Raw genomic sequence first — 115343 nt, 5'->3', positions numbered from 1 at the left:
TCTCCAATAGAAGCTTGCGGAGAAACTGCCTTAATTGCAGGATGATTTGCCAGCAACGAGTAAGTGGCATAAAACCCGGGGTAAGAAATCCCCCAGAGGCCAACCCGGCCGTTGTTATTTTCCACATTTTCCAGCAGCCACTCTACCGTGTCAAAGGTATCACTGGCCTCGTCGATCTGTTTTCCTTCTTTATTAGGGATGAAGGGTCTCATATTATCATAAACTCCTTCGCTCATCCACCTGCCGCGTACGTCCTGGTAAACAAAAATATTCCCCTGCTTCATCAAATATTCGTTCGGCCCCAGTATGGAACGAAATTGATCTTTCCCATACGGCCTGGAACTATAAGGAGTACGGGTTATTAGAATTGGATATTCCCTGGAAGTATCTTTTGGGGAAAATATTGTGGTGTGCAGGTTAATGCCATCACGCATAGGAATAACCACTTCCCTTTTATTATAGTGGTCTTCGACTTTGAAGTCGATTTCGGTTTGTGCAAAACCCAGGCTGCTAACCAGCAAAAACAGCACCGGTAGGAAAAAAGATCTGGTAAATTTCATGTGTAAGCTTTGTTTTGAAGTCCCTAAAGATAGGAATTCCTGCCAAAAACCTACTGCACTCCCTGTTTACTCCTTATTGAATTCTTCCAGGCCCTCTTCCAGCCACTCTTTAAATTCTTCTGAATCTGGGGTATAACCCACTGGCCGGTTGAGCATGTTCATCTCATGATCAAGCAAAACGTAAAAAGGCTGAGAGTTGTTCCTGAAGTTAAGGGTTTGAAAAGTAGCCCATTTGTCCCCAATAGTCTCTATCTGTTTGATCCCACCTGTTGGTTTTTGATAGTTGAATTTTTGATCTTCGGGCAGCTCTTTTCGGTCATCCACGTACAGGGAGATAAGCACGAATTCGTCCTTCATGACATCAAAAACCTTTGGCTCACTCCAAACCTGCTCTTCCATTTTTCGGCAATTCACGCAGGCCCAGCCGGTAAAATCGAGAAGAATGGGTTTATTTTCAGCTTTTGCCGCGGCCACTCCTTCTTCGAAATCCTTGTAAGCTTTTAACCCCAAAGGTCCTTCAGTTTCTTTTTCATAGATACTGTAGAACAAAGGTGGCGGGAAACCACTAAGTAATTTTAAATTGGCATGCGGAGTATTAGTTAATCCCGGAATAAGATATACTATAAAAGCCAGGGTTATGACTCCTAAAAATAACTTTCCTTTTCCAAGTTTGGTTTTTGGTCCATCATGTGGAAACCTTATAACCCCTATTAAGTAAAGCAACAAGCCTATTCCTACCAGGATCCAAATTCCAATGAAAATTTCTCTTTTTAAGAGTCCCCAGTGTTGTACGAGATCGGCATTGGAAAGGAATTTAAATGCCAATGCCAGTTCAATGAATCCTAAGATTACCTTAATGGAATTTAGCCATCCACCGCTCTTGGGCAAAGAATTAAGCCAGTTGGGGAAAAGCGCAAATAACCCGAAGGGTAATGCCAAAGCCAAACCAAATCCACCCATTCCAAAGGAAAGCTGGGTCGCGCCACCATCTGTAGTTAGGGAACTTCCCAACAGAGATCCTAATATAGGTCCTGTACAGGAGAAGGAGACAATTGCAAGAGTAAGTGCCATAAAAAATACTCCTATTAATCCTCCAAAACTTGAAGCCTTGTCATCCATTTTATTACTCCAGGAGGTAGGCAGCGTAATTTCGTAATAACCAAAAAATGAGAATGCGAAAAAGATAAAGATCACAAAGAATATGATATTAAGTGTGGTATTGGTGGAGATGTTGTTCAGGATTTCCGGATCCAGCGAATCGAGAAGGTGAAATGGGAGACTAAGCAACAGGTAAATTAAAAAGATAAATACCCCGTACATGATCGCATTGACCAATCCTCTCTTACGAGTCCTCGCACCTTTTGTAAAGAACGATACAGTAAGAGGGATCATTGGAAAAACACAAGGGGTAAGTAGAGCAATCAACCCTCCAATAAAACCAAGAAAGAAAATGGTCATAAAGCCATCGCCTTTTTCCTCTTTTACGTCAACCCCGCCAACTGCTTTTACTTCAATATTAAGAGCTTCGGTAAGATTTTGATCTTTATCTGATACTTCAAGATTGGTAAATCCTTCTTCCACTTTATTCTCTCCAATATTAAAGGTGAATCGTTCAGTTTCCGGTGGCAGGCATTTCTCATCGTCACAAACCGAAAAATAAACTTCCGCAGTAATTAGAAGATCTGTTGGATCCAATACTTTTATCTTCTGTTTAAAGACAGCTTCTTCTTCAAAATAGGTGATTTCGGCTTCAAAAACCGCATCAAACATCGCAGGTACATCTGGCTCAATAGTGGTGCCTATAAGCTCATATTTTCCAGGTGCTTCCACAAAAGTAAATTTGGTAGCAATGGGAGCGATCTCAATGTCCACTTCCTCCTGGGAATAAAGATGCCAACCCGGTTCTAAAGAAGCGGTAAAAACCAGATTATAAATAGAATCGTTTTCCTGCTCAACTGCTGCATGCCATTCAATGGGATCTTCCATTCCCTGCCCCAGGTTATTAGGATCAAAAATTTGAGCATGGCTGCCAAAAATGGCAAAAAAGAACATTAATAAAACTAGCGGTAATCTCATGGTGTGTAACTTAAGCGCAAAATTTGTTTTGTTTCATCTTTAACCGCAAATCGTGCATCGGGACGGTGGCCTATAACCCAAACAATTTTGTCATTGGAGCACAAAAGCCAACAATTCTCTTTTTGTGGCAAAGATAATTTCTCATCTTTAAAAAACTTGCTCAGTTTCTTCTTTCCTTTCATGCCAAAGGGGTAAAAATAGTCGCCTTCCCGCCATTTCCTTACAACAAAAGGGTACTCGATTTTATCCCGGTCCAGGAAAATTGTTCTCTCATCACTGTTTTCAAAATCCTCGACAGCTTCAAAATGAAAAGTTCCCATGGGCAACATCACCACTTCTTCATTTTCTTTGATCTCATACACCTTATCCTCTGTTGGTAACAACAGCGTAAGCAGTAATTTATCCCTGTCTCTAATTAGGCGGTGAGTTTTAGAATAGACAATTTTTCCCGGTTGCGATTCGAGCAGGGCATAAACGTCTTCCCATTCGGTGAACTCAAAAGATCTAAAAAGAGAGTACATCACGGCCTTAGTATTAGGAATGGACTGTAACTTGGCAATCTCAAACGAATAGCCGTATTCCTCCTGCCTGGCGATCTTCGGAAAAAGTGCAGAAATATAATCTTCGATAAGCTCTGAACTTTGCTGAAGATAACTCCTTGTTTTACTAAAACTTTCCAACAGCTGCGGATTCAATTCCAGCAACTTCGGGATTACCTCCAGCCTTACTTTATTCCTGAAATATTTTACCGAATCATTACTGCTGTCTTCCCGCCACTTAAGCTTTTGAAGGTGAGCATAATCTTCGATGTTCTTCCGGGTAAAGGGAAGCAGCGGCCTAATGGTGTAATCATTGACATCTGGAATTCCTGTTAGGCCTTCCAGTCCCGTTCCCCTTATAAAGTTTATTAGAACGGTTTCCAGGTTATCATTGGCATGATGTGCTGTAAAAACATAATCGAATTGCAAGGTTTCCTGCAGCTCCCTAAACCAGTTATAGCGCAGGTCGCGCGCCGCCATTTGAATAGATATTTTCTTTTCTTTGGCATAGGCTTGAGTTTCAAAGCCTTCAATAAAGACTTCAGCCTCAAGTGCATCTGCCAGTTCCATTACAAAAGCCTCATCGCCTTCGCTTTCCTCTCCTCTAAGGTGAAAATTGCAGTGAGCAAGGGAAAAATCAAGTCCTGCTTCCCGGCATAGATGGGCCAGGACAACGCTGTCCACCCCGCCGCTAACGGCAAGAAGGATTTTTCCCTCAAAAGTATTTGGAAACTGCTCCTTGAGATGGTTTTTAAAAGCTAACAGCATAGGCTCAAAGATATCAAAAATGAAGTGGCTTTTTACGGTCTTTTTGCTTTGCCTTTTTAAGTAGTAGCATAGTTCGCCACGAATTCACTAATTCTTCCTATCCTCACTCAGCCGTTCTACACTCACACCTTTATATAGACGCTATTTATTCATTATTAATTGATCATGTTAAAAGTCACGGATTCACTAATGTTTGCAAAAACCTGAACAATATCTTATGACTTAATTTGAAAACTCATTTGCCAATCTGTCGCCCCTCCGCGGCTCTTGACGTGGTTCTTTGGAGCCCGGGGTTGAAACCCCGGGCTAATTACGTTGAGCCCTTTTGGGCATTTTTATACTCCACAGTTTTGCAACATTAAATGAACAAAAATGCCAAAAGTTATGTTGTAAATAGGCCCTATTTTTAGCGGGGGATACTGAACACTAAATACCGATCACCGATCACTACTCATTCTCCTCCAGCACCTGCTTAAGTGCCGCAGCCTTTACAAGACATTCCTGGTATTCATTTTCGGGAACAGACCTGGAAGTAATAGCTCCCCCCACAGAAAAGGAAACATATTTCGTGGTTTGATTATAAAGAATACTACGAATCACTACATTAAAATCAAAATCTCCTGAAGGATCAAAATATCCTACCGCCCCGCTGTAAAGTCCGCGTTTGGTTTTTTCCAGCTCTTCTATTATTTGCATGGCAGATATTTTCGGGGCCCCGGTCATACTTCCCATTGGGAACGTAGTACGCAAAACTTCCATTGCCGGTATTCCTTTTTCCAAAGTAGCTTTTACTGTAGAGATCATTTGGTGTACCTGAGGATAACTGTATACTTTGCACAGCTCTGCGACCTCAACACTTCCTTTTTTTGCCGTTTTTGAAAGGTCATTACGAACCAGGTCCACGATCATGACGTTTTCTGATCTTTCTTTGGGATCCTGTTCGAGCTTAAGTGCCAGCTCCCTGTCCTTTTCGGGATCAAAAAGAGCCCTGGGTGCTGTCCCTTTTATCGGCTGCGTGAGCAATTGATCGCCTTTCTTCTGAAGGTATCTTTCGGGGGAAGCAGAAAGTAAATAATGGTCATGGTTTTTAAGAAATGTAGCGAATGGAGGTTTTGAAATGGCATTTAGAGCGATAAACTTCTCAAGAGGATCAAATTCCACTCCTTCAGCATAAAATTCCTGACAAAAATTTGCCTCATAAATATCTCCCCGCTGGATGTGAGCCAGCATCTCTTCCACTTTCTGCAAATAATCCTCTTTAGAGATACGGGGCTGCAATTTCACCAGATTCCCCTCTCTCGAAAAAATTTCTTCCTTAAAATACCTTTTTTGAAGAATCTGTTCCAGGTCTTCTTCCAGCTCATCATCCACCATTCTCAAATAGTGAAGTTCAAGCTCATTACCTTTTAAAAAGAAGATCTTCTTTGGCTGAAAAAAGAATAACTCCGGAAAACCGAGTCCGTCGAAATTCTGGCTTTTCAGGTTTTCCACGTCATTTTTTAGATCATAAGATAGATACCCAAAAATCCAGTCGCCTGTTGTTTCCTGGTATTCCTTCAGCTTATCGAAGGCTTTGGAAGCATCGGTTTGTATGGCAGTAAATGCATCTACGGCAAGTACTGCATCATATTGAGAGTAACGGTCTTTATGGTCGTTGCTGTCAAACCAAACTACTTCTTCGAACTGCTGTGCCCAGTTGAGCAGGACCTTTTTAATGGAAAAACCTTCTTCTAAAATGACCTTTTTGTATACCCGCACTACACTTTAATTTGCTGAGAAAAAGAGGTGATTACATCAATAACTCCAAGATCAAAGACCTCATTCACAATCACTCCTTTTTCTGAATCAAAATTCTCATAGAATTGCGGCAGACTAAAACTTTCCACTACCTCGCCTCCAAACCTGGGAAACTGATTTTTACAATATTCCAAAGCCGAGGCCCCACCACGTTGTCCCGGAGAGGTACTCATCAAAAGGATCTTTTTGCCATTGAAAAATTTTCTTTCAATCCTGGAAAGCCAGTCTATGATATTCTTAAAAAATCCTGAAACATTGGCATTATATTCATTGACCGCAATAATAAGTGCAGGGGCTTCTACTATCTTTTCGTAAAGAAATTTCACATTCTGCGGTATTCCGTTTTTCTCCTTTACTATGCTGTACATGGGAAATTCAAGTTCATGAAGATTAAGCACCTCCACAGGATCTGAAATCCTTTGGGATATATTTAGGATAAGCTGGTGGTTAATAGAAGTTGGGCTACTGGAGCCGGCAAAGGCCAGGATCTTGTTCATAGTTGGAAAATTGAAGGTCAAAAATACAAAATAGGCCTTTAAGAAATGAAGATGAAGATGCGTTAAACAAAACTCTTAGTCTTTCAACAATTTAAGCTTAACTTTGCCCTCTTAAAATTTTATACCGTGACTTTCCAGGACCTCAACCTTACCACTCCCATTTTAAATGCACTTGAAGATCAAAAGATCTCCACTCCTACTCCAATCCAGGAGCAGTCTTTACCTGTAATTCTTTCGGGAAGGGACATGGTGGGGATCGCCCAAACCGGTACCGGAAAAACTCTTGCATATCTGCTACCTCTGTTAAAGACCCTGAAGTATTCTGAACAAAAGAATCCGCGGGTACTCATCCTGGTTCCTACCCGGGAACTTGTGGTACAGGTAGTAGAAGAGCTTGAAAAGCTCACAAAATATATCAACACAAGGATTCTGGGAATTTACGGCGGAACTAACATTAACACCCAAAAGCAGCTGGTGGCACAGGGACTTGATATTTTAGTTGCCACTCCCGGTAGATTGTATGATCTTGCTATAAATCGGGATTTGCAGTTAAAGTCGATCCAGAAGCTCGTAATAGATGAAGTTGATGTGATGCTGGACCTGGGCTTTAGGTTTCAGCTTACCAACATCCTGGAGTTAATTCCCGAAAGCCGGCAGAACATCATGTTTTCGGCTACCATGACCCTAGATGTTGAAAAGCTTATTCAGGAGAATTTTAAAAATCCCGAAACAGTGTCTGTTGCTGCCAGTGGAGCTCCCCTGGAAAACATTGATCAGCAAGGTTATGAGGTTCCTAATTTCTACACCAAGATCAACCTCCTAAAACACCTTTTAAAAGACAGGGAAACTTTTCATAAAGTGCTCATTTTTGCAGGAAACAAACGTATAGCCGATCGACTTTTTCAAAATCTCGACCCTTTATTTCCTGAAGAGTGCACCGTAATACACTCCAACAAGACCCAGAATTATCGTTTGAGAAGCATACGCCAGTTTGGCGAAGGCTTTTGCCGCATCCTGGTAGCTACAGATGTTATGGCGCGTGGTCTCGATATTGAACAAGTAAGCCATGTGATCAATTTTGATACCCCTGCGTATCCCGAGAATTACATTCACCGTATTGGGCGTACCGGAAGGGCCGAAAAAGAAGGGCATGCAATACTTTTTACGACTCCATCTGAACAAGAGGATCTGGATAAAATTGAAGCCCTCATGGACCTCAAGATCGACATGCATGCTTTACCCGATGGCGTTCCTGTTTCTTCGGAACTTATTCCTGAAGAACAGCCAACATCTGAAGAGATTTACAATCCCGAAAAATTCTCTGATGAAGATAAACCCGGCCCGGCTTTTCATGAGAAAAAAGAAAAAAACAAAAAGGTTAATCTGGGTGGTTCATATCGTAGGGAAGTCCAAAAGAAATACAAGAAGCCAAAGACCAGAGGGGACAAAAATTATAACCGCAGAAACAAGAAATAACTATTCTTCTCCCTGGGGTGAAATTAATTAATTGTCCCTGCCTCAGTATTTTAACGGGGATAAAAGGACAGAATTTTGCGATTATTCGCACAATACTTCCTACACCTCTTCCTAAACAAATACTTAAATTTTGATCTTTTTTATCAGTTAATACCTGTTAATTTCCTCCCATTTTTTTTAAAATTTGTCCCCTGTAAAATTATTCCTGCATAATCTCCTCCCTAAATTAAAAATTATTTGAAATTTAAAAGCGGAGAAAACCCAATAGGAATGCAGCTTTTGGTATTTTAACCGAATCATTTTGTAAAAATCTGGCACTGTGATGGTTAATAATCCAAAATTTATATTAAATTTAACTTCTCCCCCACATTTGTAGAATACCAGAACAACAAGAATTTACCTACCTGCTGTTCAAAAATTTTTTCTAGATGCAAAAAAGTACTTTTATGCCGGACGAAATTTCTATAGGTGCCGCCCACAGCCTTTTCAATGCCTATAACGGGCATGATAAACAGGAATTTCTGCTATTCATTAGTTCTGCTGAAGATCTTTCTTTGAAGGCGGTTAATTACAGGTGCCTGCAGTATTTCAGAAATTATTTTCCGCTAGAAGAAGGGGAAGAAGATTTCTTTAAGGAAAATATACATCCTGAAGACTATCCGTCATTTTTACACCTTTTAGGTAACTACAGCGAGGAACTGGAGACGGGCGACAGCTCTTTGATCATTCGCATGAGGTCTACTTTTGGTTACTGGAAAAAATTTCACTTAGAAAGCAGATTCTATGGTGGCTTCAATGAAGGGAGCGAAAATTTTGTCCTTACCCTTGCAAAACCTATTGAAAACATCCGGGCACAGGGGAGAAAAGAGCATAAAATAGAAACTGAAAGTGTACTTCGGGAGAGCCTTAACCGCTATAGGGTGTTGGTAAATTCCCTTGACCAGGGTTTTGGAGTTGTAGAAATGATCTTTGATCTGCAAAAGAAACCTATAGATTACCTTTTTGTAGAGGTTAATCCTGCTTTTGAAAAGCACACTGGTTTAAGAGATCCTCTTGGTAAAACCATGAGAGAATTTTATAAGAAGCATGAAAACCCATGGTTCAACACCCTTGGAAGGGTTGCATTTACGGGAGAGGCTGTACGGTTTGAAGATTATGCAGCCGCTCGCAATCGTTGGTTTGATGTTTATGCATTTCCTATTGGTAGTAAGAAAAGCAGAAAAGTGGCATGTCTTTTTTCGGATATTACACGTCGAAAAGAAACCGAAGAAAAATTACGAAGGCTAAATGAAGATCTCGAGTTAAAGGTAAAAAGTCGCACCTTTGAACTGGAGGAAAACAATGAACTCCTTCAAATGGTTTTTGACACGGTTAACCAGGGAATATTCGTAATGAAGCCCCTGTTTGGTGAAAACTATGATATAGTCGACTTCACCTATATAAGGGTTAATAAGGTTATAAACCGTTACTACAATCAGAGCCGAATGGTGGGCCGCAGCTTTCTTAAACACAATCCACAATCTGCCGAAAAAGGGGTTTTTGAGACCTTTAAGCAAACCATGCTTACAGGAGAATCTGCCGATTTTGAGATCGAAGTGGAGCGCAATGAGAGGAATAACTGGTTTAGGATCACCAGCAGGCGCCAAAGCGGTTTACTGGTCTGTTCTCTTGAGAATATAACCAGGGATAAATTGAAAGCCCAGAAATTAAAAGAAAATGTGAGGTTCAAGAAACAGCTCATTGATACCTCACCCGATATTATCATGATCTTCGACCTTTATGATGAAAAGGTAAAGTTCATTAATCGCGATCTTTCAGAGGAAGAAGGAATGACGGTAAAGAAAGTTGAGGGTATGCCTTTATTGGATATACTGCCATTGATCCATCCGCAAGACAGGCGAAAAACACTTTCTTTTCATACAGACCTAATGGAAGCCTCAGATGAGGAAGTTGTTGAAGTTGAATTCAGACTTAAAGGCAAGGAAAAACATTGGGATTGCTACAATGCGAGGGGGAAAGTTTTTAAGAGAAACAGGAAGGAAAATGTGGTTGAATATATTGTACTTCTTAGAAATGTCCAGTCTCAAAAAATGACCCAGCAGGCATTGATCACTGCAGAAAAACTTTCCATAAAAGGAGAGATTGCAAGAACTCTTGCCCACGAATTAAGAAATCCTCTGGCTAGTATAAGCATGTCTGCAGACATACTGGAAAAGATAAATACCGGTTCCAGGAAGAAGTTGTTGAAGAATTATACGGGGATTATAAAGCGAAGTGCAACGACACTAAATAATCTGGTGACAGATCTTTTAACAGCTTCCAATTATTCTAAACCTCAAATGACCAAATGCTGTCTTGCAAAAACTACAAATAAAGCTTTGAGCCATGCTAAAGACAGGATCTACCTTTCGGGGGTTACCGTTCACAAAAAATATCGGGGCCCGTATTTTATTAATGCCGATGAGGAAAAACTCCAGATAGCGATACTTAACATTATCGTTAATGCCAGTGAAGCAATGGTGCCCCATGAAGGAATCTTAGATATTAGTATCAAGAAAAAGAAAAATACCTATGCCCTCACTATAACAGATAACGGTTGTGGAATGGAGCAAGAACAAATTGACAGGCTTTTCGAATCTTTTTACACCCAGAAACCCGGCGGAATGGGAATAGGCTTAAGTTCGGTCAAAAATATACTGGATGATCATGGTGCTACTATTGAAGTACAGAGTGTCCCCCGGGAAGGGACTTCATTTGTACTCACTTTTCCCTGTCATGAAGACGTTATTAAAGGAAATTAAGCTGGTGCAACTGTAAAAAAGCTATTATTGTGTATCTTCGGCGATTGTAAGGATCTGGTTTTTTTCATGGATCCCGTCTAAAAATTATTACAAAAGTTGATCGCATTGTATGGGGATAATTGATTCCATAGGCAATCTGGTGATGAAGAACCGGATCGAAGACTTAGAAAATTCTATTAATAATCCTCATGAGACTCAACAAAAAGTCTTGCATCAACTTCTGGGAAGTACTAAAGACACCTTCTACGGAAAAAAGTTCCATTTTAAAGATATTCACAATTATCGGCAGTTCATTGAGCAGGTACCAATAAATAGTTATGAAGACCTCTACCCGTACATTGAATTAATCCTGAAAGGAGAAAATAATGTATTGTGGCCCACACCTATTAAGTGGTTTGCGAAATCATCGGGTACTACCGGTGCTACCAGTAAGATCATTCCGGTTTCTACCGAAGGTTTGGAACAGTGTCATTACCAGGGAGGCCGTGATATGCTAGCACTGTACATTAGGAATTATCCTGATGCCAAATTATTTTCAGGAAAAAACCTGTCTATTGGAGGAAGCCAGGAAGCGAAGCATTCCGGTAATAACAACCATTATATAGCTAATATTTCGGCTATTGTCATGAAGAACCTGCCATTTTGGGCTCAGTTTGGAAGAACTCCGGGATTAGAGGTGACCATGATGAACAACTGGGAGGAGAAGATAGAGAAGATTGCCGAAATTACTTCCCAACAAAAAGTCACCAGCCTCGCAGGTTCTCCTATGTGGATGTTGCTATTGCTCCAACATATTATCAAGGAGCAAAAAATCACACACATTCAGGATGTTTGGCCAGACCTCGAAGTTTTCTTTCACGGGTCTGTTTCCTTTGCGCCTTACAGGCCATTATTTGAAGAGCTGGACAGGAACAAAAGCTTAAGGTATCTAGAGATCTTTAATGCTACCGAAGGCTTTTTTGGACTTCAGGATCAAAAGGAAGATCCTTCCCTCCTGCTTATGCTCAACTATGGGATTTACTACGAATTCATTCCCGAAAAAGAATTTCTATCGGAGAATCCAAAGGTGATTCCGCTAAGCGAAGTGGAATTAGGCAAAAATTACTCCATGGTCATTAGCACGAATTCTGGTTTGTGGCGCTACAAAATTGGCGATACCGTCAAATTCACCAGCATAAGTCCTTATCGCTTTACCATAAGCGGCCGCACCAAGCATTGCATTAATGTATTTGGAGAAGATCTTTTTGCAGAACATGCAGAAAAAGCCATTTCCAAGGCCTGTCGGGAAACTGGAGCTATTCTTAGGGATTTCACTGCCGCCCCCTATTTTTACGATCGCCGCAAAAAAGGTTATCATGAATGGCTTATCGAATTTGTTAGATCTCCTAAAAATATCCAGGCATTTACTGAAGTTTTGGATATAGAATTAGGCATTTATAATGACGACTATGCTGCAAAGCGTAAGAACGATATTGCTATTGAAAAGCCGGTAGTACGCGAAATGCCTGAAGGTACATTTTACGAATGGCTAAAACGAAAAAATAAATTGGGAGGTCAGCACAAGGTACCGCGATTGTCGAACAGCCGGGAATTTGTGGAGGAACTGCTAAGCATAAGAAGAACCCTGCAGCCCGAGATCTAATTTTCTTTTAGCAGTTGATCGAGAAGGTCTTTAAAACCGGAATCATTCCAGTTAGCAGATCCTGTTTTATTAACCGCTATTTTACCATCTCTTGAGATCACAAAAGTAGTTGGCAAACTGCGCGATTGGAGCTTTTGTGGCGCCATGCTTAATGGTTGGTAAACCGGAAGCCTGTAATTCTTCTTATCCAGGAACCGCTGTAGCTTTTCCTGATCTTCGGTAGAAACAAAATAAAAATCCACCTTGTCCCCGTATTCATTGTATAATTTTTGGAAAGAAGGCATTTCGGCTATACAGGGAGGGCACCAGGTAGCCCAAAGGTTTATAACAGCTACTTCTCCTATACTCTTTTTAAAATTCACAGGTTCTCCCTGGAGATTAGAAAGGTTCCAGTTATAATCCTCCAAAGTCTCCCGGTCATCGGCAGCTATTTTTGAGGGGCTAAAGGCAATAATGCGGTTAAGCGTTACCTGTATGGGTTTCCTTGTTTGAGGAATGATAAGTAGAACAATTAGAATGATGAACAGGATATTCGACCAGTTCTTTTTAAAAAATTCCATGCCGCTGTTTAGATTGCATAAAAGTAAGTCTAAAAATTCAGCTGTCAAAAATGGCATTTTTAAAACCTTTCCCTTTTTTAGTTTATTAGTATCTTGAAATCCGAAAACTTAAATGAAACAGAAAATGATCCCCACAAAAAAAATTAGTGTTGGTTTAATTACAGCTCTGGCCATTTCGGCATGCGGGTCGGGTAACTCCCCTGCCCCAACCCCCGATAGTGTGCAGACTGCTACAGTAGAAAAAACGACTATGAAAAATGACCTCTTACAGGAGTGGACCGGGCCTTACGGCGGCGTGCCGGCCTTTGATAAAATGAATCTTGAAGAACTTCAACCTGCTATGGAGCAGGGAATGGCTTCTCATCTGCAGGAAGTTCTCATGATCTCGGCAAATCCTGCCCCTCCCACATTTGATAATACTGTCCTTGCAATGCAAAAATCGGGAGAGGCACTTGATCGTGCCTTTACCTATTACAGTATTTGGAGCAGCAATATGTCTTCGCCGGAATTCAGGAAAATTCAGCAGGAACTTGCGCCAAAGATCTCAGAATATTCTTCAAAAATTTCTCAGAATAAAGCACTTTTTGAAAGAGTAAAGGCTGTTTATGAACAATCGCAAAAAAGCCCTCTTTCCCCACAAAAACAACGGGCAGTGCAGCTTATGTATGAAGATTTTGCCATGGAAGGGGCAGATCTTAATGAAGCAGACAAAGAGCGTTATGCCGCAATCAATAAGCAGCTTTCCCGTCTCTACACCCAGTTTAGCAACAATGTATTAGCCGAGGAAGAGAATTATGTGGTTTTTCTGGAAAAAGATCAATTAAGCGGCTTACCGGAGTCCTATACTAAAGCAGCTGCAAAAGCTGCGGCCGATCGTGGGAAAGAAGACAAATATGCAGTTCTTAATACCCGCTCTTCCATGGATCCTTTCCTCACTTACTCTAATGAGAGAGAACTTAGAAAAAAGGTATGGGAAAATTATTATTCCCGGGGAGACAATGATGACGAGTATGACAATAAAGAGCTTATCGCAGAGATCCTGAAGTTACGGGATGAGCGGGTAGAACTATTAGGTTACGAAAATTATGCACAGTGGAGACTACAAAACAGAATGGCCAAAACACCCGAAAGAGCCATGGAACTAATGGAAGCAGTTTGGCCTGCCGCTCTTGCCCGAGTTAAAGAAGAAGTAGCCGATATGCAGGCGGTAGCCGAAGCCGAAGGTAAAGAAATTACCATTGCCCCATGGGATTACCGTTACTACGCCGAGAAAGTAAGACAGCAAAAATACAACCTGGAATCAGATGAGGTTAAGCAATACCTGCAACTGGGAAAACTTACAGATGCACTTTTCTTCACAGCAGAGAAAATATTCAACTATAAATTTACTCCCGTACCCGAAGGTACAGTACCTGTATTTCATGAAGACGTGAAAGTATGGGAAGTAACCGATAAAGATTCTGGAAAACACATAGGGCTTTGGTACCTGGATCCTTATGCCCGCACAGGAAAACGATCTGGTGCCTGGGCATCTCAATACCGCAGCCATGCAGAAATGGATGAAAAAGAAGAGACAGTCCTGGCTTCAAATAATTCCAATTTCGTGAAACCTGCTCCCGGAGAACCTGCACTTATTTCCTGGGATGATGCAACCACTTTCTTCCACGAGTTTGGCCATGCCCTGCATTTCTTTGCTTCAGAAGTAAAGTACCCTATTCTTAACAGTGGTGTGCGGGATTATACCGAATTTCAATCACAACTTCTTGAGAGATGGTTATCTACAGATGAGGTGATTAATCGCTTTTTAGTTCATCATGAAACCGGGGAACCTATCCCGCAGGAACTGGTGGCAAAGATCAAAAAGGCTTCTACTTTTAATCAGGGGTTTGCCACGACAGAGTTTCTTGCTTCAGCTTTGATGGACATGAAATTGCATACCACAGATCCTGAAGAGATCGACATGGATACTTTTGAAAAAGAAACCCTGGATGAACTTAATATGCCTTCACAAATTGTGATGAGACATCGTACTCCGCATTTTGGACACGTTTTCTCGGGTGAAGGTTATGCAACAGGTTACTATGGCTATTTATGGGCAGATGTATTAACATCAGATGCTGCGGAAGCTTTCCGGGAGGCTCCGGGTGGGTTCTATGATGAAAATGTAGCTGCCAGGCTGGTGAAGTATTTATTTGCACCACGAAATGCCATGGACCCTGCGGAAGCCTACAGGCTTTTTAGAGGAAGGGATGCAACCATAGATGCTCTAATGAGAGACCGTGGTTTCCCTGTTCCATCTGAAGAAGAAGCACAATAAGAGTGTTTAGAAAAGAATCTTCTTAATAAGATTATCATATATAACCTGAAACAGTTCAGGTAAAAAAAGAGGCCTTTTATGAGGCCTCTTTTCTTGTTAAAGCAATTCCTTGAAATGATCTTTTAAGGTTTTTTGAGCCGCATGATAACCACACATTCCATGTACTCCTCCTCCCGGCGGAGTTGATGAAGAGCATATATATACGCGTGGATCGGGTGTGGTATAGGGTGAAATACGTGCTACAGGTCTTGTGAACAACTGTGTGATATCCTGTTTTCCGCCATTTATATCTCCTCCCACAAGATTGGGATCAAATTGTTCCAGGGCAACAGTATTCATAGTAGAGCGCGCAAGGATGGTGTCTTTAAAACCGGGCGCAGCACGTTCAATTTGGTTTTCTATGATCTCTGTATAATCTTCTTTACTACCGTTGGGAACGTGAATATAAGCCCAGGCAGTGTGTTTTCCTTCGGGTGCTCTGGTATTATCAAAAGGTGAATGTTGAGCAATAAGTACGTAAGGCGTTTTTGTCATGTTCTTTTCATGGATGCCCTTTTCGGAATTCTCTATCTCCTCCTTTGTAAATCCTAAATGAACAGTTGCAGCCTTTCGGCATTTTTCATTGGTAAAAGGAATGGGTTCACTTAAGGCCCAATCCATTTTAAATACTCCGGCGCCATATTTATATGATTCCAGTCGTTTCCTGTAAAGAGAGCTGAAATTAAGCCCTTTTATTTTAAGCAATTGTCGTGGAGTAAGGTCAAAAAGGTAGGCGTAAGCATTAGGCAGGTCCCTTATATCCTCCACCCGGGTGTCGCAAAATATTTCACCTCCCAAAGACTTGTAGTGTTCGGTAAGGGCATGGATAAAGTTTCCTGCACCTCCCTTAGGGAAAGGCCAGTTAAATTTATGTGCACTGGTGGTAAGAACCAGTCCAAAAGAAGCTGATGCCAGAGTGTTCATTGGGAGCGTGGAATGAGCCGCCGACCCGTAAAAGAAGGCTTTGGATCTCTCATTCTTAAAATAATGGTCTACAATGAGCTTTGCTGAAGGTAATGCCTTGATCCCAAATTTCATAAAGGCCATGGGATGATCGGGGATTCCCAAAGGTCCCAGCAGATCCTTTCCCAGTTTATCCCAATTATCAAGCAACGGTCCTATAAGGTCCAGATAAGCCTTTTCATCTTCTCCCAGTTGGGCTGCGGTACTATTGATGTCTTTATAGCATCCATAGGCTGTACCGTCTTCAAAAGGATGGGCATAGGCGATCTCAGGAAAGATCCATTCCAGGCCATACTGCTCCAGGGGAAGATCTTTAAAAAAAGGAGAAGCCAGTCCTAGCGGCATAATTGCTGAACCTACGTCATGCTTAAATCCCGGCAAAGTCAACTCCTGAGTCTTTGTAGCACCCCCAGGAACTGCTGCCTGTTCAAAAATGGCAGTTTTTAGTCCCTTTTCCTGTAATCTAATAGCGGCAGCTATCCCATTACTACCGGAGCCTATAACTATTGCATCGTATTTTTTAGACATTAAGGTAAATCTTTTTCAAGATCGAGGTTGTCCAGATACTCCTTAAAAGTTATCTCTCCATTTTTCTCCCCAATCATATCATTAGTTGTTACAAATTTGAAGTACTTCAGTTTACTCGAAAGACTATCATCCACCATCTCGGGCAGGAACATCCCCCACTCGGCTATTTTTTGGGGAACGGGAACCACCTTGCCTCCAATTTTTTCAGCTATCATATCTGCCATTTCCCGGCGGGTATGAACAAGAGGACCTCCTACTTCTTTAATGTCAGGGCCTTCATACATATTTTCGATAACTACTTTTGCCAGGTCTTTTTGATGAATGCTATTCGTGCGGGCTTTCCCTTCCCCTATTATGGGAATAACTTTTCTCTTTGCCATAATAGCGAGATCGTTCAAACCCGAGAAAAAACCTACAGGCCTTATAATGGTATAATCCAGACCTGAAGTCTCCAGTGCATCTTCAAACATTTTGTGAGATTTGGCTACCTCGTATTCCAAAGCTTTTTCGGCACCTTTTATGGACACATAAAGAAACCTCTTTACACCGTTCTTAACTGCATCATCTAGTAAGTTGGAATTAGCATAAAAGTCATTTTCCATAAAAGATTTACCCCTGTCGGTGAAAAGGCTAACGCTCTTCCCAAGGGTAGAAATAACTATTGAAACATCTTTGGTAATATCCTTAATGATTTCGTTGCCTTCACTGGCATCGGCTCTCCATATATCCTGTGTATATCTGGCCACCTTTTCGGATCCATCTGCTGAATGTACCAGGGCCCGGACATCCTTTCCCTGCTGGTGCAGTATTTTAAGAACTTCCAGTCCCAGGGCTCCCGAAGCACCAGCCAGTAAAATTTTCTCCCTCATAAATTTCTTCTTTTTTCCTGAAAATACAGGAAATTATCTGAAGAAATCCAGGAAATTAGGTGATTAACAAAATATTAGACTGCGGTTTGTTTTAATTTTTCCCGCTCCATTTCTCTTTGGCAGAAAGTTTTTAGATGTTCTTTTGCTTTTGAAAGAGATAATTTTTTTCTGTGTTGGCAGGTAATTTTCTCAGGCTTTTGAGCATTGATCAATTTCGAAAGAGCAGCTTTTTCTGAGGGATTCAACAAATCGAGATGAGGCTTCATCAATTTGTAGATTGTAATAACATCCATAATTGAGATTTTAATAGCAACGGCTAATTGGTTGTACCTAAAGATACTAAAAATTAAGAAAATGAGGAAAGACAATCCTTTCAAGCCTGAACAGCGCCTTTGTGGATATTATTTTAAAAGAAAAATTAATCACAAGAAAATCACCCCTTGAAGAAAAGGGTGCTATTTTACACCTTTTTGATAACCCTGCTATTGGGCAATTTCCATGATGACCAATACTATTGCTAAAAGAGCGATCAAAAAGATCATTCCCAGTACAATGGCAATGATCACCTTTTGAGTAGTGGAAAACTCAACTGTGTAATTGTTCCAGATGTTTGTTAAAACGCTCATAGTATGCCAGAATATTTAGTAATAATTATACCATATTCAAATATAAAGCACTGAATTATATGAAATTACGAAAAATAATCAGGCTTTACAAAATCCAGAAGAATTAAATTTTTCAAGAGGTATTTTGATCGAATTAAAACGTTTTGGAAAAGAAAAACATTCAGCATCAATCCGCTTTAGTCCCGGATAGAAAGGAATTATTAAATTTTTAGTACAATGTGCACCCCCGCTGCAGTATTTTTGTGGCACATGAAGCAAAAGAAGAAATATACCGAAGGTAAAATATTCAATTCCTTATTCCACCTGGCGGTACCAATTATTCTGGCAAATATACTTCAAACTGCTTACCAATTAATCGATACTTTTTGGCTGGGAAGACTGGGAGCTAATGCTGTTGCGGCAGTAAGTATAAGTTTTCCACTGCTTTTCCTTGTCTTATCGCTGGGTTCTGGATTGACACTTGCAGGGACGGTACTGGTCTCTCAATATTTTGGTGCCGAAGATCAGGAAAAAGTGGATTTTAATTCTTCTCAAACTATTTCTCTTGTCTTTTTTATCTCTCTTTTCCTGTCGGTGGTTAGTTACTATTCGGCTGCACCTCTTATGCAGCTTATTGGTGCCGGGCCCGAAATTATTGAGGATTCTGTAAGCTACTTTCAGGTCTCTTCCATAGGTTTTGTTTTTCTTTTCATGTTCTTTGCATTTCAATCACTTATGCGAGGGATTGGAAACGTGATGCTTCCTGTGTATATAGTCCTTTCCACGGTTTTTCTGAATCTTATTCTGGACCCGCTATTTATTTATGGCTATGGACCTATACCGGGTTATGGTGTGGCAGGAGCGGCAGTGGCCAGTATAATCACTCAGGCCATTTCGGCAGCAATAGGACTTTGGATCTTATTTAAAGGAAGAAGCGGTATAAAGATCCATTTTAATCAAATGAGACCACACCTCTTCACATTAAAAAGAATTGTTAACCTTGGGATCCCAGCCAGTATTGAACAGTCAACAAGGGCACTTGGAATGACTTTTATGGTGGTCCTCGTTACCGGCTTTGGCAGTGAAGTGGTTGCAGCCTATGGTATTGGTGCCCGAATTCTGAGTTTTATTGTTATCCCGGCACTGGGTCTGGCCATTGCCACGACTTCGCTGGTGGGTCAAAATATTGGTGCTATCAAGATCAAAAGAGCCGAAAAGGTTGCAAACCTGAGTAGTCAAATCGCCTTTTTTGGCCTTACCGGGATGGGAATGCTCATGTACTTTTTCGCCGAACCCATTACTGCTTTTTTCATTCCTAATGATCCCGATGTAATTAAAGATGCTTCTCTTTTTATAAAGATCATGGCACCGAGTTTTGGTCTTTTGGGGGTACAGCAGGTGTTGAATGGAGTTTTTAATGGGGCCGGCTTTACTAAAGCCTCCATGCTTATCTCCATTCTCAATTTATGGATCATTAGGTTTCCCCTGGCCTTCATGCTTTCCCATAAGACAGATCTAAGCTATGAAGGAATATGGTGGGCCTTCCCTATATCTAACCTCATCGCCGCCCTGGCCGCTTTTATTTACTTTAAGCAGGGGTATTGGAAACTGAGGCTTTTTCGCAGGAGAAATTAACTCCCACACCTGATTTACAATACCTTAACAGAAATATATTTTTGCTGTTAAAATACTTTTCCTTCCGTTTCAAAAAAGGCATTTTAGAGAGGTAATTACAAAATTCACTAACAATGGCAAATTCAGATTCAAAGACAACTAAAGATCATACTACGATTAAAAAATGGAGTGAGGAAAGAGATGGAAAGCCCGCTGTGGTAGAAAGCACCTCCAATAGCAGTGAAGGCGGCGGATTACTTCGCATCAACTTCCCCGGTTATGCAGAGGATAACCTTAAAAATTTATCGTGGGAAGAATTCTTCAGGATATTTGACGAGAATGATCTACAGTTCCTTTACCAGGAAGAAACCAAAGACGGTGAAAAAAGCCGCTTCTTTAAATTTGTGGATAAGAATTAAGTTTGAAGACTTTTTTAATTAACAAAGGCTGTCTTGCGACAGCCTTTTCTTTTTTATGGAACTATAAATTAGCTTCTGGTTTTCTTCTTAGCGGCTTTGGCAGCACGCTTTTCTTTCAGGCTCAGCACAGGTTCTTTCTTAGCTGAATTTTTTGAAGGTGATTTTTCTTTTGGCATCTTGTAACGATTTTAATTTGAGATAAATGTAGTAAAAGAGATGAAGCAAAATGGATTAATATAAAAATTTTTCTTTCCTGTGAATACAGAAAAATACCCTCTCTAAAATTGGATTTTGGAGAGGGTATTTAAGCAATCGCTTTTAAATAAAAGCTTTTATATTCTAAATATGAATCGGCCTGTTTTCGGTTGCAGCAAGTGCAGCCTCCTTCATGGCTTCGGCATAGGTGGGATGTGCATGGCTCATCCTTGAAATATCTTCAGCCGAGGCACGGAACTCCATTGCGGTAACGGCTTCAGCAATAAGATCGGCTGTCCTGGCGCCTATCATGTGAACTCCAAGAACTTCATCAGTTTTTTCATCTGAAAGGATTTTCACAAATCCATCTGTATCGCCACTGGCTCTAGAACGTCCAAGAGCGCGCATAGGGAATTTTCCCTCCTTATATTTTACTCCTTCTTCCTTAAGCTGCTCTTCGGTCTTTCCAACCGCAGCAACTTCTGGCCAGGTGTAAACAACTCCCGGGATAAGATTGTAATCGATGTGCGGTTTTTGTCCCGCGATAACTTCCGCTACAAGGGTTCCTTCTTCCGAAGCTTTGTGCGCCAGCATGGGTCCTTTGATCACATCTCCAATCGCATAAATATTTTTTGTGGAGGTCTGTAAATGCTCATTGACCTCGATCATTCCGCGGTCACCAATCTTCACTCCTGCGGCATCGGCATTAAGACCTTCGGTATAAGGCTTTCTACCTACAGAAACCAGGCAGTAATCTCCCTTGAACTCTACTTCCTTATCTTTTTTGTCTTTGGCCTTCACAACGACTTCATCCCCATTTCTCTCCACGGAATTTACCTGATGAGAAACATAGAATTTCATTCCCTGCTTCTTAAGGCTCTTGGTCAATTCTTTGGCCAGCGCCGAATCCATTGTAGGAATAATACTGTCCATATATTCTACCACAGAAACCTTTGCACCAAGCCTCATGTAAACCTGCCCAAGCTCAAGTCCAATAACTCCGCCGCCAATTACTATAAGGTGCTCAGGAATTTCTTTTAACTCCAGCGCCTCGGTAGAAGTAATCACTCTTTCCTTATCCAACTCTATAAAGGGAAGGTTTGCAGGCTTTGAACCAGTAGCAATAATGGTGTTCTTTGCTTCAAGAGTTTCAGTTTCCCCGTCAGACTTTTTGATATTGATATGCGTTGCATCCTTAAAAGACCCCATCCCTTCAAAAACATCGATCTTGTTCTTGTTCATAAGGAACTTGATCCCGTCTACAGTTTGGTTAACAACAGAACGTTTTCTATCAATCATCTTTTCCAGGTTCACCTTTACCTCTCCCGGGATTTCGATCCCGTGCTCTTCAAAATGCTTGATAGCATCATCATAGTGGTGTGAAGAATCAAGCAAAGCTTTGCTGGGTATGCATCCCACGTTTAAACAAGTACCTCCAAGGCTGGAATATTTCTCTATAAGTGCGGTTTTCATTCCCAGCTGGGCGCAGCGAATAGCGGCTACATATCCTCCAGGGCCTGAACCTATAACAGCAACATCATATTTGCTCATAAGTATTTTTTTTGTTGATTTTTTTCAAAGAGTAACAAAAGTACGACTATTAATGACAAATGAAAACAGTAGTTAGTACTGAGAAATGAGTGTAGAGCTTTGAAAGAGGGTTATAATCGCGGAGTTGCGGGTTGCGGGTTCAATTTACAATGATGCTTCAAACAAGCTTTTCACCTTCAAATCTTCAAATTTTCTCATTTTCAAATCAGTTTTTGGAATTTGGTGTCTGGAATTTGGTGCCTGAACTTCAAATACTTAACACTGTTGTGTTCTTTACAGGGCTTATTACAAAAGTACTTTGCGTACTTCCAATATGTTCCAGGGCGGTAAGTTTGTTAAGCATAAATTCTCTGTAAGCCTCCATATCCTTCACCATCACCTTGAGGATATAATCGTACTCGCCACTTACATGAAAAACTTCCAGCACTTCGGTTAATTTCGTGACCTGGCTTTCAAAACCGGTAACATTTTTCTTGGTGTGCTGCACAAGTTTGATCATACAAAAAGCCGTAAAGGAACGATCAACCTTCTCGGGTTTTACAAGCGCGACATATTTGGAGATCACCCCTGCCCTTTCAAGTTTTCTTATGCGTTCATAAACTGCAGTAACCGAAAGACCCAGTTTCCCTGCCAACTCCTTATTAGTCCTTTTTGAATCGTCCTGAAGGAGCGCAAGTAGTTTTTTATCAATTCCGTCTGTTTGCATCTGTAAAATTTTCCTGAAAAAGGGATTTTGAACGAATATACCTGAAATATCATCCTAAAATATCATTTTAAGCAGGTATTTTTTCCGCTTATGACGATTATCATTGATTTTATTTCTAAAACTTCCTTTCTTTGATAAGAACTCAAAACCAGTACGACATGAAATTCAAACCGGCAGATAAGATACAGGATCTTCAGTATTTTGGGGAATTTGGAGGGGTAAACCCAAGTATTTCAGATTCTTCTACTTACACTTTTCTTTCAGCAAAAACAATGTTTGACACCTTTGAAGGCAACGCCGAAGGTTGTTATTTATACTCCCGTCACTCCTCTCCTTCCAACCTCTACTTAGGGGAAGCACTTGCTGCTATGGAGGGTACTGAAGCTGCGAACGTTGCAGCCAGCGGGATGGGTGCAATCACACCAGTTCTCCTGCAACTTTGCCAGGCGGGCGATCACATTATTTCCAGCCGCACCATTTATGGCGGAACTTATGCTTTTCTAAAGAATTTCGCACCCCGTCTCAATATAGACACCTCTTTTGTAGATATCACCGATCTTGAAAAGGTAGAGGCGGCAATAAATGAGAATACGAAAGTCCTTTATTGTGAAGCCGTGAGTAATCCATTACTTGAGGTGGCCGATCTTAAAGCTCTTTCAAAAATTGCGAAAAAGCACGATCTTAAATTCGTAGTTGATAACACCTTTTCACCCTTGGCAATTTCTCCTGCAGAAATGGGTGCCGATGTGGTGATCCACAGTCTTACAAAGTTCATTAATGGCTCCAGCGACACTGTGGGAGGAGTTGCCTGTGGAACACAGGAATTCATCAATGAACTGCGAAGTGTGAATGACGGTGCCAGCATGTTACTTGGACCAACTATGGATTCTTTACGTGCAGCTTCCATTCTAAAGAATCTTCGTACTCTTCATATCCGCATCAAACAACACAGTCATAACGCAATGTATCTTGCTCAAAAATTTGAGCAGGACGGTTTGAGAACGGTATACCCCGGGCTTGAAAGCCATCCGGGCCATGAGATGTATAAAAACATGATGAATGAGGAATATGGTTACGGCGGAATGCTCGTAGTAGACGCCGGCTCCCTTGATAAAGCCAATGCTCTTATGGAAATGATGCAGGAAAAAAACCTGGGATACCTTGCCGTAAGTCTTGGTTTCTACAAGACATTATTTAGTGCACCTGGAACTTCAACTTCTTCAGAAATTCCTGAAGAAGAGCAAAAGGAGATGGGTCTTTCCGACGGAATCATAAGATTCTCCATAGGTCTTGACAATGATATCGAGAGAACTTATCAAATGATGAGGGATTGCATGGAAGAGATCGGGATCCTTGAAGCTTCAGAAGAAAGGGCTAATTAATTCAGAATGGTAAAACTTTCAGAAGAAAATCGGAAAAGCTAATTTTCTGATATTAAGCATATAAATTAAGAGGCTCCGGAAATGACATTTTTGGAGCCTCTTATTTTTATCTATTAACCCTGCAAAAGCAAGTCTGAATCTTTATATTTGTGAGGTTTTGCCGGTAAGAATATTCCTTGGAGGTTTGATCAGGATCATATTTGAAGCGGCAAATTTGTTACATTTTTGTAAAAACATTTGTTGATATGATTGAAATAAACAAGTACATAGATCATACTGTCCTTAAGGCAACAGCTACAGAAAAGGATATTATAGAACTATGTAGAGAAGCGAAAGAGTATAATTTCTTTTCGGTTTGTGTAAACAGCGGCTATGTAAGCCTTGCGGCCAAACAATTAGAAGGATCCATGATAAAAGTTTGCACTGTAGTAGGGTTTCCTTTGGGAGCAATGTCTACAGAGGCAAAAGTCTTTGAAACCCGCCAGGCTTTAAAAGATGGAGCAGAAGAAGTGGACATGGTGATCAATATAGGTGAATTAAAGTCCAAAAACTTCAAAAAGGTTGAAGAAGAGATCGCAGCCATTAAGAAAGAGGTAGGAGATAAAGTACTAAAGGTTATTATAGAAACCTGTTACCTCACCCCGCAGGAAATAATGCTCGCAAGTGAAATTGCTGTAAAAGCCAAGGCAGACTTTGTAAAGACTTCAACGGGATTTGGGGGTGACGGTGCAAGGATGGAAAATATTGAACTTATGAAAAAAGCCGTTGAGGGAAAAGCAAAAATCAAAGCCTCTGGTGGAGTAAAAAATTTAGATACCGCACTCTCTTTTATTGAAGCAGGTGTGGAAAGAATAGGTACATCATCTGGAGTATCAATAGTAAAGGAATTAAAAAAATGAGCATACACATAGAGGCCCAAAAAGGCGATATTGCAGAAACAGTTTTATTACCGGGAGACCCCTTAAGGGCAAAATGGATAGCAGAGACTTATCTTGATGATGTAATATGTTACAACAAAGTCCGGAACATGTTTGGTTACACGGGCACTTACAAAGGCCGAAGAATTTCGGTCCAGGGTACGGGAATGGGAGTTCCTTCAATTTCCATCTACGCACATGAACTTATTAACGAGTTTAATGTAAAAAACCTGATTCGTGTGGGTAGTGCCGGTTCTTATCAAAAGAGCGTGCAACTTCGGGATATAGTGATCGCTATGGCAGCATCTTCTACTTCAGGAATAAACCAGGCCAGGTTCCAGGGTGCCGACTTTGCTCCTACCGCAAGTTTTAATCTTTTTCAGCAGGCTATTGAAAAAGCCAAAGAAAAAAATATTCCTGTAAAAGCAGGAAATGTGCTTACCAGTGACGAGTTTTATGCCGATGAATTCGAATCCTATCAGCTTTGGTCAAAATTCGGAGTGCTTTGCGTGGAAATGGAATCTTCAGGATTATACACTATTGCAGCCAAACATGGGGTGAATGCTTTGTCTCTCCTTACAATATCCGATTCTTTAGTAACCAGGGAAAAAACAACGACCGAGGAGCGGGAAACTACATTTAAAGGAATGGTGGAGATCGCCCTTGAACTGGGATAATTTAATTTCACAAATATTTTAAAAGCGGAAGGTCCTTTGGATCTTCCGCTTTTTTATTTCCTCTTAAGCTGTTATGAATTGATACAATTTGCCTTTTTATGTTTAAAACAGCCGCCCGGGAACCAAGTAATGAAGCATCAACTTTTAACTTTTACCGAAAAATCGTAACATTACGCAATCAAAAATTTTAGATCTCGTAAATGGAAGACGAAAAGTTTATTAAAGACACCAAAGTTCTTGAAAATCGTGAATTGAATATCTGGGAAGCCCTTTTCCCTGTTTTTGCTCTTATTGGTATGCTCGCGTATAACGTATTTGTTTACGGTGATGATTCTTTAGGCGGCTCAAATCAATTTATTCTTCTGCTTGGCGGCGCTGTTGCAGCCATAGTAGGTATCTTTAATAAAGTCTCCTTTGACACCATGATCGAGGAGGTAGCAAATAATATTAAATCTACCACAGGTGCTATCCTCATCCTGCTTATGGTTGGTTCCCTTGCAGGAACCTGGCTTATTAGCGGCATTATTCCGACTATGATCTATTATGGATTACAGATCCTTAACCCTACAATATTCCTTGCGGCCACCGTTGTTATTTGCTCAGTCATCTCGGTTGCTACCGGTAGTAGCTGGACGACCTCGGCCACTGTAGGTATTGCTTTAATTGGGATAGCCGAAGCTTTGGGTATTTCGGTAGGAATGACTGCAGGTGCTATTCTTTCGGGAGCATATTTTGGGGATAAGATGTCACCGCTGAGCGACACTACCAACCTGGCACCTGCCATGGCCGGAACAGACCTCTTTACTCATATAAGGTATATGACCTACACCACAGTACCTACAATTAGCATTACTCTTATCGTCTTTATAATCCTTGGTTTTACCATTGAGCCTTCGGGAACGGCAGATACGAGTGAGATACTTGCTTCCATTGACAACGCCTTCAATATAACCGCCTGGTTATTTGTGGTGCCGGCACTTGTAATTGTGCTTATTGTGATGAAAACCTCACCTCTTATCGCTCTCTTGCTAGGAACCCTTTTAGGAGCTGCTGCTGCGGTGATTTTCCAGCCCGAAGTTGTGACTGCAGTATCGGGTTATGAAAATCTTTCTTTTGAAGCAGCTTATGTTGGCCTCATGAATGCAATAACTGTCGACACTTCAATAGTTACAGACAATGACCAGCTCAATGACCTTTTCTCATCTGGAGGAATGTACGGGATGCTGGGAACTATATGGTTGATTATTTGTGCAATGGTCTTTGGCGGTATTATGGACGCTATTGGTGCCCTTGCAACTATAAGCAAGGCCCTGCTTAACCTCTTCCACACTACCTTTGGACTATTTGCCAGTACTGTATTTAGTTGCGTAACTCTTAACGCGACTGCATCCGATCAATATCTTGCTATCGTTGTTCCAGGGAAAATGTTTGCTAAAGCCTACAGGGATAAAGGCCTGGCGCCGGAGAACCTGAGCCGTTCACTGGAAGATTCGGGTACAGTGACTTCGGTATTAATTCCGTGGAATACCTGCGGAGCTTACCATAGCGGAGTTCTGGGAGTACCGGTGGCATCATATTTTGTTTATGCCATCTTCAATTACCTTAGTCCTTTCATGACCTTATTTTTCGCGGCCTTTAATATAAAGATCCGGCAATTGGGGAGTAAAACCGCAACTGCATAATAAGAAGTTATGACGAAGAGTTATTCCTATTGACAAATACTATACTCGAATAAAAAATAAAGATTTGCGGCCCTAGTGGGGCCGCTCTTTGTTTTTATCTTTGCATCAGAATTAAATCAATAACCAAAAAAATATAAAACAATATGGCATTAGTAGGAAAAAAATTTCCAAACCTAGAAGTAAACGCAATGAATGACATGGGCGATACTTTTAAAATAAATGTATTCGAAGAAGCTAAGAACAATTCAAAGAAAGTTCTGCTTTTTTGGTATCCAAAAGACTTTACTTTCGTTTGCCCAACAGAACTTCATGCTTTCCAGGAAGCTCTTGCTGAATTTGAGAAGAGAAATGTAATGGTGATTGGTGCTTCATGTGATACCCCAGAGGTTCACTTTGCATGGTTGAACACACCAAAAGATGACGGTGGTATTGAAGGAGTTACTTACCCTATCCTTGCCGATTCTAACAGAAATCTTGCAAACCAACTTGGAATTCTTGATATAAGCAACGAGAACTACAATGAAGAAACAGGAGTATACACTGTAGAAGGTGACAACGTAACTTACCGTGCTACTTACCTAATTGATGAAGAAGGAACTGTATTCCATGAAGGTATCAACCATATGCCACTTGGAAGAAACGTTAAAGAATTCATCCGTTTGATCGATGCTTACACGCACGTTCAGGAAAAAGGTGAAGTATGTCCTGCAAACTGGGAAGAAGGTAAAGAGGCAATGAACGCAAACCGCAAGGGAGTGGCTTCTTACCTAAGCTCTAACTAAAAAAAGCATTAAGATGAGAGAATTGACAAATGATAATCTGGCAGAAGTAGTTGCTGAAAATGAAACCGTAGTCGTGCAATATATGGCCGGCTGGTGTGGCAACTGCAGGGTGATGAAGCCCAAGTTCAAGAAACTTGCTGCCGAGAATGAAGATGCGACATTTCTCCTGGTTGATGCCGAAAAATTTCCCGAATCCAGAAAACTGGCTAAGGTGGACAACTTACCAACTTTTGCCGCTTTTAAGAACGGAGAATTGGTAAACCAGGTGCAAACCAACAAATTTGAACTTTTAAAAGACCTAGTTAATGAAGTTACCAGTAATTAGACATCTGCAAAAGAATAATGATCAGGAAAAACTTGAGCATACCCTTGAAGTTTTGGAATCGTTCTGCGACCACAGGTCGGTTACCGAAGAAGAAATGGACGTGGTAGGCGAAATGATCAGTAATATTTGCGGTGCCCTCGAGGTTCAAAAAATGATAGATGAAGGAATGCCCGAAAGAGATGCGGCAAACAACTTCATGAAAAAAGTGCTGAGTTCTATAGACAAGTAACCCACACAATTTTTTTCAAGATAAAAGGCTGACTCATGTTTTTGATTCAGCCTTTTTTGTTTTATGACAATTTTAGTAAAATACAAACCCTAAAATTTTAATTTTAGTAATTCAACAACCAAGAAATCAAATATGTCACAGATAACGCACAACGGGAAACCAATAACCACTTACGGACACCTTCCGGAAAAAGGAGAAAAAGCTCCACATTTTGAATTATTAAAATCTGATTTAAGTGTAGCTACCCTTCAGGATTTTAAGGGGAAACGGGTGATTATGAACATATTTCCCAGTATTGACACAAACGTCTGCGCAACTTCTGTAAATAATTTTAGCGAAAGAGCAGCCGACCTGGAGAATGTGACAGTGCTCAATATCTCGAGAGATTTACCTTTTGCCCAGGAAAGATTTAAAAAAGAAAATGGAATTGATAATGTCGTCAATCTTTCAGATTTTAGGGAGCGCAATTTTGGAAAGGACTACGGTTTGGAAATTATAGACGGTCCCCTGGAGGGATTGCTGTCCAGGGTAGTGATAGTCCTCGATGAAACCGGAAAGATCCTGCACACCGAACAGGTCAAAGAAATTGGTCAGGAACCCAATTACCTGGAGGCACTTAAACCGTTGTTATAATGTATGATTTTATCACCGGCCGTATAAAGGGAGGTGGTTATGCAATTAAAGGTGCCTGGCTTTTGCTTAAATACGAACCAAGCATCCAGGTACAGTTCGTCATTTCCATTTTTGTAACCGTTGCCGGATTTTATTTTGATATTACTTCCACAGAATGGATGATGCAAATTCTGGCTATTGGCCTCGTAATGGCTGCCGAAGGACTTAATACAGCTGTTGAAAATATTGCAGATTTTGTCCACGCCGATTTTCATGTCAAGATAGGTCGAATTAAAGACGTGGCAGCCGGGGCTGTTTTCTTTGCAGCTGTAGTTGCCGTCATCATTGGTCTTATTATATATATTCCATACATTTTTTAAAATCTCCAGATTCTTTTTTCAGAGAACTAAAAACTTAAAGAACAGAACCCGGATAAAACTATTTTTAAATATCTATCCGGGTTTTAATCCTTAGGATCTGTTAAAGAGAAATAACAATTTCTCTTTTCCAAAAAAAAGCACCCATAACACTTTAATACCTATAATCTCTAGTGGTAAACTTTGAATATTAGGAACTTCAAGAAATTTTTGCCTCACATTAATTACTCTCAAAAACATCTTTGAAATAGATTTTTCCTTTTCTTTATATTAGCTGGTGCTAATTTGTATTTTTGCCCCCAAACCTTCAGTTCTATTATGGCTAAAAAGAAAGCTGTCAAAAAATCTTCTCCAAAATCCACTTTTTCGAAGTCCTCCTTTAAGCTTTCCCCACGTGGGAAGGTTATCCTGGGAAGTTTTTTGATCTTTTTTGGGTTAGCCCTTTTAATTGCTTTCACCTCTTTCCTTTTCAACTGGGAGGCAGATCAAAGCACGCTCACACAACTTGAAAACCGACAGGTAGAAACAAAGAACCTCCTCAGTAAATTTGGTGCAGCTATAAGTAACTTTTTTATTTATGAAGGTTTTGGAATTGCAGCTTTTGCCTTTGCGATTCTTATAATCACCACCGGGATCTATTACTTTATGAGCCTGAACAAAACCCCGTTGTTCCGGTATTGGTTCTGGGGAATATTAGTAATGATATGGATTTCGGTATTTTTCGGATTTTTTGCCAATTCCAATGCTTTGCTGGGAGGTACAGTGGGATATGAAACCAACGATTACCTTCAGGATTACCTGGGCTTTACAGGCACCATTCTGCTTCTTTCTTTTTTACTGTTAGTATACCTGGTGATAAGACTAAAGATCACTCCAGATAAATTGATTTCGGCCTTTAGAAGTACCAAAAAAGACATTTCTGAAGATTTCAAATCTTCTTCCTCAGTTTCTGAAGACTCCATTAAAGTAAAAAAGCCTTCAGAAGAAATTAAACCCGAAACCCAGCCAAAACCGGTAATTCCTGAGCCGGAAAAACCCAAGGTACCACAACCCGCACCCGAAAAGGTGGTAATACGTTCAGAAGAAAACCCCGATGATGTTGCTATGGAAGTGGAGACCGCAGCCGAAGAGGAAGAAATGGACGATAGTTTAAGCCGCAAAGCTGTCGAAGATTACGGAGAATTCGATCCAACTCTTGAATTAAGAAATTACCAGTTCCCTACGATCGAACTTTTGAAGGACCACAACGCTAATGGTGGTGGAATTACCATTAACCAGGAAGAGCTTGAGGAGAACAAGAATAAAATCGTTGATACCCTCAAGAACTATAAAATTGATATAGCGCAGATCAAGGCTACAGTAGGTCCCACTGTGACACTTTACGAAATTATTCCTGAGGCAGGAATCAGGATCTCGAAGATCAAGAGCCTGGAAGATGATATCGCACTTTCGCTTTCGGCCCTTGGAATAAGGATCATTGCTCCAATTCCCGGGAAAGGAACTATAGGGATCGAAGTACCCAATAAGAATGCTACCATGGTTTCCATGAGAAGCGTGATTGCCTCTCCCCGCTTCCAGAATGCCGAGATGGAATTGCCAATGGCTCTTGGGAAGACTATATCTAACGAGACTTTTGTGGTAGATCTTGCAAAAATGCCTCACCTGCTCATGGCGGGAGCTACCGGACAGGGAAAGTCTGTAGGACTCAATGCAATTCTTACTTCCCTGCTTTACAGTAAACATCCAGCAGAAGTTAAATTCATACTTGTAGATCCAAAAAAGGTAGAATTAACTCTCTTTAACAAGATCGAAAGGCATTATCTTGCCAAATTACCCGATACCGAAGAGGCTATTATTACAGACAATACCAAGGTGATCAATACCCTCAACTCTCTGTGTATCGAAATGGATAACCGTTACGAGCTGCTCAAGGATGCGATGGTGAGGAATATTAAAGAATACAACACTAAATTCAAAGCACGTAAATTAAATCCTGAACAAGGGCACAAGTTCCTGCCTTATATTGTCCTGGTGGTAGATGAATTTGCAGATCTCATCATGACTGCAGGTAAAGAGGTTGAAGCACCAATAGCAAGGCTTGCGCAGCTGGCCAGAGCAATTGGTATACATTTAATTATCGCTACACAAAGACCATCGGTGAATGTAATTACCGGTATAATCAAAGCAAACTTCCCCGCGAGGATCGCTTTTAGGGTCACCTCCAAGATCGACTCCCGCACAATACTTGACAGCCAGGGTGCAGATCAACTTATTGGAAAGGGAGATATGCTTTTCACCCAGGGTAATACTCTGCTAAGATTACAATGTGCTTTTGTAGACACTCCCGAAGTTGATAAGATCACAGAATTTATTGGTTCACAAAAAGCTTATGCCGATGCTTATCACCTCCCCGAGTATAGCGGAGAGGAAAGTGGCACATCTCTTGATATTGATGTAAGCGATCGGGATAAACTCTTTCGCGAAGCCGCTGAAGTCATTGTAATAGCACAACAAGGATCGGCTTCTTTGCTTCAGAGAAAATTGAAGTTGGGATATAATCGCGCGGGGAGAATCATCGATCAACTGGAAGCAGCCGGAGTTGTTGGACCTTTTGAAGGCAGCAAGGCACGGCAGGTGCTGGTACAGGATATTGAAAGCCTTAACCAGCTGTTGAATGATGAATAGAATAACCAAATAAAAATCATGAAAAAATTAGTTTTAGTTGCAGTAGCATTTTTGACATTTTTGAATACTAATGCCCAGTCTTCACAAGGTGCAAAAGAGTTGCTAAATGAAGTATCCTCCAAGGTTGAATCTTATGACAACATTATCATCGAGTTCAAATATGCGTTGGAGAATACCGCCGAAAATGTGAAGCATGAAACACGGGGTGATGTAAGTCTGGAAGGAGAAAAATACCTGCTCAACATCATGGGAACAACCCGTCTTTTCGATGGAAAGAAACTGTATACCATTATCCCTGAAGATGAAGAAATCAATATTTCGGTTCATAATCCTGAAGAAGACCAGGACATAAGTCCCTCCAAAATGCTTACCTTTTACAACAACGGATATAAATCTGAACTTGGTCCCGTAAAGGATCTAAAAGGCCGAAAAATCCAGTATGTAAAACTTACTCCAATTGATTCTAAAGCCGAAATCAAAGAGATACAGTTGGGAATTGATAAGCAGACTAAAAACATTTACAATCTAATACAGACGCAGGATAACGGTACGAAGATCACGATTACTGTGAACAGCTTCAAGACCAATCAACCTCTTCCTCAAACCCTTTTCAGTTTTAAAGAGGACAGGTACAAAGACTACTATATTAACAGGTTAGACTAAGTAATTGAAAATATTAGACCGGTACATACTTACCAGCTATTTAAAGACATTCTTTTCGGTTTTTGTGATACTCATGTTCATATTTGTATTGCAAACTATTTGGCTGTACATTGGGGAATTAGCGGGTAAGGATCTCGACATCGATATTATCTTTAAGTTTCTGCTCTATTTTAGTCCTAAGCTGGTACCACTGGTTTTGCCCCTGAGTATCCTGCTGACGTCAATAATGACTTTCGGAAATTTTGCTGAAAATTACGAGTTTGCCGCGATGAAATCTGCAGGTATTTCCTTACAGCGGGCAATGCGTTCCCTTACCTTTTTCATTTTGCTGGTAAGCGTTACCGCCTTTTTATTTGCCAATAATGTCATTCCCGCAGCCGAGTATAAATCCATAAATCTGCGAAAGAATATTGCCCAGCTTAAACCTGCAATGGTTATTTCTGAAGGTGTTTTTAATGACCTGGGACAAATCAATATCAAGGTTGATGAGAAGACAGGAGAGCGAGGTCAATACCTACACGATGTTATCATTCACAAAAAAAACGAACGTCGCCCCGGAAATTTCACAGTTATTAAAGCTTCTGAAGGTGAATTGGTGGGAAGTACAGGTTCCAATATTCTTAGTCTCATCCTTAAAGACGGGAACTATTACGATGAGATCATGCCCTCCTCCCCCAGGGACCGGATGAAAAAACCCTTTGCAAAAAGCTATTTTGAAGAGTATGTGATCAATATGGATCTTTCGGGATTTAATGATGTGGATCTTGATGAAGAAAGGTACAGTAACTCTCATAACATGCTCAAGATCTCTGAGCTAAACCGTACCATTGATTCTTTTTCAACTTCTTATAACCAGGAAGTTGAAATCTTTTCCCAAAACATGTACAATCGTACCGGTATTGAGAACCTAAAGAAAGAGGTGATACCCAAAAAGGATACTGCTATTGATCCTGAAAAAGGAATTTTGCCTTTATATGAGACTCACCAGGCTTCTCAAATTATAAATCTCGCCCTTGGAGGTGTGAACGGGGCTGTGGCTACGATAACTAACAAGAGAATAGAATTGGTAAGCGCCTCTAAAAGATTGAATAAATTTGAAATTGCCCTGCATGAAAAATATGTACTTGCTGTAGCTTGTGTGATCCTCTTTTTTGTAGGAGCTCCCCTCGGGGCTATTATTAGAAAAGGAGGTATGGGATTACCAATGGTAATAGCGATCCTGCTTTTTCTTACCTATCACTTTATTGGGATCTTTGCGAAGAACAGTGCCGAAGAGGGCCAGATAAGTCCATTTTTAGGAACGTGGCTATCAACTCTTATTATGTTACCCCTGGGAATCTTTCTCACCTATAGAGCAACAACAGATCAAGGTTTATTCAGCTTTAGCATTCTTTTTGAGCCAATTAAGAGGCTTTTGAAAAGGACGCAAATTATGGGCCGTTCCGAAAAGGATTAATATCTTTGCCGGCAATTATGCAATGCAAGTTATGAGCCAGGAAACCTCCTTTAAATTACATACAATAAAAGAAGCTATTGATGACATTAGAGCCGGTAAGGTGATTATTGTTGTTGATGATGAAGACCGGGAAAATGAAGGAGATTTTCTGGCTGCCGCCTCAAAGGTGACACCGCAAATGATCAATTTCATGGCTACCCATGGTCGCGGTCTTATTTGTGCTCCTCTTACCGAAAAGCGCTGTAAAGAGCTGCAACTGGAAATGATGGTGGGTAACAATACAGATCCTATGGAGACGGCCTTTACTATTTCTGTGGATCTAAAAGGAAAAGGGGTTACAACTGGAATTTCGGCATCAGACAGGGCAGAGACTATTAAATCTCTAATCGATCCCGAAACCAAACCTTTCGATCTTAGCAGACCAGGCCATATTTTTCCGCTTAAAGCTAAAGAAGGCGGAGTTTTAAGAAGAACCGGACATACAGAAGCGGCTATTGATTTCGCAAGATTGGCAGGCTTTCCTCCTGCCGGGGTGATTGTAGAGATCATGAACGAAGACGGGACCATGGCCAGGCTTCCGCAACTCCTTAAAGTTGCGGAAAAATTCGATCTTAAGATCGTATCTATTGAAGACCTGGTGGCTTACAGGATGCAACACGACTCCTTAATTGTCAAAAAAGAAGATTTTGACATTAATACCCGCTTTGGTGCTTTTAGACTTAGAGCTTATCAACAGACTACAAACAAGCAGGTACACATTGCCCTTACCAAAGGCGCCTGGAAATCTTCGGACCCGGTCCTGGTGCGTATGAATTCGACCCTTGTCAATAATGACATTTTAGGCACCCTCACCAATGATGCCGATAAGAAGCTGGATTATATGTTTAAAGCTATTAATGAGGAAGGACAGGGAGCTATTGTTTTTATAAACCAGGAAAGCCAATCCCTTAATCTTATTAAAAGACTTGGGGAACTAAAAGAACTTCAAAAGGCAGGGGAAATGAAGGCTCCTCCTTTGGTGATGGATGCAAAAGATTTTGGAATAGGAGCTCAAATCCTTCATGATCTTGAGATCCATAAAATCCGCCTCCTTTCCAATACCAAACAAACCAAAAGAGTTGGAATGATAGGATACGGTCTTGAGATTACAGAATACGTAAATTACTAGATCTCAATCACCGTGTCCTCTAAGGGTCTTCTCACCTTTTTCAAGGATGCAAAAAAATCATCATTGGAGCGATAACCTACCGGCAAAGCCAGAACGGCTTCCAGTCCATACTTTTCAAGTTTAAGGATATCGTTGTATTTTTTAGGTTCAAAACCTTCCATGGGACAGGAATCGATTCCTTCTACGGCACAAACAGTAAGCAAAGTTCCCAATACGAGATATGCCTGATGGGTAGCCCATATCTTCACTTCATCTATAGGCTTTTGTTCAAAATCTCCAATTAATGATTCCCTGAAGGGGTGAAGAACTTCATCGGGAGTTTTCCTAATGTCCTGAACCATTTTAAAGTGTTTCTCAATAAAACCTTTGTCCACCGTATTTTCAATACAAATAACCAATAAATGAGAAGCAGTTCCTATTTGCTTTTGGTTGTAAGATGCGGCCATAAGTTTTCCCTGAATTTCCTTGTTTTGAACCAGGACCAGCCTTAACGGCTGCAGGCCATAGGAAGTAGCAGTAAGATTAAAGGCAGTTTTTAAAACATTGATCTTCTCTTCGGAAACCAGTTTATCCGGATCAAATTTTTTCACTGCATATCGCCATTTTAAGGCGGTAACACTATTCATGCTAAAAGATTTTCACAAAGATACACCACGCAAAGAGAGGCTGCAAATAGAAGAAACAACAGAAGAAGGATTATTCTAGAATTTGTTGCGTCTTTGCTCCCTCCGGTCCCGGTAAAGATTGTATATCCTCCGAATCAAAAATCCGCTTACAATAAGGACAACCAGAATTTCAAGCCCTAACATTAAATAGAATACTGTCATAGAGGAGAATTAACATGGCCCATTTGGACCAATTGTCAAAACTACCTTAAATGCTTGTTAAAGAATGCCGTTAAAGACACAACAAATACAACTTATAACACAACTTTAAATAGGTGATCTTCAAAAAAAACCTAAGTTTAGTATGTTTGATCACCAAAGTTGGAATATACAAAGGACACCAGGAACATTTAAAGCTGATAGTTAATAAAACAACCCGATTTAATTTTATTAAATGGAAATTTTTGTAAAAGCTCTTCCCGTAGAAGAAATAATAGAAAATTTATCGAAACAGTTTAACACCCCAATTCAAAGAGATGGTGGAGAACTTAATATTGACCTACCCGAAAAATGGGGCAAGGGCTTTATAAGGGGAACAAGTTTCAATTGGGGGGTTGGGATTATCGAATATAATGTCACCTTCTTTAAAGATATTGAGATCCATTTCACAATCAATCAAACTCACCCTTTAAAGTTTATATTTTGTTCAGAAGGCAGGGTAAGACATGGTTTTGAAGAAAATGACGATATCCATAACATAGATACTTACCAAAACGTAATTGTTTCCAGTAGTGGCCATAATGGGCATGTTCTCTTGTTTAAGGCTAATGAAACCGCCCATGTCTTTAGTCTGGAGATCATAAGAACAGAATTTAACCAGAGGAAGAATTTTGAGTATAAAGACATGCCCCCCCAATTACAGCAATTGTTTTTGGATAATAATGCAGAACAATTATTCTTTTACCAGGGAAACTACAGCATTCAGGCAGCCGATATTGTGGAATCCATAGCCCATAAAGAACATACCGGATTTTTGCGGTTAATTTTTCTGGAGGCTAAAGTTTATGAAATGCTCGCAAAGCAAATAAGCCAGTTTATTGATGATCAACAAAATGGACATAAAGCCATCCTTTTAAGGAGAAGCGATGTTGAAAAAGTAAAAAGTGCGGTAGAAATAATAAATCGGGATCTTAATCAAAACTATTCCGTAGACCATTTGGCAAAGGAGGTGGGTACCAACGTAAATAAACTACAGGAAGGATTTAAGTATATGTTTGACCTTACTGTCAACAAATACATACAGCAGGTTAAACTGGAAGCAGCCAGAGAATTGTTGACTGAATCTGATCATAATATTTCCCAAATTGTAGGGCAAATTGGCCTCAATAACCGCAGCTATTTTTCTAAGATCTTCAAGGAAAAATATGGGGTGAGCCCTAAATATTTCCTTAACCAAAAATTTCCAGACGGCGAAAATACGGGGAATAGCGAAGAAGATTGATTTTAACCCGCCAGTGCCTCGAGAGCCTTTTCAATATCGATACCTTTTCCCAGTACCGGCTTAAATAAATCCGGTTTTTTTTCAATTCGGTCCGGCATTGTTTTTATTGTAAAATCTCTCATGTCCAATCCTGGTTTCACCTCATTCCATTCCAGGGGTGCCGAGACAGTCGCTCCCGGTTTGGGACGTGCACAATATGGCGCTGCCAGGGTTTGTCCTTTCCGGTTTTGAAGAAAATCCAGGTAAATTTTTCCTTTTCTCTTCTTCACATTTCTTTCCATGGACGTTAAATCTGGTAATTGCTCGTTAATAAAATAACACAGGATTTTGGTGAAATCCCGGGCTTCATCATAAGTGTACTTCGCATCCAAAGGAATATAAATGTGAAGCCCGCTGGAGCCCGAAGTCTTGGCGTAACCCATGATTTTTGCCTTATCCAGCACTTTATGAGCAACCTGCGCAACCTCTATTACCTGCTCAAAAGTGGTTTTTTCTGAAGGGTCGATATCTATTACAGTAAAGTCGGGATTAAGCAGGTTCTGAATTCTCGAATTCCAGGGATTGATTTCGATGCATCCCAGGTTTGCCATATAAATAAGGCTTGCTTCATTCTGGCACATGATATATACCAATTCCTTATTGTTGTGCTTAGAAAATATTCGGGTTGATTCAAGCCAATGGGGAAAAATACCGGCTGTATCTTTTTGATAAAATCCTTCTTCCGTTATTCCGTTAGGATGCCTGTGTAAGTTTTGAGGACGGTCTTTCAAAAATGGTAAAATGGTATCGGCTATTTTAAGATAATAATCAATAAGATCATACTTTCGAAGACCCGATTCGGGCCAGTAGACCTTGTCCAAATTACTTATAGGAACCGAGATCCCTCCTATTTCAAGTGACTCTCCTGGCTTTTTGGCCGCAGGTTTCTTTTTTGGAACTTTTATTGTTTTTTCTTTAGTGATCTCCTTTGGAAGCTTATCCATACGCAAACCTTTAAAAGACGGATGTCGCATATGTCCCGAGCGGGTCCATTCAGAAAAGTTTACTTCACAAATGAGCTCCGGCACCAGCCATGTTGGGGTTCGGCCTTTGAGGGCCGGTTTTTTTTTAAAAGGCTTTGCTTCTGTCACCAAACTTTGAAACCTTTCATAAAGATCCTTTTTATCCTGTTCACTAAAACCGGTGCCGCAGTTCCCAATATAAACCAGGTCTTCGCCTTTATGCATCCCCAGGATAAGAGAGCCAAACGGGCCGCCGGTATCTGAATCTGTATACCCGCATATCAACGCTTCCTGACTTTCAAAAGCTTTTATCTTTAGCCATTTATCGCTTCGGGAGCCGGGAATGTATTGCGAATCGGCCTTTTTGGCGATCACCCCTTCCATACCCATCTCTAGCGCCTGTTCAAAAAAGGCTTTTCCCATGCCCTCAACATGATCACAGTAATATACCTGCGGAATATCTTCAATGACCTCCGGAAGCAGACTCTTCCTTTCGGTAAGGGGAAGGTGCATAATATTATGGTCGTTTAAATAAAGAAGATCAAAAACATAATACCTTAGTTCTCCTGAAGGTTCTTTCTGGTAATTTTGAAGTTTCTGAAAGACCGGCTTTCCGGCTTCATCAAGCGCAACTACTTCCCCATCCAGGATCACATCATAGGGAATAGCTTTTAGATGCTCATATAATTCCCTGAATTTGTTCTTAAAGGAAATCCCGTTACGGGAATAGAAATCCACCTTTCCTTTTTGAATATTAGCTAAGGCCCTGTAACCATCCCATTTCAACTCATAGATCCAGTTAGCTTTATTAAAGATCTCGGGAGCCTTAGTAGCGAGCATAGGTTTTATTAACTCGGTAACTTCCAGCTTTTTTATCTTTTCGGAAGCTACATGGTCACTTAAATTTTCAGCATCGTAATTTAAATCGGTGGAAAAGTCATCATTTTTTTTGATAAGCAGCCATTGATTGTCTTTTTCTCCTCCCCTTCGGGTATGAACCAGCGCAAAAGTTCCTTTTATCTTAGTGCCAAAAAATGTCAATTTAAGGTCTCCTTTTTTCAGCATTTTCAGAAGGTCTTTCTCATCGCCCCCTCCCGCAGCTTCATATGTACCTTCATCCCAGATGCTCATCTCCCCCGCTCCGTAATTGCCCTTGGGAATAGTGCCGTGAAAGCTGAGATATTTTATAGGATGATCCTCGGTCTGGATCGCCAGGCGTTTATCTGCAGGGTTCATAGAAGGTCCTTTGGGTACCGCCCAACTCTTAAGTACCCCTTCCATTTCAAGACGCAGGTCATAATGAAATCGGGTAGCCCTGTGCCGCTGAATCACAAACCGAAGCCGACCCTTGTTTTTTTCATAATCAGCATTGGGTTCGGGAGTTTTGGAGAAATTTCGTTTTTTAATATACTCGTCCAGTGCCATTTAGGAAGCTTTGCTTTTTTTCTTCTTTTTGTCCAGGCTGGCTTTAAGCTGCGCCATAAGATCTGTAGCCGGAGTGGCTTTTGATTCGAATTTTTCCGTCTTGGTCTTTTTACCGCCGGTTTTGGCCTTTATAATCTTTAAGAGTTGATCGTTGTAAACATCTTTATATTTTTCAAAATCGAACTCAGAGGTATATTGTTCAATTAGAGATTTTGCCATATCGATCTCTTTTTTCGAAACTTTGGTATCGGGTAGTTTTAATTCTGAAGGATCACGTATCTCATCTGCAAACCTTATCACATGAAGCACCAGCGCATCTTTATAAACTCCTACCAGGCTAAGGTTTTCCTTGGCGCGCATCACAAAGGTCGCAACGCCCAGTTTACCAGTATCTTTTAATGCAGCTTTTAATAAATTATAAGATTTCTCACCGTCCTTTTGCGGTTCAAGGAAATAAGGTTTCTTAAAAAGCACATCGGCCACATCTTTTTCTTCAATAAATTCCTCAATATCAATAGTGCGGGATTTCTTCATGTTCGCCTTATCAAAATCCTCTTTTTCAAGAATGGTATAAGTGTCATCCTGTTTATAACCTTTCACTATATCTTTCCACTCTACTTCCTCTCCTGTTGCTTCATTGACCCTTTTATACCTTATCCTGGCATGGTCATTTTTGTCGAGCATGTCCAGATCAAGTTTTCTCTCCTCACTGCCCGAATACATTTTAATGGGAATAGTTACCAGTCCAAAGCTTATTGATCCATTCCAGATAGACCTCATATCGTGTGAATTTTAGATGATTATCTACAAGATACCCGATTTTTCAATCATTCCCGAGGGATTAGCATTGTCTTAACGATACCTGAAGCTTTTGCTAAATACCGCGTTAAGGTTTTAGGAAAAAGTCGCTAAAGCTTTCTTAATGATTTTGTGGCGATAAGAAAAAGAAATTATCTTAGAAAAAGACATTTTTCGCCCCCCACTTAACAATACTAAAAACAAATTGAAGATGAAAAGACTTGAAAATAAAGTAGCGATAGTTACCGGTGGCGCAACAGGAATTGGGGAGGCAATCTCCAAAAAATTCGCAGCCGAAGGCGCAAGTGTTCTGGTAGTGGGAATGCCTCAGGATCCAGTAAAGGATGTTATAAGTGATTTAAAAAAATCCAAAGCCAAAGCTATTGGTTTTTCTGCCGATATATCTTCTGAAGAAAATGCGAAAGAGGCAATCGAAACAGCCATTAAACACTTTGGCCGTATCGACATTTTAATAAATAACGCCGGAGTCTATCCTGAAGCAAATACTATAGATGAATTCTCTACCGAAGCTTTTGATAACCTTCTGAAAAATAACCTTAGAACGGCATTTTTGATGACCAAATATGCGGTTCCACATCTCAAAAAATATAGAGGTTGTATAGTATCTGCAGGTTCAGAAGCAGGAAAAATAGGGATCCCCAATGTTTCTCCATATGGAGGTACGAAAGGCTTTATGCACGCCTTTATGAAAGGAGTGGCAGCAGAGCAGGCGAAAAATGGAATAAGGGTCAACTGCGTTGCTCCAGGTCCTATAGACACAGCCTGGACCCATAAAGAGACCAGTGACATCAACAAAAAGATGGAAAAGCAAATGATGAGTGCCACTCCTTTAGGTCGTCGTGGTACTCCGGAAGAGATTGCCAATGTTTATCTCTTCCTGGCATCAGATGAAGCTTCATATATAACCGGTGCAGTATATTCTGCAGATGGAGGAATTACCATTGGAAAAGGACCTGTGGGAGATGAAGTTCCATCAAAACTTAAAAAAGAACCAAAAGGAAGTTTGAACCTTAAACATCAAATGGACGGCGCTACTAATCTTAGATAAAATATAAAAATGGCTTTAAAAGCAATCTTTTTAAACTGTACACTTAAAAAATCACCCGAAACTTCAAATACCGAAGCCTTCATAGGGCAGGCCCAGAAAATATTTGCCGGGCTGGATGTGGAAACCGAGGTAGTAAGGGTGGTTGATCACAATGTAAAATTCGGAAATTCTTCAGATGAAGATAAAGGTGATGGCTGGCCAAATATACTTCAAAAGGTAAAGGAAAGTGATATCATGATCATCGCTACCCCTATCTGGAGGGGAGACAGAAGTGCCGTGGCTAAACTGGTCGCCGAAAGATTTGACGGCATTTGGGAAGAAGCCGATGAAGAAACAGGCCGTTATCCCACTTTTAATAAAGTTGGAGGAGTAATGGTGGATGGCAATGAAGATGGAGCCAAAAAAGCAATTTCAAGTATCTGTTTTGATCTTTCTGAACACGGTTTTACTATTCCTGTGAATGCTTTTAGCTATTATGTGGGAAAAGCAGGACCGGGGCCCGCTTACATTGAGGCAAAGGGAGATAAACATTTCTTTACTAACCGAAACCTTTACCATATGGTGTACAATATGGTTCATCTTGCTAAAGTGCTAAAGGAAATTCCCTACGACACCAACATTAACGACTTGAATAAAAAGGCAGAAAAAATAAGTAATACCAAAGACTAACTTTAAAAACCAACCACTATGCTTGACTGGCTAATACATGTCATTATTGATGCAGCTGTACTTTTGATCGCAGCAAAAATGTTACCCAAAGTAGAATTAAAAGGCTGGAAGACTGCTATTGTTGTTGCGCTTCTAATTGGAGTGTTGAGCTTCTTTTTAAGCTGGATCCTCACTGTGGTTCTCAATATTGCAACCCTCGGAATCTTTTACTTCCTCGGCCTTGGATTTATCACAAGGATCGTTGCATATGCGATCATCATTGAACTGGCCGATAAATTGAGTACAGGTTTTAAAACCCATGGATTTATGCCGTCGCTTTGGCTGGCAATAATCATAGCAATTGTTGGTTCCCTGGTTGACTGGATCATTCTTTAGAGACAGGAAATAAGAGATAAAAAAACCACGGCGCAACAGCTCCGTGGTTTTTTTGATTTTTAGGAACCATAGCTCCTGTTATTTCTGCTTTGCCCTTAGATACTGGTTGGGCCAATCCACAGCACCATTCAATGCGCCAGCTGCTTCGAGTGGAAAATATGGATTTCTGAGCATTTCCCTTCCTAAAAGAATAATATCTGCCTGCCCTTTTTCCAACACTTCTTCGGCTTCCTGTGGCGTGGTAATTAAACCAACGGCAGCGGTCAATATACCGGCTTCAGATTTTAGTTTTTCTGAAAAAGGCACCTGGTATTTCTTCTGAACCTGAATGGTCACGTTGGGAACAAGTCCGCCAGAGGAACAGTCTATTAAATCTACACCTTCCTCTTTAAGAAGTTTGGCCAGTTTAACCGACTCTTTTTCATTCCATCCTCCTGCAGCCCAATCTGTAGCCGATATTCTTACAAATAAAGGTAAATCCTTAGGCCAAACCTCCCTTACTGCTCTTGTCACCTCAAGCAGAAGCCTGCTGCGGTTTTCAAAGGAACCGCCATATTCATCCTTTCTTTGGTTGCTTAATGGAGAAAGAAATTCATGTAACAAATAGCCATGGGCGGCATGAATCTCCACAACTTTAAAACCTGCTGAGAGTGCTCTTTTTGAAGCCTCTCTAAAATCGGAAATAACTTTTTCGATTCCGGCAGGATCAAGTTCTATTGGTGCCGGGTTTTCTTCGTAAAACGGAATAGCCGATGGTGCTACCGGCTGCCATCCTCCTTCTTCTTCAGAAAGAAACTTCCCGCCTTTCCAGGGATTGGTTGTGGATGCTTTTCTACCTGCGTGTGCAAGTTGAATTCCCGGCACACTCCCCTGCCCTTCCAAAAAGGCGGTTATTTCCTTTAGTTTTTCAACGTGTGCATCTTTCCATATTCCAAGATCATCGGGGGTGATACGGGCTTCGGGGGAAACCGCGGCAGCTTCAGAAATTACAAGGCCTGCTCCACCTGTAGCACGTGTTCCCAGGTGCACCAGGTGCCAGTTATTAGCAAAACCGTCTTTGCTGCTATACATACACATGGGAGAAACTCCAATGCGGTTCTTTAATTGAATGGATTTTATTTTTAATGGCTCAAACAGCCGCGGGGACATTTTATTCATAATTTTAATTTCAATTTCCTTCAAAAATAGCGAAAACACTAAGGTTAATTCTGTTCCTCTAATAGGAAAAGAACATCTACAGATCAACCAAAGTAATTGCAATGGAAAAAAAGTATCAAAAATGTCATTTTTGGAGCATTTGTTTTTCGGGTTCATATTTTGCAATATCTTAGCTAGGAAGATCAAGCTATGTCCACCAAACAAATTTTTCCTTTATCTAAGCTTACCGAAGCCATTGAGAATGCTATCAACCGGTACTGTAGTAAGGTGGTGTGGGTAAAAGCTGAAATCGTAAAGCTTAATCACTATCCTCAAACCGGCCATTGCTATCCAGATCTTGTGGAAAAAAGAGATGGGAAAATTGTAGCCGAGTTACGCGGAAATATCTGGAAAACCAATTTTGAGATCATCAATGAAAAATTCAGGAGTGTATTAAATGAAGACCTAAGGGATGATATGACGGTGGTGGTCCAGGCGACGGTCACCTTTCATTCGGTTTATGGTCTTGCCCTAAACATCCTTGACATAGACCCCGAATATACGCTCGGGGAACTGGCGAAACAACGTGCCGCGGCTATAAAAAAACTGACTGCTGAAGGCATTTTTGGAGCAAATAAGAATCTGCTTCTTCCGAAGTTACCAAAAACAATCGCAATCATTTCGGTGAACAGCAGCAAGGGATATCAGGATTTTTTAAACGTGATAGAAAACAATCCGTGGGGATATCAATTCCATTGCAAACTTTTCCCGGCGATCCTGCAGGGGGAACGGGCGGTTTTAACAATTACTGCCCAGCTTAAAAGGATCAAAAAGCATAAAAAGGTTTTCGATGCTGTGGCCATTATTCGTGGTGGCGGTGGCGAGATTGGCTTGAGCTGTTATGACAACTACGATTTGGCGAGGGAAGTCGCTCAATTTCCGCTTCCGGTATTGACGGGGATAGGGCATTCCACCAATGAGACCGTTAGTGAACTGGTGAGCTTCCAAAGTTTTATTACACCTACTAAAATAGCAGAATTCTTACTTCAGGAATTTCATAATTTTTCTCAACCGTTAAAAGAAAATATTCAAAAAATATCATTGGGAGCAAACCTGCTTTTTGAAAGGCAGGAAACTCAGCTGGAGCGGGTTTCAAGCTCCTTCAGGTTCCTGTCCACAAAGGTCATTGACCGGGAAAAGAATAAGCATTTCAACTTTGGGCGTATAATGGCAATGGAAACAAAGAATATATTCAAGCAGGAAACTTCAGCATTAAAGAACGTAGCTACTTCGGTCGAACATCTATCACCAAAAAATATTCTAAAAAGAGGTTTCAGCATTACCCGAAAGGATGGAAAAGTAGTTACAGATGCCGCTGTCCTGGCAGAAGGGAGCCTGGTAGAAACCGAATTCTTTTCAGGAAAAGCTTCCGCCGAAATTAAAAATATCAACATTAAATAATGGGAACAAAACTCACTTATACAGAGGCCTTTGCCGAATTACAACAAATTGTTCTGGAGATGGAAAATGCCGAAATTAGCATAGATGAACTGGATGCAAGGGTAAAACGAGCTTCTTTCCTGTTAAAGTTTTGCAGGGAAAAGCTTTATAAAACTGAGCAGAATGTTCTCGAGACCTTAAAAACAATAGAAACAGAATAGGTTTTTCAAGATTTTGTGCAGGTAACATTCCCTGGAATAGGGCAATATAAAAAAGTTTCCAGATGAAATTTTAAATTAGTACTTTGCCTTTTGGTTTTTTTAGAAAATTTAATCTCACTCACTTATCGATACCATTAAAAAAGATTTTTCCAGGGACGTAGCTGCCGTTAATCAAATCTCTGTCGTTCCACAATTGCTGGATGTCATTTGCCGATCTACTAAAATGGGATTTGCTGCTATTGCAAGAGTAACCGATGATCGCTGGATCACCTGTGCGGCAAAAGACCTTATTTCTTTTGGCCTTAAACCGGGAGATGAACTGGAGGTGGAAACTACAATTTGCCACGAAGTATACAAGACCAGTAAGGCCATATATATTGATAACGTGTCAAAAGATCCTGCCTATTGCGAACACCATACGCCAAAGATCTACGGGATCCAAAGCTATATTTCGGTTCCTATATACAGGAAAAACGGGGATTTTTTTGGTACCCTGTGCGCTATAGATGCCAATCCCAAAGAAATCAATACTCCCGAAATTACCGGGATGTTCAAGCTATTTTCTGAGCTTATTTCATTTCACCTGGACGTTGTCGAAAAAATGATGTTGGCCGAAGAAGAATTAAAGGAGGAGCGGGAAGTTGCAGAATTGAGAGATCAATTCATCGCAATTTTAGGTCATGACTTAAAAAACCCCATAGCCACGATGCGTATGAGTGCAGACATCCTGCTTAAGATGTCTAAAGAAGAGCTTACAAAAAGACAGGCTGCTATAATTAAGTCTACATCTTTCCGTATGCAAACGCTAATTGAAAACGTGCTGGACTTTGCTAAAGGAAAATTGGGGGAAGGTATTATACTTGAAAAGAAAGCCAATAATGGCAAATTAACCCAAATACTGGAACAGGTAATAAAAGAGATAAAAGTTAGTGCACCAAAAAGGGATATTCTTTTTGATGCAACACTTCGAGAGGAAGTATTCTGCGATAAGGACAGGATTGGTCAACTGTTCGCTAATTTATTGAGCAATGCCAATCAACATGGTTCACCGGATGCTCCTATTAGAGTGAAGGCATCAACCACAGATCATCATTTTGAATTAAACGTTTCCAATAAAGGTGATAAGATCCCTGAGAATTCCCAGATCCATCTTTTTGAACCTTTTTACAGGGATCCTAAAGGAAGTAATACCAAAGGTCTTGGTTTGGGCCTCTATATAGCTTCGGAAATTGCTAAAGCACATAACGGTGTTCTCGAGGTGAATTCAACGGAGAAAGAAACTTCTTTTTCCCTGCAAATCCCTCTAACCAAACAATAATCTTAAAATTTAAGAGTCCAAAATGACATTTTTGGATCTCTTTTTTCCACTCTCTCCTTATTTAAGACAACTCATTTCTCTCTATGTTTCAGCTTAGTGTATTAGTCCTGAACTGACATATATCTCATATATAATCGAGTACACCTAATGAATTAGTAGAACTTGAAACTTGAAGTTACACCATGCAACGCTTTTTACAAAAATCAATTTTTCCCCAGTGAAAACTTCTGCAATGCAATTTTTACATCGAAATATTCTGAAAACTTAAACATCCCCTGTTAAGTGTTTACTAAGCCTTTTGGCATGACTACCAACTCTTTATATCTTAGGTAAGTAAAAAAAATATGTCATGAAGAAGAAAATACAAATCAGGGAAATCACATTTGATCTCCCCAAATTTCAAAAAACCGGAATAGCTATTTTTATAATGTTACTATTCAGCCTCGCTGCGGTAGCTCAAAATATCAAGGGTACCGTAAAGACAGATGCCGGCGATGTTAAAATTATAAAAGTAGCTGAAGGCCTGAATCACCCATGGGGAATGGCATTTCTACCCGACGGAAGACTAATTTTCACCGAGCGTGCAGGAACTATTCGAATCCTGAAGGATTCAATTGTCTCAGAGCCATTAGAAGGTACACCTGAAGTTTTCTCACAAGGCCAGGGAGGAATGCTGGATATTGCGCTTCATCCTAATTTCGAACAGAATCAGATGGTCTATGTTACTTTTTCAGAACCAGGACCAAATGGAACTGCCACTACTGCATTGGGAAGAGGTAAACTGCAGAATGACCGGCTGGAAAGTTTTGAAACGATATTTAAAATGGAACCGGCGGTTGAAGGCCCCAATCATTTTGGCGGGCGCATAGTCTTTACTCCCCAAAATGATATTTTCCTCACCCTTGCCGAAAGATTTAAATTTGAACCGGCACAGGATCTTTCCAGTCATCTTGGAACTGTAGTACGGCTGAAAGAGGATGGAACTGCTTCTGAAGCCAATCCCACATTTGACAATCCCAATGCCCTGGACGAGATTTGGTCCTACGGGCATAGAAATATAGAAAGTGCAGCCCTTCATCCAGAAACCGGAAAGCTTTGGGTAGCCGAATTTGGTCCTTTGGGTGGAGATGAACTACAGATTGCCGAAGCCGGAAACAATTATGGATGGCCCGTCGTAAGCTGGGGTGACAATTACGATGGCAGCAAAATTCCCGATCCCACTACCCGACCGGAGTTTACTGATGCCGAAATCGTATGGACACCAACAATTTCTCCATCGGGAATGGCCTTTTACAATGGAGACAGCTTTCCCGAATGGAAAGGAAGCATGTTTATAGGGGGACTTACATCTTCCGGTCTTGTTAGAGTACAGGTGAACAATGGACGGGCAGAAGAAGTAGAACGCATTCCGCTGAGTGAAAGAATAAGGGATGTGGAACAGGGACCCGACGGTAACCTATGGGTACTTACAGATGAGGACAATGGCCTTATCCTTAAGCTTGAACCCCTGCAATGAAAATAGCCACTTACAATGTAAATGGAATAAACGCTAGGCTTCCAGTAGTGCTTAGGTGGCTAAAAGAATCTAAACCAGATGTAGTCTGCCTTCAGGAATTAAAGTCACCGGATGAAAAAATTCCGAAGTCGGAGATTGAAGAAGCAGGATATAAAGCTATATGGCACGGTCAAAAACGCTGGAATGGAGTGGCTATCCTGGCAAAAGAAAATATTGAGATACAGGAAATGAGCCGGGGACTTGAAGGGGAACCCGAAGATGAACAAAGTCGCTACATAGAAGCAGTTATAAATGATACAGTAATCGGTTGCCTATATATGCCAAACGGCAATCCTGCTCCAGGACCAAAATTCGAATATAAGATGCGTTGGTTTGCGCGCTTTTCCAAAAGGGCAAAAGAGCTGCTGGATCACAATGTTCCTGTTGTCCTTACCGGAGATTACAATGTCATGCCTACCGAAAAAGATGTGTATAAGCCTGAAAGATGGGTGGATGATGCCCTTTTTAGACCTGAAGTAAGGGAAGCATTTCACAACCTGGTCGCGCAGGGATGGACAGATGCCATAAGAAAACTTCATCCTGAAGAGACCATCTATACTTTCTGGGATTATTTTAGAAATGCCTACCAAAGAAATGCCGGCCTTCGAATTGACCACTTTCTCCTAAGCCCACATCTAAGCGACAGGCTAAAAGCTGCAGGGGTGGATAAAGATGTAAGAGGCTGGGAAAAATCCAGCGACCACGCCCCTGTTTGGATCGAACTTAAAGACTAGCTACCTGCAGCTACTCGCCCCTAATTTCCTAAAGAGAAGCTCACCTGGATATTTTATGTGGTTTCAGCATTAGCTTAGGTTCATAAAAAAAATTAACTCCGTATTCTTAATCATGTGTGAGTTCACAGGTTTCATTATCCAGCTCGGTTTCGATGGTGTAATGTTCAAATGAATATTCTTTCAGGATATCCTTTACTGCTCTCTTAGCTGCGAGGATTTCCCTGAATTCCGTGATGTACTTTAGCTTAATATGAGCAGTAAATACGTGGTGTTCTCCTTCCAGGGACCAAACATGGGTATGGTGCATAGAGTCCACTTTATCAACTTCAAGAAGTCTTCTTTTTATTTCCTCAAGATCGATTTCTTTGGGAACTCCCTGGAGAAAAATGAACAGGGTCTCTTTAAGCCGTTTTACAACGTTCCATAGAATATACATGGTGATCAACAGGGAAAGCGCAGGATCGAGGTAATGTATATCCTCAAATTTAAGAATTATTGCTACCACAAGGACCGCTACCCACCCCAGAACATCTTCGAGGAGATGCCATGAAACTACCTTTTCATTCATCGTTTTCCCGCTACTCAGCTTATAGGCTGCATAACCGTTCACAGCGACACCTATTATCGCAAAAATGATCATTCCATCTGCATCGGAATGTTCGGGTTCAAAAAGCCTTCCAACAGCTTCATAAATAACATATATGGAACCTGCTATTAAAACCAGGCTATTGATCAAGGCTCCTAAAAGAGAGAATCTTCGATACCCGAAAGAAAAAGTAGAACTTGAATCCTGCTTACTTTTCTTATCTAGGTACCAGGAAGTACCAAGGGACAAACTGTCTCCCAAGTCGTGTACAGCATCGGAGACTATGGCAACACTGTTTACGTAAATACCTCCAAAAAATTCAAGAATTGTAAAACCAAGATTGAGAAAAAAAGCCAGTTTAAGATTCTTTCCGGAATTATCATGAGAATGATCGTGCCCCATATTTTTTATTTACTTCAAATTTAACAGTTTTCAGGGTTTTAATGACTGTGCCTGCCGTCATCTTTTTGGATCCCGGGTATTAGATAATAAGCCTTAATTTTTACAAATCCCGTATCCAGAGACCATTTGGAATTTTAGTAAAGTGATTTTCACGGGATGCTGCGAACAAAAATTGTCTGGTACTGGCTTTATATACTTTTGATTCAATAACTTAAAAATCAAAAATATGTGTATCCCATTTCTAAATTGATATTCGATTCCTGTTCATGAAATTACCTTTTTTGTGGTATTTTTTGAAAGTATAATGGTTTCTATCTTAGCATCATCAAATTATCGACTTGAATAATAGTTTTGATTCACCAGGAAGATGCTTCCGGAATGTTCTATTAGGGGTAATAACATTTATGTGATCAAATTTCAATTACTTCAAAGAAATAATTGACCTAAAACCTTCAGGATTTCCTGAAGGTTTTTTTATTCCGATAAATAATCTTGTGAAGCGTTTTAAAAAATTGATGCAAATTTATACGGGTTTTGATAATTCTTATATTTATCATCTAAAACCCCTACATGCAAAAGAAATTTAAAAAGATCTCAGATTACTGGAATGAGATATATTCCCAAAAGGTAAAAGAGTATCGCCCTTTTGAAATTTCTGAAGACTTTAAGAAGTATGCCGCTATATTCGCCCCGGGCAACTCCTATTTATATATTGTGAATCTCCACAATTTTAATCTGGAATATATTTCAGATTCAGCAGAGGGTTTTGTAGGTAAGGATGTTAAGGATATTGAGCTAAAGGACCTGTTACAAACGGTTCTTCCTGTAGAAATTGAAATCATTAACCTTAAAAGCAGAGTGATAAGTGATTTCTACACCTCTTTTTTAGATAGAGAAAATGTCCTGAATTATAAAAATATTTTTTCTTACCGGATGAAAGATGCAGGCGGAAAAACAAGGACCATGTTGTACCAGGCATTTCCATTGAGTGTATTAGAAAATGGGACACCAGAGCATGTTTTATGTATTCAAACAGATGTTTCTCACCTCAAGATGACCAGTACCAACGTAGTTTCCTTTATTCATCTCAATGGCGGGAAATGTTACTACAACATTGATATTTCCAATGGGAGATTTGATCCCGGGGAATGTGATGGTGGTGGAAATGATTTTTTGGAGCTCCTAACAGAAAGGGAAAAACAAATTGTGATTAGTTTATCCAAAGGATTTAACGCGGAAAAAATCGCAGAAGAACTTAACCTCTCACATCATACAATTAAAACCCATAGAAGAAATATTCTTCAAAAAAGCGGTTGTACAAATACCGCTGAATTGGTGGCAAAATGTCTTACTAACGGGATTATTTCCCCGGTTCTCAATTAATAACTAAATACAATTTCATTCAGGTTTTAAGAGATAGATACTAAGTACACGCTCTTTAATATGAATTTCAAACGAGCAAGGTGATCCTTCTATAAAGAGGTTTGGACAAAAAATCTCTTATTTCTGACTTATAAAGATCAATGCTGTATCAGTTTTTTCGGCAAGGGTGAGAGCCAGGTGCCCAAAAGCCTTTTGATTTTTGCCGGCTTTCCCCAATCCCATAATTACGAGATCATGCCCGGCAGCCTGGGTGATTAGTTCTGATGCCACATCATCACTTGTGAGGATACGCACCTCGGTCTTCCCTGGTATTATGCGCCCTGCAAAACGGGAAAGCCTTAAATTATTTTTTTCGACTGTTTCCCGCGGTGTATTCACTGGCAGAATTTGAATAAATGTAATTTCAGGCTGTGAAGTACGCCACAGGCTGGCAGCAACGCGTGCCCGTAGAGGGTCATGACTTTCAAAACCGGCTACCGGAATAAAGATTTTTTTTGCTGCAGTAATCTTCCAACCGCTATAAGGCTGCCGGAAAACCACCACATCTGCCTTTGTATGTTTTACCAGTTTTTCAAGATTTTGATTTGTTTGAAAGTCATTTAAGTTACTCAACCCCATCAATAAACTGCTGCAATTATGAATTTTGATAACCCGTTCAATCTCTTCCCATGGATGCTCAGCAATGGTGGTAAGAGTTTCTGGTCGCAACCCTGCTTCAAAAGAGGCTCTAAGTGCGTACTGGGTGACATCCCGGCTTGACAAGAGACGTTTCTCAAGATCATCCTTTTCTGTACTTGGAATAACGATCGAATGCAGCAAAATTCTTCCTATTACCGGAGGTGCCAGGGCATTCGCAAGGAAAACCATGGATTCTGCGTTCGCCGGATTGGAGATTGGGAGCAGCACGAGAGGGCTTAAACCTCTTAACCGCACAAGATCGGGATCCAGGGCATGTTCTGAGGCTTCAATAGCCCGGGCCTTTTTCACAAAAAATGATACAAAAAGAACTGCTCCAATGAGAAGCCATATCATTGCGATTATTCCGGCAGCCGGCACCACAATGGCCTGAAATACTGCAAGCCCCAAACATGAAATTATTCCCACAATGGGAAGACCTGGAAAAAAAGGCGCCCTGAAGGTTTTACTCTCTTTGTATCCCCGATTTCGCATCAAGATCATGATAAGATGCGCAAGCGCAAAAGTTATGAGAAAGATCAAACTCGAAGCCGCACCGGCCGCCGCCAAATCTGGCAGGATCAGAACCAGAAATCCTACAATTCCACAGGTAACTAAAATTGAAGTTACCGGCGTTCCGAATTTCTTATTGATATTTGAAAGATGATGGTTTAAGGTACGGTCTTTCGCCATGCTCAGCGAGATTCGTGAAGCTGCAAAGAGGTTGGCCTGTAACGCCGACAACATTGAAAATATACCCGCCACTAAAACCAGCCAGAACCCAAAGGCTCCAAGATAATTTTGTGCAGCAACAGCCAAAACGGTTTCGGGATCCTGCTTACTCAACTCTGTTATTGACTCTCCCGGCTGCACACCTACTGTCGACATTAGAAAAAGCAAGGGCAGGTATATTAAAAGACCTACTGCAAGTGTCCACATCATCGCTTTGGGAATAATTTTTTCGGGAGTTTTAATTTCTCCGGCGGCAGAACCAATTAAATCAAATCCCTGAAGAGCGATAAAGGTGTAACCCATCGCTGCGATCACTCCGCTAAAGCCATCTGAGAAGAAGGGATCGAGGCTTTGAGTTATTTGACTAAAGGGAGTTTTCACAAAAACAGCGAGTCCGCCGGCTATGAGTACTGTAAATACGGCCAGTTTACCAATATTAATGACTGCGCCCCCATCACCGGAACCTCTGGTAAGGCTAAAAGCGAAGTATCCTATGGCTCCCAAAGCCAGCAAAACCGGCAGCATTCCAAACTCAAGGATACTACCAAGTCCATCTGAGGGAATTTGCTGAAGAGCAAACACCGCAAAGGCCCCAAACCCAAGAGCATATAGAACTGCCGCCACCAGGGAAGCAAACCAAACGATCCACCCTACCCCAAATGCAACCTGAAGGGATAAAGCCTTTTTGGCATAGGTATAGGTACCGCCCGACTGTGGGTTTGCCGAAGCCATTTCAGCAAAACTAAGAGCAGTAATAAATGCGATCAATCCATTAAGCGCAAAGGCCAGGATCGCCGAAGGGCCACTCACGGCAAAAGCTACTCCCGCCAGGGCCAGTATTCCGCCCCCTACCATGGCTCCCACCCCAATACCTAACGCACCAAAAAATCCAATTGTGCGGGCAGTTACCGAAGAGGATGAATCTGTATTCATATTAAAATTATAATTTGGAGAACAGTTTATGGACAAAAGTTATGAGATGCTAAATTAAGGCATTAGTTCTATAATTGTAATTTCTGGAAAAGAATTTCATCGGCAGAATTAGGTTGCGGGGAGGTAACTGTAGAAGGTATTCTATGAAGTATTAAAATAGAAATCGAGCAGTTCTTAAATCTCAACCCTAATTTATTTTTTATCCTAAAAGACCATATAATTAATTATTGTCGACGGTCCTTTAAAGACAGTGCGAGCGAGCGGGCGAGTTTGATTGTCCGCAGGACAATTAGGCGTTGCAAGCGAGCAAGGTCCCGATAGCTATCGGGATGGATTTGAGACTGGTTTAAGTATTGTTTTTATACAGTGTTGGCATACTTATTATTCCAATTCTCTAAGTTCTAACTCATACCTATTTTTATGTAGGCCGGTCAGTTTTATTGTTCCATCTCTTCCCTTCGTAATAATATATGGGATATCCAAGTCCACAAAAAGAATTTCAAAGCCGTTATGGCTAATTCTTTCCCAATGTATTTCCAATGTCCTATTATTTTCCCAACTCTTGATGATTATACTATCATTTATGAAATTCAGGGTATCAGTATAATTTAAAGATGTTCTTAAGAAGCGCTTGCCTTTTAAATCAATATTTTCGGATCTGCTTTTCAATGAATCATGAAGTCTTTTAAAGACAGTATTATTGGCTCCTTCCAATCCTTTTATAACCAAACTATCCTTACTTATGATTTCAAGAAGGGCCGTATTTGTCTGGTCAGAGTTATAGAAAATAGTGTCCCTATTATATTCATAGGTTCCCTTTTCAAAGTCGGATTCCGATCTATAGTCGTATTTAAAGCTTTTTGCAAAGTATTCATCTTTTTCGAAAGTAATGACAATTCGTGTTGGCATCTTTTTGGAGTCGGAATTAGTCGAATAGGAATAAGCTCCAATCCAGGTTCCTTCTAAATTTTCTTTAGAACTACAGGATAAAAACAGACCTAAAAATAATGTGATCAGTATTTTTTTCATATGTATGCCAACGTCTCGAATAAAAACAGTGCGAGCTGGGGAGCCTGATTGTCAGCAGGACGATCCGCTAAGCTAGCGAGCATGATGTTTTGAATTGAGACTAATTTAATCATTGTTTTTATACAGTTTAAGCTATCGTATTAGTTCATCAATCCTTTGAATAGCTTCGTTAGGATGTTCCTTTAAAGTCATTATATGTTTTGTGTCCGTTATCCAAAATTCTTTCGGTTCTTTAGCTGCTTCATACAAATTTTCTCCTTGTATGAACGAAACATCACGGTCTAACTGGCTGTGAATAATTAGTTTTGGCGTATTGGAAATTTCTTTAATGTCACGAATAGCCACATAATCCTGATTAAAATTCTTGGGATTTTTCCTCGCTTTCTCCTTCAAAAAGTCCACTGGGGCATAATCAATTGCCATTTGTTGAGCAGACTGGATACTTCCATCCAAAACAAGGGCATCGATTTCATTTTGGTTGTCGGCCGTTATTTTTACGGCAAGTTGGCCTCCAAGAGAGGTGCCGTAAACTATCATTTTTAAACTATCAGACTCTGTTTTATTTTTAAAGTCGGCAAATGCAACTTCTGTATCTTTCAGTACTCCCTTATAACCTGGTTTACCAGTCGAATTGCCATAACCTCGCCAGTCTACTGTATATACTCCATATCCATTCTCCACAAGAGGCTTAATCAAGACTTTATACTTACTTACATTTCCACCGGCACCGTGAATGAAAAATATATTCCCTTTTGGTTCTTCTGTTGCTGCCTGAAAGTAGTATGAGTAAATGTTCAGGGAATCTTCGACTCTAAGAATGGTCTCAGAATATTTTAAATCGTTCATATCTTCCATTTCCTTTACTGGAAAATAATAAAGCTTAGATTCATCATTGTCTACTATGGCTTTAACCATTGGATCTGTTTTATAGAAATAGAATCCTGCACCAGCTGTAAATAAGATTAAAATTAGAATTACTACTCCGACAACTTTTAATGTTTTTTTCATTTTTGGGTTTTTGGTTAGATGGTAGCTAACGTCTCGTATGCGAGCTGGTGAGCTTGATTGTCCGCAGGACAATCCGCTAAGCAAGCGAGCACGGAATTTCGATTCAAGAACAAATTAAGCATTGTTTTTATATGTTGTTGGCACTTGGCTTTTATACCTCATAATTCCTGATTTCCTTGACCTATCTTATGCTTTGCCTTTCGACCTCCCATATTCGTGGCATAGCCTATAATTGTCTCTGTTTTCTCGGTTTCTTCTTTTTTAAAATTTAATATCACAGAACAATCATCCTTAATTGAAATCCATACAGTTTTACTTTCCCCAGGTTCTAATTCATCAATCATTTTCGACTCGCAACCACTAATATTTAAGTCCGTTAATTTTGAGTCAGTGGGATTGACTAAAGTCAGACGGATAGTGTTTAGAAGAATTAGCATTAGCCAGAAGTAAAAAAAGGCAACTGGAATATTTAGCAACATAATTCCACTATTTAAAAGCAGCTTTTTCCTTAAAATTCTATTGTTAACTGCTTCTACTAATGATGCTATGAAGACAGCAATATTGACAATAACTATTACAATTATAGATATATAACCTATGAGCAGTAATTCCGATTTTTCGGTGAAGAAGAAAAGTCCGATTAAGATCGACCCAATGATAAACGAAATCAGAGCTACAGTTTTACCTAACCGGTCTTTTTTTAAATACTTCATTTTTTAAGCTTGGTGCCAACGTCTCGTATAAAAATGGTGCGAGCTGGCGAGCTTGACTGTCCACAGGACAATCAGGCGTTGCAAGTGAGCACGGACTTCCGATTTGAGACAGGTTTTAGCATTGTTTTTATACGTTGTTGGCATTAGTTTTAATTTTCCCAATTAGAAATTTCTTTCCAGCTGCTTCTCCACTTTGGCAACAATTATTTTTTAAACTCTTCGAATATCTCATCGAACCCAAAAATCAAACTATGGCCGTAGCTTAATCCTTTATTAAGTTTGATGTCCTTTGATCCGTAAAATGAAATATCGTTTTTTGCCACGTCAAGGATAAAAATTTTAAGTTCGAAAGATTCAACATCATAAGAAGGCTCTCTAATTAAAATAGTATTTCGACTTGTGTAACTTTTTTCCAGTTTTAAATTGGGCTGCACATAAGGTATCAACAAAAATTGTGTGTTGTTTTCTTGAAATAACTTACTATTAGGCATTTTTGGAAGATTTACAGAATTCAATTCATTATTCGAAGCAGAGATTAGGAAATTAATAAAGTCAGGAGTTAGTTCTTTATTTAAACTTATTTTATTTTTTACTTTATACTTGTTGGAGTCATTTAATAGAATTGAATCGAGAGCATGATTTTGATATTTTATTAGATTGGATCCTGCTTTTGAGGATGATTCTTGATCATTATTAAATGAATAAAAAATATCTGAAAAATCCATACTTTTTATTTCTCTGTAAGAAATATCGCCTTTTTTTACTTTAGCGCTTTGACAGGAAAAAACAAGGAGTATTATTAAAACTGATGTAATTCTTTTAATCATAATGGTGAAATTTAATTATTGCCAACGTCCCGCACAGACTTTCGAATCGAGACAGGTTTGAGCATTGTTTTTATATGTTGTTAGCAAATGGTTTATTTTCTAATGGAATCAAAGGAAGCCAATGCTTTGTCAAGTTCCTTTAAAGAGTCCCTATCGATAAGAGTTGTATCGATTCTCAATTCTGACTTATCTGTTTCTATAATATAATCTCCTGCAAACTTTTTGAATTTTCGAACCTTATTCAGTTCTACTTTTCTTGGGAAGAATGACGTTTTGTAAATAAATCCGTTCTCGATCTTTAAGTATTGGTTAAAATATTCGAAAGTATAATGTGATATATATCCAAGTGACAGGATTATCCATATCCAAAATGGCCAATTGCTGCTATCTACATACAAAATATTTATAGTCAGAAGGATAAGCCAAACAAACGTCATAATAAGGTAAAACCTGGAGCGGCTCTTTTTATATCTAATTTTCATTGATTTGATTATTATGTTTAATGCAATCGGTCAGTTGCTTATAACTATTTGCTAACGTCTCGGCTATCAAAAGTGGCGTGTAGGGAAGATTGCATTTTCAGTTGAACCGGCTGTTTCTTAGGGAAATAAATGTAGGAAAATAGTTCTCAAAAAAGCCATTTTTGGATAGCCATTGTTGTAATTAGTACTCATTGTACCGTTCATACCTTTGTTGAACCTGTGAATATTCTTTCCCTCCAATTTCTTTAATTTCGAAATCAAGTTTTTTTAATTGCTCAATTTGTTTATCTACTTCATCAGATAAATCATCTGCCAAATGGAATACAATTCGTCTTGATTTTTCAATTCCATATTCCCTGTTTTTAAAAAAAGAAACTCTTTCAATTATTTCTCCAATTGGTTCCTGTTCCTTTCTTTGTCTTTTATAGATTATTGGAATTGTTTCAAACACTTTTTCTACAAATAGTAGAGTATCGTTTTTGTAATACTCTGTCTGATTATTAAACAAATCATACTTATTAGAATTTACTTCTAATTTCGAAATTCCATTTGATTCGTAAGAATAGATTGTTATTCTATTATTTGAATCCTTTTCAAGTGAATCAGCTTGCTTAACTATGGTGAAATCTTCTTTTTGTTTTTTAATTATGTTCTGATAATCCGTTGTCCAATCACTTTTACAACTAATAAATAATCCAATCATAAAAATTGGAAGTAACCTGTGTATTTTTTTCATCTTTTGAGTATTAATTACAACGTCTCGTATAAAAACTGTGCGAGCTGGCGAGCGTGATTGTCCGCAGGACAATCGGCTAAGCAGGCGAGCACGGACTTTCGAATCAAGACAGGTTTGAGCATTGTTTTATATGTTGTTGTAAAATGTTTTATTCGAGTGTTATGTCAGTCAGACTATTAAAATCAAGAACTTTATCCTTGGGTTTGTCCGTCCCCCTCGTTTTAAATGGATTCACAAATATTTCAATTATTTGATCTGAATTTGTATCAATAGTCAGTTCATAATTTTTATTGATCATCAAATTTAACGGCAGTTGGCTCTTTGCTATTTTAAATTCTCCATAATTCTCGAAATCTGTCATCAATAGTATGGAATTATCTGTAGAAGTGACTTTTGTACCTATTCCCAAATCGGAATCAAGATATTTGGCTGAAAAATAAGGCTTAATAATCATTTTTATTTCAAGGCTATCCTTAGAATAGGAGGTGTTAGAAATAATTTTGCTTATACTATCAATCGGTTGATCTGAAAGGGTAAAATTTAATTTGAGTTTATTATTATTTAATGAATAATCTCCAGAACCGTATTCATTAACCTCATAACGTGCAGGAGTAGGTTTAATTCCCTTATTTGTTCTGTCTTTGAATGTGTTTGGAGAAACTCCATTAAAGGAAGTATATCCGAATTTGCTGTTGGGTAATAGATAAAGAATCACAGACCGGTCCTGAGTAGTGTAGATTTTTATATCCGGCTTATTCTGTCCGAAAGAACTGCTGGAAATAAAAAGAGTAAATATGCCCAGAAAAATAATTTTAAGATGATTCATTTTTAAATATTTTACAACGTCCCGTGTAAAAACAGTGCGAGCTGGCGAGCGTGATTGTCCGCAGGACAATCCGCTGAACGAAAGAGTACAGAGTTTCGATTCGAGACTGATTTAAGCATTGTTTTTATACGTTGTTGGCAACTGGCTTTTTCCAATTTATTCTCATTCATTCCAGAAAACAGGTTCTTCGCGTTCCCTCCGATTCCAATAATGAGTGTTTAAGTAATTATAAATTAAAAAAGAGAGTTGAAGTCTTTCTACATCCGATTCAAAGTCAATCATTTCGCTGTATTCTCTAATTTCGGGAATGTAGTCGGTAAAGCCTTTCATTTGTATCTTATCGAAAATATCCTTTTTCTTCGCTACACGTCTGGATTGATTTTTTTCCACAATAGTGAGAGGGCAATAGTCATAAATGGAAGTTGTAGTTACAGCGGTTCCACTTATAAAAGCTAAGAACGAATCCTGTTCATACAATTTAATTATTAAGTCAGCCGCAATTTTGCTTTTTTCAAGTAAGTCGATTAAATTTTTATAATCCTTTTTGTTTCTGCCTTCTAGGACATTATTTGAAACTAACTTTTCTTCAAAATCCGCAATAGTATCAAAGAAGTCGAAATTATTTTTGTTCGTCAATTCAGAGCCAGCAAATTCTTGAATATTGTTAACCGAGCTTAGAATTTGTTCATTAATGCATTCTTTCAAGTTTTCATTTGTCCGATCCTTTTTTGTAGCACAACTATTTAGGATTAGAAGTAGAATTATTAAGATGGAAATGCCCTTCATTGGGTTTATGTTTTTTTAGCTTGTTGCCAACGTCTCGTATAAAAACTGTGCGAGCGGGCGAGCGTGATTGTCCGCAGGACAATCCGCTGAGCAAGCGAGCACAAACTTTCGATTTGAGACTGACTTAAGCATTGTTTTTATATGTTGTTGGCATTTCGTAGTTGATGCACGATTATTATTTTAAGCTACCCATTTTGAAATCAATTGCTTCAAGCTGTATTTTGATTTTCGGAATTTGAGATTTGAATCTATCCGATTTCTTTTTTCCGACAAGAAACGGCATACTATGATCCCAGGCTACTTTGTAGAGTAGTATTCTATAAATCCAATTGAAAGGGAAAAAATTTAATTTACTTTTACCTTCGTATGGCCTTAAGGCTTTATATGCGTTCTTTTTTATATCATCATCTAGATCAGATCGAATTAATTCTGTTAGAATTTTGTCAATCTGAAACCTAAACTTTCTAAATTGTTCATCAGAAATTTCATTTTCTTCAATAAGGTATTCTGATTCTTTAATCAAGATTTTAATCCGAGTATTTAAGTTTGTTTTGTCTGCAAACATTTATTTAAGTTTTAATCGGATTTTTACTTTTTACTTTAACCTTAATTGAACTATGAATGCCAACGTCCCGTATAAAAACAGTGCGAGCTGGCGAGCGTGATTGTCCGCAGGACAATCCGCTAAGCTAGCGAGCACGGACTTTCGATTTGAGACTGGTTTAAGCATTGTTTTTATACAGTGTTGTAAAACGTTTTTAAGTTTCCTTTGAGTAAATCAGAATCGAAATTTTCTAATTTCTTATTCTGTTACTTTTTATCATCAAATGCCAATACTTTACAGCTTAAAAGTGTAAATAATTATTACGATTATAATATAAATCAGTCCAACAATTAATAATGGAACAAATGTCCATTTCCATTTAAGCTTTTTGGTCAGATTTAAATTCCACAACAAAATCAATCCCATTATATAAAATGGCAAGGCAAATAAAGTGGTATATGGAAGCATGGCAAATAATGCAGAAACTGAAATCAGGATTTTCGTCAACAATTTCAATTTCACGTCAGATATGTATTTCGAGACTTTCAATTTCGTTTGTTAAATGTTTTACAACGTCTCGTATAAAAACTGTGCGAGAGGGCGAGCGTGATTGTCCGCAGGACAATCCGCTAAGCAAGCGAGGACGGACCTTCGATTTGAGACGGGTTTAAGCATTGTTTTTATATGTTGTTAGCACCAGTATTTACTCGCAATTTTTTGCCAGTTTTTCAAAATCTTCATCAATCTTAAAATGGTCATGTTTTTTAACTCCCAATTTTAAAGCCTTTTCGAAATCTTTGCAGGCTTGTTTCTTATTCCCAAGCTTAAGATTTATTCCTGCTCGGTTTAAGAATCCAATGTCATAATTCCGATTTATTTTGAGTGCTATATTAATATCTTCAAGTGCTTTCTGGTTTTCATTAACGTCCTGATAAAGAGTCGCTCTGTTGTTATATAGAATGTGTAAGTTTGGTTGATTAGGATATTGGTCAAATATTTTTTCGTAATCCTCTAAAGCCTCATCAAACAATTTCATTTTTGTTTTAAGATTGATTAGGTTGGCGAGAGATTTAAAATCTTTGGGATTAACTGCTAACTGTGATTCTAAATCAGTTTTTGCATCCTTATAATTTTCAAGCCTAATATTTGCATATGCTCGGTCAAAATAAATGTCGGGAAATGAAGGTTTTTCTTCGATTATTTTTGTGTAGTCAGATATTGCCATTTGAAAGTCTTCAGAATCTAAATAAGTATTAGCTCGTGCATAACGCACATTCAAATTCTCAGGATATAGCTCTAAAGATTTAGAAAAGTCATTTATCGCAAGACTATATTCTTTCCGCATTCTATAAATATTTCCTCTATTGGAATAAGGTCCAGGGGAATCTGGGTAAATGTCTATAGCTTTATCAAATACTAAAAAAGCTTCTTCAATATTTCCTTTTTTTGCTAATTCAATACCTTGTGAATTCAGTTCCTCAGCTGTTTGAGATAGTAAATGTTGAGTGGCAATAAGTAAAATTAGTACTGGTAATATTTTTCTCATAATTGTTTATTTTTAATTGGTGCTAACGTCTCGTATAAAAACAGTGCGAGCTGGCTAGCTTGATTGTCCGCAGGACAATCAGGCGTTGCAAGCGAGTTCGGACTTTCGATTCGGGACAAGCTTGAGCATTGTTTTTATATGTTGTTATGCTACGTATTTATTTCTCCCTGCAGTTGTTTAAAGCACTTTTTGTTGCCGAAAATTTTTCTCAAATCCGCAATAAGTAATTCTGCCTTATCCTTATCAAATATTGGTACAAAAATTAGAGATACTGATTTATTTACTCCTATGAATAACTCTAAGTATAAAACTGCCTCGTCCGGTTCAAAAATTGCCTTTGAGTCGGCTGTCTCATATTGATTATCTACTTCAAAAAAAAGCTGTTCCAGCAAGTTGTGCTTTTCCAGGACATTTAAAACTTTTTGATTTTTTATAATGTCCGATTTAATGTCAATACAAGGATTGAGATAAATGTTCTCCACTATTTGGTCCGTTACCAGTCCGATATAAAAGTCCGAATCAGGTACTATAATCGTTACGCTCAGAGATTCAGCCGAAGCTTTCAAATCGGATGTAATCTTTTCGGCTGTTAAAACTTCTTGAGCAAAAGAAGCCATAGAAAACAGCAATAGAAAGAGTCCGGTGATGAGGAATGTTTTTTTCATATGTAGCATAACGTCTCGTATAAAAACTGTGCGAGCTGGTGAGCTTGATTGTCCGCAGGACAATCAAGCGTTGCAAGCGAGCACGGACTTTCGATTCAAGACAGGTTTGAGCATTGTTTTTATATATTGTTGCCCACAGTACTATTTTAATTTCACCAACTTTCCTGGCATTTCGTACCGCAGTGAATCATTTTCAATTACTCCAGAATAAGTCAAAGTATCACCTTCAATTTTCAAAACCTCTACTCTAATGCCGCCTGATGCATTTATATATCTTGCCAGTTCATCTAAGTTGTTTGAATTCTCATTATAAGTCAGGATGTAATTACAGTCGTCCTTGTACTTTATGTCAATTAAGGTTTCGTCTCCTTTTTCATCAAGTTCTATTTGCTGACCATTCTTTCTCGTGATTCTGTAAGATTCTGCATTTAGAGAATCAGCTGGGATCAGGAATTCTCCCGTTTTAAAGTCCTCACACGTTTTTTCTTGTGCGCAGGAACTAAACCCACATATTAAAAGTGCACTAACTAAATTTTTTTTCATATTCTTCTTTGTATTGTGGGCAACGTCTCGAATAACGCAAGTTGCGGCTTGGGAACTCGAATTTGTCTGCTAAGCTCTCTTTTAATGGTAGTCAAAAATGCCATTTTTGAGAGGTATTCCGCAATTTGTGTTATTCATTGTTGTAGATAGTGTTTTGTACTTCAATTTTTCTAATCAATTGCTTCCCACTTTTTTATAGATTCCACTTTATTATTTTTAAATTTTATAATCATTGAGTGGAACTTCCAACCCATTCCGTGACCTTCGCTACCTAAATTGTAGTTCCAAGTGGATGAAGTGTCCTTTTCTAAATCGAATGGATTGTAAGGTTCTCCAAGTAGGTTAAAAATTTCATTTTTTGTTCTTCCAATTAAGGTGTCGCTTTGAACTATATCGATAAACATCTCGTGTCTATCATTAATGTTTTCATTCCAACTTCTTTTATTAAATTCTCTTGTTGGGTGATATTCATAGAAGAAGAAAGCTAAAATTGTCAAGATTATTAAATTATATATGAGAGGTGTTAAAATTAGCGTGGATAAAGTAGTCAGGAGAATTTTGATTTTTCCATTTTTATACCATCTGCCCAGTATTCGATAGATAAAATAGAACATTACCGATCCTAAGATCAGAAGGTAAAACCAATCCTTTGAAAAATCTATATGGCTTTCAAACATTCTTAAACATTATCTACAACGTGGCGTATAAAAACAGTGCGAGCTAAGCGAGCTTGATTGTCCGCAGGACAATCAAGCGCAGCAAGCGAGGACGGAGTTTCGATTTGAGACTAAATTTAGCATTGTTTTTATATAGTGTTGTGAGCCGTTGTTTTAATTTAAAGTCCGTTGCAAAGAGGTCTTTAAAATGACCTTTTTGACTGGTTTTCCTGGTAAACACCATCGGTCAAAAGTCCGCTTTATTCACAAACTATACCTTCCAAAAATGCCAAAAAAAGCGCCACTTGCGGCTGAGTAATGTTTTTTCACGTAGCTTTTTTTCTGCGTTTTTACACCAGCAGCAGCACAAAAGCGGAAATTTCCTAATTGCGCTCCCCTCCTGCCTGCAATGGCTCACAACGTCTCGTATAAAAACTGTGCGAGCTGGCGAGCTTGATTGTCCGCAGGACAATCAGGCGTTGCAAGCGAGCACGGACTTTCGATTTGAGACAGGTTTGAGCATTGTTTTTATATGTTGTTGTAGCACGTCTTTTTACTTCCGTTAGATTATGTCCGTTTTCTTGAGAATCAGATACAGAATTACTATTGGAAGAACTACTAATAACCCAATCCTCATCAGATAATAAGCACCTTCGTCGACTATGTCCTGTTCTGAAAAAGAATCACCTATGGATTTCGAAAAATTCCTTGTCCGTAACCTAATGATCAGAATCCCTATGGGGAAAAAAATTAGTCTCATTTTATTTTATTCGCTTCCTTTTTTTGATGTGCTACAACGTCCCGTATAAAAAAAGTGCGAGCTGGCGAGGGTGATTGTCCGCAGGACAATCAAGCGCTGCAGACGAGCACGAAGTTTCGAATTGGGACAGGTTTGAGCATTGTTTTTATATGTTGTTGGCAACCGTTATTTTCTTGCCTCAATTTCTATTTGATTTCTCAGGTAAGTATTTAAATCCGTTTTCTTTACACCCAAATGATTTTCAATTGCCACATAATATTCTTCATCTGTTTTCCCACTTCTCATAAATTTTTTTAAAAGGTTCCATCCGCCTTTTTCAAAAATTCTCTTGGCGATTAAACCTCCCAAGACGTAATGATAAGCTGTTCGGTTATCCAAATTGGCCAACCTAAGCATATCGTTTAAATTTATTTCAGGATGTTCTTTTAAATATTGATTTGTCCGTTTTATATGCCATTCCAGAGTTTTTCCTCGGCTGCCACCCAAAAAGGTTGCTACACCTTCCGAAACCCAGAAATGTTTTTCAGGAAAATGGTCATCTATTTGAACGTGAAAAACCTCGTGTGGGTAATATTCACCTAAGCCTCCACAATAGACTTTGTCATCAGCCGCTTTTCCACTGGGTCTGGTTTCTCCACCCTGTCCGATATAATAATCAATTCCCTTTAATCTCTGGATTTCATCATAATCGTCCGCTAAATAATATTCAAATGGTTTAGGGCTAACTCCTAAATTTTTACAGGTTTCCTTTATAAAGTCATTTAGCTGATTAGCTTTATCATAATTAAATTCGTGATATTCTGGATAGTAAAAATCTACCAAACCGACAGTGGTACAATTCCATTTTTTTCGGCTATCTGTCAGCCAATTGTAAAGTTTGAATTTGCCGTTTTCCTTTTTAGCTTGATAGTTTACTATGGCTAAAATATATGGTGTTCCATCTTCTTTAGTGTAAGAAAATTGAGCTTTGATTTTATAGGTGTTATTATCAGATTTTATACTCAGCATGTGGACGGGAAATCCCATATATAGCGAAGGTTGAAATTCACTTTCTAAGAAGTCAAAGTTTTTGTGTTTTTCCTGCTCGGTAGAATTCCAATACGGACTTTCCAATTTATTTTGAGGATTTGAAGCTAAATAGTTTTCAAACAATTTCATTACTTCTATTATGTCCTGGTCTGAAGAGTCCACAATATGGTTATAAGTCACTTTCTGTCCAAAAGTGGCAGTACAGAAAAGGAGAGTTATTAATATATGTAAGAGTTTCATTTCTTAATGGTTGCCAACGTGGCGTATAAAAACAGTGCGAGCTAAGCGAGCTTGATTGTCCGCAGGACAATCAAGCGCAGCAAGCGAGGACGGAGTTTCGATTTGAGACTAAATTTAGCATTGTTTTTATATAGTGTTGTGAGCCGTTGTTTTAATTTAAAGTCCGTTGCAAAGAGGTCTTTAAAATGACCTTTTTGACTGGTTTTCCTGGTAAACACCATCGGTCAAAAGTCCGCTTTATTCACAAACTATACCTTCCAAAAATGCCAAAAAAAGCGCCACTTGCGGCTGAGTAATGTTTTTTCACGTAGCTTTTTTTCTGCGTTTTTACACCAGCAGCAGCACAAAAGCGGAAATTTCCTAATTGCGCTCCCCTCCTGCCTGCAATGGCTCACAACGTTTCGTATAAAAACAGTGCGAGCTGGCGAGCTTGATTGTCCGCAGGACAATCAGGCGTTGCAAGCGAGCAAAAAGTTTCGATTCGAGACTTATTTTAGCATTGTTTTTATATGTTGTTGTGCGCAGGCTTTTTTACTTTTTCCCGTATTTTATCTTAAGATTAAGCAAGAACAAATAGGTCATATGCTTCCTTAAAACATCATCTCCAAAATCCGTAAAAACAAACATATCATCCAATAATTCTTCATCGTTGTAAGGTCGGCGAACGAACTTTTTCAAAATATTTTTATTAATATTCAAGCAGTTACAACCATTTTTATTGTCAAGGATTTCTATGTCTGAGCAAAAGGAAAACAATTCTAAGGAAACAGAATAGAGATCTAAATCGGTTAAAAATTCTTGGTCAATCTTTGCGTAAAGGTCCGCCTGGTTTTCATTCTCAAAGAGTTTGGTGAAAGCATATAAATAGTCTTTCCTGTCAGTTCCTTGCAGTACTCCGTTCTTGATTAAAAGCTTCTCCGCTTTATCCATTTCTTGATAAAAATCAATTCCTTTGTGGCTCAATTTTGAATCCATACAGCTTTTGTAATAATTACCAGGATCTTGTGCAAAAGAGGAGACTGTAGTTATTAAAGAAGCAAAAATGAACAGATATAGGTTCTTCATTGAAATGTTTTTGAGTTGTGTTTTTTTAGCTTGCGCACAACGTCTCGTATAAAAACTGTGCAAGCTGGCGAGCGTGATTGTCCGCAGGACAATCCGCTAAGCAAGCGAACAAGAAGTTTCGATTCGAGAAAGGTTTAAGCATTGTTTTTATATATTGTTGGCATACGTTTTACTTAACGCTTATTAGTTTCTGTAAAAAGTCCGAGAGATCTTCAGTCCGCTTTATTCTTTTGTCGGTGCCAATATTTAAAATTAAGGGTTGGTTATTAACTGTACCATAGGCTATGATTTTGAACATATCTCTATTTTGATTTTCTATTTTAAACACAACTCCTTGTAAATCAAATCCAAATGATTTTAATGAAATATCTGATTTTCTTTTGAAGTTTTGTTGGCTGCTGAATTGAGTAATAAATTGTTCTGGAACAGTTTTTAGCATTTCTTGGTTAAGATACAACCACTGTATAGTTGAACCGTTGCAGTCCAATAGTTCATATGCTGAAGCTGCAATACAATTTTCAGGTACGGCAATTTTTATCCCTGCGTAGTTTAAAGAATCTATACTTTTTTCAGCCTGTCCGAATAAGATGATCGGAAAAAGTAAAAGCAACAGAAGTAATGTTTTTTTCATATTTTGAGTTTAATGTATGCCAACGTCTCGTATAAAAACAGTGCGGCGATTGCCAGCGTTGATTTTCCGCAGGAAAATCAGACGCAGCAAGTACGCACATACTTTCGAATCGACTCTAAGATAGCATTGTTTTTATACATTGTTGCCAAATAGTGCTGCCCGTCAGAGTGAGCCGTTTCGTTTTTCAATCCGCTGCGTTTTGTTTTTAAAGTTTATTTTTTCTTACCTCTCAAAAAGGCATTTTTACGTCCGATTTATTTCTCCGGTTGAGTGAGAAAGTCCGCTGCACTTTCTTTCGAAACTCAATTTTTCTTACCTCTCAAAAATGATGTTTTTACAGCTTCTTTTTTTTCTCCGCCTGAGTGAATGATCCGCCGCAATCCTTCTTTTAAAACTCAATTTTTCTTTCCTTTCAAAAATGGCATTTTAGAAGTCTGTTATATTTGAGTCAGGTTTTATTTTTCCCACGTTTCGTTGGTCAGCAGCATTTTTGGCAACGTCTCGTATAAAAACAGTGCGAGCTGGCGAGCTTGATTGTCCGCAGGACAATCAAGTGTTGCAAGTGAGCACAGACTTTCGAATCGAGACAGGTTTGAGCATTGTTTTTATATGTTGTTGCCACACGTATTTTTACCCTCCTTTATTAATATTATCCGGTTTTGGCGGTGGTGGTGGCGGGGGAATTTGTCTGAAATAATCGAAAATAAATTTCAACTGAAGCGTATCTTTTACTTCACTATTAACTTCGTCAAACGTTCGGGTTAGATTTATTAAAGAATTTTTCAGTTCGTTTGCGGTTCTGTTGGTGTCCAGAGTAATTTCAACTCCGGCACGTACAGACGAATCAGGATACCGCCAATTTTTTCCATTATTGGTATAATGCCTTTTAAGTAACCATTTTAATTCGCTAATTGGATAACCATCGTCAATGAGTATCGAATCAGATGTAATGCTTAAAATGTTCCTTTCTCTATAGAGTCCGTTCCCACGAACATATGGTTTAATCTTTTTTAAAATCTGACCGTCTTTAAATTCAATAACTGACTTTACTTCGTTGTATTGATTTTGACCGATCCAACTTGTGATTTCCCTAAAATTCATATTTGTTTTATCCAGGTCTAGTTTCTCAATTGAATCCTGTTTCGAAATCGGAAAGGTTGGATAATATCGAATCTCCGTTGTTCTTGTTTTACAACTTAGAATCAGTAATAAAGACGCTATGAAGGCAGTTTTTCTCATATGTGTGGCAACGTCTCGTATAAAAACTGTGCGAGCTGGCGAGCGTGATTGTCCGCAGGACAATCAGCTAAGCAAGCGAGCACGAAATTTCGAATTGAGACTGATCTAAGCATTGTTTTTATATGTTGTTGGCATTAGTTTTAAGCCGCTGTTCTCGAACTTTTTTTGATTTCAACGATCCGAATCTGCTCGAGTTTAATTCATAATTTCACGAACTATCATAACAATGCCGATCAATAAAAATCCGAATCCGCCAATATAAATTCTATAGACGTACCCGAATCGGCTCCCAACATCTTTAGATTGACTTTTTGCAAATATTAATACCAGAATTCCGATGAGAATCAATAAAGCACCTATAATTATATCTACTAAATCCATTTTATATTTGAGGTCAGTTTCCTCCGTTTTCTAATTAATGCCAACGTCCCGTATAAAAACCGTGCGGCGATTGCCGGCGATGATTTTCCGCAGGAAAATCAGACGCAGCAAGTACGCACAGACTTTCGATTCGACACTAAGATAGCATTGTTTTTATACATTGTTGCCAAATGCACCGCCCGCCCGAGTGAGCCGCGTCGCTTTTAATCCGTTGCGTATTGCTTTTAAAGTTTAAGTTTTCTTACCTCTCAAAAAAGGCATTTTTATATCAGATTGTTTTTCTCCAATTGAGTGAGAAAGTCCGCTGAATTTAGTTTTGAAACGCCAATTTTCTTACCTCTCAAAAATTATATTTTCAGTGCTTCTTTTTTTCTCCGTTCGAGTGAGAAATCCGCTGCTTTTCATATCTGTTTAAAACTGGCACACTGAAAATCAAAATAAAACCAAATGCAAGCGTGTATTTATTTATATAATTATTGCCAAATATGTAAAGGGTGAAGATTATAATACTAACAATTAAAAATAGATACTTCAAGTAAGGCAAAAATTTCATAACTCTTTAAAATTGAATATTTACGTTCTGTTGATCAGCGGTGTTTTTGGCAACGTCTCGTATAAAAACTGTGCGATCTGGCGGGCGTGATTGTCCGCAGGACAATCAGGCGTTGCAAGCGAGCACGGAACTTCGATTCGAAACAGGTTTAAGCATTGTTTTTATACGTTGTTGCCACAAGTATTTTAATCCGTTGAATTAGATACAAAATTTAAGATATCTCGATGAATTAGAAATCTTTTATATTCTTTATACGAATCCTTAATTTTTAACTCCTCAGGATCAAAATAAGCAACTTCGATTTTTTCTTGTTCTGATGTCGGATAAAGGGCGAGAGTCAGAGTATCAACTTCCCTAATGAATTTAAAGTGATGCGTCGGTTTTACACCGTTCCATTCGATAAGGTCAGTAGGAAAATAACTTGTACTGTCCTTTAGGAACTTGGATAAATTACTTAATTCTTCCTTATCCGCTATTTTTTGCTCAACCCCGGTTTTCTCATTTGTGATTATTATTTCTTTTACACTGTCCATCTGATAATCCACATACTGCTGTTCAGAGGGTTGATCGAAGTTTAAGCAAGAGAAAAGAACACTTGAGACAAGGAATAAGATAAAGAGTTTGATGTTTTTCATATTTGTGGCAACGTCTCGTATAAAAACAGTGCGGCGATTGCCGGCGATGATTTTCCGCAGGAAAATCAGATGCAGCAAGTACGCACAGACATACGATTCGAGACTAAAATAAGCATTGTTTTTATATGTTGTTACCTCACGTTTGTTTGTCCGCTGTGACCATTCCAGCTATGAGTTAATGTTCATATTTTCCCTAACATCCAGCTTAAACCGAACCGATGCTTCCACGTCCGAGTAAAGTCCGCTTCGTGATTGACCAGAACCGTTGCCAAATAGAGGTCTAAAAAATGGCTTTTAGGAACCGACTTTTTGAACCGGAAACTGCGATTGGCATAATCAGAAACCTTACCTCTCAAAAATGGCAAAAAAGAACTGTCTTTCGAGTGAATAATGTGAGGTAACGTGGCGTATAAAAACAGTGCGAGCTAGCGAGCTTGATTGTCCGCAGGACAATCAGGCGCAGCAAGCGAGGACGGAGTTTCGATTTGAGACTAAATTTAGCATTGTTTTTATATAGTGTTGTGAGCCGTTGTTTTAATTTAAAGTCCGTTGCAAAGAGGTCTTTAAAATGACCTTTTTGACTGGTTTTCCTGGTAAACACCATCGGTCAAAAGTCCGCTTTATTCACAAACTATACCTTCCAAAAATGCCAAAAAAAGCGCCACTTGCGGCTGAGTGATGTTTTATCATGTAGCTTTTTTTCTGCGTTTTTACACCAGCAGCAGCACAAAAGCGGAAATTTCCCAATTGCGCTCCCCTCCTGCCTGCAATGGCTCACAACGTCTCGTATAAAAACTGTGCGAGCTGGCGAGCTTGATTGTCCGCAGGACAATCAGGGGTTGCAAGCGAGCACGGCTTTCGAATTGAGACAGGTTTGAGCATTGTTTTTATATGTTGTTGGCACCAGTTTTTTTCTTTTCTGTCATTTTCTCTTCACAAAGATCAAATTGGAGAGTATTCCCAATCTCGGTGGTAAACTCGACTAAACAAGAGTCAGTTTTATAATTCACATAATCAATTTCAGTGTCCTTTTGATACAGATAAATTGGAGACCAGGGAGGTCCTGCAAATCCGATGCAGCTTTTTTCTCTTATTTCATACCCCTCTATTTCCCAAATCTTGACAGTCTCACATTTCTCTTGAAAAGCTGCTGATACAAACGACAGAAACAGATACCATCCTGCAATTCCCACAACAGTCAGACTTGCTACCGTCCAAAGTAATGCCTTCCATTTTTTTCGAACTACCAACCAGATAATGAAAATTAGAATCGGTATTATTATGAAGTAGAGTAGTATCATTTTTCAAATTGGTGCCAACGTGGCGTATAAAAACAGTGCGAGCTAAGCGAGCTTGATTGCCCGCAGGACAATCAGGCGCAGCAAGCGAGGACGGAGTTTCGATTTGAGACTAAAATTAGCATTGTTTTTATATAGTGTTGTGAGCCGTTGTTTTAATTTAAAGTCCGTTGCAAAGAGGTCTTTAAAATGACCTTTTTGACTGGTTTTCCTGGTAAACACCATCGGTCAAAAGTCCGCTTTATTCACAAACTATACCTTCCAAAAATGCCAAAAAAAGCACCATTTGCGGCTGAGTGATTTTTTATCACGTAGCTTTTTTGCTTTGTTTTTATAACTCCAGCTGCCGATCAACCTGAGTTTGCCCGACTGCGCTCCCCTCCTGCCTGCAATGGCTCACAACGTCTCGTATAAAAATAGTGCGAGCTGGCGAGCTTGATTGTCCGCAGGACAATCAGGCGTTGCAAGTGAGCACGGACTTTCGATTCGAGACTAATTTAAGCATTGTTTTTATACGTTGTTACCCAATGTGCCGCCCGCCTGAGTGAGCCGCCCGAGTAATCTAAGTTCTATTTTTTTTGTTTTTCAGATCTGAGTGAGAATCCGCTGCTTTATATTTTGAAACTCTGATTTTCTTACCTCTCAAAAATGATGTTTTTTAGTTGCTTTTTTTTCTCCGCTTGAGTGAGTGATCCGTCGCAATTTTTCATTTAAAACTCACTTTTTCTTTCCTTCCAAAAATGGCATTTTAGAGGTCTGTTATTTATCCGAGTCAGTTTTATTTTTTCCTGCGTTTTGTTTGTCAGCGGCATTTTGGGTAACGTGGCGTATAAAAACAGTGCGAGCTAGCGAGCTTGATTGTCCGCAGGACAATCAGGCGCAGCAAGCGAGCACGGAGTTTCGATTTGAGGCTAAATTTAGCATTGTTTTTATATAGTGTTGTGAGCCGTTGTTTTATTTTAAAGTCCGTTGCAAAGAGGTCTTAGAAATGACATTTTTGACTGGTTTTCCTGGCAAACAACATAGGTCAGAAGTCAGCTTTATTCACAAACTATACCTTCCAAAAATGCCAAAAAAAGCGCCACTTGCGGCTGAGTGATGTTTTATCACATAGCTTTTTTTCTGCGTTTTTACACCAGCAGCAGCACAAAAGCGGAAATTTCCCAATTGCGCTCCCCTCCTGCCTGCAATGGCTCACAACGTCTCGTATAAAAACAGTGCGGCGATTGCCGGCGATGATTTTCCGCAGGAAAATCAGATGCAGCAAGTACGCACAGACATACGATTCGAGACTAAAATAAGCATTGTTTTTATATGTTGTTACCTCACGTTTGTTTGTCCGCTGTGACCATTCCAGCTATGAGTTAATGTTCATATTTGCCTGTACGTTGAGCTTGAACCGACCGTCCGTTCCCGCGTCTGAATAAAGTCCGCCGTCGTGATCGACCAGAACATTTGCCCAATAGAGGTCTCAAAAATGGCTTTTAGGAACCGACTTTTCGAACCAAAAACTGCGACTGGAATTATCAGAAACCTTACCTCTCAAAAATGGCAAAAAATAATTGCCTTTCGAATTGATAATGTGAGGTAACGTCTCGTATAAAAACTGTGCGAGCTGGCGAGCGTGATTGTCCGCAGGACAATCAGGCGTTGCAAGCGAGCACGGAGCTTAAAATTGAGACAGATTTGAGCATTGTTTTTATATGTTGTTGTGCATAGGCTTTTATTCCGCGAGTTCCCTCACAATTTCGATTTGTCCTTTCACAATTTCTTTTGCTTCTTCCTTCCAAGTTCTTTTGTACTCCTCATAATCAATTCCTGAATCTGGCGGTGGAGGTGGTGGAAGTTGTCCGATTGGTTCTAAAAGATGATTAGTTAATCCGCATTGGTTGAGTAAAATTCCCTTGATCCATCTTTCCAAAAAATAACCATTGTCCCTTTTGATCAACGATAGGATTACAGCTTGCGGGATTAATTCCTGAAATTCTTTGTCCCTCCTTTAGATTCCCCTTGAAAACTTCACAAACTACAATTTCATATTCAGAACCGCTTTCCTCAATCCGCTGGACATCCCCAGTGAAAACTAATTCAACATTTCTAAATTCCGCTTCAGTTGCGCCTTTCCAGTTTCCAACTGGTGCACACGTGCAATTTTCTCTTGATTCTGAAAACCAAATGAAAAAGGTTAGTATGAAAATAAAGTACTTCATTTTTTTTTAGCTTATGCACAACGTCTCGTATAAAAACAGTGCGAGCTGGCAAGCGTGATTGTCCGCAGGACAATCCGCTGAGCAAGCGAGCAAAGAGTTTCGATTTGAGAACATATTAAGCATTTTTTTTATACAATGTTACCTGCTGGCTTTATTTTCCATTCAAGTAGTCATATTTCATAATTTCATCAAGTTCATCGTCAATATTTTCATCAAATTTTAGATTATAAAGCATCCATTTATCTTTGCTTTTATAATATTTAAAAATGAACCTTAATGGTTGTCTATCATATTTAACCAAGTAAACAGATACTTTAAGACTTTCTCCGAGCGATTTTTCAGTCAGTTTTTCAAATCCGATATATTCACCCATTAGGTTTGCATATTCCCTCAATTGAAATTTTACTTTTTCTGTTCCATCTTTATTTTCTCCCATCCACTTATTAGTTCCAAAAATAAAGTCAAATGCCTCATCTGTATTTGATTCATAAATTTTAAAAAATTTTGAAGTCAATTCATCAGTGGAATTTTGTCCAAAAGAAATTGACGTAATTAAAGTCAGACTTAATAGTAAAATTGTTTTTCTCATATTTTAGGTTTGGTTTTGTTCAGCTTGCAGGTAACGTGGCGTATAAAAACAGTGCGAGCTGGCGAGCCTGATTGTCCGCAGGACAATCAGGCGCAGCAAGCGAGCACGGAGTTTCGATTTGAGGCTAAATTTAGCATTGTTTTTATATAGTGTTGTGAGCCGTTGTTTTATTTTAGAGTCCGTTGCAAAGAGGTCTTAAAAATAACTTTTTTGACTGGTTTTCCTGGCAAACAACATCGGCCAGAAGTCAGCTTTATTCACAAACTATACCTTCCAAAAATGCCAAAAAAAGCGCCACTTGCGGCTGAGTGATGTTTTATCATGTAGCTTTTTTTCTGCGTTTTTACACCAGCAGCAGCACAAAAGCGGAAATTTCCCAATTGCGCTCCCCTCCTGCCTGCAATGGCTCACAACGTCTCGTATAAAAACTGTGCGAGCTGGCGAGCTTGATTGTCCGCAGGACAATCAGGCGTGGCAAGCGAGAACGGGCTTTCGAATCGAGAGTTTTAGCATTGTTTTTATACAGTGTTGCCAAACGTTTTTAATCACATATTACCAATTGAAGAATCTTTTGGTAAGGGAGGTGGTGGTGGAATTTTTGTGCGGTCAAAACGTTCAAACAAAATATTATATTTAAAGAAATCTGGGTTGGATTCTGAGTTGAATTTGTCGAATTGTACTACTATTTCTTTTAAGACCTTTTTTGTTGTTGATATATTTTCATTTTTTTCAATGTACAAATGAATTAGAGCAGGTTTTATATCATCTTTATCAAACTGAAAATTAAAAGGTTTAGATGCTATTTCATTTAATTCTTGTTGCAGATTTTCAATAGGTATTTTTTTATTATTAAATAAGTCAGTGATTATTGAATCATTCTTAACTATGATCAAGTTTCTTGCAAAATAACAAGCAGTTTCATTCTTGGTTGGACATCCGGTTATACCGGTTAAGAAATATTCTTTTTCCTGAAATGTAAATTTTAGCCCTGAAATTTTATTCTGACATGTCAGCTTTTCCATTTCTGATATTAACTCACTATAATTTTGGACAGAATCAATATCAATCACCTCAAAATTACTTTCAGTTTCTAAGCTTCTGTAATCAGTTGAATAAACCCTTTGGTTATTTGAAGTTTCTTCAAACTTCTCGCAACTAACAGTTGTAAGAATCAGAATCAATATGTAAATCCAATTTTTCATTTAAATGTTTGGCAACGTCCCGTATAAAAACAGTGCGAGCTGGCGAGCGTGATTGTCCGCAGGACAATCCGCTGAGCAAGCGAGCAGGGAGTTTCGATTTAGGACAGGTTTAAGCATTGTTTTTATATGTTGTTGGCAAACGTTTTTCTTCCGGTTATAATCTATTTTAGTTTCTGTAATATTTAAGATGAAGCTCATAAATCTCAGGATTTTTAAAGCTCCGTCGCCACAAGAAACGCTTAGTACATAAATCACTTTGTTCCTGATTAGAATTTCTTTTTGACAGATAAATGAATCGGTTTAGACCTTTTTTGTCTGTTTCTTGAATTGCTTCTTTCAAACTATTTAAATAAAGAAAATCAGAACTGACTGGAATATTAAATTCAATTAAATCTAACTCATTATCAACAAAAACCAGAAACCCGTCGAGCTGGACATTTTCATTATTGGGTAAATTAATATCTTTTTTTACTTGATAAGTGACAGCTCTCTTTTGATTTATAAAAGTGTCCGTTGTATCAAGAGTGTAGGAGTCAAAATTGTTCAACACTTCACTTTTGTCCGTACCCAGACACAGCGGTACATTTATAAGTGGATTTAACAGAAACAGACATTCATCGCAGATTATGCGCGGGTCATTTTCTTGAGCATAAATTGTACTGCTCAGCAATCCAAGAAACACAGAAAATATCGCTGTAATTATAATCTTCATCTGCTAATTCTAACCTTAGTAACCAATTTTTTGAATGTTTGCCAACGTCCCGTATAAAAACAGTGCAAGCTGGCGAGCTTGATTGTCCGCAGGACAATCAGGCGTTGCAAGCGAGCAGGGTGTTTCGAATTGGTACGCAGTTTAGCATTGTTTTTATATGTTGTTGCCAAATAGTGCTGCACGCCAGAGTGAGCCGCTTCGTTTTTCAATCCGCTGCGTTTTGTTTTTAAAGTTTATTTTTTCTTACCTCTCAAAAAAGGCAATTTTACGTCCGATTTTTATTTCTCCGGTTGAGTGAGTAAGTCGGCTGCACTTTCTTTTGAAACTCAATTTTTCTTACCTCTCAAAAATGATGTTTTTACCGCTTCTTTTTTTTCTCCGCCTGAGTGAGTAATCCGCCGCAATCCTTCTTTTAAAACTCAATTTTTCTTTCCTTTCAAAAATGGCATTTTAGAAGTTCGTTTTATTTGAGTCAGGTTTTATTTTTCCCGCGTTTCGTTGGTCAGCAGCATTTTTGGCAACGTCCCGTATAAAAACAGTGCGAGCTGGCGAGCTTGATTGTCCGCAGGACAATCAGGCGTTGCAAGCGAGCAATGATTTTCAAATCGTGACAGGTTTGAGCATTGTTTTTATATATTGTTGGCAACTGGCTTTTTCACTTTTAGCCAATCATTTAGATTAATAATTATCAGGCTTCCTATAATAATCAAAGAAAAAGGAATGTAGATATTTTCAACATTGTTGATACCGAAGTTTATCAAATCCAGGAAAGAATAGAAAAAAGGTACTGCAAAAATTAGAATTACAACATTTTGTAAAAGAACTGCAATAAAACTTCTACTCTTTAGGAGAATCAGTCCGATTATAATCACTGCGGATATCATCATAACAAAATATTCAAAAGGAAAATATTTCTGCAGATCCGAGTCGTTTATTGGCTGATAAAGATATCCGAATAGGTACAGTAAAGAAATCCAAATAAAACTGAAGGAGTAAATAAGTAGAATTCCGAGTCCGATTAGCTTTAGCAAAATCAGTTTATTCATTTTCATTTTTTTAGCTTGTTGCCAACGTCCCGTATAAAAAATAGTGCGAGCTGGCGAGCTTGATTGTCCGCAGGACAATCAGGCGTTGCAAGCAAGCACGGACTTTCGAATTGAGACAGGTTTGAGCATTTTTTTTATACGTTGTTGCCACACGTTTTTTCTCTGCTCTCCTTAATCAATTTTTCAAGTCGGTGAAAATCGTAATCTAATGTGCTTAATGTTATAGAAAGAGGAGTTCCATAGCTACTCATATTCGCTCTAAGTAATTTCATTTTAAGACGGCTGTTTGAGTTTTCAATATAATACTCCGGATTCTTCACATCGATCAAGAAGAATTTTGTGGACATAACTTGTTCTGTTCTTATATCGGTAATATCCGCCCACTTGATCAGTCCGATGCTCGAAGCGTTAGAGTTGTCGGTTATTCCCTCTTGGTCAATGATTAATCCGCTTCTTTTATCGAAAAGTTTTTTAATCCCGAAAATTAAAGCTAATCCAAAAAAAACTATTCCAGCAATACCCCAAAATCTTATAAAGTCTGGATCAGTGATCCGAAAAAGATTAGGAATGAAATTTTCTGGATTTGCTGCAAGCCAGATTCCACCAGCTATTAAAATAACTCCACCACCTAAAAGAAATATAATTTTTTTCTTACTTAATGGTATTTCAATTTTTTCGATCACTCTATTCTAAGTTTCGTTAAATGTGTGGCAACGTCCCGTATAAAAACTGTGCGAGCGAGCGGGCGTGATTGTCCGCAGGACAATCAGACGCCGAAAGTGAACAGTGACTTTCGATTTGGTACAGGTTTAAGCATTGTTTTTATATATTGTTGTGCATAGTTGTTTATTCTTTTCCAATTAAAGAATCAATTTCTCTTTTTGAAAATTTGTTCTCCCTGTAGAAGATATTTATTTGATTCTGATAATTAGATTTTGATGAATACATTTCACTTATTCCCTTACTTATTTTTTCACCCTGCTCTATATGATTATTGTCAATTGTGTCCGTGACTAATTTTAGGAACTCAGGAACATCTTTTTCCCAACTGTTTACACTTTTTAAATAGGCAATAGAAGTTGGAATCAGTTTTGAGTCGGGAATTATTACTCCTAATTGCTCCAGTTCACTAATGCCTTTCTCTACACTGTCGTTTAAATTTCGGGTTAAGTTCAGTATCTCCGGAATATCTGCAGTATATAGATTGTTTTTATCTTTCTTAGCACTGTTCAACAACCTTTTAAACAAAGGGTTTTTTTGATCATAAATTAATTCCACACGGTTGAAGGCCACGCTGACTGTTTGCAATTCTCTCATTTTAATGATTCGATTATCCGTTCTACCACAAGAGATCAGCAAAATTGAGAATATAATTAGGAGGAAAAATTTATACATTAAAATTCTGTTTTACAATTATGCACAACGTTTCGTATAAAAACAGTGCGAGCTGGCGAGCGTGATTGTCCGCAGGACAATCCGCTGAACAAGTGAGCACTGAGTTTCGATTCGAGACGGGTTTGAGCATTGTTTTTATATGTTGTTGCCTGCAGTATTATCTGACGTGCATATAGATTAAATCTAAAAATAATTTACGGTATTCAATTTCTTTAAATTTCTCCTCTGGGATCAGTTGCAGAGCCTTTTCTATTTGATTGGAATTATCTGAATCCAGGTCTCCGTTTGCTTCAAATTTCCAATAAGCGTCTCTAAATTGGGAGTGCCAGCCTTTTTCATTCACAAGTTTAAATTCTTCGATTAGCATCGTATAACAGCTCATGAAAGTACTGCTAGGAAATAATAAAGACGGATCAAAATCTAATTCCTCTCTAAATTGTTCAGTCGATTTTTCACTTACTTCACCACGTTTCACTTTTTCCAACAAATCTTCATACCCAGCCTTACTTATTTCAGTCAGATAGCCTTGTTTTAGTAAAAAGTTTTCGAAAAGGCTATGAATGTTTTTCTTTAGGATTGTCTTTCCTTCATTGGGATAGAACTCAGTAATTAGTCGGTCGTATTTAAGGTCAGAACAAAGTGTAAACTTTTCATCAACAATCCCTTCCTTCTCAATTTTAGACGAGCCACAAGAAGAGACAAACGCTGTCATTATGATAATAAATAATGTTTTTTTCATATTGCAGGCAACGTCTCGTATAAAAACAGTGCGAGCTGGCGTGCGTGATTGTCCGCAGGACAATCCGCTAAGCAAGCGAGCACGGAGGTTCGATTTGAGACAGGTTTAAGCATTGTTTTTATATGTTGTTGGCAAAAGTCATTTTCCCGATTCCATAAGTTTCGTATTTTTTTTAAGAATGTCAGAAATCAGCCGTGCTTGCTCTTTAAAATGACCTTCCTCATTATACATTTTCTCCAGGTCAGCTTTTGAGATTTGGTGATTCAGACCAACTACTTTTCTAAAATTCCTTTCCGAAAAATTATCGCTTTGACTGTAGTCTTTTGCCTTGCTTATATTCACTCTCAAAGTCCCGTCAAAAATGATCTTTATAAGAGTTCCTTTTTTGAAATAATCATTAAACACCTCTCTGCCGATGGAATATTCTTCCATTTTCTCAAATCCGTAGTCGGCAATTAAGAAATGAAAGTATTTTTCTAAATCAGGTTCAATTATTCCAGCCATATGTTTTTCTGATTTTTGCCAACGTCTCGTATAAAAACAGTGCGAGCTGGCGAGCTTGATTGTCCGCAGGACAATCAGGCGTTGCAAGCGAGCACGGAGTTTCGATTTGAGACAGGTTTTAGCATTGTTTTTATATGTTGTTAGCAAATGTTTTTTTATATGATCCAAAAATGGCAATTCCTGTTCTGGTTTTTATACAGTTAGCGCGCGCCTGTTTTTTCTTAGAACTCTCGGAGCAAGTAATAACTGAATCCAGCTAAAAAAACTGAAAATATGAGATATAGATAAGTCAGGAATGATTTCTCTTTTAAGTCCAGCTTTTCATCCGCCATAATTTCACTTCCAACTTTCTTTTTTTCAAAATAGAAGTAATTAAATCCGAAAAGTATAACGGCCAATACCAAAAACAACTTATGAATTTCATAATTGAAACCCGGTTTGAAAAGGATCAGAAATACATTAATTACTGTAATTATATTAAAGACCTGGCCAAAAGAAATAATACCTAAAACAGGTATTTCGGGAGCTGCGTTACCCTTCTGACTATTCTTATACAAATTGAAATAAAGAATATTGAAAAACTTCATTGAGTCATTTTAAATATTTGCTAACGTCCCGTATAAAAACAGTGCGGCGATTGCCGGCGATGATTTTCCGCAGGACAATCAGGTGTTGCAAGCGACCGTGGAGTTTCGGTTCGAGACAGGTTTGAGCATTGTTTTTATATAGTGTTGTGGGCAGTTTTTTCAATGATTTTTTGCACTTCCTTTTTATTTGGCAGCCATAACCAAAGTCCGATTATTCCAGTAAAAAACATCATTCTAAAATTGTCCTTATTTTTCTCTGACGGAACAGGCATGTACTTCCGCTCATACTTTTTTATCCGGTAAGAGAGAATAATTTGAAAAATACTCAATATTAGTCCGCTTAGAAACAATGAAAGAAACCATAGGGCAATGATTCCACCATCAGTTATCCCGTTCTTAACGATGAAGAAAAAACCTCCGAACAAGATGCCAAAAAAGCCGAGGTGGAATACAGTCAGAATAATCAGTATAATCCTAAACCTTTTGATATCTGATTTAAACTTTTCTGGATTTAATTGGTAGAACATTTTTTGGATAAGGTTTTCAAATTGCCCACAACGTCCCGTATAAAAACAGTGCGAGCTGGCGAGCTTGATTGTCCGCAGGACAATCAGGCGTGACAAGCGAGCGGGATTTTCGATTTGAGACTGATTTAAGCATTGTTTTTATATGTTGTTGGCAACAGTTTTTTCTTCTCCGTTTCCACTTTTATTCAACCATCTCAAGCTCAATTTTATTCCGATTAATAAACTAACTCCACCAAAAAATAAATGAGCATATTCTCCATCAAATTGTTGATTAATTATTCCAACTAAAAGAACATTAATAAAGCCTGCGGTCATAAACCAGAAAGCAATAAACTGAAAAAAATTAAAACTCTTTGAGGGTTTAAAAGTGATAGGATTCTCATTCCAAGTCGGTTTCTCAAATTTACTACCGAACAAACTCCAAAATTTCGCGCTGAGTGGGAAGAATATCACAACAAATAAAAAGTTTATGATGATTAGCCCGATGTAGAATTCGGTATCGGATTCGGATTTTCCATCAAAATCCCTAATTATAACTGATAGAATACAGAGAATTAAAATCACCAAGCTCTTTATTTTACCCGTTTTATTCTAATTTTTCATTATTTCAAGAATTTATTTAATTGTTGCCAACGTCCCGTATAAAAACAGTGCGAGCTGGCGAGCGAGATTGTCCGCAGGACAATCCGCTGAGCAAGCGAGCACGGACTTTCGAATTGAGACAGGTTCAAGCATTGTTTTTATATATTGTTGCCTGCAGGCTTTTTCACTCCAAAAGATTCCAACAATAGTATTCGTTTTGAATTTTCTTGATTACGAGTACGGAATAAATAACATTCCCTATAGTTCCGTCCGCAGCTTTCAGTACATTATTTAAAGAGATTTGATTAACCTTCTCATCAATATCCACGTAATATCTATAAATCCATCCTTTTTCATTACTTACTTTGTGGGTGTCGGTAAAATCTGTTTCCCATATTTGTTTGACTGTAGGTATCAAAGAATCGAGTGATTGGCATTTAATGCTGTCGGTCAGGTTGAGACCGGATTTTTTAGTATAAGAATTTTCGCTGGTCAGTCGGGTTCTGCAAAGTCCGGCAATTTCTAATAATTGTTCCTCCTCTAAAATTTCAAATTGAATTTTATAATTCTCCCAGTTTAAATCGGGCGTCTCCATCCAATCCTTCTTTGAAAATATATTTTTAAGTTTATTGATCAAGTTCATTTTTAGTGGAATTTCCGCTTGCAGGCAACGTCTCGTATAAAAACAGTGCGGCGACTGCCAGGGATGATTTTCCGCAGGAAAATCAGACGCAGCAAGCGAGCACGGAATTTCGATTTGAGACTGATTTAAGCATTGTTTTTATATGTTGTTACCAAATTTGGCGACGCGTTTGAGTAAAAAGGCTTCTGCAATCGGTTTTTTGTCCGGATCAAAATGTCCGCTTCGCTGTCCGATCTAATCTTAGCCCTCTTTTAAAACAAGTCCGAAATCCAACTTTTTATTAAGTCCCAATTTGAAAAGATTGAATAGAAAAAGAGGAAGCTTAACCCAACTGTAAAAATTTCCTTTTTACTAAAATGATTTTTTGAAGTGTGTTTAGCATTTGACATTGTATAACATTGTTTAGTTTAAATTTATTCTGGAGCCATTTTTGGTAACGTCCCGTATAAAAACAGTGCGAGCTGGCGAGCTTGATTGTCCGCAGGACAATCAGGCGTTGCAAGCGAGCACGGACTTTCGATTCGAGAACAAATTAAGCATTGTTTTTATACGTTGTTAGCAAACGGTTTTATTTCATCCATAATTGAATTATTTTTATCAATTCACTTATTTCATAGCTAACCAAAATAGTCAAAACTGACAGCTCATTTTTATATGCTTTTAAATTTCTAAAGATAAAAGCATAAGGAATAATTGGGATTAGCATTGCTAACTTAAGTTCGTATCATAGGGAAAACTCATCAAGTTAAAAATGTACGAGATTACAGTGAAAATTCCGATAATCAGTCTCGTCCATTTTTGATTAAATCCGCACCAAACAGAAAATGCTAAAGCAAAAACGGCAAACAAAGCATAAGCTATGGTTCCGAGCGGGAATTCAGCAAAATATCCGAGTCCGTAAGTAATTGCAAGTCCGATTAAGATGACTTTTAAAAATAGAGGCTTCGTTTGCTTAAACAGTAGAAGTCCGATTAGAACTCCAATTCCGATAAGAATTTTAGTTTGTGTCATTTAACTGTTTGCTAACGTCTCGTATAAAAACTGTGCGGCGATTGCAGGCCATGATTTTCCGCAGGAAAATCAGACGCAGCAAGTACACACTGGCTTTTGATTCGACACTAAGATAGCATTGTTTTTATACGTTGTTGTGCACAGTCTATTTCAATTTTTCAATCTTAGCTATGGCTCGTTCTTATAAACGAAATAAGAAGAAGAAATCTTTTTGCCTCCAAGTAGGAATGTATCTTCAGATTTCAGATTTCCATTCTCGTATTTGTAATTGACTTTTTCTATTGGAATTTTCTTTTGACCTTTTCTATAAGTTGATTTTTCAATTAATCTTCGTTGATCATCATATTCGAAAATGATGTATTCAAACTTTCGATCAACTCGAATAGGTTTTTTTGCTTTATTGTATTGAATAGAGTCAATTCGAATGAAGGGATTTTTGGCATCTATTCTCTGCAGGAGTCCATTTTTGTAATAGCTCGTTTTATTAGTGTGAACAGATGAAAATTTAATTTTTTTTACTTTTCCAAAGATGCCATATTCGTAAAAATAAGTACCCTCCCAGGTTTGGATTTCTTTTAATTTACCAGAGGGATAATATTTTTTGACGGCAACGAAAGAAGTATCTTTCCCTTTCCCGCCTCCGTATTTAATTTTAGTAGAATCAATAATGTTTTTCTTATTAAGATAATTTCTAAGAATGAAACTGTCTTCCCCTTGTCCGAATTTTGCATAAATCAAATAAGTCCCTTTATCAAATTCGTAAGGTTTAACTTCATTTAAAAATATCGAAACTTCATTGGAAACACTATCTAAATGAAGTGTTTCTTTAATTAATCCACTTTGATAAAATTCAGTAGTTCTCCATTTAGTAGTATCATTATTTTTCCAATTGATTTGATACTCTATTCTTTCTCTTGCCAAAATTGAGGTGTCAATTTCTACTTGACAGAAAATTGTTTGGGAGATAAAAAATGCTATGTAGAGAAATTTTTTCAATTTTATTATTGAATATTTCCTATTAATTCAGTTCTATTGATTGTGCACAACGTCTCGTATAAAAACTGTGCGAGCGGGCGAGCTTGATTGTCCGCAGGACAATCAGGCGTTGCAAGCGAGCACTATATTTGGATTTGAGACTTATTTGAGCATTGTTTTTATATGTTGTTAGGCACTGGCCTTTAGCTCAACTTTTCCTGGATAAACTTGATTTCTTTGATTGACTCTTGTAGTTCTCTTTTTGAGGGGGTTGTCATACCGTGAACCAAATCATTTCGAAACTTCCTTAAATCATTTAGTCTGTCAAATTCTCCTAAAGTTAGATCTCCGTTGTCTTGCATTTGACGGAACCTTCTCATAGGAGAGTAAATCTTATATTTTCCTTCAAGAAGAGTCAGCTTTTCTAACTTTGCCCATTCACTCAAGAATTCTCCAACTAAACTATGTTTCAATTCTCTATTTAAATCCTGCTCGATATTTACTCCAAAAAAGTTCTCAAATAAAATTTTTGCTATTTCAGCATATGCCTCGACTTTTTCTTTTTCTACAGTGATACCATTACCGTCGTGGTAAAGCTGATTTCTCAGACGGTGAAACCATTCAATGTCACCAAGTTCAATTCCTTTTAGTTTTTCATTGGCATATTCTTCTAAACCATCAAGAAGATTTGGAAATGTAGAGGTTATATCTTCTAATTTCTTTCTACTTAAGCCATTAATACCTGTTATCCGTTTTGGAAGACCTAAGTATGTCTTAATCATCAATTCCACTGAATTGTCAATAGATATCATTGCAATTCGGCAATTAAACCCAGTGTTTAATTCTAAATGATCTATTCCGTGAATTAGTAATTCCTTTGGTCCTGATATCCAAGGTTTATCGGTATTTATCATATTTTCTTGGGCTTGTGCCTAACGGCCCGTATAAAAACTGTGCGGGCTGGCGAGCGTGATTGTCCGCAGGACAATCAGCGCAGCAAGCGAGCACGGACTTTCGAATTGAGACAGGTTTGAGCATTGTTTTTATGCAATGTTGTAACAAGTGCTGCCCGCCTGAGTGAGCCGCCCTGTTGCTCTGCGTTTTTTTATTTTCCAGGACTGAGTAAGAGTCCGCTGCAAATTATTTGAAACTTTAAATTTTCTTACCTCTCAAAAAAGGCATTTCCAAGTCCGATTATTTTTCTCCGCTTCGAGTGAGAAAATCCGCTGGATTATATTTTTAAACTCTGATTTTCTTCCTTCTCAAAAATGGTATTTTTAAAGGTCAATTATTTTTCAGAGTCAGTTTTATTTTTTCACGCCTTTTGTTTGTCAGCAGCATTTGTTACAACGTCTCGTATAAAAACTGTGCGAGCGGGCGAGCTTGATTGTCCGTAGGACAATCAGGCGTTGCAAACGAGCCGGGAGTTTCGATTTGAGACAGGTTTTAGCATTGTTTTTATATGTTGTTACCTGCTTTGGCGACACGTCCGAGTGAGTGCGCAAAATATGTTCTACTGTGTATATTCTATAAATTTCTATAATATGGTTTTGTTGTAATTATACTTTTTGTAAGTGAAAAATATTAAATAATATAGAAGTACCATTACCATAATTGTAAATCCGCTTTTCATTTCAAAGTCTCCATCCCAGAAAATAATTTCAGATAATGAATCTAATACTATGACTACTACTCCAAATCCTAAAGCATCTCTTGTCTGTTGAAGTCTAATATTATTAATTTTCAGAGATTCCTTTTTCTCTTTAGAGAATACTAAAACTAAAAGTGAAACAAGAAAAATATTTTTAAATATCCATTCTAATATGGTTGGATCAATTTCTTTTATGTTACTACCTAAGGAAAAAATTAATATCAGGGTGAATATTGATATTAATCCAATGGTCAGTGCGATTTTCTTAGAGTAATTTGGAAGTAGTTTTTCAGTCATACTTTTTAGTTGTTTTGAAATTATTAAGTTTAGTCCGGAGCAATTGCAGGTAACGTACGTATAAACACAGTGGTACATTTATATACACTTTGTCTTTATTGTACTTTACTGGCTAATCTAGCGGATTTTTGATCTTGAAAAAAATATTTGTGGCCACGTGCGTATATATTTCTGTGGTTTTGGTGCTTTTATGTCCTAACAGCACCTGGATGTAACGCAAATCTGTACCACTCTCCAAAAGATGAGTGGCAAAAGAATGTCGAAGCATATGCGGCGTAACTCTCTTTCGTATCCCCGCTTTTCGGGATGCCTCCTTAACAATCTTTACTACACTTTCGGCTGAGTATTTATCTCCCTTAGGACCTTCAAATAAATGCTCTTTTGGCCGCCATTCCAAAAAGTACTTTCGTAGATCACCAAGAAGTTTTTCAGAGAGTATAGTGTAGCGGTCCTTATTCCCTTTGCCCGATCTCACCTTGATCACCATTCTCTTGCTGTCAATATCACCTATTTTCAGATTAAGAACTTCACCCCTTCTAAGTCCTGCAGAATACAACAGGCTAACTACACAGCGATGTTTGATATTATTTGTATTTTCAATGATACATAGCACTTCCTCTTTGGCCAAAACCTCTGGAAGCTTCTCCTCTGCCCTGGGACGTTCAATGGCATAAAACCGATTGGGCATTTCCAAAACAACTTCGTAGTAAAATTTTATTGCGTTGATTGACTGATTAATATAGGAATGGGAAGCCTCTTCGCGTATCAATTTTTGAAGGTAAAGCCTTATATCATTTTCGTTGAGATCCTTTACTTCTCTATTACTGTAATAATTCATAAAAGTCTCAAAGCACGAAACATAAGTTCTCACGGTGCTGGCTGCATATCTCTTCAACTCGAGCTTTTGCAGATAACTCCCGGGGCAGAATTTTCTCCCATCAACAGGCTCTCTCTTTTGAAGGGCTTGTATGTTTACCGGTTCTAATTCTTTTCCAAAATTGCTTCTGGAATAAAAATGGTTACAGTTGATCCAGGCCACCCCGCGAAAGCTGTTAAAAACCAGCTCCAGGTTAGCAGGAGTATTCAATATATAATTCATACTAAACTCCTCACTCCATTTAACTCCCGGAAAATCATTCACCAGAGCCTGTACCACCTTGTCTGCAAAAAATTTTAAACCAATGCACTTCTCCTGGCCTATCATTAAATTCTTTAATGTCACATATTTCCTGTCCATTAAGATTCTTTTTAGTAAAAGTAGACTGAAAAAAAACCATAAGGCGTTTATTATCCGTATATTATACGACTAAAATGGATGTGAAGGATGGAACTTCAAAAAAAATGTCTGGCCTGTGATCAGGAACTAAAAGGAAGATCAGATAAAAAGTTCTGCGACGTTTATTGCAAAAGCTCCTGGCATTATAACAGGAGTAAACAAGGTAACGCAGGCTTTTATGCAAAAGTGGACCGACAACTAAAAATCAACAGAAAACTATTAAAGCAGTACAACAAAGCTGGAAAAGCAACTGTGAGGGCACAGGTGTTAATTGACCAGCAATTTGATCCCAATTTCTTCACGCATTTTTGGAAAAACAGTCAGGGAGATGTTTATCTTTTTGTTTACGAGTTCGGTTTTCTCTCCCGAATGGAAAATAATAAGAAAAAATACATTCTTGTTACCTGGCAGCCATACATGGCAAAATAAATCAACATCTATCGCCACTTAACCTGATCTTTTTCCACACCTCCGGTTGCTGAGTCCCAGACCGGCACCAACATATGCAGCTAATCTAATGTTAATTAAAAGATAAAAATTACGGTTTTCCTCATTTTTGATACTTTTTTCCTACATCCTGTATGACTATTATTGCTAAAATTCAAATTCTTTTAACCTATTCTCGGTTTTCACCTCAATTTTTCCTGAATCGGCTCCTTCTCACTACCTGCTTTTTAATAGGGTTTAAAAGGCCATACTGGATCTCTTCTTAAACCGGCTCTCATATTCCTTCCCCAGGATATAATTGGATATAATTGGATATAATTGGATATAATAAGGAAATGGTTAAAATTTAAAAAACCATAATAATGTTGATTTACAAGGTTTTGGAAGATTTTTAAATTTCTCCGGCAGAGAAAGATGAATTAATGTAAGTTGATTTGGGAAGGAGGACTTTACAAAGAAGACTGGGTATTCCCTTCGCGGTGCTGTTCTCTATCTCATCCACTTTAGAAAGAAAAATTTTCACGTTTCCTGGAAATGAAAAACCCACAACTTTCGTTGCGGGTTTTTCTGTGCGGAGGAAGAGGGAACACTAACAGTCAAAACATGAATTACCTCTTACCTCCTAATTTTAGGACTAATATACTGAAAAACCAATATAATCAACACTTTAAAAGAGGTTTTAGGTTTTGTTGTAGTTTGGAGTAGTTTTGATTTATTCTGAAATTACCGTACAACTATCGTACAATTCTATTACATTTGTATTGTTCAAATACTTCTTATAATGGCAACTGTTAATTTTCTTTTCCGATCTACAAAGGACAAAGCACCTCTTAATTTACGTCTTCTTTACCGTTTTAATAATGAAGACTATGTTATTGGAGCAAAAACTAAATTTGAAGTTTCTAAAACTTACTGGAATAAACAGCACAAACAGAAACGGCCTAAGGATATTAAAATAATTAATAGACAGGCTGAGGTTAACCAGGAACTTAACAAAATTGAAAACCACGTATTGAAAGCTTTTAATAATGCTGATCCTTTGGCAGTAGATAAAGAATGGTTACAACTTCAAATTGAATATTATTATAACCCACCTCAGCAAGGCAGAAAAATACCTACAAACCTCGTTGATTATATTGACTTTTATATTGAGGTACGACAGCACGAAATTAAACCGGCCTCTGTTACAAAGTTTAATGTTATTAAACATAAAATGGAGCGGTTTCAACTTCAGCGAAAAAAACCGATCCTGATAAAAGAGATTAACGAGAACTTCAAAAGAGAATTTGCAGAATATTACCGGTCTCAGAATTATAGCATTAATACTACTCAAAGAGAATTAGGACTAATTAAGACTTTTTGTAAACATGCAAGATCCTTAGATGTCGAAACACACCCACAGTTAGACAAGCTGAGGTTAGAGAAAGAGAAAGTAAACAAGATTTATTTATCCTTTGAGGAACTGGAACAAATAGAGAAAACCAAAGGATTACCGGAACATTTAGAAAATGCAAAGGACTGGCTAATTGTTAGTTGCTACACAGGCCAAAGAATTTCGGACTTTATGAGGTTTACTGATGAAATGATAAGAATAGAAGAGGGTAAACATTTACTCGAATTTACTCAAAAGAAGACCAGTAAAATTATGACCGTTCCACTACATAAAAAGGCTTTAGAGATCCTGGATAAAAGAAAAGGAAAATTTCCACGTGCTATTTCTGACCAACGATACAACGATTATATTAAAGAGGTATGTAGAGAGGCCAAATTAAATACTATGACAGCCGGTAGTATGCAGGTTGAGACAGAACCGGAAAGCGGAATTTACCGTAAAGAAAATGGCACTTACCAAAAATGGAAATTAGTTACCTCACATATTGGCAGACGTTCTTTTGCAACTAATTTTTATGGAAAATTACCAACCTCCTACCTGATCTACATTACAGGCCATAGTACAGAAGCTATGTTTTTAAATTACATAGGTAAGAGTAATAAAGATATGGCTTTAGAAATTGCCAACTACTTTTAAGTAAAAAATTAAAGTTGTTTTTAACGTGCATTTTGTACATTTCTTACATTAAAACCACAGGCAAAGAAACTTCAAATGATTAATTTCCTAAATGTAGTCTTACATGGCTACGCTAATGAGCGAAAGTATTTTTTAGATTACCTATTAAGAGAGCAAAAGAAAGCTGAGGCAGAACATTACCAGGCTGAGGAATTTTTTAGTAAATGCTTTGATGTAGTTGAAGGCTTTAAAAAGGAGTTAGACCGTCAATTAAATGAAAGGAAACGAGAACTATATTTAATGCTTAGTGAGGCCAAAAATGAAACCATTAATTACGGTCAAGAAAGCGAACTTTCCTATAAAGACAGATGTAAAGAAACTAAGGAGTACTGCGAAAAGGAATTGAAAGATATTTCCAGGCACAATTTTACAGTCCTACTTCACCATTATACGAATACCTCCTTTACAGGTCATTTACATTATGACCAAGTTTTAGAAATTGAAACAAAAATTTCAAAAGCTAATGAAGCTTATAACTCAGAAATAGCTTTAGAGGAGGTTCTAAAAAAATACAAAAGAACACCTGAGGCTAATCTTATACCTCCTTACCGGTTATTCAGGTATAAATTTGATAACTGGGAAAAGTTTTTAAGATTTTTAGAAGTCTCTACGCCTCGTTATTCATACGTTTTGAACAACTTACCTTCTGAGAATCAAATACGGCTCAAAAATGATTTTTGCGACTATTTAAAGGAGATTAAAGAGGCCCAAACAGAAAGCAAATACAAAGAATATTTAGACGATTATATTAACCAAATTGAAGAGAAATACCAGGAAATTAAAAAAGAAGTACCTCTTTACAACCCTGAAGGTAAAAGACAACTATACGAAAAAACAAAAGAGGTAGATGTAATTTTTCCTTTCATACTACCGGAATGGAAATTTAATGACTGGAATAAATTTTTATGGTTTTTTGAAGTTACAAGGCCCACGTATATCTACATATTTGACCGGTTAAATAAGCACGAACAATTCCAGTTAAAAGGTGATTTTATAGATTACTTAAATACTATAATTGAGAAACAGACAGCGACCAAATATATTAAAGCTTTAGAGGGTTTTAAGGTTCACATACAAAACTTTAATGGCTCGGCTATTCTGAATGAGGACAAGAAACAAACACCTCCAAAGGAGAATTTACAACTCAGAAAAAATCCTTTTCCGGAAATTTTTAGTAATGATTTAGGATATACTCTTTTCCTAAAGATGCACGAAATTTATAAAGATGAAAGCAAAGACAATTCAAATTATAGTTTTCTATATTATGCATTAGAAAAAGATTTTTTAGTCTGTAAAGGAACTAAATTTATTGAGTTTGCAATTACGCAATTTGATGTAAAAGATTATACAAGAAATGACAGCAGATACAAAGAAGATTACACGAGAAACAAGCTGTTTAAATCCGTCAAAAATCAATTTAAGGATATAGCACAGAAATAACACTTTTCTGCACAACAATAGCCCAAAATTGCGCTAACCTACCTTCTTAAGTTGCTCTTATTTAGCAGTATTATTAATCATAACTACTGCATAATGAGTACAATTCAATTTCTACAAACAACACCTGAACAATTAGCAGATCTTATTTCTGAAGGTGTAAAAAATCAATTACAAGAGCTGAAGAAAGACCTCCAAAGACAGGAGGCAAATGATGAACTTCTTACCAGGGAGCAGGCTTGTCAATTCTTACAAATTAACTCCTCTACTCTTTGGGCCTGGACTAATAAAGGGAAGGTAATAGCTTATGGAATTTCCAATAGGCGTTATTATAAGAGAAGTGAGTTACTGGAATGTTTAACAATACTAAAAAAATAAGGCTATGAGCAACTACACCAATAGCCTTAATCCTTTCAACAACGGACAAGGTAAAGATAAGAATTTTCAGGATCAATTAAGCAAGGTTTATAAAGCTTTTAAGGCTAAACCCTTAACAATGAAAGAGGCAGACGTTCAAACAAACGTAATGCGTGAAAATATTTGTAGGTATGTAAAAAGACTTGTTGAGGAGGGCAAAATAGCAGTTAGGAGAAAAAGGAAATGCAAGGTTACCGGTTACCCTTATGTAAATGAATACACCGGAAACCCTGATCTATTTCCTAAAACAGACCAACTAAAACTATTTTAAGCCATGCAGACAACAAAATTAAAGACTTTAATAAACAATGACCTCGAAAGCCATATTAACGGAATGACTACACCTGAAAATACTCCTGATGAGGTTTTACAGGAATTGAGTAAGAGTATAAGAAAAACTGACTTTGAAATACTGGCATTTCCTGAAATTGCAGAAACTAGGCAGGAATTAGAAAGCTTAAAGCCTCAGGTTTATGATGCAGACGGACAATTAAAAAAAGAGAATGAAGAGGAAATTAAAGATTACCGGAAACTCCAAAAGAAATTAAACAGTTTCAAACTAACAAAGAACCATTACTTAATCTTATGTATTGAGCAACTTCTAAAAATTGCTATTGCAAATAAATGGGGCTTGTGTAAAAAGAACGGTTTTATTTACCTCTACAATGGCAGTTACTGGAATGAAATTGATAAGGAGCGGTTTCAATTCTTTTTAGGAAATGTAGCCTTAAAAATGGGAGTTGAGAAATTTAAAGGAAAGATCCACATCTTTAAAGAAGAGATTTTTAAACAATTTATGGCAGATGCTTATTTACCTACTCCAAAGACCAGGAAAGATATTGTTCTTATAAACCTCCAAAATGGAACTTTTGAGATTACACCAAATAAAAGAGGTTTAAGAGACTTTCAGCAAAAAGACTTTATAACACACCAACTACCTTTTGAGTACCTACCTGAAGCCACAGCACCACGTTTTCAGGCCTACTTAGATGAGGTTTTACCTGATCCTGACAAACAAAAAGTATTAGCGGAATATTGTGGTTACATTTTTATTAAACCTTCAGTATTAAAATTAGAAAAAATGCTAATCCTGTATGGTACTGGTGCAAATGGTAAGAGCGTATTTTTTGAAATTATAAATGCTTTATTAGGTATTGAGAATGTAAGTAATTATTCCCTTCAGAGCCTTACTAATGATAATGGTTATTTCAGGGCAAAGATTGCTAATAAATTGGTGAACTATGCAAGTGAGATCAATGGTAAAATGGAGGCTGATATTTTTAAACAAATGGTTTCCGGTGAACCAATAGAGGCCCGGTTACCTTATGGAGAGCCTTTTTTACTTACTGAATATGCTAAACTGATCTTTAACTGTAATGATTTGCCTAAAGATGTAGAACATACAGACGCATTTTTTAGGAGGTTTCTAATATTAGGCTTTGATGTAACTATACCCGAAGAGAAACAGGATAAAGAACTGGCTAAAAAGATTATTAATAATGAACTCTCAGGAGTATTTAACTGGATATTGGCAGGCCTGGAAAGGCTACTAAAGCAAAAGAATTTCAGTAAGTGTAAAGCCATAGAAAAGGCCCGATCTACATACGAGAAACAGAGCGACAGCGTAAAAATGTTTATCGAGGAAAATAGTTACCACACCTCAACGCAATACACCTCTATTAAATTCCTTTACGATCATTACAGAGCCTTTTGTATTGAAGACGGTTATAAGCCTGTAAGTAAGTCTAATTTTATGAAGAGGCTAAACCACTTTAAAATTGTTGTAAAGCGTATAAGCGAGGGTAATGTAGCCTACATAAAGCAGGATCTAAGAAAGGAGGTTTTAGATGCAGACTTTTAAATACAATCTGGATAAAGGGAGCAAAAAGTTTATTTGTCCTAATTGCCATAAAAAGACCTTTGTACGGTATGTTGAAAATGAAACTGGAAATTATCTACCTGATACATACGGCAGATGTGATAGGGAAAGCAAGTGTAATTTTCACAATGCACCTCCTAAAGGAAAGAAGTGTTTTTTAATTAGTTTCCTCTCATTTAAAAGCATTTCAGATAAAGCCTACAAGGCAACTACTGAAGACGGCAGTATTTATTTTATTCCTAAGTCTCAGGTACTGGAAAGAACCGGTAAGGAATGTTTTATAACCGAATGGTATCTTAAAAGTAATGACTTCAGATATTTAGGTAATATAAGTAAATACTTTACTCCTGAAAATGAGCCTGTAATTAATACGGTTACAACGGCCAAAGTAGAACCTGAAAAACCAAGTTACCACAGTCTTAAATTAGTTGACCGGCTATACAATGAAGAGCCTGTAAAGGATAATTTGAAGACTTATTTAGAAACTATTTTTTCTGAAGTTGAGGTTTTTTCTGCTATGCAGAATTATTATTTAACCGGTACAAATTATTACTGGAATAATGCTACTGTATTTTGGCAAATGGATCATAAGGAAAGAGTACATGCAGGAAAAATAATGTTATACGATCCTTTGACAGGTAAAAGAGTAAAAGAACCGTACAACTGTATTAATTGGATTCACAATGCCATAAAAGAACCTGATTTTAATCTTAACCAATGCTTATTTGGTATGCACCGTATTAATGACGGCCACAATAAACCTATTGCTATTGTAGAAAGTGAAAAGACAGCAGTAATTATGAGCATTATTGTACCTGATGTTGTTTGGCTTGCTACCGGTAGTAAACAGAATTTAAAGGTTAAGTTAATTCAACCTCTAATTGGCAGGAAAATAATCTTATATCCTGATAAAGGAGAATTTAAAGACTGGCAAAAGAAAGCTGAATTAATGAAAGGATTAGGTTATAAAATTGAGGTTAGTGATTTATTAGAGACAACAGACAATAAACGAGGCTTTGATTTAGCAGATATGTATTTAAATAAATGAAAATGGCAAAGAAAAAAAGTTTACAAAAGTTGACAGAAATAGAGAATTTAAAAACTGTAAAAGCAGTCAAAGAATTTTTAAATAATAATCCTGAGAAAATAGAAGAGGTTAGAGAAGATTTATACAAACGTCTAAATGATACCTACACTAATAATTTAGGTAAGGAGGAATTGATAACAGTAATGTTAGAGGTATGTGATGACTTGCAGGAAAAAGAAGGAACTATTAGAAACGTTACCTATGAATACAACCACTCTTTAATAACTGGCCAAATTCATAATTTGGTTTTGAAAAATAAAGCCTTTCCAACTACTCAGTTAATTGCAGAGGAAACAGGCCTTTCCAGGCAGACAGTTTACAACCACCTAAAAGGATCCTTTGACAAATACAACAGCTTAATTAAAGGTAAAGCTGATTACATGGCCAACCAGGCTTTAACTACTCTTTACCTGATTGGAATAGAAGAACGTAGTACTTCAGCCTTAAAAGCCTTTATAGAACTTTCAGGAGCAACAAATAAAACTACAAGTACTATTAATAATTATATTCAGATCAATAACCTGAGGTTATCTAAAGAAGACTTTGACCAGTTACCACCGGAAACCCTCAGCGAGATAGAAAAATTAATATCAAAGCAAATAGGGCAATAGGGGTAAAAACACCTCAGCACCTTAAATACTAACATCGCCACTCAGGAAAGATTTTACTCTTTGTAAAAAATTGAAGGGGGGGCTTACGAATTAAAAGAGGGTAACCATTTCGGAAACCCTCTTTTTTGTTCAAATGACTTACCACAGGCAAGCGGTTAATCATATTATAAAAGTAATCAATAAAATCAACTTAGATACCATTGTGGTAGTACTACTATGAGAATGAAGAGACCTAAGGTATAATAAAGGATCTTATTTAAAAACTTAATGGAAAAATCCTTTACAAAGAGGTATCTTATAGAAGTTATAATAACTGGAAAAATTAAAAGTAATAAAAAAATTAAGGTTGAGCCGGTCATTGTACTTATTAAGAATTGGCTTCCTGATGGCACACCTAAAAATAATACTTGATAAAGAACAGCAATTACAGCAGTTAAGAAGATTGTTAAATAATCTAATGTTTTCATAATGGTAAATGTTAGACTTTAAAGATATGCACGAAATGTATAAAATGCACCTCTCAAAAAAACATTTTTTTCCACTAAACAAGGAGCGTTTTGAGGTAAAAGAATCTCAGTCGTACATTAATCGTACAATTTAGGAAACAAAAAAACCGTAAAGCCTTTGTTGATAAGCGTTTACGGTTTTACTTTGCGGAGGAAGAGGGATTCGAACCCCCGGAGGTGTTACCCTCAACAGTTTTCAAGACTGCCGCAATCGACCACTCTGCCATTCCTCCATTGCGGGTGCAAATATAAAAAGCTTTTTTAAATAAAACCCAAAAAAGAAAACTTTTTAAAAAGAGAAATTCAGATGAAGAAGTAGATCCAGCTTACCTCATGAGCCACTGTCCCTTTAATATATTGAAGCTCAACTTTTCATATCATTATCCTCCTCCTTTCCGGGAAAATCTCCAAATGAAGTATAGAAGATCCTTGCTCAGGTTTTTTCTTTCTAAAGTCACTTTTGGACCACTCTTTTTCAATAACCCAAAACCCAGAAATGGCTCAAATTCTCCTTCTATTAATTAATAAGCCAAATGTAGGTCACATATATGGTGGAAAGTTCCTACAAGTACTGTTAAATAGAGGTTAAACCGGAAGTTATTGGATACTTTTATAGATAGAAATGAGTTATTTTGAGATTAAGACATTTGCCTGCAAAGGCACTGCAAGTGAGAAGCGTAACCCCCTACATTACTCTTCTCACTTTTTTGTCCCATTTCATGCATTGGAGGAATTTTGCAGATAAAATCTTATTATATCTGTAGTAGTGACTATTCCGGTAAGACAGTCATCATCCACTACAGGCAAGGCATGAAACTCATAGTTAAGAAATAATCGGGCTACTTCCTCAACTGTATTTTTAGAAGAAATACATTCTACCTTTTTCGTCATAACCTGTTCAATGGTAAACATTTCATAGACTGAAGTTTCAACCTCCTCATCTTCCACATTCACCGCATCGGCAAAAGAAATTCTTAGCAGGTCGTTAAGGCTTACCATGCCCACGATATGTTCATTTTCCACTACTGGAAGATGCCTTATGTGGTTTTTCTTCATAAGAGATTCAGCTGTAGAAAGATTATCAGATAAAGACAATCGCAAAATATTTTTTGTCATAATCTCGGAAACGGGGACGGCACTTTTCATTGGTATAAAGATTTACATCATGTACTTAAAAATACGACAAATCTGTTTTATTATCTATTAAGGACCTCGAAATCTTTTATAATAATCAACCTTCACAGGCTTTTAAAAATAGAATTCCTTTAAAACTATTATCTTGCCGTTCTTATTATAAAACTGAAATTAAAACATGAAAAAATTATTTTTGTTATCCCTCGCAGTGAGCCTTATAGGATGTAAGGCACAACAGCCCCGGGACATTTCGGAGGCCAATCCAATGGAATATGCAAATACAATTACTGCGGAAGAATTAAAGGACCACCTCTACATTTTTGCCAGTGATGAATTCCAGGGCAGGGAAACTGGAGAACCCGGACAAAAATTGGCCGCCGAATATCTAAAAAAGGAATACCAGAGCCTTGATATTGACTCTCCTCTTGGTGAGGATGATTATTTCCAGGAGGTACCGGGTAGTTATTTTACACGCGGAACTGTGAATGATACCGAAAATGTTCTGGCCTTTATCCAAGGTAGCACTAAGCCGGAGGAGGTCCTGGTGATCTCTTCTCATTATGACCACGTGGGGATCGATGATGAAGGAAACATCTACAACGGGGCCGATGATGATGGATCGGGTACTGTGGCCATTCTTGAAATCGCCGAAGCTTTTAAAAAAGCACAGGAAGATGGATTTGCTCCTAAGCGTTCTATCTTATTCCTGAATGTCACAGGAGAAGAAAAAGGTCTTGTAGGATCAAAATTTTATTCAGAAAACCCTGTTTTCCCATTGGCTAACACCGTGACCAACCTAAATATTGATATGATTGGGCGTATAGGAACAGATATGGAAAGTGCGGGTGATTATGTATATCTTATTGGAAGCGATAAATTAAGTACAGAGCTTCATGAACTTAGTGAAGAGGTGAACGAAAAATACCTTAACCTCAACCTGGATTATACCTATAATGATGAAAATGATCCTAACAGGTTCTACTACCGTAGTGATCATTACAACTTTGCAAAGCATGATATTCCAATTATCTTCTATTTTAATGGAGTACATGAAGATTATCACCAGCCTACAGATACTCCCGATAAGATTGAATATGAGCTCCTGGCCAAAAGAGCCAAACTGGTATTCCTTACGGCTTGGGAAGTAGCAAACAGGGATACACGACCTTATGTTGACAAACCTACTCTTACGACAGAAGCTACAGAATAAGACTATATACAATTTTAAAGAATCCCGGCCTAACAGCTTTTCACAACCTGTTAGGTCTTTTTTTGTCTTACAGGAAACCACTCTCTCTATTCCAAATGGAACCTCTTAAAGCAAAAAGGCTCCTGGTTTTTACAAGAAGCTTTTTGAGTGGAAGACCGGGTTTCCTTCGATGAAGTTTATCCAGAGCGGCGTCGAAGGACTCAGGACAGGCTTCTCACCCTGCCAGACCATTCCAAAAAAACTGCGATACAAAAAAAGCTCCTTGTTTTCACAAGAAGCTTTTTGGGTGGAAGACCGGGTTCGAACCGGCGACCTCTGGAACCACAATCCAGCGCTCTAACCAGCTGAGCTACAACCACCATTTTAATCGGATGCAAATGTAGTATAAATCCTTTCTTTTACAAAAGAAAAAAATCAAATTTTTACAGAAGATCAAACAGGGAATCTACCGCTACGTGACGGCTCACGTTATATCCTTCGGCATACTCAACATCTATTAAACGACCTAAATCCCTGGCTCTGTAGGTGATGCTGTCAAAGAAATTACTGCTCGAGATGGGCGTTTGGGGTTCTTTACTGTCTTCATCCCAAAATTGAGAGCGATAAGCTTTTACAGATTCCATCTTTTTCTCCATAAATCCGGTGACATCGACCACGACATCTGGCGTTAAATTCTTCCATTGGATGTAGTGAAAAACATTCTTTGGGCGCCAGGCATGCTGGGAATTTCCTTCAAGAATGGTTTCTATCTTTCTCAAACCACTCAAAAAACAAGCATCGGCTACCAGTTTTGCACCTTTACCATGATCAATATGCCGGTCATCAATGGCATTACACAGCACCAGGTCTGGCTTATATTTTCTAAGAACTTTTATGATCTCCAGTTGATGTGCCACATTGTTTACAAAGAACCCGTCGCTAAACTCGAGGTTTTCACGCATAGAAAGCCCAAGTATCTTCGCAGCATCTGCAGCTTCCTGGTCCCTTATTTCAGCCGTACCACGGGTTCCTAATTCGCCCCTGGTAAGATCAAGAACACCAACTTTTTTTCCGCGGGAAATCTCTTTAGCAAGCGTCGCAGAGCAACTTAATTCTACATCATCGGGATGGGCCCCAATGGCCAGTATATCTAACTTCATTTTTTTCTAATTTCTCTTCTGTGTCTATATATGTGCCACGAATACACGAATAATTTTTTTGTTTTCAACTTAATTATATCGCTCCTCCGGAGCATGATTCCTAAAATTTCTGATCACTGAGCACTGAACACTGAACACTCATTTAATGTCGCTCCTCCAGAGTTTTATGCATTCCAAAATTCTGACTACTTATCATCGACCACTAAGCACTAGTCCCGGCTCTTGCCTCTTGATTCTTGTTTCCTTTTTTAGCCACGAATACATGAATATTCCCAAACAATCTGATCACTGAGCACTGAACACTGAATACTCATTTAATGTCGCTCCTCCGGAGCTTGATTCCCAAAATTCTGACTACTGAACATCGACCACTAAGCACTAGTCTTGGCTCTTGATTCTTGTTTCTTTCTTTAGCCACGAATACACGAATTTATTGCCTTGTGTCGCTCCTCTGGAGCTCTGTATGCAATTCCGGTTATTGTTCCATAAATATTTCGCTCCTCCGGAGCTTCTCTTTCAGATGATCTGAAAACTGATCACTGAATACTGATCACTCATTTAATGTCGCTCCTCCGGAGCTCTTCAGAGCTATTCGCTATTCTGCTATAAATATTTCGCTCCTCCGGAGCTTCCTATTCAGATGATTTGAAAACCGATCACTGAATATTGATCACTTCTTCGTCTTGATTCTTGTCCCTTGTTTCTTGACTCATGTTTTAAAGCCTCACGTCCAGCATGTCCTTACGAGCCTCTTCTAATGCCTGTTCTATATCGGCAATAAGATCTTCGGGTTCTTCAATACCTACAGAAAATCTCATAAGGTGATCACTAATCCCCTGCTCTGCCCTTTCTTGGGGCGTTAATAAACCATGAGAGGTTTTGGTTGGGAACAGGATGGTAGATTCTACCCCCGCAAGACTCATTGAAGGTTTTATAAGCCTTAGATAATTCATAAAGGTTTGAGAATTGATATCCTTCAGTTCAAAGGACATCATCCCTCCAAAGCCGTGCATTTGCTTTTTCGCCAGCTCATATCCTTCATGGGACGGAAGACCGGGATAGTAAACTTTTTTCACCAGCTCATTTCCCTCCAGGAATTCAGCAAGCTTTTGAGCGTTTTCATTCTGTGCCTTTACTCTTAATCCCATTGTTTTAAGACTGCGTTCCAGGAGCCATACGGTATAATCACTTAGACTGCCTCCAAAATTCTTCGCAAGCTGGAAGATCCTGTCCACATATTCTTCCGTAGAGATCACAGTTCCCGCCAGGATATCGCTATGCCCGCCCATATATTTTGTAGCCGAATGTATCACCACATCAATACCAAAGTCAATAGGATTCTGGTTAACCGGCGAAGCAAAGGTATTATCGATCATACTCACCAGCCCATGCTTCTTTGCGAGCTTCGCCACAGCTTCAATATCTGTAATGGTCAAAAGGGGATTGGACGGGGTCTCAATATAAATCACCTTTGTATTGTCCCGAACCTCTTTTTCAAAGGCTTCGGCAGAGAGGTCGTGCGCAAAGGAATATTCAATCCCGAATTTTTCGAATTCCTCCACTACCAGGTTACTGGTACCTCCATACAGGGTCCTTTGAAGTACCACATGGTCTCCCTTTTGTAAAAAGGCAAAAAGGGCGGTGCTTACTGCAGCCATTCCGCTTCCAAAGATAAGAGCAGCCTCCCCGTGTTCCAGTGCTGCCATTTTTTGGGCCAGTCCCCGTTGGTTTGGAGTGTTAAAGTAACGGGGATACCGCTTCACCTCTACATCTTCATAAGCATAAGAAGTTGACATAAATAGCGGGGATACAGCTCCCTTGAATTGTTCGTCCTTTACCTCTCCCACATGGGTACAGATGGTATTTAGACCTGGCTTTTTTTGATTCATAGTTGTTGGAAAAAAATTCTTCCCCAAGTTAAAATAAATACTGAAAAGACGGAGCACCAAAAGTGGCATTTTTGAAGGTCCTCTTTGGCAGGCCCTGTAAATTCTCAACACTTTCCTATCTTTACGTTATGAAAACCATCTTTAAGAACATTAAACAGCTCGTACAGGTGCGGGAGGAAACTCTCAAGCCTCTAAAAGGCAGTGAAATGAAGGAGCTCCCCGTGATTGACAACGCCTGGTTACTCGTGGAGGACGGTAAAATTGCCGACTTCGGAAAAATGCAGGATCTACCCTCTTTTGAAGGAATAGCTGAAGTTGATGCCTCCGGAAAGTTCCTTTTGCCGGGTTGGATCGACTCCCATACACACCTGGTCTACGCCGGAAACAGAGAACAGGAATTCATAGATCGCATCAACGGGCTCACTTATGAAGAAATTACTGAAAAAGGCGGAGGTATCCTAAATTCGGCAAAAAAGCTTCAGGAAACCTCCGAGGATGATCTTTACCTGCAATCGGCAAAGCGGCTTGAGGAGGTGATGAAAATGGGGACTACGGCCATTGAGATCAAATCGGGATACGGCCTGACCACAGAAGCCGAACTGAAGATGCTTAGGGTTATAAAAAAATTAAAGGATAATTACGATCTCCCCATTAAAGCGACATTTTTAGGAGCTCATGCCATTCCGCCGGAATATAAAAATGACAGGGACGGTTACCTCGACCTGCTCATCAATGAAATGATGCCAAAGATCGCCGAAGAGAAGCTGGCAGAATTTGTGGATATTTTCTGTGAAAAAGGCTATTTCAGCGTAGAAGACACCCACCGTGTCCTGGAGGCGGGACAAAAATACGGACTAAAACCAAAAATTCACGTCAACCAGTTCAATTCTATTGGCGGGATTAAAACAGCAGTAGCGCACAACGCTCTCTCTGTAGATCACCTGGAGGTGATGGAGCCCGACGATCTTGATGTATTGGAAGACAGCGAAACCATGCCTGTGGCTCTTCCCTCCTGCTCTCTTTTCCTGGGAATACCTTATACCCCTGCGCGGGATATTATTGAGGCGGGGTTACCTCTCGCTCTCGCAACCGATTACAACCCGGGAAGCACCCCAAACGGAAATATGAACCTGGTGATCTCCCTGGCCTGTATCAAAATGAAAATGAATCCCGAAGAAGCCATTAATGCAGCAACAATCAACGCGGCGTATGCGATGGATATTCTGGACACCCATGGCAGCATCACAAAAGGAAAGGCAGCAAACCTTATCCTCACAGATGAGATCCCCTCCTATGGATTCATGCCCTACTCCTTTGGTGCCAATCACATCAATTCGGTTTACATCAATGGAAAAAAGATCTAGATGAGCCAGCTCAGGTTTTATTCTGAAAAGCAGATACAAAAAATGATATCCCCCAGGCCCGGAGAAGTTAAGCTGGGGGAAAGGATAAGAATTGCTTCGGGACTTGAGGACCTCGAAAAAACTGATGCTCAATTTGTCATTTTCGGGATCCCCGAAGATGTTGGGGTCCGGGCGAATTATGGTAAACCGGGCACTTCTAATGCATGGGAGGATTTCCTGAAAGCCTTCCTCAATGTGCAGGAAAACAAATATAATTCAGGTGGAAAGATCCTGCTGCTTGGGGAGATCAATACTTCCGAAGTAATGCAAAAGGCAGGAAACATTGATGTTTCAGATCCTAATTATGTTAAGAAGCTTGGGGATCTTGTAGAGCAATTGGATTCCGCAGTAAGTGAGGTGGTCAAAAAGGTTATTTCTGCAGGGAAATTTCCCGTCATCATTGGCGGCGGCCATAATAATGCCTACGGAAATCTTAAAGGTGCCTCTGAAGCTTTTGGTCACCCCATCAACGTCCTGAACATTGATGCCCATACAGATCTTCGAAAACTGGAACATCGCCACAGCGGCAATGGTTTTAGCTATGCCCTCAAAAATGGCTTTTTAGAGAAGTATTCTGTTTTTGGACTTCAGCGTAATTATACTCCGCAATATATTTTTAATGACATGGATGCTTCCGAAGCATTTCATTACAGCCTGCTGGAGGAGCTTTTGCAAGAACAACGCACAGCAGCATTTCGAGACAATTTGGATTTTGTAAGGGAACAAAAATTTGGGCTGGAACTGGATTGTGACGCCATAGCAAACTTTCCCAGCAGTGCGGTTTCCCCCTCTGGCCTTACTTTAGACGAAGCCAGAGAGCTTATAAGAGAGGCAACAAAAGAAAAAAATTGTTGTTATCTTCACATTTGTGAAGCTGTGGCAAACGGTGCCTTTCCTACAGGAAAAGCCTTGAGTTTCCTTGTTACAGATTTTATAAAAGAGAGAAAATATGCATGAAACTATACAATATTATGTAGAACTGGCAGCATTAGTTATTGAGATTGCAGGAGTCCTGGTAATGATCATAGGGCCGTTTTTTGCACTTTGGCGCTACTTCTTTGAGCAACATGAGGATGGCAGTACCTACAGGACTTTTCGTCATGATCTGGGAAAAGCTATTCTTTTAGGTCTGGAATTTTTAGTCGCCGGGGATATCATCGCTACAGTAAGCACAGCTCCCACAATGGAAAATGTACTGGTCCTTGGGGTAATTGTATTAATAAGAACCTTTTTAAGTCTTTCATTACAGGTAGAACTTGAGGGGAAATGGCCCTGGCAGAAAAAAGAAATAGGAGGGTAATTAATGGAGATCATTTCATACGAAGCTCGGTACGCCGAAGACTTCCGGCAGCTGAATATTGAGTGGCTGGAAAAATATTTTTGGGTAGAACCCCATGATCAAGAGGTTTTAGGAAAACCGGGAAAGTATATCATAGAACCCGGAGGTAATATATTTTTTGTTCGTGAAGAGGAAAAAATTATTGGTACAGTGGCCCTTATGAAAATTGAGGACGGGATATTTGAATTGACAAAAATGGCTGTGGTACCGGCTGCACAGGGAAGAAGTATTGGCCAAAAACTCATGGAGCATACGCTCAATTTTGCACGTAGCAAGGGATGGAAAAAGCTCATCATTTATTCGAACCGTAAACTGGAGAATGCAATTCACATCTACAAAAAATACGGTTTTAAGGAAATTCCCTTAGGAGAGGGCAATCCATATTCCCGGGGTGACATTAAAATGGAGCTTCCGCTTTCTTAAAGTACTATTAAACCTGGGGCAAAAAGCTTCATTTTTAAGTAGTTTTATGTAAAACCATATAATTATGAAGCGAATTTTAATTTTACTTATAGCCCCTGTGTTTCTTTTTTCCTGCAAAAATGAAAACCGGGAAGAACCTGTTGTTACCGAAGAAGAGGTAATGGAAGGCGAAACTGCAGCAAACACTAACGAGGACCAAATAGATATTCATCCCATTTCTCATGCGACGGCTGTGATAAATTGGGGAGAGACGACAATCTACCTCGACCCGGTGGGAGGAGCTGAAGCTTTTGCCGGAATGGACCAGGCCGACATGGTCCTCCTTACCGATATCCACAGCGATCATATGAATGCCGAAACCCTGGCAGCCTTGAATTTAACCAATGTTCCCATCATTGCACCCCAGGCCGTAAAAGATGAGCTGCCCGATTCTTTAGGGACTAAGCTTACGGTGATGAACAATGGAGAGACTTTAGATCAAAAGGGTATCTCTATTGAGGCCATTCCTATGTACAACCTGCGGGAGGAAGCAAAGCAATTTCACCCAAAGGGACGCGGAAATGGATATTTACTTGAAAAAGACGGCAAGAGACTTTATATAGCCGGTGACACCGAAGATATCCCGGAGATGAGAAATCTTGAAAACATTGATATTGCCCTGGTGCCAATGAATTTACCATACACCATGCCAGTGGATGCGGCAGCAGATGCTGTCATTGAGTTCGCACCCCAAAAAGTTTATCCGTACCACTTTCGAGGAAAGGACGGCAAGGCAGATGTGGAACAATTTAAAAAACTGGTAAACGAGGGTAATCCCAATGTGGAAGTAATATTAGCTAACTGGTATCCGGGGGATTAAGTGATCAGTGGTCAGTCTTCAGTCGTCAGACAAACCTGAAACCTTGAACCTTGAACCTGGAACCTGAAACCTGGAACCTGAACCTGAAACCTTGAACCTGGAACCTGGAACCTGGAACCTGGAACCTGGAACCTTGAACCTTGAACCTTGAACAAAACAAGAGCCTCAAAAATGGCATTTTTGAGGCTCTTGTTTTTTCTATCTTACCAGCTTTTTGTACTTAATTCTTTTTGGGGTGACATCTCCCAGGCGTTTCTTTTTATTCTCCTCATATTCAGAGAAACTGCCTTCAAAGAAATAGACCTCAGAGTTTCCTTCAAAAGCCAGGATATGGGTACACACCCTGTCCATAAACCAACGGTCGTGGGAAATGATCACCGCACAACCGGCGAAATTCTCCAATCCCTCTTCCAGGGCCCGCAAAGTATTTACGTCAAGATCGTTGGTAGGCTCATCCAAAAGCAACACGTTCCCTTCTTCCTTCAACGTCATTGCAAGGTGAAGACGGTTTCTTTCCCCACCGGAAAGTTTACTGACTTTTTTATTTTGTTCACTTCCGCTAAAGTTGAACCTGCTTAAATAGGCTCTTGAATTTACCTGGCGGCCACCCATCATAATCAACTCCTGCTCATCGCTAAAGTTCTGCCAAATGGTCTTTTCAGGATCGATATTGGAATGGCTTTGATCTACATAAGCTATTTTTGCTGTCTCTCCCACTTCAAAGGTTCCCTTATCGGGTTTTTCCTCTCCCATGATCATTTTGAAAATGGTGGTCTTACCTGCACCGTTAGGCCCTATAATTCCCACGATTCCCGCTTGAGGGAGCTTAAAGTTTAGATCGTCATAGAGCAGCTTGTCACCAAACGCCTTACTTACACCTTTGGCCTCGATCACGTTTGTTCCCAGGCGCGGGCCATTTGGAATGTAAATTTCCAACTGCTCGTCCATTTGCTTTTGATCCTGGCTAAGGAGTTTATCATAGTTGTTTAGACGGGCTTTTTGCTTTGCCTGCCTTCCCTTTGGCGCCATACGCGACCATTCAAGCTCTCGCTCCAGGGTCTTTTGGCGTTTACTTGCCTGTTTTTGTTCCTGTGCAAGACGTTTTGCTTTCTGGTCTAACCACGAAGAGTAGTTTCCTTTCCAGGGGATACCCTCTCCCCTGTCCAGCTCAAGGATCCATCCTGCAACATTATCAAGGAAGTAACGGTCGTGAGTTACAGCAATCACTGTACCTTTATATTGCTGAAGGTGTTGTTCCAGCCACAATACAGATTCTGCATCCAGGTGGTTGGTTGGCTCATCAAGCAGCAACACATCTGGCTCCTGAAGCAGAAGTCGGCATAACGCCACCCTTCTTCTTTCCCCTCCTGAAAGTACTCCTATCTTTTTATCAGAGTCGGGAGTTCTCAATGCATCCATCGCGATTTCAAGCTTTGTATCAAGCTCCCAGGCATTGCTGGCGTCAATTTGATCCTGCAGCGCAGCCTGCTTATCCATAAGTTTCTGCATCTTATCGGGATCCTCATACACCTCAGGTAGACCAAACATATCGTTGATCTTATTATATTCTTCCAGGATGGCAACAGTTTCGGCTGCACCTTCCTTCACCACCTCAAGTACTGTCTTATCCTCATCCAGTTCGGGCTCCTGCTCCAGCATTCCCACGGTATAGCCAGGAGCAAAAACAACATCTCCCTGGTAATTCTTTTCCTTTCCTGCTATGATATTTAGAAGGGTGGATTTACCTGAACCGTTTAGCCCTAGGATACCTATTTTGGCTCCATAAAAGAAGCTCAAATAGATATTTTTTAAAACCGGCGTATTCTCTCCTTTGTATGTCTTTGTTAACCCCGACATGGAGAAAATTACTTTCTTATCATCTGCCATAAATTTTGTTTTTCTTATTGTTTTCTGAAGGTTTCATGAACCTCCCTGTAATTCTAATTAACAGACAAATATCACAATTTTAGAATTGATTTTAAGGCTGCCGCGGAATAATTTCAGGAAGAATGTAGTCCCAGGTGCCTTAGAAGAATTAAAAGCTGCCCGCTGTGATAAGCCGTGTGCTCAATCACCAATAAGATCTCCCTTATAAAGGTATGGTCACCACCTGAAGGTACAGTTCCCAGAAGATCTGTTTCTTTAGAAAGTACAAGAGCTTCCAACTCCTCCCTATCTTTAAGATATTCCGATTTTAGTTGATCCCAGGAGCTTTCACTTTCTGGCTGCGGGTGATCGGGCCAGTAATCCAGGGGCCAATCGGGGGATTTGTAATTTTCCCTTCTACAGTATTCTAAAATGTCATTTTGAGTGAACTTTATATGGTAAAAGATCTCGTAAAATGAATAGGGAAGTCCCGCCGGTCTCTTTCCGAGTTCAGAAAAAGGGATCTTTTTAAAGATTTCCTCCAAAGGCATAAAAGCCTCACCTCCACGAAGATGTTTCCGCAATATTTTCTTCATATTAACTTCTGAGTCCATAAAAATTCAAATTGTTTTCTACAAATTACTCATTAATGGGTATTGCAGCCTCTTTAATAATAAAATATATTTCCTTTTCAATTAAAATTATTCATCATGGGGAAAATTAGAACTACTTCATTTTGTTATCTATTGCTGGCTGCCATGCTGTTTCAGTACAACTTTGCACAGGCTCAAACAGATACCCCTGTAGAAAGGGATTATAAGGTGAGACCGGTGCGCCTGGGTCTTAAATTAGGATTTCCCAATATGGTTGGAGGAAATGTTGAATATGTCACGCCTCTTTTAAACGACAAACTTGCAGTAAGTCTGGATTATTCCACAATTAAATCTGACTGGTTTCTCTCTGAGGAAGAATCTAGTGGCACAGAAACTAAAGAGCTCAATTACTCTTACCTGGAAGGAGGTATCAACTATTACTTTTTTAAAGCAGGGAAAGGCTTGTACGCCGGGGTGAGTTATAACCAGTTAAATTTTGACGGCGAAACAGTTGTTACCCGTGAAGGCCAACAGGGAACGGGAAATATTGATTACAAACACAATACCTTCAATATTAAACTGGGAGCTAAACTTGGAGGCCTTTTTTACTTTCGTCCCGAAGTTGGCTACTCCTTCTCCTCTCTTCCCAAAACAATCGATTACCAGATTAAATACCCTGACGGAACAACCGAAACAGACATTTACGACTTTAGCGAGCAATTAGCATCTGCCGATATACTCTTTAACGGGCTTATAGCAAATATTGGATTTGGCTTCGCCTTTTGATATCCGCCATCAAAAAAGGAGGCTGTCTGAAAAGCATGAAATACGTCATCCTGAATTTATTTCAGGATCTTAACCAATAAAAAGTCACAATCAATTAGAAGCTGAAACAAGTTCAGCTTGACGAAAAATGGCTTTTTCAGACAGCCTCTTTTACTGAAGCAAAAAACCTATTGAAAATTAATATTTTACACTCTCCCCTTAAGCGCATTGAAGGCCCATGACACAATAAAGAAACCTATTCCGGCTGTGGAGAAACCTATAGCATAGTCCCTGTATTTTAAAACTCCCAGTAAAACAAGGGCTATTCCTACCAGGAGCATGCAAAAGGATGCCCACCCAAAAATCGTATTTTTATTCATTCCCATAATAGCAGCAAGTAGTTAATTGTATGGCAGTCTTCACCAAATGGAGGCAAAAGTAATATTTGTGGAATAAGCTCTCCTATGACAAATATCGTGTTTTTATATCTTTTTATAAAGATTTTTAGTTGCAGGGTTTTTGTATTTTAGCATCCATTGAAAAAATTGCAGTGTTTGGAGTTAGCCAAATCCTTGCAAGATAAACCTGATAACCGACTATTAGCTCTTATAAATGGATATTGAATTCAACAAGAACGAAGACCACAACAAATTATTAGTTTCAGATCTTAATCAGCGCCTAAAGAAGGTAAAACTTGGAGGTGGAGAAAAGCGAATCGCCAAACATCACGCCAAGGGAAAAATGACTGCTCGGGAAAGGGTGGATTATTTACTCGATGATGCAAAAGAGGCCATAGAAATAGGTGCTTTTGTAGGTGAAGGAATGTATGAAGAGCACGGCGGCTGCCCAAGTGGTGGTGTTATTGTAAAGATTGGGAAAATATCGGGCAAACAATGTATTGTTGTTGCTAATGACGCCACTGTGAAAGCAGGTGCATGGTTCCCAATTACCGCAAAGAAAAACCTAAGAGCCCAGGAGATCTCCATAGAAAACCGGCTGCCTATAATCTACCTGGTGGATTCTGCCGGAGTTTACCTGCCAATGCAGGATGAAATTTTTCCCGACAAAGAACACTTTGGAAGGATTTTTAGGAACAATGCCGTAATGAGCAGCATGGGAATTACCCAGATCTCTGCCGTTATGGGCAGTTGTGTTGCGGGCGGTGCATACCTGCCAATTATGAGTGATGAGGCTCTTATCGTGGAGAAAACCGGAAGTATTTTCCTTGCAGGAAGTTACCTCGTTAAGGCTGCCATTGGTGAATCTATCGATAATGAAACCCTTGGCGGGGCCACTACTCACAGTGAAATTAGCGGGGTTACAGATTATAAATCCAAAGATGATAAAGATGCTCTAGAAACCATTAAAGGTTTAATTGACAAGATTGGAGATAGCGACAAAGCAGGATATAACCGTAAAAAACCGGTAAAACCGGCAAAAGATCAAAAGGATATCTATGGGATACTTCCAAAGCAGCGCAATGAGCAATATGACATGCGGGAAATTATTGAGCGACTTATAGATAATTCTGAATTTCAGGAATATAAAGAAGGGTATGGCCAGACAATCATCACCGGTTATGCCAGGATTGACGGGTGGGCTGTTGGTATAGTTGCCAACCAGCGCAAAATCGTCAAAAGTGCTAAAAAAGAGATGCAGTTTGGGGGAGTGATCTATTCAGACTCGGCCGATAAAGCTACCCGCTTCATCGCAAACTGTAATCAAAAGAAAATTCCGCTGGTGTTTCTTCAGGATGTCACCGGGTTTATGGTGGGAAGTAAGAGTGAACATGGCGGAATCATAAAAGACGGAGCAAAAATGGTGAATGCCGTGAGTAATTCGGTAGTTCCCAAATTCACTGTAATTATTGGAAATTCCTACGGAGCAGGTAATTACGCGATGTGTGGAAAAGCCTATGACCCGCGTCTTATTTTCGCCTGGCCAAGTGCCGAACTTGCCGTTATGGGTGGTACACAGGCGGCAAAAGTGCTTGCGCAAATAGAAACTGCTGCGATGGAAAAGAAGGGTGAAAAGGTAGATGCAGAGAAAGAGAAGAAAGTCTTCGAGGAGATCAAGGCCAGATACGACAGGCAAACTTCAGCATATTACGCTGCCGCACATTTATGGACAGATGCTGTGATCGATCCCCTGGATACAAGAAAATGGATCTCAACGGGAATTGAAGCAGCAAACCATGCGCCTATTGAAAAAGATTTTAACCTGGGAGTGATACAAACATAATTTCATGAAGAATTTTCTTTCAGTAATATGCTTTTTTTTAGTTTTTTCGGGTTTTGCCCAGGATACTCTGGTGACACATAAGACCAGGAAGTTATTGAGCATAAGCCATTTTAGAAGCCACGGCATTGCATTAACGAAAGAGGATTCCCTTAATTGGGTTTTTCATAAAAACGACACCCTTGTACCGGTTGAAAATTTTCCTTCTGAAGGGTTAAATAAGGTCAAGGTCCGTTATGAGCCACGGAATGAAGAATTTCTGAAAATATATAAACCGGCGGTATTTGGGCATACGGAAGAACTTCAGGAGAAATCTACCATCAAAGTCTGGAAAGACCCCATAAAATTGTTTTTTGACCCTTCTGTTCCTGAAGCTCACAGGAAAGAATTACTTCAGTTTTCTGAAGAAGTAGCTACAGGAATAGATTCCCTTAGAGTTACTGAAGTGCAGGAAAGGGCAAAATCAAACTTTCTTGTGTTCTACAGAAATTCAGAAGAAGATTTTGATCAAGAGCAACGCATAAGCAACAACAGGAATTCGGGTTTCTATGTAAGCTGGAATGGAAAACAGCAGATCAACCGAGGAGTAATAAAGGTCAATGCTTATAAAGTTTATCAGGAAAAAGACCAGCTGGACCTTTTAAAATATCATTTTTTTAAGGCCCTGGGTTACTTTCATTTCTCTCCAAAAATTCCATGTAAAGGATATCTCTCAGGCTGTCCTGTAAAACGGGAACTGCTCTCCGAAGATCTTGATGTCTTAAAATATCACTATTCGTACGGAATGTGCAAAGGAATTGACATGGAGTCTTTCGATAAGATCCATAGGGATTCAAGAAAAACACTTGAAGAACATCCAGATGCAGAGATATTCTTAGTGCACCAAAACTAAACCTTCAAAAATGCGATTTTTCACCTCCTTTATTTTAATTTTATTTCTTGCAGCTGCTCCTATACAGGCACAGGTTGTCACCAACAAAAGCCAGTTCACTGAAGCAGATACACTGCGGGGTTCCCTACGAGCCGAAAGGAACTATGACGTCCTTAAGTACAACCTGCAGGTAAAAGTTGTTCCAGAAGAGAAGTACATTTCGGGCTTTAACGGCATTACCTTTAAAGCTGAAGACAGTTTGCCGTTAATGCAGGTGGATCTTTTCAGGAATATGAAGGTGGATTCAATCCTTTTCCGCGGAAAAAAAATGAAATACGAGCGCAGGCATGATGCTGTATTCATTGATCTGGTGCCGAAAATGGAAAAAAGTGAAATTGATTCTATTCAGTTTTTCTATTCAGGAAATCCAATAGTTGCTAAAAATGCTCCCTGGGATGGGGGTTTTGTGTTTGAAAAGGATCAACAGGGTAACTCATGGATCGCAGTTGCCGTACAGGGTACAGGGGCAAGTCTCTGGTATCCCAACAAAGATCACCAGAGCGATGAACCCGAAGAAGCGCTTATTGGAATTGCAGTCCCCAATGAACTCATGAATGTTTCCAATGGCCGGTTTTTAGGGAAAGAGGTTCTCGATAACGGCTACACCCGTTGGAACTGGAAGGTGAACAACCCCATCAATAATTACAATATTGTTCTGAATATAGGCAATTACGTACATTTTAAAGATAAGTTTCGCCACCTCGACCTGGACTATTACGTTCTTCCCTACAACCTGGAAAAGGCGAAAAAACAATTTGAGGAAGTAAAGTTCATGATGAACTGCTTCTATGAAAAGTTTGGGGCTTACCCTTTTGAAGAGGACGGGTTTAAACTTGTGGAAACTCCCTACCTCGGGATGGAACATCAAAGCGCAGTGGCCTATGGGAATGAATACAAACTAGGCTACCTGGGCAACGACCTGAGCGGTACAGGAATTGGCCTAAAATGGGATTTTATCATTATCCATGAAACAGGTCATGAGTGGTTTGGAAACAGCATAACAGCAAAAGATATTGCCGATATGTGGATTCATGAAGGCTTCACCTCCTATTCTGAAGCTGTTTACATAGAGTGCCGCTGGGGAAAAGAGGAAGCTCTTGAATATCTACAGGGCATAAGAAACAATATTGGCAACACAAAAAAGATAATTGGCACCTATGGAGTGAACAGTGAAGGCTCCGGGGACATGTATTATAAAGGAGCCAACCTTTTGAACACCATAAGGAGTATTTACAATGATGACGAATGGTGGTGGAAAACCTTAAAAGATTATACAAAAAGCAATCGCCACAAGATCATTACCACCCAAACTACCGAAGATTTTTTCAATGCTGCCATTGATTACGACCTGCAGCCGGTATTCGATCAATATCTAAGACACGCCTCCATACCCGAGTTACAATTTAAAAAAGAGGAAGGCGAGATTTTCTATAAATGGCAAGCCGATGTTGAGGGCTTTGATATGCCTGTAGATATTTTGATCAAAGGGAAAGAGACCCGGATTTACCCGACTCAAAAATGGCAAAAAATGGAGCAACAGGTAAATTCTCCAGAAGAATTACAGGTTAAAGAGAAAGAGTTTTACATCAAGAGAAAAAACCTGAAACAGGTTTGAAAAATGATATTTTTGCCACCCTTACAAATTCCTTTCTCAAAAAAATTTAGTTTAAATAACTAATTTTCAGTAAATTATAACTTCAAAATCCTGAGGTTATGATGACGATCAAATCTTTAAACAAATGGGCCAATGCGCATACTTATTATCCGCTTGACCTTTTGAGAGTAGCATTGGGTATCTTTTTCTTCCTTAAAGGAATACAATTTATTTCTCAAACCCACATGCTTACCGAACTTATTGAGCCATTAAAAGGATATGGCGGGGTAATGCTGGTTATACATTATATCGCACCCGTTCACCTGGTAGGTGGTGTTCTTATTGCTTTTGGACTTCTTACCCGCTGGGCTCTTGTAGCACAATTACCAATCCTCATTGGCGCTGTGTTAATTAACTTTATGGGAATTATGGAGGTGACCAATTTACTGCTGGCAACATTGGTATTTGCCGCAACCATATTTTTTATTTTCTATGGTGCGGGCAAGCACTCGGCAGACTACTATTTTAAAATGCAGATGTAGCCTAGGTTATCCTGCTTTTAAGGGTGTTGGCGCGGTGTATCTTGCCATTGGCAGTTTCTTCAAATTTCTCTACAAAGTAAATCTTTTTAGGGACTTCAAATTTTCCGAGTTTGCGGCAGGCCTTGATCTCTCTTTCCAGATTGTTCAACGCAGTTTCTGAAAATTCACTTTCTACCATCAAGACCAGTTTTTCCCCAAGTGCAGGATCTGGCAGGGAGGTCACAAAGAACCTGTGTGCAATGATAGGTGCCAATTTTGCCTCGATCTCTTCAGGATAAAGTTTCACTCCTCCGGAATTTATCAGGTTGTCTATTCTCCCCTTCCAGATGAATTTATTTTCAGAAATTAACTCTACCACGTCATTTGTAATCAGCGTTTTATCAGATAACTGTGGTGCCTCAATGATAAGGCAATCCCTTTCATCAATATCGATCTTCACATTTGGAAGTGTTGTAAATGGCAATGGCTCTTCAAGTTTCTTACCCCTGGCATTCACATTGCGGGCAGCAATATGAGAAACAGTTTCTGTCATTCCGTAAGTTTCGTAGACCTTAGTGTTTATACCCTGTACCAAATTGCGAAGATTACTTGAAACGGCTCCCCCTCCAACTATTAGTTTTTTAATAAGATGTAGCCGGCTAAGGGAATTATCCAGCTGGAATGGGGTCATGGCGCAAAAGTCATATATTTTAAATATGCGGTCAAGAGGATTAGCCTTGGGTAGCTCCAGGTCAAGCTTCCAACCCAGAAGCATAGCCCGTACCAGCATCATTTTACCGGCAATAAAATTTG

At 38.9% G+C, this 115343-nt stretch carries 107 protein-coding genes and 2 tRNA genes (2 of these 109 running past the window's edge); 48 read left to right on the top strand and 61 right to left on the bottom strand.

Annotation, left to right across the window (positions count from 1 at the left end; translation table 11 throughout):
• From OU683_RS06810 to OU683_RS06790, 5 genes are all read right to left on the bottom strand, one after another.
• On the bottom strand, positions 1-560 hold the 5' portion of the coding sequence (locus OU683_RS06810) for a CocE/NonD family hydrolase (protein WP_268136561.1). The gene continues 1309 nt to the left of window position 1, outside the view; only the first 560 of its 1869 coding nucleotides appear in the window; its start codon is at positions 558-560; the stop codon falls past the left edge of the window.
• A gap of 66 nt (positions 561-626) precedes the next feature.
• A complete protein-coding gene (locus OU683_RS06805) occupies positions 627-2636 on the bottom strand; it encodes a protein-disulfide reductase DsbD family protein (RefSeq protein WP_268136559.1) in 2010 nt (669 codons plus the stop codon).
• Positions 2633-3943: a tRNA lysidine(34) synthetase TilS gene (gene tilS / locus OU683_RS06800; RefSeq protein ID WP_268136557.1), complete on the bottom strand. Its 1311-nt coding sequence runs from the start codon at positions 3941-3943 to the stop codon at positions 2633-2635. Before tilS ends, OU683_RS06805 begins: the two co-directional genes overlap by 4 nt.
• 447 nt (positions 3944-4390) lie before the next feature.
• Entirely contained in the window at positions 4391-5701 is a 1311-nt protein-coding gene (locus OU683_RS06795) for an anthranilate synthase component I family protein (RefSeq protein ID WP_268136555.1), read from the bottom strand.
• On the bottom strand, positions 5701-6237 hold the full coding sequence (locus tag OU683_RS06790) for an NADPH-dependent FMN reductase (protein ID WP_268136553.1): 537 nt from the start codon (positions 6235-6237) through the stop codon (positions 5701-5703). The genes OU683_RS06795 and OU683_RS06790 overlap by 1 nt, the downstream gene beginning before the upstream one ends.
• Before the next feature lie 126 nt (positions 6238-6363).
• On the opposite strand from OU683_RS06790, the gene OU683_RS06785 reads away from it, so the two are divergent.
• The 3 genes from OU683_RS06785 to OU683_RS06775 all read left to right on the top strand — a co-directional run bounded on the left by OU683_RS06785 (position 6364) and on the right by OU683_RS06775 (position 12156).
• Positions 6364-7713 (top strand): DEAD/DEAH box helicase, encoded by a 1350-nt coding sequence (locus tag OU683_RS06785; RefSeq protein WP_268136551.1) that lies wholly within the window; start codon positions 6364-6366, stop codon positions 7711-7713.
• A gap of 446 nt (positions 7714-8159) precedes the next feature.
• Positions 8160-10514, top strand: a complete 2355-nt coding sequence (locus OU683_RS06780) for an ATP-binding protein (RefSeq protein ID WP_268136549.1) — start codon at positions 8160-8162, stop codon at positions 10512-10514.
• Positions 10515-10623: 109 nt separating this feature from the next.
• Positions 10624-12156, top strand: a complete 1533-nt coding sequence (locus OU683_RS06775; protein ID WP_268136547.1) for a GH3 auxin-responsive promoter family protein — start codon at positions 10624-10626, stop codon at positions 12154-12156.
• Here the strand turns inward: OU683_RS06775 and OU683_RS06770 are convergent.
• Complete coding sequence (locus tag OU683_RS06770) at positions 12153-12716, bottom strand: TlpA family protein disulfide reductase (protein ID WP_268136545.1); 564 nt, start codon at positions 12714-12716, stop codon at positions 12153-12155. The genes OU683_RS06775 and OU683_RS06770 overlap by 4 nt on opposite strands.
• Positions 12717-12840: 124 nt before the next feature.
• Here OU683_RS06770 and OU683_RS06765 point away from each other — a divergent pair, with 124 nt between their 5' ends.
• On the top strand, positions 12841-15033 hold the full coding sequence (locus tag OU683_RS06765) for a M3 family metallopeptidase (protein WP_268136543.1): 2193 nt from the start codon (positions 12841-12843) through the stop codon (positions 15031-15033).
• A 96-nt stretch (positions 15034-15129) separates the two neighbouring features.
• Here the strand turns inward: OU683_RS06765 and OU683_RS06760 are convergent, their stop codons facing one another.
• The 4 genes from OU683_RS06760 to OU683_RS06745 all read right to left on the bottom strand — a co-directional run bounded on the left by OU683_RS06760 (position 15130) and on the right by OU683_RS06745 (position 18058).
• The gene (locus tag OU683_RS06760; RefSeq protein WP_268136541.1) at positions 15130-16563 is read right to left on the bottom strand and encodes a phytoene desaturase family protein; all 1434 of its coding nucleotides are present in this window, start codon (positions 16561-16563) and stop codon (positions 15130-15132) included.
• Positions 16563-17432, bottom strand: a complete 870-nt coding sequence (locus OU683_RS06755) for an NAD(P)H-binding protein (protein ID WP_268136538.1) — start codon at positions 17430-17432, stop codon at positions 16563-16565. Before OU683_RS06755 ends, OU683_RS06760 begins: the two co-directional genes overlap by 1 nt.
• A gap of 74 nt (positions 17433-17506) precedes the next feature.
• Positions 17507-17725, bottom strand: coding sequence for a hypothetical protein (locus OU683_RS06750; protein WP_268136536.1), 219 nt, complete (start codon positions 17723-17725; stop codon positions 17507-17509).
• A gap of 189 nt (positions 17726-17914) precedes the next feature.
• The gene (locus OU683_RS06745; RefSeq protein WP_268136534.1) at positions 17915-18058 is read right to left on the bottom strand and encodes a hypothetical protein; all 144 of its coding nucleotides are present in this window, start codon (positions 18056-18058) and stop codon (positions 17915-17917) included.
• 216 nt (positions 18059-18274) lie between these two features.
• Between OU683_RS06745 and OU683_RS06740 the strand changes: the two genes are divergently transcribed.
• Positions 18275-19672, top strand: a complete 1398-nt coding sequence (locus tag OU683_RS06740) for an MATE family efflux transporter (RefSeq protein ID WP_268136532.1) — start codon at positions 18275-18277, stop codon at positions 19670-19672.
• Positions 19673-19785: 113 nt separating this feature from the next.
• A complete protein-coding gene (locus tag OU683_RS06735; RefSeq protein ID WP_268136530.1) occupies positions 19786-20070 on the top strand; it encodes a hypothetical protein in 285 nt (94 codons plus the stop codon).
• 339 nt (positions 20071-20409) lie between these two features.
• On the opposite strand, the gene lpdA is transcribed toward OU683_RS06735, so the two are convergent.
• Positions 20410-21816: a dihydrolipoyl dehydrogenase gene (gene lpdA / locus OU683_RS06730; protein ID WP_268136528.1), complete on the bottom strand. Its 1407-nt coding sequence runs from the start codon at positions 21814-21816 to the stop codon at positions 20410-20412.
• Positions 21817-22063: 247 nt separating this feature from the next.
• The gene (locus tag OU683_RS06725; protein ID WP_268136526.1) at positions 22064-22522 is read right to left on the bottom strand and encodes an Lrp/AsnC family transcriptional regulator; all 459 of its coding nucleotides are present in this window, start codon (positions 22520-22522) and stop codon (positions 22064-22066) included.
• Positions 22523-22680: 158 nt separating this feature from the next.
• Between OU683_RS06725 and OU683_RS06720 the strand changes: the two genes are divergently transcribed.
• The 13 genes from OU683_RS06720 (at position 22681) to ribB (ending at position 35477) form a co-directional block, all read left to right on the top strand.
• Positions 22681-23904 carry an aminotransferase class I/II-fold pyridoxal phosphate-dependent enzyme gene (locus OU683_RS06720; RefSeq protein ID WP_268136524.1) on the top strand — a complete coding sequence of 408 codons (1224 nt, stop codon included), beginning with the start codon at positions 22681-22683 and terminating at the stop codon, positions 23902-23904.
• Positions 23905-24152: 248 nt separating this feature from the next.
• Positions 24153-24803 (top strand): deoxyribose-phosphate aldolase, encoded by a 651-nt coding sequence (gene deoC / locus OU683_RS06715; protein ID WP_268136821.1) that lies wholly within the window; start codon positions 24153-24155, stop codon positions 24801-24803.
• Positions 24800-25498 carry a purine-nucleoside phosphorylase gene (deoD, locus tag OU683_RS06710; protein ID WP_268136522.1) on the top strand — a complete coding sequence of 233 codons (699 nt, stop codon included), beginning with the start codon at positions 24800-24802 and terminating at the stop codon, positions 25496-25498. Before deoC ends, deoD begins: the two co-directional genes overlap by 4 nt.
• Before the next feature lie 200 nt (positions 25499-25698).
• Complete coding sequence (nhaC, locus tag OU683_RS06705) at positions 25699-27180, top strand: Na+/H+ antiporter NhaC (protein WP_268136520.1); 1482 nt, start codon at positions 25699-25701, stop codon at positions 27178-27180.
• Between the two features lie 143 nt (positions 27181-27323).
• The gene (locus tag OU683_RS06700; protein ID WP_268136518.1) at positions 27324-27962 is read left to right on the top strand and encodes a peroxiredoxin; all 639 of its coding nucleotides are present in this window, start codon (positions 27324-27326) and stop codon (positions 27960-27962) included.
• Between the two features lie 13 nt (positions 27963-27975).
• Complete coding sequence (locus OU683_RS06695) at positions 27976-28287, top strand: thioredoxin family protein (RefSeq protein WP_268136516.1); 312 nt, start codon at positions 27976-27978, stop codon at positions 28285-28287.
• Positions 28268-28516: a DUF6952 family protein gene (locus tag OU683_RS06690; RefSeq protein ID WP_268136514.1), complete on the top strand. Its 249-nt coding sequence runs from the start codon at positions 28268-28270 to the stop codon at positions 28514-28516. The genes OU683_RS06695 and OU683_RS06690 overlap by 20 nt, the downstream gene beginning before the upstream one ends.
• A 132-nt stretch (positions 28517-28648) precedes the next feature.
• A complete protein-coding gene (gene tpx, locus OU683_RS06685) occupies positions 28649-29149 on the top strand; it encodes a thiol peroxidase (RefSeq protein WP_268136512.1) in 501 nt (166 codons plus the stop codon).
• Positions 29149-29508, top strand: coding sequence for a diacylglycerol kinase (locus OU683_RS06680; protein ID WP_268136510.1), 360 nt, complete (start codon positions 29149-29151; stop codon positions 29506-29508). Before tpx ends, OU683_RS06680 begins: the two co-directional genes overlap by 1 nt.
• A 315-nt stretch (positions 29509-29823) precedes the next feature.
• A complete protein-coding gene (locus tag OU683_RS06675; RefSeq protein ID WP_268136508.1) occupies positions 29824-32190 on the top strand; it encodes an FtsK/SpoIIIE family DNA translocase in 2367 nt (788 codons plus the stop codon).
• A gap of 18 nt (positions 32191-32208) precedes the next feature.
• A complete protein-coding gene (lolA1, locus tag OU683_RS06670; RefSeq protein WP_268136506.1) occupies positions 32209-32853 on the top strand; it encodes an outer membrane lipoprotein periplasmic chaperone LolA1 in 645 nt (214 codons plus the stop codon).
• Between the two features lie 4 nt (positions 32854-32857).
• On the top strand, positions 32858-34309 hold the full coding sequence (locus OU683_RS06665) for an LptF/LptG family permease (RefSeq protein ID WP_268136504.1): 1452 nt from the start codon (positions 32858-32860) through the stop codon (positions 34307-34309).
• A gap of 31 nt (positions 34310-34340) precedes the next feature.
• Positions 34341-35477 (top strand): 3,4-dihydroxy-2-butanone-4-phosphate synthase, encoded by a 1137-nt coding sequence (gene ribB / locus OU683_RS06660; RefSeq protein ID WP_268136502.1) that lies wholly within the window; start codon positions 34341-34343, stop codon positions 35475-35477.
• Here the strand turns inward: ribB and OU683_RS06655 are convergent.
• Positions 35474-36103 (bottom strand): NAD(P)H-dependent oxidoreductase, encoded by a 630-nt coding sequence (locus OU683_RS06655; protein WP_268136500.1) that lies wholly within the window; start codon positions 36101-36103, stop codon positions 35474-35476. The genes ribB and OU683_RS06655 overlap by 4 nt on opposite strands.
• A 433-nt stretch (positions 36104-36536) precedes the next feature.
• Here OU683_RS06655 and OU683_RS06650 point away from each other — a divergent pair, with 433 nt between their 5' ends.
• Positions 36537-37583, top strand: coding sequence for a helix-turn-helix domain-containing protein (locus OU683_RS06650; RefSeq protein ID WP_268136499.1), 1047 nt, complete (start codon positions 36537-36539; stop codon positions 37581-37583).
• 2 nt (positions 37584-37585) lie between these two features.
• Here OU683_RS06650 and ligD read toward each other — a convergent pair whose 3' ends face one another.
• Both ligD and ku read right to left on the bottom strand, forming a co-directional pair.
• Entirely contained in the window at positions 37586-40009 is a 2424-nt protein-coding gene (gene ligD / locus OU683_RS06645) for a DNA ligase D (RefSeq protein WP_268136497.1), read from the bottom strand.
• A complete protein-coding gene (gene ku, locus OU683_RS06640) occupies positions 40010-40789 on the bottom strand; it encodes a non-homologous end joining protein Ku (RefSeq protein ID WP_268136495.1) in 780 nt (259 codons plus the stop codon).
• A 229-nt stretch (positions 40790-41018) separates the two neighbouring features.
• On the opposite strand from ku, the gene OU683_RS06635 reads away from it, so the two are divergent.
• Genes OU683_RS06635 through OU683_RS06625 form a run of 3 tightly spaced genes read left to right on the top strand, consistent with a single transcriptional unit; the run spans position 41019 to position 42920 of the window.
• Complete coding sequence (locus OU683_RS06635; RefSeq protein WP_268136493.1) at positions 41019-41876, top strand: SDR family NAD(P)-dependent oxidoreductase; 858 nt, start codon at positions 41019-41021, stop codon at positions 41874-41876.
• Positions 41877-41885: 9 nt separating this feature from the next.
• On the top strand, positions 41886-42545 hold the full coding sequence (locus OU683_RS06630) for a flavodoxin family protein (RefSeq protein WP_268136491.1): 660 nt from the start codon (positions 41886-41888) through the stop codon (positions 42543-42545).
• Positions 42546-42563: 18 nt separating this feature from the next.
• On the top strand, positions 42564-42920 hold the full coding sequence (locus tag OU683_RS06625; RefSeq protein ID WP_268136489.1) for a phage holin family protein: 357 nt from the start codon (positions 42564-42566) through the stop codon (positions 42918-42920).
• A 78-nt stretch (positions 42921-42998) separates the two neighbouring features.
• On the opposite strand, the gene OU683_RS06620 is transcribed toward OU683_RS06625, so the two are convergent.
• The gene (locus OU683_RS06620) at positions 42999-44069 is read right to left on the bottom strand and encodes an NADH:flavin oxidoreductase/NADH oxidase (RefSeq protein WP_268136819.1); all 1071 of its coding nucleotides are present in this window, start codon (positions 44067-44069) and stop codon (positions 42999-43001) included.
• A gap of 198 nt (positions 44070-44267) precedes the next feature.
• Here OU683_RS06620 and xseA point away from each other — a divergent pair, with 198 nt between their 5' ends.
• The 5 genes from xseA (at position 44268) to xth (ending at position 49325) form a co-directional block, all read left to right on the top strand.
• Positions 44268-45518 (top strand): exodeoxyribonuclease VII large subunit, encoded by a 1251-nt coding sequence (gene xseA / locus OU683_RS06615; protein WP_268136487.1) that lies wholly within the window; start codon positions 44268-44270, stop codon positions 45516-45518.
• Positions 45518-45718 carry an exodeoxyribonuclease VII small subunit gene (xseB, locus tag OU683_RS06610; RefSeq protein WP_268136484.1) on the top strand — a complete coding sequence of 67 codons (201 nt, stop codon included), beginning with the start codon at positions 45518-45520 and terminating at the stop codon, positions 45716-45718. Before xseA ends, xseB begins: the two co-directional genes overlap by 1 nt.
• Before the next feature lie 193 nt (positions 45719-45911).
• Positions 45912-47036 carry a GAF domain-containing sensor histidine kinase gene (locus OU683_RS06605; protein ID WP_268136482.1) on the top strand — a complete coding sequence of 375 codons (1125 nt, stop codon included), beginning with the start codon at positions 45912-45914 and terminating at the stop codon, positions 47034-47036.
• A 349-nt stretch (positions 47037-47385) separates the two neighbouring features.
• A complete protein-coding gene (locus OU683_RS06600) occupies positions 47386-48552 on the top strand; it encodes a PQQ-dependent sugar dehydrogenase (protein WP_268136480.1) in 1167 nt (388 codons plus the stop codon).
• Positions 48549-49325, top strand: a complete 777-nt coding sequence (xth, locus tag OU683_RS06595) for an exodeoxyribonuclease III (protein ID WP_268136478.1) — start codon at positions 48549-48551, stop codon at positions 49323-49325. The genes OU683_RS06600 and xth overlap by 4 nt, the downstream gene beginning before the upstream one ends.
• 106 nt (positions 49326-49431) lie before the next feature.
• Here the strand turns inward: xth and OU683_RS06590 are convergent, their stop codons facing one another.
• On the bottom strand, positions 49432-50313 hold the full coding sequence (locus OU683_RS06590; RefSeq protein ID WP_268136476.1) for a cation diffusion facilitator family transporter: 882 nt from the start codon (positions 50311-50313) through the stop codon (positions 49432-49434).
• Between the two features lie 570 nt (positions 50314-50883).
• On the opposite strand from OU683_RS06590, the gene OU683_RS06585 reads away from it, so the two are divergent.
• A complete protein-coding gene (locus OU683_RS06585) occupies positions 50884-51696 on the top strand; it encodes a response regulator transcription factor (RefSeq protein WP_268136474.1) in 813 nt (270 codons plus the stop codon).
• Between the two features lie 117 nt (positions 51697-51813).
• Here OU683_RS06585 and OU683_RS06580 read toward each other — a convergent pair whose 3' ends face one another.
• The 35 genes from OU683_RS06580 to xerA all read right to left on the bottom strand — a co-directional run bounded on the left by OU683_RS06580 (position 51814) and on the right by xerA (position 88135).
• Positions 51814-54036 (bottom strand): amino acid permease, encoded by a 2223-nt coding sequence (locus OU683_RS06580; protein ID WP_268136472.1) that lies wholly within the window; start codon positions 54034-54036, stop codon positions 51814-51816.
• Positions 54037-54417: 381 nt separating this feature from the next.
• Positions 54418-55065, bottom strand: a complete 648-nt coding sequence (locus OU683_RS06575) for a hypothetical protein (RefSeq protein ID WP_268136470.1) — start codon at positions 55063-55065, stop codon at positions 54418-54420.
• Positions 55066-55197: 132 nt separating this feature from the next.
• The gene (locus tag OU683_RS06570; RefSeq protein ID WP_268136468.1) at positions 55198-56073 is read right to left on the bottom strand and encodes an alpha/beta hydrolase; all 876 of its coding nucleotides are present in this window, start codon (positions 56071-56073) and stop codon (positions 55198-55200) included.
• A 158-nt stretch (positions 56074-56231) separates the two neighbouring features.
• Positions 56232-56786 carry a hypothetical protein gene (locus OU683_RS06565; RefSeq protein ID WP_268136466.1) on the bottom strand — a complete coding sequence of 185 codons (555 nt, stop codon included), beginning with the start codon at positions 56784-56786 and terminating at the stop codon, positions 56232-56234.
• 203 nt (positions 56787-56989) lie between these two features.
• A complete protein-coding gene (locus tag OU683_RS06560; protein ID WP_268136464.1) occupies positions 56990-57613 on the bottom strand; it encodes a hypothetical protein in 624 nt (207 codons plus the stop codon).
• Between the two features lie 92 nt (positions 57614-57705).
• Positions 57706-58095 carry a hypothetical protein gene (locus OU683_RS06555; RefSeq protein ID WP_268136462.1) on the bottom strand — a complete coding sequence of 130 codons (390 nt, stop codon included), beginning with the start codon at positions 58093-58095 and terminating at the stop codon, positions 57706-57708.
• A 181-nt stretch (positions 58096-58276) separates the two neighbouring features.
• Complete coding sequence (locus OU683_RS06550; protein ID WP_268136460.1) at positions 58277-58831, bottom strand: hypothetical protein; 555 nt, start codon at positions 58829-58831, stop codon at positions 58277-58279.
• A 148-nt stretch (positions 58832-58979) separates the two neighbouring features.
• Positions 58980-59657, bottom strand: a complete 678-nt coding sequence (locus OU683_RS06545) for a hypothetical protein (protein WP_268136458.1) — start codon at positions 59655-59657, stop codon at positions 58980-58982.
• A gap of 162 nt (positions 59658-59819) precedes the next feature.
• Positions 59820-60443, bottom strand: coding sequence for a hypothetical protein (locus OU683_RS06540; protein WP_268136456.1), 624 nt, complete (start codon positions 60441-60443; stop codon positions 59820-59822).
• A gap of 175 nt (positions 60444-60618) precedes the next feature.
• Positions 60619-61008 carry a hypothetical protein gene (locus tag OU683_RS06535; RefSeq protein WP_268136454.1) on the bottom strand — a complete coding sequence of 130 codons (390 nt, stop codon included), beginning with the start codon at positions 61006-61008 and terminating at the stop codon, positions 60619-60621.
• Positions 61009-61690: 682 nt separating this feature from the next.
• Positions 61691-62533 carry a tetratricopeptide repeat protein gene (locus OU683_RS06530; RefSeq protein WP_268136452.1) on the bottom strand — a complete coding sequence of 281 codons (843 nt, stop codon included), beginning with the start codon at positions 62531-62533 and terminating at the stop codon, positions 61691-61693.
• A gap of 149 nt (positions 62534-62682) precedes the next feature.
• Positions 62683-63198, bottom strand: coding sequence for a hypothetical protein (locus tag OU683_RS06525; RefSeq protein WP_268136450.1), 516 nt, complete (start codon positions 63196-63198; stop codon positions 62683-62685).
• A 141-nt stretch (positions 63199-63339) separates the two neighbouring features.
• Positions 63340-63741 carry a hypothetical protein gene (locus OU683_RS06520; RefSeq protein WP_268136448.1) on the bottom strand — a complete coding sequence of 134 codons (402 nt, stop codon included), beginning with the start codon at positions 63739-63741 and terminating at the stop codon, positions 63340-63342.
• 170 nt (positions 63742-63911) lie between these two features.
• Positions 63912-64418, bottom strand: a complete 507-nt coding sequence (locus OU683_RS06515) for a hypothetical protein (protein WP_268136446.1) — start codon at positions 64416-64418, stop codon at positions 63912-63914.
• 904 nt (positions 64419-65322) lie between these two features.
• The gene (locus OU683_RS06510; protein WP_268136444.1) at positions 65323-66315 is read right to left on the bottom strand and encodes a hypothetical protein; all 993 of its coding nucleotides are present in this window, start codon (positions 66313-66315) and stop codon (positions 65323-65325) included.
• 642 nt (positions 66316-66957) lie between these two features.
• A complete protein-coding gene (locus OU683_RS06505; RefSeq protein ID WP_268136442.1) occupies positions 66958-67491 on the bottom strand; it encodes a hypothetical protein in 534 nt (177 codons plus the stop codon).
• A 169-nt stretch (positions 67492-67660) separates the two neighbouring features.
• Positions 67661-68122 (bottom strand): hypothetical protein, encoded by a 462-nt coding sequence (locus OU683_RS06500; RefSeq protein ID WP_268136440.1) that lies wholly within the window; start codon positions 68120-68122, stop codon positions 67661-67663.
• 630 nt (positions 68123-68752) lie between these two features.
• Positions 68753-69361 (bottom strand): hypothetical protein, encoded by a 609-nt coding sequence (locus tag OU683_RS06495; protein WP_268136438.1) that lies wholly within the window; start codon positions 69359-69361, stop codon positions 68753-68755.
• Positions 69362-70480: 1119 nt separating this feature from the next.
• On the bottom strand, positions 70481-70930 hold the full coding sequence (locus OU683_RS06490; RefSeq protein WP_268136436.1) for a hypothetical protein: 450 nt from the start codon (positions 70928-70930) through the stop codon (positions 70481-70483).
• Positions 70931-71817: 887 nt separating this feature from the next.
• Positions 71818-72231: a hypothetical protein gene (locus tag OU683_RS06485; RefSeq protein ID WP_268136434.1), complete on the bottom strand. Its 414-nt coding sequence runs from the start codon at positions 72229-72231 to the stop codon at positions 71818-71820.
• A 1868-nt stretch (positions 72232-74099) separates the two neighbouring features.
• The gene (locus tag OU683_RS06480; RefSeq protein ID WP_268136432.1) at positions 74100-74438 is read right to left on the bottom strand and encodes a hypothetical protein; all 339 of its coding nucleotides are present in this window, start codon (positions 74436-74438) and stop codon (positions 74100-74102) included.
• 151 nt (positions 74439-74589) lie between these two features.
• A complete protein-coding gene (locus OU683_RS06475; RefSeq protein WP_268136431.1) occupies positions 74590-75027 on the bottom strand; it encodes a hypothetical protein in 438 nt (145 codons plus the stop codon).
• A gap of 545 nt (positions 75028-75572) precedes the next feature.
• Positions 75573-76229: a hypothetical protein gene (locus OU683_RS06470; RefSeq protein ID WP_268136429.1), complete on the bottom strand. Its 657-nt coding sequence runs from the start codon at positions 76227-76229 to the stop codon at positions 75573-75575.
• 166 nt (positions 76230-76395) lie between these two features.
• Entirely contained in the window at positions 76396-76941 is a 546-nt protein-coding gene (locus tag OU683_RS06465) for a hypothetical protein (RefSeq protein WP_268136427.1), read from the bottom strand.
• A 1180-nt stretch (positions 76942-78121) separates the two neighbouring features.
• Positions 78122-78670 (bottom strand): STM3941 family protein, encoded by a 549-nt coding sequence (locus OU683_RS06460; RefSeq protein ID WP_268136425.1) that lies wholly within the window; start codon positions 78668-78670, stop codon positions 78122-78124.
• Positions 78671-78833: 163 nt separating this feature from the next.
• Positions 78834-79304, bottom strand: coding sequence for a hypothetical protein (locus OU683_RS06455; RefSeq protein WP_268136423.1), 471 nt, complete (start codon positions 79302-79304; stop codon positions 78834-78836).
• Between the two features lie 235 nt (positions 79305-79539).
• On the bottom strand, positions 79540-80121 hold the full coding sequence (locus tag OU683_RS06450; RefSeq protein WP_268136421.1) for a hypothetical protein: 582 nt from the start codon (positions 80119-80121) through the stop codon (positions 79540-79542).
• A gap of 138 nt (positions 80122-80259) precedes the next feature.
• On the bottom strand, positions 80260-80793 hold the full coding sequence (locus OU683_RS06445) for a hypothetical protein (RefSeq protein WP_268136419.1): 534 nt from the start codon (positions 80791-80793) through the stop codon (positions 80260-80262).
• Between the two features lie 553 nt (positions 80794-81346).
• Positions 81347-81739: a hypothetical protein gene (locus tag OU683_RS06440; RefSeq protein WP_268136417.1), complete on the bottom strand. Its 393-nt coding sequence runs from the start codon at positions 81737-81739 to the stop codon at positions 81347-81349.
• 138 nt (positions 81740-81877) lie between these two features.
• Positions 81878-82156, bottom strand: a complete 279-nt coding sequence (locus OU683_RS06435) for a hypothetical protein (protein ID WP_268136415.1) — start codon at positions 82154-82156, stop codon at positions 81878-81880.
• A 349-nt stretch (positions 82157-82505) separates the two neighbouring features.
• Positions 82506-82964 carry a hypothetical protein gene (locus tag OU683_RS06430; RefSeq protein ID WP_268136413.1) on the bottom strand — a complete coding sequence of 153 codons (459 nt, stop codon included), beginning with the start codon at positions 82962-82964 and terminating at the stop codon, positions 82506-82508.
• 1179 nt (positions 82965-84143) lie between these two features.
• Complete coding sequence (locus OU683_RS06425) at positions 84144-84971, bottom strand: hypothetical protein (RefSeq protein ID WP_268136411.1); 828 nt, start codon at positions 84969-84971, stop codon at positions 84144-84146.
• 182 nt (positions 84972-85153) lie between these two features.
• Positions 85154-85864, bottom strand: coding sequence for a hypothetical protein (locus OU683_RS06420; protein ID WP_268136409.1), 711 nt, complete (start codon positions 85862-85864; stop codon positions 85154-85156).
• Positions 85865-86487: 623 nt separating this feature from the next.
• Positions 86488-86898: a hypothetical protein gene (locus OU683_RS06415; protein ID WP_268136407.1), complete on the bottom strand. Its 411-nt coding sequence runs from the start codon at positions 86896-86898 to the stop codon at positions 86488-86490.
• 112 nt (positions 86899-87010) lie between these two features.
• Positions 87011-88135, bottom strand: coding sequence for a site-specific tyrosine recombinase/integron integrase (xerA, locus tag OU683_RS06410; RefSeq protein ID WP_268136405.1), 1125 nt, complete (start codon positions 88133-88135; stop codon positions 87011-87013).
• A gap of 87 nt (positions 88136-88222) precedes the next feature.
• Here xerA and OU683_RS06405 point away from each other — a divergent pair, with 87 nt between their 5' ends.
• The 8 genes from OU683_RS06405 (at position 88223) to OU683_RS06370 (ending at position 96120) form a co-directional block, all read left to right on the top strand.
• Positions 88223-88603, top strand: coding sequence for a hypothetical protein (locus OU683_RS06405; RefSeq protein WP_268136403.1), 381 nt, complete (start codon positions 88223-88225; stop codon positions 88601-88603).
• A 799-nt stretch (positions 88604-89402) separates the two neighbouring features.
• Positions 89403-90650 (top strand): phage integrase SAM-like domain-containing protein, encoded by a 1248-nt coding sequence (locus OU683_RS06400; protein ID WP_268136401.1) that lies wholly within the window; start codon positions 89403-89405, stop codon positions 90648-90650.
• A 75-nt stretch (positions 90651-90725) separates the two neighbouring features.
• Positions 90726-92129 carry a hypothetical protein gene (locus OU683_RS06395; protein WP_268136399.1) on the top strand — a complete coding sequence of 468 codons (1404 nt, stop codon included), beginning with the start codon at positions 90726-90728 and terminating at the stop codon, positions 92127-92129.
• A 93-nt stretch (positions 92130-92222) separates the two neighbouring features.
• Positions 92223-92504 (top strand): helix-turn-helix domain-containing protein, encoded by a 282-nt coding sequence (locus OU683_RS06390; RefSeq protein ID WP_268136397.1) that lies wholly within the window; start codon positions 92223-92225, stop codon positions 92502-92504.
• 4 nt (positions 92505-92508) lie between these two features.
• On the top strand, positions 92509-92814 hold the full coding sequence (locus OU683_RS06385; RefSeq protein ID WP_268136395.1) for a hypothetical protein: 306 nt from the start codon (positions 92509-92511) through the stop codon (positions 92812-92814).
• 3 nt (positions 92815-92817) lie between these two features.
• Positions 92818-94404: a DNA primase family protein gene (locus tag OU683_RS06380; RefSeq protein WP_268136393.1), complete on the top strand. Its 1587-nt coding sequence runs from the start codon at positions 92818-92820 to the stop codon at positions 94402-94404.
• The gene (locus OU683_RS06375) at positions 94391-95470 is read left to right on the top strand and encodes a DUF6371 domain-containing protein (protein WP_268136391.1); all 1080 of its coding nucleotides are present in this window, start codon (positions 94391-94393) and stop codon (positions 95468-95470) included. The genes OU683_RS06380 and OU683_RS06375 overlap by 14 nt, the downstream gene beginning before the upstream one ends.
• A gap of 2 nt (positions 95471-95472) precedes the next feature.
• Positions 95473-96120, top strand: a complete 648-nt coding sequence (locus OU683_RS06370) for an HTH domain-containing protein (RefSeq protein WP_268136389.1) — start codon at positions 95473-95475, stop codon at positions 96118-96120.
• Between the two features lie 654 nt (positions 96121-96774).
• On the opposite strand, the gene OU683_RS06365 is transcribed toward OU683_RS06370, so the two are convergent.
• Positions 96775-96859, bottom strand: a tRNA-Ser gene (locus tag OU683_RS06365).
• A 484-nt stretch (positions 96860-97343) separates the two neighbouring features.
• Positions 97344-97772, bottom strand: coding sequence for a CBS domain-containing protein (locus tag OU683_RS06360; RefSeq protein WP_268136387.1), 429 nt, complete (start codon positions 97770-97772; stop codon positions 97344-97346).
• Between the two features lie 166 nt (positions 97773-97938).
• Between OU683_RS06360 and OU683_RS06355 the strand changes: the two genes are divergently transcribed.
• Positions 97939-98970 (top strand): M28 family metallopeptidase, encoded by a 1032-nt coding sequence (locus OU683_RS06355; RefSeq protein WP_268136385.1) that lies wholly within the window; start codon positions 97939-97941, stop codon positions 98968-98970.
• Between the two features lie 284 nt (positions 98971-99254).
• Here the strand turns inward: OU683_RS06355 and OU683_RS06350 are convergent.
• The 3 genes from OU683_RS06350 to OU683_RS06340 form a co-directional block, all read right to left on the bottom strand.
• A tRNA-His gene (locus OU683_RS06350) sits at positions 99255-99330 on the bottom strand.
• A 62-nt stretch (positions 99331-99392) separates the two neighbouring features.
• Positions 99393-100109, bottom strand: coding sequence for a bacillithiol biosynthesis deacetylase BshB1 (gene bshB1 / locus OU683_RS06345; RefSeq protein WP_228913225.1), 717 nt, complete (start codon positions 100107-100109; stop codon positions 99393-99395).
• Positions 100110-100825: 716 nt separating this feature from the next.
• Positions 100826-101998, bottom strand: coding sequence for a trans-sulfuration enzyme family protein (locus OU683_RS06340; protein WP_268136382.1), 1173 nt, complete (start codon positions 101996-101998; stop codon positions 100826-100828).
• A gap of 128 nt (positions 101999-102126) precedes the next feature.
• On the opposite strand from OU683_RS06340, the gene hutI reads away from it, so the two are divergent.
• From hutI to OU683_RS06315, 5 genes are all read left to right on the top strand, one after another.
• Positions 102127-103362 carry an imidazolonepropionase gene (gene hutI, locus OU683_RS06335; RefSeq protein ID WP_268136379.1) on the top strand — a complete coding sequence of 412 codons (1236 nt, stop codon included), beginning with the start codon at positions 102127-102129 and terminating at the stop codon, positions 103360-103362.
• A complete protein-coding gene (locus OU683_RS06330) occupies positions 103363-104358 on the top strand; it encodes a formimidoylglutamase (RefSeq protein ID WP_268136377.1) in 996 nt (331 codons plus the stop codon).
• Positions 104351-104701 carry a DUF1622 domain-containing protein gene (locus OU683_RS06325; protein ID WP_268136375.1) on the top strand — a complete coding sequence of 117 codons (351 nt, stop codon included), beginning with the start codon at positions 104351-104353 and terminating at the stop codon, positions 104699-104701. The genes OU683_RS06330 and OU683_RS06325 overlap by 8 nt, the downstream gene beginning before the upstream one ends.
• Before the next feature lie 3 nt (positions 104702-104704).
• Complete coding sequence (locus OU683_RS06320; RefSeq protein WP_268136373.1) at positions 104705-105163, top strand: GNAT family N-acetyltransferase; 459 nt, start codon at positions 104705-104707, stop codon at positions 105161-105163.
• Positions 105164-105227: 64 nt separating this feature from the next.
• The gene (locus tag OU683_RS06315) at positions 105228-106022 is read left to right on the top strand and encodes an MBL fold metallo-hydrolase (RefSeq protein WP_268136371.1); all 795 of its coding nucleotides are present in this window, start codon (positions 105228-105230) and stop codon (positions 106020-106022) included.
• A 198-nt stretch (positions 106023-106220) separates the two neighbouring features.
• Here OU683_RS06315 and ettA read toward each other — a convergent pair whose 3' ends face one another.
• Positions 106221-107909, bottom strand: coding sequence for an energy-dependent translational throttle protein EttA (ettA, locus tag OU683_RS06310; protein WP_268136369.1), 1689 nt, complete (start codon positions 107907-107909; stop codon positions 106221-106223).
• A gap of 113 nt (positions 107910-108022) precedes the next feature.
• Positions 108023-108502 (bottom strand): DinB family protein, encoded by a 480-nt coding sequence (locus tag OU683_RS06305; protein ID WP_268136367.1) that lies wholly within the window; start codon positions 108500-108502, stop codon positions 108023-108025.
• 96 nt (positions 108503-108598) lie between these two features.
• Here OU683_RS06305 and OU683_RS06300 point away from each other — a divergent pair, with 96 nt between their 5' ends.
• Complete coding sequence (locus OU683_RS06300) at positions 108599-109267, top strand: hypothetical protein (protein ID WP_268136365.1); 669 nt, start codon at positions 108599-108601, stop codon at positions 109265-109267.
• A 185-nt stretch (positions 109268-109452) separates the two neighbouring features.
• Here OU683_RS06300 and OU683_RS06295 read toward each other — a convergent pair whose 3' ends face one another.
• Entirely contained in the window at positions 109453-109632 is a 180-nt protein-coding gene (locus OU683_RS06295) for a CAL67264 family membrane protein (RefSeq protein WP_029033564.1), read from the bottom strand.
• Positions 109633-109858: 226 nt separating this feature from the next.
• Here OU683_RS06295 and OU683_RS06290 point away from each other — a divergent pair, with 226 nt between their 5' ends.
• The 4 genes from OU683_RS06290 to OU683_RS06275 all read left to right on the top strand — a co-directional run bounded on the left by OU683_RS06290 (position 109859) and on the right by OU683_RS06275 (position 114551).
• Positions 109859-111487 (top strand): acyl-CoA carboxylase subunit beta, encoded by a 1629-nt coding sequence (locus OU683_RS06290; protein WP_268136363.1) that lies wholly within the window; start codon positions 109859-109861, stop codon positions 111485-111487.
• Positions 111488-111491: 4 nt separating this feature from the next.
• The gene (locus OU683_RS06285) at positions 111492-112376 is read left to right on the top strand and encodes a hypothetical protein (protein ID WP_268136361.1); all 885 of its coding nucleotides are present in this window, start codon (positions 111492-111494) and stop codon (positions 112374-112376) included.
• Between the two features lie 10 nt (positions 112377-112386).
• Complete coding sequence (locus tag OU683_RS06280) at positions 112387-114030, top strand: M1 family metallopeptidase (protein ID WP_268136359.1); 1644 nt, start codon at positions 112387-112389, stop codon at positions 114028-114030.
• Between the two features lie 98 nt (positions 114031-114128).
• Complete coding sequence (locus tag OU683_RS06275; RefSeq protein ID WP_268136357.1) at positions 114129-114551, top strand: DoxX family protein; 423 nt, start codon at positions 114129-114131, stop codon at positions 114549-114551.
• Position 114552: 1 nt separating this feature from the next.
• Here the strand turns inward: OU683_RS06275 and OU683_RS06270 are convergent, their stop codons facing one another.
• Positions 114553-115343: the 3' portion of an AMP-binding protein gene (locus OU683_RS06270; RefSeq protein ID WP_268136355.1), read on the bottom strand. Its footprint extends 310 nt past the window's final position; the window shows 791 of its 1101 coding nt (coding positions 311-1101); its start codon lies beyond the right edge, outside the window — the gene reads right to left on this strand; its stop codon occupies positions 114553-114555.

Origin of the sequence: Salinimicrobium sp. TH3 (assembly GCF_026676115.1) — a bacterium.
Lineage (GTDB): Bacteria > Bacteroidota > Bacteroidia > Flavobacteriales > Flavobacteriaceae > Salinimicrobium.
Note: the sequence above shows the minus strand (reverse complement) of the source record. Positions and strands in the feature narration are given on the sequence as shown.

Coding starts and splice junctions, on each gene's coding strand:
- OU683_RS06805 (WP_268136559.1), bottom strand. CDS start 2,636: ATGAGATTACCGCTAGTTTTATTAATGTTCTTTTTTGCCATTTTTGGC.
- tilS (WP_268136557.1), bottom strand. CDS start 3,943: ATGCTGTTAGCTTTTAAAAACCATCTCAAGGAGCAGTTTCCAAATACT.
- OU683_RS06790 (WP_268136553.1), bottom strand. CDS start 6,237: ATGAACAAGATCCTGGCCTTTGCCGGCTCCAGTAGCCCAACTTCTATT.
- OU683_RS06780 (WP_268136549.1), top strand. CDS start 8,160: ATGCCGGACGAAATTTCTATAGGTGCCGCCCACAGCCTTTTCAATGCC.
- OU683_RS06775 (WP_268136547.1), top strand. CDS start 10,624: ATGGGGATAATTGATTCCATAGGCAATCTGGTGATGAAGAACCGGATC.
- OU683_RS06770 (WP_268136545.1), bottom strand. CDS start 12,716: ATGGAATTTTTTAAAAAGAACTGGTCGAATATCCTGTTCATCATTCTA.
- OU683_RS06765 (WP_268136543.1), top strand. CDS start 12,841: ATGATCCCCACAAAAAAAATTAGTGTTGGTTTAATTACAGCTCTGGCC.
- OU683_RS06760 (WP_268136541.1), bottom strand. CDS start 16,563: ATGTCTAAAAAATACGATGCAATAGTTATAGGCTCCGGTAGTAATGGG.
- OU683_RS06755 (WP_268136538.1), bottom strand. CDS start 17,432: ATGAGGGAGAAAATTTTACTGGCTGGTGCTTCGGGAGCCCTGGGACTG.
- OU683_RS06750 (WP_268136536.1), bottom strand. CDS start 17,725: ATGGATGTTATTACAATCTACAAATTGATGAAGCCTCATCTCGATTTG.
- OU683_RS06745 (WP_268136534.1), bottom strand. CDS start 18,058: ATGAGCGTTTTAACAAACATCTGGAACAATTACACAGTTGAGTTTTCC.
- OU683_RS06740 (WP_268136532.1), top strand. CDS start 18,275: ATGTGCACCCCCGCTGCAGTATTTTTGTGGCACATGAAGCAAAAGAAG.
- OU683_RS06735 (WP_268136530.1), top strand. CDS start 19,786: ATGGCAAATTCAGATTCAAAGACAACTAAAGATCATACTACGATTAAA.
- lpdA (WP_268136528.1), bottom strand. CDS start 21,816: ATGAGCAAATATGATGTTGCTGTTATAGGTTCAGGCCCTGGAGGATAT.
- OU683_RS06725 (WP_268136526.1), bottom strand. CDS start 22,522: ATGCAAACAGACGGAATTGATAAAAAACTACTTGCGCTCCTTCAGGAC.
- OU683_RS06720 (WP_268136524.1), top strand. CDS start 22,681: ATGAAATTCAAACCGGCAGATAAGATACAGGATCTTCAGTATTTTGGG.
- deoD (WP_268136522.1), top strand. CDS start 24,800: ATGAGCATACACATAGAGGCCCAAAAAGGCGATATTGCAGAAACAGTT.
- nhaC (WP_268136520.1), top strand. CDS start 25,699: ATGGAAGACGAAAAGTTTATTAAAGACACCAAAGTTCTTGAAAATCGT.
- OU683_RS06700 (WP_268136518.1), top strand. CDS start 27,324: ATGGCATTAGTAGGAAAAAAATTTCCAAACCTAGAAGTAAACGCAATG.
- OU683_RS06695 (WP_268136516.1), top strand. CDS start 27,976: ATGAGAGAATTGACAAATGATAATCTGGCAGAAGTAGTTGCTGAAAAT.
- OU683_RS06690 (WP_268136514.1), top strand. CDS start 28,268: ATGAAGTTACCAGTAATTAGACATCTGCAAAAGAATAATGATCAGGAA.
- tpx (WP_268136512.1), top strand. CDS start 28,649: ATGTCACAGATAACGCACAACGGGAAACCAATAACCACTTACGGACAC.
- OU683_RS06680 (WP_268136510.1), top strand. CDS start 29,149: ATGTATGATTTTATCACCGGCCGTATAAAGGGAGGTGGTTATGCAATT.
- OU683_RS06675 (WP_268136508.1), top strand. CDS start 29,824: ATGGCTAAAAAGAAAGCTGTCAAAAAATCTTCTCCAAAATCCACTTTT.
- lolA1 (WP_268136506.1), top strand. CDS start 32,209: ATGAAAAAATTAGTTTTAGTTGCAGTAGCATTTTTGACATTTTTGAAT.
- ribB (WP_268136502.1), top strand. CDS start 34,341: ATGAGCCAGGAAACCTCCTTTAAATTACATACAATAAAAGAAGCTATT.
- OU683_RS06655 (WP_268136500.1), bottom strand. CDS start 36,103: ATGAATAGTGTTACCGCCTTAAAATGGCGATATGCAGTGAAAAAATTT.
- OU683_RS06650 (WP_268136499.1), top strand. CDS start 36,537: ATGGAAATTTTTGTAAAAGCTCTTCCCGTAGAAGAAATAATAGAAAAT.
- ligD (WP_268136497.1), bottom strand. CDS start 40,009: ATGGCACTGGACGAGTATATTAAAAAACGAAATTTCTCCAAAACTCCC.
- ku (WP_268136495.1), bottom strand. CDS start 40,789: ATGAGGTCTATCTGGAATGGATCAATAAGCTTTGGACTGGTAACTATT.
- OU683_RS06635 (WP_268136493.1), top strand. CDS start 41,019: ATGAAAAGACTTGAAAATAAAGTAGCGATAGTTACCGGTGGCGCAACA.
- OU683_RS06630 (WP_268136491.1), top strand. CDS start 41,886: ATGGCTTTAAAAGCAATCTTTTTAAACTGTACACTTAAAAAATCACCC.
- OU683_RS06625 (WP_268136489.1), top strand. CDS start 42,564: ATGCTTGACTGGCTAATACATGTCATTATTGATGCAGCTGTACTTTTG.
- OU683_RS06620 (WP_268136819.1), bottom strand. CDS start 44,069: ATGTCCCCGCGGCTGTTTGAGCCATTAAAAATAAAATCCATTCAATTA.
- xseA (WP_268136487.1), top strand. CDS start 44,268: ATGTCCACCAAACAAATTTTTCCTTTATCTAAGCTTACCGAAGCCATT.
- xseB (WP_268136484.1), top strand. CDS start 45,518: ATGGGAACAAAACTCACTTATACAGAGGCCTTTGCCGAATTACAACAA.
- OU683_RS06600 (WP_268136480.1), top strand. CDS start 47,386: ATGAAGAAGAAAATACAAATCAGGGAAATCACATTTGATCTCCCCAAA.
- xth (WP_268136478.1), top strand. CDS start 48,549: ATGAAAATAGCCACTTACAATGTAAATGGAATAAACGCTAGGCTTCCA.
- OU683_RS06590 (WP_268136476.1), bottom strand. CDS start 50,313: ATGGGGCACGATCATTCTCATGATAATTCCGGAAAGAATCTTAAACTG.
- OU683_RS06585 (WP_268136474.1), top strand. CDS start 50,884: ATGCAAAAGAAATTTAAAAAGATCTCAGATTACTGGAATGAGATATAT.
- OU683_RS06580 (WP_268136472.1), bottom strand. CDS start 54,036: ATGAATACAGATTCATCCTCTTCGGTAACTGCCCGCACAATTGGATTT.
- OU683_RS06575 (WP_268136470.1), bottom strand. CDS start 55,065: ATGAAAAAAATACTGATCACATTATTTTTAGGTCTGTTTTTATCCTGT.
- OU683_RS06570 (WP_268136468.1), bottom strand. CDS start 56,073: ATGAAAAAAACATTAAAAGTTGTCGGAGTAGTAATTCTAATTTTAATC.
- OU683_RS06565 (WP_268136466.1), bottom strand. CDS start 56,786: ATGAAGTATTTAAAAAAAGACCGGTTAGGTAAAACTGTAGCTCTGATT.
- OU683_RS06560 (WP_268136464.1), bottom strand. CDS start 57,613: ATGATTAAAAGAATTACATCAGTTTTAATAATACTCCTTGTTTTTTCC.
- OU683_RS06555 (WP_268136462.1), bottom strand. CDS start 58,095: ATGAAAATTAGATATAAAAAGAGCCGCTCCAGGTTTTACCTTATTATG.
- OU683_RS06550 (WP_268136460.1), bottom strand. CDS start 58,831: ATGAAAAAAATACACAGGTTACTTCCAATTTTTATGATTGGATTATTT.
- OU683_RS06545 (WP_268136458.1), bottom strand. CDS start 59,657: ATGAATCATCTTAAAATTATTTTTCTGGGCATATTTACTCTTTTTATT.
- OU683_RS06540 (WP_268136456.1), bottom strand. CDS start 60,443: ATGAAGGGCATTTCCATCTTAATAATTCTACTTCTAATCCTAAATAGT.
- OU683_RS06535 (WP_268136454.1), bottom strand. CDS start 61,008: ATGTTTGCAGACAAAACAAACTTAAATACTCGGATTAAAATCTTGATT.
- OU683_RS06530 (WP_268136452.1), bottom strand. CDS start 62,533: ATGAGAAAAATATTACCAGTACTAATTTTACTTATTGCCACTCAACAT.
- OU683_RS06525 (WP_268136450.1), bottom strand. CDS start 63,198: ATGAAAAAAACATTCCTCATCACCGGACTCTTTCTATTGCTGTTTTCT.
- OU683_RS06520 (WP_268136448.1), bottom strand. CDS start 63,741: ATGAAAAAAAATTTAGTTAGTGCACTTTTAATATGTGGGTTTAGTTCC.
- OU683_RS06515 (WP_268136446.1), bottom strand. CDS start 64,418: ATGTTTGAAAGCCATATAGATTTTTCAAAGGATTGGTTTTACCTTCTG.
- OU683_RS06510 (WP_268136444.1), bottom strand. CDS start 66,315: ATGAAATTGTTTGAAAACTATTTAGCTTCAAATCCTCAAAATAAATTG.
- OU683_RS06505 (WP_268136442.1), bottom strand. CDS start 67,491: ATGAAGAACCTATATCTGTTCATTTTTGCTTCTTTAATAACTACAGTC.
- OU683_RS06500 (WP_268136440.1), bottom strand. CDS start 68,122: ATGAAAAAAACATTACTTCTGTTGCTTTTACTTTTTCCGATCATCTTA.
- OU683_RS06495 (WP_268136438.1), bottom strand. CDS start 69,361: ATGAGAAAAACTGCCTTCATAGCGTCTTTATTACTGATTCTAAGTTGT.
- OU683_RS06490 (WP_268136436.1), bottom strand. CDS start 70,930: ATGAAAAACATCAAACTCTTTATCTTATTCCTTGTCTCAAGTGTTCTT.
- OU683_RS06485 (WP_268136434.1), bottom strand. CDS start 72,231: ATGATACTACTCTACTTCATAATAATACCGATTCTAATTTTCATTATC.
- OU683_RS06480 (WP_268136432.1), bottom strand. CDS start 74,438: ATGAAGTACTTTATTTTCATACTAACCTTTTTCATTTGGTTTTCAGAA.
- OU683_RS06475 (WP_268136431.1), bottom strand. CDS start 75,027: ATGAGAAAAACAATTTTACTATTAAGTCTGACTTTAATTACGTCAATT.
- OU683_RS06470 (WP_268136429.1), bottom strand. CDS start 76,229: ATGAAAAATTGGATTTACATATTGATTCTGATTCTTACAACTGTTAGT.
- OU683_RS06465 (WP_268136427.1), bottom strand. CDS start 76,941: ATGAAGATTATAATTACAGCGATATTTTCTGTGTTTCTTGGATTGCTG.
- OU683_RS06455 (WP_268136423.1), bottom strand. CDS start 79,304: ATGAGAGAATTGCAAACAGTCAGCGTGGCCTTCAACCGTGTGGAATTA.
- OU683_RS06450 (WP_268136421.1), bottom strand. CDS start 80,121: ATGAAAAAAACATTATTTATTATCATAATGACAGCGTTTGTCTCTTCT.
- OU683_RS06440 (WP_268136417.1), bottom strand. CDS start 81,739: ATGTTCTACCAATTAAATCCAGAAAAGTTTAAATCAGATATCAAAAGG.
- OU683_RS06430 (WP_268136413.1), bottom strand. CDS start 82,964: ATGAACTTGATCAATAAACTTAAAAATATATTTTCAAAGAAGGATTGG.
- OU683_RS06420 (WP_268136409.1), bottom strand. CDS start 85,864: ATGATAAATACCGATAAACCTTGGATATCAGGACCAAAGGAATTACTA.
- OU683_RS06415 (WP_268136407.1), bottom strand. CDS start 86,898: ATGACTGAAAAACTACTTCCAAATTACTCTAAGAAAATCGCACTGACC.
- xerA (WP_268136405.1), bottom strand. CDS start 88,135: ATGGACAGGAAATATGTGACATTAAAGAATTTAATGATAGGCCAGGAG.
- OU683_RS06405 (WP_268136403.1), top strand. CDS start 88,223: ATGGAACTTCAAAAAAAATGTCTGGCCTGTGATCAGGAACTAAAAGGA.
- OU683_RS06400 (WP_268136401.1), top strand. CDS start 89,403: ATGGCAACTGTTAATTTTCTTTTCCGATCTACAAAGGACAAAGCACCT.
- OU683_RS06395 (WP_268136399.1), top strand. CDS start 90,726: ATGATTAATTTCCTAAATGTAGTCTTACATGGCTACGCTAATGAGCGA.
- OU683_RS06390 (WP_268136397.1), top strand. CDS start 92,223: ATGAGTACAATTCAATTTCTACAAACAACACCTGAACAATTAGCAGAT.
- OU683_RS06385 (WP_268136395.1), top strand. CDS start 92,509: ATGAGCAACTACACCAATAGCCTTAATCCTTTCAACAACGGACAAGGT.
- OU683_RS06380 (WP_268136393.1), top strand. CDS start 92,818: ATGCAGACAACAAAATTAAAGACTTTAATAAACAATGACCTCGAAAGC.
- OU683_RS06375 (WP_268136391.1), top strand. CDS start 94,391: ATGCAGACTTTTAAATACAATCTGGATAAAGGGAGCAAAAAGTTTATT.
- OU683_RS06370 (WP_268136389.1), top strand. CDS start 95,473: ATGGCAAAGAAAAAAAGTTTACAAAAGTTGACAGAAATAGAGAATTTA.
- OU683_RS06360 (WP_268136387.1), bottom strand. CDS start 97,772: ATGAAAAGTGCCGTCCCCGTTTCCGAGATTATGACAAAAAATATTTTG.
- OU683_RS06355 (WP_268136385.1), top strand. CDS start 97,939: ATGAAAAAATTATTTTTGTTATCCCTCGCAGTGAGCCTTATAGGATGT.
- bshB1 (WP_228913225.1), bottom strand. CDS start 100,109: ATGAAGTTAGATATACTGGCCATTGGGGCCCATCCCGATGATGTAGAA.
- OU683_RS06340 (WP_268136382.1), bottom strand. CDS start 101,998: ATGAATCAAAAAAAGCCAGGTCTAAATACCATCTGTACCCATGTGGGA.
- hutI (WP_268136379.1), top strand. CDS start 102,127: ATGAAAACCATCTTTAAGAACATTAAACAGCTCGTACAGGTGCGGGAG.
- OU683_RS06330 (WP_268136377.1), top strand. CDS start 103,363: ATGAGCCAGCTCAGGTTTTATTCTGAAAAGCAGATACAAAAAATGATA.
- OU683_RS06325 (WP_268136375.1), top strand. CDS start 104,351: ATGCATGAAACTATACAATATTATGTAGAACTGGCAGCATTAGTTATT.
- OU683_RS06320 (WP_268136373.1), top strand. CDS start 104,705: ATGGAGATCATTTCATACGAAGCTCGGTACGCCGAAGACTTCCGGCAG.
- OU683_RS06315 (WP_268136371.1), top strand. CDS start 105,228: ATGAAGCGAATTTTAATTTTACTTATAGCCCCTGTGTTTCTTTTTTCC.
- ettA (WP_268136369.1), bottom strand. CDS start 107,909: ATGGCAGATGATAAGAAAGTAATTTTCTCCATGTCGGGGTTAACAAAG.
- OU683_RS06305 (WP_268136367.1), bottom strand. CDS start 108,502: ATGGACTCAGAAGTTAATATGAAGAAAATATTGCGGAAACATCTTCGT.
- OU683_RS06300 (WP_268136365.1), top strand. CDS start 108,599: ATGGGGAAAATTAGAACTACTTCATTTTGTTATCTATTGCTGGCTGCC.
- OU683_RS06295 (WP_029033564.1), bottom strand. CDS start 109,632: ATGGGAATGAATAAAAATACGATTTTTGGGTGGGCATCCTTTTGCATG.
- OU683_RS06290 (WP_268136363.1), top strand. CDS start 109,859: ATGGATATTGAATTCAACAAGAACGAAGACCACAACAAATTATTAGTT.
- OU683_RS06285 (WP_268136361.1), top strand. CDS start 111,492: ATGAAGAATTTTCTTTCAGTAATATGCTTTTTTTTAGTTTTTTCGGGT.
- OU683_RS06280 (WP_268136359.1), top strand. CDS start 112,387: ATGCGATTTTTCACCTCCTTTATTTTAATTTTATTTCTTGCAGCTGCT.
- OU683_RS06275 (WP_268136357.1), top strand. CDS start 114,129: ATGATGACGATCAAATCTTTAAACAAATGGGCCAATGCGCATACTTAT.